Source organism: Ruegeria sp. AF7, from assembly GCF_056541885.1.
The window spans coordinates 1-114916 of record NZ_JBQFYX010000007.1 but is presented as its reverse complement, the minus strand read 5'-3'; the positions used below and the strand labels follow the sequence as shown (position 1 = coordinate 114916).

The following is a 114916-nucleotide window of genomic DNA, read 5'->3' as shown; positions in this document are numbered from 1 at the left end:
GAATTTCGATGACCCGGTTGATGACCCAGTCGATGCGGCCACCGAAATAGCCGGCCATCGAACCGAACAGGATACCCAGAAAGAATGATACCGAAATACCGATCAGCCCCACGGTCAGCGACAGCTGCGCCCCATAGAGGATGCGGCTGAAGATATCGCGACCCAGCCTGTCGGACCCCCAAAGGAACAAGGTGGCACCATCCGGCGCGCAGAAAAGATGCCTGTCTGTCTTGATAAGACCCGCAAGTCGATATTCGGACCCTTCACAAAAGAACCGGATCGGGCGCGGGTCGTCAGTGTCTGGGACGAACTTCCATTGGAAGGTTTCCAGATCCGCCTCGGCGACGATTGGAAAAACATGGGGGCCGATAAAAGCGCCGTCGTAAAACCAGTTCACCGATTGCGGTGGCGCATACAGATGCTCTCCGTTCCGGTCATTCGGGCCATAAGGCGCGATGAAACCTGCAAAGGGCAGCATCAGGTAGCACATAAGCAGGAAAATGCCTGAGATCAGGCCCAGCTTATGCGTGCGGAACTTGCGCCAGACCAACACCCAGTTGGGGGCATCCAGATCGGCGCGTTCCAGTTGCTGTATCGACGCCTGCGGATCAAAGGGCGCGTCATCGACGTAGCGGTTGTCAGGAGTATCGGTCATGCTTCGCGCCCCTCATACCGTATGCGGGGATCCAGCATGACCAGCAGAATATCCGAGATCATCGTGCCGATAAGCGTCAATAGCGCGACAAACATCAGGATAAACGCGGACAGGAATTGGTCTTGCGTTTTCAGTGCTGTCAGCAAAGTCGGCCCGATGGTTTGCAAGCCCAGAACAACTGACACCAGGACCGATCCTGATACCATTGACGGCAGAAGGTTACCGATATCCGCAACGAACGGGTTGAATGCCACGCGCAACGGATATTTCGTCAGCATCCGCGATGGGGCCATACCTTTGGCAATGGCCGTTTCCACATAGGGCTTCCCCAGTTCATCGAGCATATTTGCCCGCAGGCGCTGCATCATCGCCGATGCGCCCGAGGTTCCGATAACAAAAGTCGGAACGATCAGGTGGATGAGAATGGATTTTATCTTGTCCCAACTCAGCGGCTGACCTTCGAATTGCGGGTCCATCAGGCCGCCGATAGGCAGGTTGAAATACCGATGCCCGTAGTAGAACAGGATCAGGGCCAGCAAAAAGTTGGGGGTCGCCAGCCCCAGATAACCCACAAAGGCCGAGGTATAATCAATCCATGTCCGTGATCGCGCCGCAGCAATAACACCTAAGGGAAGGGCGACGGCATATACAAACAGGATCGCGGCCAGGTTGACGACAACCGTCAACCAAAGCGTGTCGCCCACGATCTCCGATACAGGCCGGTCGAACTCAAAGGACCAACCGTAATTGCCTTGGATCAGACCTGAAAATCCGTGCGGTCCCGGCCAGAAGCCAATCCAGATCAGGTACTGTTCCCACATAGGGCGATCCAGAGCGTACTCGGCGCGCAGAAACTCGGCCTTGGCGACGCCCGCTGACTGGCCCGAGGCCTGAAGCTCGGCAATCTGGTTGCTCAGGTAATCACCGGGCGGCAGGTTGATGATTATGAAAATCAGAACCGAGACCACCAACAATGTCAGCAGCATCGTAAAAAAGCGATACACCGCATAGCGCAGCATGACCATTTAGCTGCTCCTGCTTAGTCGGCGAAAAAGAACTCGTCCGGGCGGTGAACGCCGAAATGCGCACCGGGCTCCCATGCCCACATGGCCTGTTCCGGCACGTTGCGCAGACGGTTCGACACGACAATCGGTTGGGGTGCTCCGTTCAGGATACCGATCGCAAAAAGCTGGTCGGCGTGGATTCTCAGCATCTCAGTCCAGACTTCTTTGCGTTCGTCATCGGTAGTTGCTACCTCCCAATCATGGGCCAGTTGCATCAGGCGTTCTGCCTCGGGCATGTCGGGGGCTTCCCCGGCTTCACCACCTGTCTGATAAAACTGGCCCCATTTTGGCCAGGCCAAGAAGACCTGATCGGTTGGTGCCAGGTACGCCGGGGACGTGTGCGCCTGCGGGATACCGTCATCCCATCCATACCAGACCGATGCCATCGAGTTGCCGGCAAACACCCGGTTGCGCAGGATATCGCGATCCAATGGGCGCATGACCAGCTTGACCCCGATCTCGCGCCAGGTGTCAGTAACGATCTGAAGGGCGTTTTCAACCTCTTGCCGCTCGCCAGCGGTTTCGATCACCAGCTCCAGAGGGCGCCCGTCCGGTAGCAGGCGAATACCGTTCTTGTCGCGCTGGGTCAGGCCGACCTCATCCAACAACGCATTGGCCTGGCCGACATCGTAACCGGCCCATGCGGTGGCATTCTTCTCATCATAAAAGGGCGAGGCAGGCAGAACCGACATTGCGCCGGGATGCGCAAGCTTGAAATACAAAGCCTGGTTGATTGTCTCGCGGTCGATGGCAAGGGACAGGGCGCGCCGCACACGGACGTCACGCAACACATCGCGCCAGACGTCATCCTCGAAATTGAGGTTCGGATAAATCGCGATTTGCGACGCAACGCCGGTTTTCCATAGCAATGTCTTGTAGCCGCCTTTCGCCTCGCCTTTTTTCAGGATCGAAGCGTCGCGGAAATCCAGACCCCGGCCTTGCAGGTCGCTTTCCCCTGCATTGGTTTTGGCAGCGACCAGACCGGGGGCAACGATCTCCATCTCGACCACATCGATATAGGGAAGTTGAACCCCTTTGCTGTCGATGCGGTGGTAATAGGGGTTACGTACGAAATTGTGGCGGATTTTCTTGCCGGAACTTGCATTCAGCCAGGGTTGCAACGTGGGCAATTCGTGATTGTCGAACTTGTACAGGTTGTCGAGCTTGTTGTGCAGCGCGGCCCAGCTTTTGACTCGGGCATCGTCGACCAGAAAGGCAAGTTCCTCGGGGTCGGCATATTTCTCGTGATATCGTTTCAGGAAAGCTGCTGGGCGATAGATAAAGGGCGGTCGTGCCTGAGCCAGCGATTGTAGAAAACCCGGGTTAGGGTCCTCCCATTCGAAAATCACCGTGGTTTCATCCGGGAAGGTAACGGTGGGTGATTTGCCTTCGACAATCAGAAAATCCGGCGGGCCTGACGGGCTGAGCAATTTGTTGTTGGCAACGTCTTCCCACCAATAGCGGAAATCTTCCGACGTAAACGGAGAACCGTCTGACCATTTGTGCCCTTCGCGCAGTTTCAGGGTGAACTTGCGGCCGTCTTCGTTTTCAAACGACGCCAGCAAATCGGGGATAATCTCATAGTTCTGGTCAAAACCGACCAGCCGGGCATAGCCATAGACAACCATCTGGCGGATATCTTTGGACCGCGTGATCATGGTGCGCAGGGTGCCGCCCTGTTTGCCGAACTCGCGGCCCTTTGCTTCCAGATCGACTACCAGCGGGTCCTTGGGCAGGCGCTCTTGAACGGGCGGCAGATTGCCCGCTTCTACTTCCGAGTTCCAGAACGCGCTTTCCTGAGGTGTGGGGATTGTCTCTGCCGTGGCGGGCAGCATCCCGATGAGCGCCAGCGAAGCGGCCAGGATCAGGGGGCGAGTGGTCTTAAACATGGCAACGTACCTTATGGCCCGGTTCCAATTCCACCAATGAGGGTATCACGGTGTCCGAGAAACGAAAGGCTTCATCCCAACTGTCCGGCGCGCCGGCGCCCAAGGAAACCACTTTCAGGTCGATCGGGCGATTGATGTCGGGTTCGGGTTGAGCGGCAATCAGCGCTTTGGTGTAGGGGTGGCGCGGATTGTAGAAAAGAGTTTCGGGTGGTGCTTGCTCGACGATCAGGCCTCGACGCATCACGGCAACTTCGTCGGCGATCCGCGCGACGACAGCCAGATCGTGCGAGATGAACAGATAGGACAGGTTCAGGCTTTCCTGCAATTTTTCCAACAGCGTCAGAATCTGCTCTTGCACCGATACATCCAGCGCCGAGGTGGGTTCGTCACACACGATGAGCTGCGGGTCGAGCATCATGGCGCGGGCCACCGACAGACGTTGCCGCTGACCCCCTGAAAAGGCGTGTGGATAGCGTTTCAGCATGTCGGCTGTCAGGCCGACGCGCTGCAACATCTCGGCGGCTTTGTCGCGCTGCTCGGCCGTAGTTCCGATACGGTGAATTTCCAACGGCTCGGTCATCGCGTCCTGAATGCGCATCCGCGGGCTGAGCGAGCTGTAGGGATCCTGAAACACCATCTGCGCATTGCGCTGAAACGCGGTGCGCTGGGCGCGGGTCATGTTGTGCACCGTGATGGGATCGGTATTCGGCGCGGTGCGAAACAGGACTTCTCCGCCGGGATCGGGCAGTTCTGCACCCAATGCAATCCGCGCGGCTGTTGTTTTACCTGATCCGCTTTCACCGACAATGGCCAGCGTCTTGCCGCGTGCCAAATTCAGATCGACCCCTTTGCACGCATAGATTTCCTTGTCGGCCTGCCACCCTTTGCTGGACCGCATCGTGTAGGTTTTTGAGACGCCCTTCATCTGAAGGATCAGATCGTCGTCCGGCATCGGTATACCCACAGAATCCTGATCTGGAATTTCCGGCGCCGCATCAAACAGTTGTTTGGTATATGGATGCGCGGGGGAGGTCAGGATTGGTGCGGCCGGGCCAGCCTCCATGATGCGGCCCTTGTGCATGACTACAACCTGTTCTGCCATGTTGGCAACCACGCCCAGATCATGGGTCACCAGAATAAGCGCCATGCCGGTCTCGCGCTGCAATTCCTTGATCAGCCCCAAAACCTGCGCTTGCGTGGTCACATCCAGCGCGGTGGTGGGCTCGTCCGCGATCAGCAACTCGGGTTTGGATACCATGGCCATCGCAATCATGGCGCGTTGGCGCATTCCGCCCGACAGTTCGAATGGGTAGGAGTCATAGGCACGCTGTGGATCTGGAAAGCCCACGCGCTCGAACTGCGTCAGGACCTTTTTGCGCGCCTCAGACTCAGATAGCCCGCGATGCAGCCACAGGACTTCACTGACCTGATTCCCAATCTTGTGCAGAGGTGACAGTGATCGCATAGGCTCCTGAAAGATCATCGAAACGCGATTGCCACGGATGCCGCGCATTTCCCGCTCGGTGACCGCTGTCAGGTTACATGTGCCCTTGGAATCATTCAGAGTTATCGTGCCGCTGCGTATCTGGGCCGTTCGCGGCAGAATCCGCAAGACGGCCCGGCACGTGATGGTTTTACCCGATCCCGATTCACCGACCAGCGCCAAGGTTTCCCCTGGTTTGACATCGAAATTCACATCCGTGACCACGGAACTGCCCGCACCAAAGCCGATGCTGAGGTCTCTGACGCACAACAACGCGCTCATGCAGGCTTTCCAACCGTTTGGCCGCTTGGTGACATCGGTCGTTTCAACTCCCCGTGATTTTTTCGTCAGTGTCGCGCGGTTCCGCATGTCTAGTCAAACCCGTTCTTGGGCTGAAATGTCGCGAAAATGTGAAACTTTGGGCTTCGTCGCTACACAAAGTCTTGAGAATTTGTCATCTAAGGCGGTGTCGGGGGCATCTATGCTTTCGATTGGTATCAAGGAGATATTTGCCGGTGTCCAAGAATCAAAGCCGTCTGGACTTGTTTATCGATCGTATGGTGTCACAGCGCGCCTGCCTGGATCACGCGATTGCGCAAACGGCAGGCATGGCTGGCCCGGTGTTTGAACTGGGCCTGGGCAATGGGCGCACCTATCATCATCTTGTGCAGCATATCGATGGACGCCCTGTCTTTGTGTTCGAACGCGCGGTGGCTTCGCACCCCGATTCAACCCCGCCCGAAGATCGGGTGATCTTGGGAGATGTGCGCGAGACGCTGCCAGCGGCGGTCGACAGGTTTGGACCGACAGCAAGTCTGATCCATGCAGATCTTGGGGGGCATAATCGCGAAAAGAACGACATCTTTGCGCGGCTTGTTTCCCCGTTGATCGAGCCCTTGCTGACACCGGGTGGACTAATGGTATCAAGCGACCGGATGTATTTCGAGCGGCTGGAGGAAATGCCGTTGCCCGAGGGTGCCGTCGAAGGGCGCTGTTTCATCTATCGGCGCTGACCAGAGTGAAGGGGCCCGCATGATATTCTACGATTGCTCTACGGCCCCAAACCCGCGCCGTGCCCGCATGTTCATCGCGGAAAAAGGGTTGAACATCGAAACGCACGAAATCTCGATTGCTGAGGGCGCGCAGTTGAGCGCGGAGTTTCGTGCGGTGAACCCCCGGGCCACAATCCCGGTTCTGGTAACGGATGAAGGCGCAGTCCTGACCGAAAATCTTGGCATCGCCGCGTATCTTGAAGCGCGTTTCCCCGAACCGCCCTTGATGGGCCGGACCGCTGATGAAAAAGGGTTGGTCCTGATGTGGAACGCAATTGCCGAGCAGCAGGGCGGTGCGCCCATCGCTGAGGCTTTGCGCAACAGCCATCCGGCATTCAAAGACCGTGCTATTCCCGGCACGGTTAATCATGCGCAGATCCCTGAGCTGGCGCAACGTGGGCGCGAGCGGGTTGCGTCGTTTTTTGAACTGCTGGAGGCGCGGCTGAAGCAAAGCGCGTATGTTGCGGGCGATGTATTCACTCTGGCAGATATTTCCACTTTTGTTTTTGTCGATTTCGCGCGCGTCTTAAAGATGCGGATACCGGACGGAAATACGAACACGCAGGTCTGGTTTGAAAGCGTGAAAGCCCGCCCAAGCGCGCAGCTTTAGGTTTGCAAAGCAATAGGTAGAGTTCTCGTATTCTGTACTGTACAGAATTGTCTAGACAGAACTGAACAGTGCCACTAGCGTCTACCCAGATTCTGTTCAGGGAGGTCGGGATGAAATCCCAATATCGCGTAGTGGTCATTGGAGGGGGCGTCGTTGGTGCCTCGGTTCTGTATCATCTGGCCAAATTCGGCTGGTCCGATGTGGTCATGCTTGAGAGGCGGCGGCTGGCATCGGGATCGTCATGGCACGCAGCGGGCGGCATCCATGCCCTGAACGCGGATCCGAACATGGCCTCGTTGCAGGCCTACACAATCGACCTGCTGAGTGAGATCGAAAAGGAATCGGGCCAGAACATCGGATTGCATATGACCGGTGGCCTGACTTTAGCCGGTACGCCTGAACGCTGGGAATGGTTGCAAGCCAATTACCGGATCTTCCAGTCCATCGGTATTGACGACTGCGAGTTGCTGACACCGCAAGAGGCACAGAGACGCTGCCCGATCATGTCAACCGACGGAGTTTTGGGCGCGATGTGGGCGGATCGCGAAGGGTATATCGATACGACAGGCACTGTTCAGGCTTATGCGACTGCGGCCAGGAAACGTGGTGCCGAATATTATGAGGAAACCAAGGTCGAAGAGCTGATCCAGACAGATGATGGTTGGCAGGTTGTGACCGATAAGGGCACGATCACCTGTGAACATGTGGTCAACGCGGCCGGGCTCTGGGCCAAGCAGGTTGGGCGTATGGCCGGGGTAGAGTTGCCAGTCTCACCGTTGAAGCACCACTATCTGATCACAGACACTGTGCCCGAAGTGGCGCAGGCGGATTTCGAGATGCCGATGACTGTGGACCTCGAAGGATTCACCTATATGCGGCAGGACCAGAAGGGCGTTCTGGTGGGGATCTACGAGGTCGATCACGAACACTGGGCGATGGATGGTGCACCATGGAACTATGGCGAGGAACTGTTTCAGGAACAGCTTGACCGGATCGAGAACGAACTGACGCTGGGCTTTGAGCGGTATCCGTCGATTCAGAACGTGGGCATCAAGACATGGGTCAATGGTGCGTTCACGTTCTCACCGGATGGTAACCCGCTGGTTGGTCCGGTTCCGGGCAAACGGGGGTATTGGACGGCCTGTGCTGTGATGGCGGGCTTCCTGCAAGGTGGGGGTGTTGGCAAAACGCTGGCCGAATGGATGATCCATGGCGAGCCCGAAGCGGATGCCTGGCCGATGGATGTGGCGCGCTATGGTGATTTCGCACAGAACAAGCGGTATATCCGTGAAACCACTGGCCAGTTCTATTCGCGCCGCTTCGTGATGACCTATCCGAACGAGCAACTACCTGCGGGTCGCCCGCTGAAGATGGCCCCGGCGCATGACGCGATGACCGAGGCCGGTTGCAAATGGGGTGTCAGCTGGGATCTGGAGGTGCCGCTGTATTTCGCACCCAAAGGGTTTGAGGAAACGCCAACGCTCAAACGTTCGAACGCGCACGACATCGTGGCCGCTGAATGCAGAACCATCCGCGAGGGCGTGGGCCTGATGGATATCACGGGCTTTTCCCGCTTTGAGGTTTCCGGCCCAAATGCTGAAGCATGGCTGGATAACGTTATGGCGTCGAAACTACCCGCCCCGGGTCGTGCCAAGCTGGCACCGATGCTGGGCGAGGACGGGCGGCTCAAAGGCGATCTGACCGTGTTGAACTGGGGCGACGGGACATGGTGGATCATGGGCAGCTATTACCTGCGCGCGTGGCATATGCGATGGTTCAACGATCATATGATGGAAGGGGTCACCGTCCGTGACTTGGGAGAGGAGTATTGCGGGTTCGCCGTGGTTGGACCGAAATCGCAGGTGGTGGTCGAGAAACTGGCCGAACAGGATATCTCGGGCCTGAAATTCATGGGCTGCGGTGATTTCGATATCGGCCTCGTCCGTGCCCGCGTGGCTCGTATGTCGGTGACCGGCGAAAAAGGGTATGAAATCAACTGCCGCTATGGCGATCACATCAAACTGCGCCGCATTTTGCTGGAAGCTGGTGCAGAAGAGGGAATCCGCGAGTGCGGTTTCAATGCGATGCTGTCAACGCGGCTTGAGAAGAGCTTTGGCATCTGGTCGGCAGAGTTCACGCAGGCTTACACACCCGGTATGACCGGCATGGATCGCTGGATCGACTGGGACAAGGATTTCGTCGGCAAGGAGGCCGCTTTGGCCGAACGGGATGGCAATGGCCCGGCGCAGGTACAGGTAACACTGGAAATCGATGCGTTGGACGCCGACGCCAGCGGGTATGAACCGGTCTGGGCCGGCGGCGAACGCGTTGGTTTTGTGACCTCAGGCGGTTATGGGCACCACATCGGCAAGTCGTTGGCGATGGCCTTGATTGACCGTGACAAGGTGGACCCGGGTACGGAACTGTCTGTCCATGTCGTAGGGGTGGAATGTCCGGCGCGGGTAATTGCACCGTCGCCCTACGACCCTCAGGGCAAAGCGATGCGGGGCTGATCATGACGGCTCCGGACCGACGACGCCGAAGGCGAGGGGGCGCGGCTGCCCCGCAGCCCAGCCGCGATGTGAACTATCGCCAGCTCAGGAACCCTTTCCCTTTGATGGAGGTGTTCCCGGCTGACCGGATCGCGGACATGCACGAGACAGCGTTGCGTACGCTCGAGGAGTTGGGTGTAAAGACCCTGCTTCCCGAGGCGCGCAAGCTGTTCAAGCAGGGTGGCGCGCGTGTGGATGAAGGCAGTGAAATGGTCTTTATCGGGCGCGAGATGGTTGAGGCTGCCGTTGCCTCGGCCCCCAAATCTATCGCTTGTCGCGCCGGTTCGCGGCATCGGGATTTCACTCTGGAACTGGGTTCGCTGGTTTTTCAACCGGGGGCAGGCGCGCCGAACGCAACCGATCTTGAGCGTGGCCGTCGCCCGGCGACCAGTCAGGATTATCTGGAGTTTCTGAAGCTCACCCATCATTTCGATGTGTTCCAGATGATCTCGCCTCAAGTTGAACCTCAGGATGTACCGACGCATTTGCGCCACTACTTCACGACACAAGCGCAGATGGAACTGACCGACAAGTTTCCGTTCCTCTTCTCGCGCGGCACGCCGCAGGTCATGGATTGCTTTGAGATGCTGTCCACGGCGCGCGGTCTGTCGGATGATGAGTTTCGGGGCAATGCGCATTGTTACACGATCATCAACACAAACAGCCCGCGCACGTTGGATATTCCCATGGCGCAAGGGCTGATCGACTTTGCGCGCCACGGTCAGATGTCGATCATCACTCCGTTCACTCTGATGGGTGCGATGGCGCCGATCACCGTGGCCGGGGCAATCACCCTGTCCCATGCCGAGGCGCTTGCCGCGCTGACCTTGACGCAGCTGGCCAGACCGGGCGCTCCGGTCTGTTATGGCACGTTCACCAGCAATGTGGACATGAAATCCGGCGCGCCTGCATTCGGGACGCCCTCGCATTTTCAGGCGTCACTGGCCGCAGGCCAGTTGGCGCGTCACCTTGGCCTGCCCTGGCGGTCGGCGGCAGGGTCGGCGTCAAACAGCAACGACGTACAGGCGGCGAATGAAAACCAGTTTGGCCTTTGGGGTTGCCTGATGGCCGGCGCGACTGTGATCATTCATTCAGCGGGCTGGCTGGAAGGGGGATTGACCGTATCCTTCGAAAAGCTGGTCTGTGATGCCGAGGTGCTGAACATGGTGGCCGAGCTTTGCGCAGGCGCGCAGGCGGGGCCTGCCGAGATCGGCTTTGATAACGCTTTAAGTGAGGTCGCGCCCGGCGGTCATTTCTTTGCCTGCCCCCAGACGATGGAGCGCTACACCACCGAGTTCTATCAACCGCATGTCCATGACTACGCCAATTTCGGCACATGGACCGAGCGTGGATCGACGGATACCAACCACCGTGCAACGGGGGTTTGGCAGGGTATCCTGAACGATTTCAAGGCCCCCGCCATAGACAATGATCGTTTTGGTGCCTTGCAGGACTTTATCGCACGCCGCACCGCAGAGGGTGGGGCGCCACCGGAGAGTTGAATGAACAACAAACCTATCCTTCACCGCGACGATCCCGAAGCCGAGCCCCTGATCGGCAATATCAAAGTCACCCGCGACGACTGGCTTAACGTGGCGATGGACGTGCTGATTTCGGACGGGGTGGACCAGATCAAGGTTCTTAACCTGGCCGAGCGGATGGCCGTGTCGCGTTCATCCTTCTACTGGTATTTCAAGTCCAGACAGGAACTTTTGGATGCACTGCTGGCGCGGTGGCAGGCGACCAATACGGTTGCGCTTGTAAAACAGGCCGAAGCGCCAGCCGAAACGATAACGGGCGCGGTCTGCAACGTGCATCGTTGTGTGGTCAACACGGATTTGTTTGACACCGCATTGGACTTTGCCGTGCGCGACTGGGCGCGTAAATCGGGCAAAGTACGCCGTGCGCTGGACCAGTCAGACACACGGCGGCTTGAAGCTTTGCACGCGATGTTCGCCAGATACGGCTATTCCGAGATCGAGTCCGAAACACGTGCGCGCGTGCTGTATTACATGCAGATCGGATATGATCTGGCACAATTGAACGAACCCTTCGAGACGCGGATCTCGATGGTGCCGCATTACCTATACGCCTTTACGGGCGTTGAACCGAAACCCGAAGAAGTTGAAGAATTCAGCGCATATTCCCGGCGCTACTGGAAAGGAGACCCGACATGAGTCAACCAGACGCAATCATCATTGGCACAGGTGTGATCGGCGCGGCCATCGCGTTCGAAATGTCCAAGGCGGGCTGGAAAACCCTGTCTCTGGATCGCAACGCACAGGTTGGACACGGTTCAACCGCCGGGTCCTGCGCGATCATCCGGATGCATTATTCCACCTTCGATGGAACGGCGTTTGCCTGGGAAGGCTATCATTACTGGCGCGACTGGGCTGACTATCTTGGACTGCCAGAGGGGGCCAATCTGGCTCAGTTCAGGGAAACCGGCTGCCTGGTTATGAAGACCGAGGCGAACGGGATGCTGGAAAAGCACATGCGCAATTCATCAGAACTGGATTGCCCGTTCGAAGAATGGTCGGGGGATAAAGTGGTTGAACGCCTGCCGGTTTATTCGCTGGACAGCTTTGCCCCGGCACGCCGTATGGATGACCCGGAATTCGGCCAGTCCAACGGGCGAAAGATGTCGGGTGGAGTGTACTGGCCTCAGGCGGGGTACGTCACCGACCCGGCCTTGTCGGCGCAAAACCTGATGGATGCTGCCAAACAGCACGGAGCCGAGGTTCGCACCAGTGCCGAAGTAACCGAGATCCTGACCGAGGATGGACGTGTTTCCGGTGTAAAACTTGCTTCAGGCGAAGAAATCCGCGCAAGGGTTGTCGTGAACGTGGCCGGGCCGGGCTCGGCTATCATCAATGGGATGGCAGGCGTTCTGGATGACATGACCATCAAGACCCGCCCCCTGCGGCAAGAGGTCGTGCATGTCCCCGCCCCGGAAGGGTTCGATTTTGAAAACGACGGAACCATAGTTTCGGACAGTGACATCGCCTGCTATTGCCGCCCGGAACACGGCAATCACATCCTTGTGGGATCAGAGGATCCGGAGTGTGATCCGCATCAGTGGTGCGAAGATGATGTGAACTACAACCGCGAGTTCACGGATCAATGGACCACACAGGCTATGCGATATGCGCAGCGTGTACCCAGCCTTGGCATCCCATCGAAAACGCGAGGCGTGGTTGACCTTTACGATGCCTCAACCGACTGGATTCCGATCTATGACAAATCCAGCCTGCCGGGGTTTTACATGGCCTGTGGGTCCAGCGGGAACCAGTACAAGAATGCGCCGATTGCGGGGAAGATGATGGCGGCACTGATCGCGTATTGCGAAGGCGGAGCGGATCACGACGCGGAACCGCTGCAATTCGAACTGCCTTATATCAAACGCACCATCGACGTGGGCTTTTACTCACGAAAGCGCCCGATCAATGAGGAAAGCAGTTTTTCGGTTCTGGGCTAATCGGGTTTTGGCATCGATCAAAGTCGAGCGGGGCAGGTTAACAGCTTGCCTCGCGCTATGACCGACACGATGTTCGGCGCATGACATCCGGGCGCGCCGCTGTCGGTTGTCTGCTGTTCAGAAGTTCTGGGTGTGATCTGGTCGATCTTATCGGTGCAACGGGTGGTATATTCTGGCGGGCTACGCTGCCCCGAAAGTCACCCAGGCCCAGACCATCGCCACATAAGTCAGATTGTGCAGGCACTGGTCTAACCCAGCCGCACGCCAGAACGCGGCCTGTGTCGGCTCAAGCTGTTTCTTGTCTGAATAGCTTGCTTTCAAGAAATCGATATTGAAATGAATCACCCATTCAAGAAGTCCGACAATCAGGATGAACAATACCGGAGCGCCAAACACGGCAAACACGATGACAGAGCCCGCAACATGTACTGCTGCGTGCTGCGCGCGTCCCAGGTGAAAATACTCACCTCTGCCAGAGAGCATTTTCGGTGTCTGGAGGTAGTAGTCAGCGAACATATGCTTGACCTGAAAAAGGCAAAGCATAAGTAACACCGCGCCAATACTGGCAGTCAAAAGAACCCTCCCGATATCGCTCTGTACCAACTGTAGGCAATAACCCTGCCATGCGTAAATGAACTAGTTCACATAAGATCAAGAAAATTCTCAGGTGGGAAAAAAATTGCATATCGTGTCAGTATGGCAGTAAATTCAAACCGTTGAATCCGGGTGCGTGGCATCCGGGCCGCGTTATCAGCCAGCAGTAGGGGCAGGTTCCATAGAACGCACGATTTTCCGCTTTATCTGGAAATACTCAAAGCGCGACCAGCTAGTTCTGCTGGCTGTGACGGCAACGTTGTTTCCGTTGCTCTATCTTACGCTGGAATTGCCCAAGCGCATTATCAACGACGCAATCGGTTCGACAACTGCCGAAGTGGATGTCTGGGGTTATACACTTTCACAGACGAATTTCCTGATTATTTTGTGTTTTGCTTTCCTTGCTGCCGTGTTGGCGCACGGGCTGATGAAAATGCGCATCAACACCATGAAGGGTGTGCTGAGCGAACGCATGCTGCGGCGGTTCCGATATCAGTTGGTCAGCCGCGCGCTCCTTTTTCCGCAACCCTATTTCGAGCGGGTCAGCCAGGGCGAAATGGTTTCGATGATCACAGCCGAGAGCGAACCGATGGGTGGTTTGATGGGCGATGCGATCAGCCAGCCGGTTCTGCAAGCCGGTCAGATGATCACCATCCTTTCTTTCCTGTTCTTGCAAAGCTTTTGGTTCGGACTGGCCGCAGTCGCCCTGATCCCGGTGCAGGCCTGGTTAATCCCAAAATTGCAACGTCAGATCAACCTGTTGAACAAGAAACGTATTCAGGAAGTACGGTCGTTGGCTGCGCAGATTGGCGAAAACGCGGCAGGGGCGTCCACCCTTCGCAGCAATGGCGGCTGGCGTTATCGCCGGGCTATGATCTCTGATCAGTTGGGGCGGCTTTTTGCGATCCGCTTTGATATTTACCAGAAGAAGTTCTTTATGAAGTTCATAAACAACTTCATCTCGCAGCTGACACCATTCATGTTCTACCTGATCGGTGGCCTTCTGGTGTTGCAGGGCTCGGTTTCTTTGGGGGCGTTGGTTGCGGCGCTGGCGGCGTACAAGGATCTGAGCTCACCCTGGAAAGAGCTGCTGACCTATTACAACCAAACTCAGGACATGTCGTTGCGCTGGGATATCGTCGTTGACCGTTTCGATCCGGCCGGACTGAAGGACGAAGCGCTGTTCGAGGGCGAACCAGCAGAGCGCCCCCACCTCAGCGGCGATATAGAGCTAAAGCACGTCTCGGTTCGCGACATGGACGGCAATCAGGTGCTGGATGATCTGAATCTGACTTTCCCCGGCGGCAAAACGATTGGTATCGCCGCACCCAGCGAAGAGGACCGTCGCGCCATGGGGGAGTTACTGACTCGCGAGATTTTGCCCGCTGCCGGCACGGTTCAGGTGGGGGATCTGAACCTGGCAGACCTGCATCAGGGCGTGGTGGCCGCACGTATCGGGTATGCCACATCCCGCCCGGTCATGTTTCAGGGAACGTTGGGTGACAACGTGATGATGCCGATGCGGTTCAAACCCTTGGCTGAATCCACAGATGACCCAGATTTTGCCGAGACCTTGCGGGCTGGAAACAGCATGGATCCGTTCAGGGCGGAATGGCTTGACCCGGCGCTGGCCGGGTTTGAAGACGCGACGGCGTTGCGCGATTGGTGGTTGCAACTGATTGATGGAATGGGGTCCGGGGCTGCCCTGTTCCGGCGTGGTGCTGAACAGAGCTTTGTTGCGACCGAACACTGCGAACTGGCAAAGAAACTGGTCGAGCTGCGCCCGCTTGTGCGGCAGGCGGTCCATGACGCGGGTCTTGAGCAGCAGGCGCTGATTTTCGACCGGAATGTTTACAACCCGGCGCTGCCTGTTGCAGAAAACCTGCTTTTTGCGACGCCTCGCGTGCCGGTGACGCAGGCTTTGCTTGCCCGGCAGAAGGTTTTCCTCATGCAGTTGCGAGAGTTGGGACTGGATGAGACGTTGATCGCCCTGACGCGTGACGTGATCGAGATGCTGCGCCAGATCTTCGGGTTCGACGGAACCGACCATCCGTTGTTCCGCAAGCTGGGTCTTGATGCAAAGACCTATGAGGCAGCTGTGGAGCTGGTTGAACAGACCCGCAAAGAGGGAACGTCAGGGCTGGATGACGAACAGCTGGCCAGTATGTTGGCCGTGCCTTTCGTCGTCTCGGCTGAACAGATTGGCCCGGCGTTCACGGATGAGCTGAAGGACCGCATTCTGGAACTGAGGCAGAGTCATTCGGACAAGCTGTTGGAAAGTCTCAAGGACGCTTTTGTTCCGCTGGACCCGGAAGATTTCGCGCCTGGATTGACGGTCATGGAAAACGCGCTGTTCGGCAAGGTCAGCCAGATTGGTGGCGCGCGATCGGATGAGGCCCGCAAGGTCATTGTGGACGTGTTGGAGGAGAACGGCGCGCGTCCTTTGGTGGTCGAGCTGATTTATGACATTCCGGTTGCTTTGGGTGGGCAGAGCCTTCCGGCGGTTTTTGCCGAACCGCTGGCGTTTACCCGCGCGACAATCAAGAAGCCGGATATCCTGATCCTGGAGCAGGCATTGGCCAGTTACGACATGAAAACGCAGGTGTCGGTCTACAAGAAGCTGCGCGAGTTGTTGCCGGATGCCACGGTGTTCTACCTCAATGACCAGTTCGAAAACCCGGACGTATTCGACATGTTCGTGGAAATCCGGCAAGGTCGTGTCGTCTCGGACGGAGGACCGGTGGACGTGGGAAAAGACAGCGCATCTTCAGCAGATCTGGCGCGGAAACTCCGCGCGCTGGAGCAAACTCCCTTGTTTTCGGGACTGGACCGGAGGCAATTGCGCCTTCTGGCTTTTGGCGCGCAGTGGTTTGATGCCAAGCCCCGGCAGGTGGTGTTCCTGAAAGATGATCAGCCGACCGATGGCGCTTATGTGGTGCTGGAGGGTGAGGCCGGCCTGTACCTGCCGCAGGAAGATGGCCCCGACCAGTTGATCACCACCGTGGGGCCGGGCGCATTGGTGGGTGAGCTTGGTCTGATCCGCAAAGAACCACGCGCGCTGAGCATGGTGGCCGAAACAAACCTATCCTGTCTTCGGATCGGTGAAGAAGAGTTCCTGGCCGTTGTGGAAAACGATGCGGCAACCGCGTTCAAGCTGATGCAGGTGATCGCCGGTTACGTGTCCAATTAGACGTGATCAGCTGGCAGGTTCGCAAAACAGATCGTACAGCAGGCCGATCATCTGCGCTGCATTCCCATCGCGCAGCGAATAATAGATCGTTTTGCCATCCCTTCGGGTGGTGACAAACCCTTCTTCCCGCAAGCGTGCCAACATCTGGCTGACGGCGGCTTGCCGCAATTGCAGCAAATCTTCAAGCTGGCCTACGGATTTCTCACCATTTCCAAGGTGGCACAGGATCATCAGGCGCCCTTCATGCGCCAGTGTCTTGAGAAATGCCGCCGCGCGGGCTGCATTTTCTTTCATTTCTGATGGTGTGTCCGAGGTGTGTGCCTGAGGTTCGGTTTCTAGGAGTGTCACGTTTTGACCGTTGTGCCATTAATCTTGGGTTAATATGCCTCAAACACGTCTGTGTTGTCACCCCTCGGTTGCAGGGGCACCGCCCTGAAAAGCATTGCCGTTAACATAATCGCAGGGCTCTTCCTGCATTTGCAGATGCAAGCCGCGACCTTCATACGGATGCGCGCGCGCCAGTTCTTCGTCGATGTCGATCCCAAGGCCCGGATCGGTCGGAGCGATCACGAAGCCGTTCTCTACCTGAATGGAGCCTTTGATAAGCTGATTATGGAACGGTGTTTCGATGGTTTCCAGCAACAGCAGGTTCGGGATCGACGCGGCCAGGTGGACATTGGCGGCCCATTCGACCGGTCCTGCATAAAGATGTGGCGCCATCTGAGCATTAAATATCTCTGCTATGGCGGCGACTTTCTTCATCTCCCAGATTCCGCCGGCTCGCCCCAGCGCCGGTTGCAGGATTTCCGCAGCCCCGGCGCGCAGAACGGCTCCGAACTCAGCCTTGGTTGTCATGCGTTCTCCGGTGGCGATGGGGATACGGACGTTGCGGGCGACACGGGCCATGTCCTCGATCATATCAGGTGGCGTGGGTTCTTCGAACCATAGGGGTTGGTATGGTTCCAGCGCCTGCCCCAACCGGATGGCTCCAGCCGTGTTGAACTGACCGTGTGTGCCAAACAGCAGGTCGGCCTTGTCCCCCACCGCATCGCGAATTGCCTTACAAAAGGCGACGGACATGGAAATGTCACTCATCGCGGGCATGTGGCCGCCACGGATCGTATAGGGGCCTGCCGGGTCGAATTTCACAGCGGTATAGCCGTGCCGCACCATTTCAGCAGCGGTTTCGCCCGCTTGTTCGGGAGAAGTCCAGAAGTCGGTCAAAGTGTGATGCGGCAAAGGGTAGAGGTAAGTGTAGGAGCGAATTCGTTCGTTCACCTTGCCGCCCAACAGGGCGTAAACCGGGCGGTCGCGATCCTTGCCCAGAATATCCCAGCAGGCGATCTCTAACCCTGAGAATGCGCCCATCACCGTCAAGTCGGGGCGCTGCGTGAAACCGCTGGAATAGGCGCGACGGAACATAAGTTCGATGTTTTCGGGGTTCTCGCCCAGCATGTGCCGTTCGAACACATCCCGGATGACGTGGCGCATCGCCTCGGGTCCGACGGACGAGGCATAGCATTCGCCCCAACCGGTGATGCCGGTGTCAGTCGTCAGTTTAACCAATATCCAGTATCGCCCCCCCCAACCCGGAGCGGGTGGGGCAGTGACGATGACGTCGAGATCCTGCAGTTTCATCTCAGTTCCTCCGAGCCGGGGGATCAGGTTCTGTCGAACAGGATCACGTTGCGCTTGGCAGATCCGGTTTTGGTATCGGCAATGGCCTCGTTGATCTGGTCCAGCGACCAGCGGCCCGAGATCAACTCGTCCAGCTTCAACCGACCCTGCTCATAAAGGTCAATCATCCATGGGATGTCCCGCTGAATAACCACATCACCCATTTTCGAGCCGACAACACCCTGCCCCAGGGCTGCCAGAACAACCGGTTCATAGTTGGCCATGCCACCCGAATGCGGCATTCCGATCATGATGGCCTTGCCGCCGCGGCCAAGATAGCGAGGGGCCTGATCATAGGCGGCGATTGCGCCGACCGTAATCAGAACCGCATCGGCCCCGCGCCCGCCAAGGGCTTTGAACGCTGCTTTCCAGGGCTCTTTCAGGCTGGCCAATACGCCATGAGTCGCGCCGAATTCCTTTGCGATTTCCAGTTTTTCTTCTGTCATGTCCACGGCCACGATTCGCCGTGCACCCGCGATCCGTGCGCCCTGAATGGCGTTCAGGCCAACACCACCCGCGCCGATGACAACGACATCCTGACCCGGACGCAAATTGGCGGCGTTAACCGCAGCACCGACCCCGGTGATCACCCCGCAAGACAGAAGGCTGGCCAGGTCTTTGGGCAGGCTTTCGGGTATCCTGACGATCTGCCGATGGCTCACCACGACCTTTTCGGCAAAAGCACCGCAGGCCATGGCCTGCTCCAACGGTTCGCCTTCAGCCGTTTTCAGCGGGCCTTTGACGGTGTCGTACGGAGTTTCGCAATTTGTCGGGTGCCCTCCGGCACAGGTGGGGCAGGACCCGCACGCGCGGATCAGGGTCACAACCACGGGCTCGCCAATCCTGAAGTCCCCGGCGGCCTCTCCAACTGCCGAGATCACACCTGCGGCTTCGTGGCCGTAAACGGCGGGCAGGAAGCCTCCCCAGGCACCCTCGGCATAGGATATGTCTGAATGGCAGATGGCCACTGCATCCAGCGTCACTTCGACTTCGCCCGTGCCGGGGGGTGCCAGCTGAACCTCTTCGATAACCAGGGGTTCGCCGAATGTCCGGCAGACTGCGGCTTTGATTGTTTGCATGATTTCCCTCATTCCCGTTGGCCCCACGGTGGCGTGGGAAAGCGTTGATCGCAAGGCAGAAACCGTCATGTGTGTGTCGTTGTTAAGCCGCGACAGGCGGGGACCGGCGAAACAACACAAACCCGGCCAGCATCAGCGCCAGTGCCAGCAGGAACGGAGCACCCGGCAGGTACAGCGGTGTGTCGGGGCGAATGAATTGCGCAAATACGCTGGTCATGACCAGAGGCGAGATTACCATCGAAAGCGCGTGGAGCGCGGCCAACACGCCTTGCAACTCTCCTTGCTGCGAATCCGGTGTCGCTTTGGACATCATTGCCTGAAGTGCCGGTGTCGTGATTGCCCCGATTGCGGTGATTGGGATGAACAAAAGCGCAATGAACCCGTTGGTCAGAAAGGCCAAAATTGCGAAACTGAGGATCTCAAAACCCATCCCGTAGATGATGGCGCCCCGTTCTCCGCATAATCGGATTGCGGGACGGATCAGACCGCCCTGCACAACGGCCATGCCGATCCCATAGACGCCCAGTGACAGGCCGATCATCTGAGGGGACCAGCCGAACCGTTCGGTGGTGAAAAAGGACCAGATGGCGGGGTAGACGTAGATTGAGACCGAATACAGGAAGTAGACCCATAACAATGGTCGGATACCAGGAAGCGCAGCAATGGCGCGCAGCGAATTCACCGGGTTGGCGCGGCGCAAGTTGAAGGCGCGCCGGGTCTTGTCGGTTACGGTTTCTGGCATCACGAAACAGCCGATGACAAAGATCAGTGCCACCAACCCTGCCGCCGCCCAAAACGGGGCACGGGTTCCATATTCGCTGAGCAATCCGCCGATCACCGGGCCGAGGACAAAACCCACGCCAAAGGCAGCCCCCAACAGGCCAAAGTTTGCGGCCTTGTCCTTGGGATCGGAAATATCCGCCATGAACGCGGCGGCGGTGGAATGCGTGGCTGCGGTAATACCGCCGACAATACGACCGGCCAGCAACAGCCAGATACTGCCCGCCACGGCCATGACCATATAATCAAGCGCCATGACGAACAGCGACACCAGCAGCACGGTTCTGCGGCCATAGGCGTCGGACAGGTTTCCAAGGATTGGACCAAAGATGAATTGCATCGCCGCAAAAGCGGTACTCAGCACTCCGCCCCAGATTGCCGCATTGGCAAGCGAGCTGCCCTGCACATCAACAATCAGTTGCGGCATGATTGGCATCACCAGACCAATGCCCATTGCGTCGATCATGACGATGCTGAGGATGAAGAGTGATGGCAGGCGCATGGGACTCGGGCAGGTGATCTGTTCGTGGCACCCTAGGCACAGTCACCGAATGTGGAAAGACAGAGTTTTACGTACAATCTGCGGTATCACCCGAATTTGTTTGCCAATTCGGTAAGCAGTCCAGCCAGTTCCTGTGGATGCGAGAAAAACGGAGAATGCGAACTGTCGATGGTTCGTCGCAGCTCCTCGGGGATGAACTCGCACATGTCCGCCTGATATTCCGTGGGGATCGTTCGGTCATCCGTGGTGCGGATATAGGCCTTGGGTACTTCGTCGAAATTGGTGCTGACCGGCAGTGGTGTTTCCTGGGGGCGAATGGCCTGTGGGCACAAGCGTGCATAGGCAAAGGGCAGAATATCGTCCGGACAATCGTGATAGAACAGCTTGGGTATGGCGTCTACCGACACGGTGTAAGACAGACCGTCTGCGGATTTTTCCACTGCGTGTGCTATGGTTTGCCGTGGCCCGCGTCTGCGCATGTCTGCCAGCGAAAGCCCATCGTGAGGCACGTAGGCGCACAGAAAGATCAGGGCGCGCATGGCGTCCGGTCGAGCCTCGGCGGCGGCGCTGATCGGATAGCCGCCCCACGAGTGACCCACGACAATCGTATCGGGTGTGCAGGCGTTCAGAACGGCATCGCGGCAAGTGTCCAGAGTCACCTCGGACACCGGCGTTGGATCCGCCCCATGACTGGGCAAGTCTATGGCCCGGGCAGAGTGTCCCAAAGCCTCCAGCGCGGGGATCAGATCGCGCCAGCACCAGGCACCGTGGCAGGAGCCGTGGACCAACAGGAAAGACGCCATCGCTGTTCTCCTTCAGATATGCCCGATATCGATCAGAAACCGAGTTAGGATTGCTGCGTATTCTGCGGGTTTCTCGACACAGGGCAAATGGCCGGCCCTGCGGATCAGTTCGAATCGCGATCCGGGGATCAGGTCAACAGTTTCGCGCACCAGATCGGGCGGGGTCGAGCCGTCCGCGCTTCCGGCGATGCCAAGTGTAGGCAGGCGCAGGCCGCTTGTGGGTGTATAGAAGTCGGTCCCGGCGATGGCAGCGCAACAGCCCAGATACCCGTCAAGCGGTTGGCTGATCATCATGTCGCGCCATGACAGGTGGTCTTGCGCCGCGCGGAAATCACGAGAAAACCAGCGTTCCATCGTGGCGTCCGCCAGTGCTTCGATCCCACCGCGACGCACTGCGTCGATCCGATCCTGCCAGACTGCGGGTGTGGCGATTTTGGCGGCTGTGTTCGACAGAACCAGCGCACGTATCTGATCCATACGTTTGACGGCCAGCCCCTGTGCAATCATGCCGCCAATGGACAGGCCGACAAAAACGCAGTCGCGAACCTTCAGGTGATCCAGCAGCGCCTCGGCATCGCGGATCAGGGCGCCCATAGAATAAGGCGCCGGTGGAACCGAGGATTGCCCATGTCCGCGCTTGTCATACCGGATGATGCGCAACCCCTTGGGCAAGTGCGGTAACACGGCGTCCCACAGGTGCAGGTTTGTTCCCAATGGGTTGGCAAAAACCAGTGGCGCGCCATCCGCCGCACCATCGACACGGTAATTCAGTTTCACGTCGCCCAGATCAGCGATCTTCATGACTCAGGTCCTTGCAGCCCCGGCGTTCCAGGTGCAACTTGCACAGGTTTGGGGTGCCTGTCAGGTCAGGAATTCCAACGCCCTGGCAAAAACATCCGGATCGACATTACCACCCGAAGTAACTACGATCACGTCGTCGCCCTCGATCTCGTCGCCCCGGAACAGCGCCGAGGCCAATGCGACTGCGCCGCCGGGTTCCAGCACGATCTTGAGGCGCAGGAAAGCAAGTGCCATGGCCCGCAGCGCCTCGTCTTCGGTGACCGAAATACCGGGTCCGCAAAGACGGTTTAGGATGGGAAAGGTGATATCGCCGGGTTGCGGTGTCAGGATAGCATCGCAAATATTGCCTGATGCCGCGTTGTTGTTCTGAATCCGTCCCGTCGCCAGTGATCGTTTGACGTCATCGAACCCTTCCGGTTCGCACGGGCGTACCCTTAGGTCGGGGGCGTGTTTTTCAAGCGCCAGCGCAATGCCAGAGGTGAGGCCGCCGCCACCACAACAGACCAGAACATCCGCCTGAGAAACCCCAAGTTCCGCTGCTTTTCTGGAGATTTCCAAGCCGGTGGTACCTTGCCCGGCAATCACCTGAGGCTCGTCATATGGCCGGATCAGGGTTAGCCCGCGTTCGGCGGCGATGGTTTCCCCGATCTCTTCGCGGCTTTCGTTTGCGCGGTCGTAAAGAACAACTTCACCCCCAAGCGCTCGGGTGTTTTCGATTTTCAGGTGCGGCGCGTCCGACGGCATGACAATGACCGAAGCAATTCCATGTTTCGACGCCGCCATCGCAACGCCCTGCGCGTGGTTGCCCGAGGAATAGGCAATCACGCCGCACTGGCGTATGTCTTCGTCCAGCGCGGATATGGCAGACCAAGCCCCCCGAAACTTGAAACTGCCCGTATGTTGCAGGCATTCCGGCTTGACCCAAATCCGGCGCCCGGCGATCGCGTCAAGAAATGGCGACGACAGAATTGGTGTCTCGCGGACATGTCCCTTAAGCCGTTTGGCCGCAGCTTCGATCATTTCAATTGTGCTCATGCAGCGTTCTTCAATACCTTTTTGATGACATCCAGAGATTGAGGCTCATTCAGGAACGGAACATGCCCGCGATCCGGGACTTCGGCCGAGATCAGACCGGGATGCCGCCGATGCATCTCAGCCAGGGTTTCGGCGCTCAGAACGTCCGAGTTCGCGCCCCTGATCGCGCCGCAGGGTATGTTGCGCAGCGCTTCAAAAAACAACCAGTAATCGGGTATGGCACCGCTCGCGGCCTGTTCCAGAAGCGCCTTGCGCAGGGCCGGGTCATAGCGCAGCGCCAGCCCGTCCCCTTGTTGTTTGTATTGAATTTCGGCCTGTTTGCGCCAGATCTCCAGCGGAACCCTGGGAAATTGCGGCTCCATCATATGTTTCAGGGCGGCAGCAGCTTCGTCATGGGTTTTCGCGGTGGGTTGCGCGCCCACATAGGCCATGATCTTGGCTATGCCTGACGTCTCGATGACGGGCCCCACATCGTTTAGGATCACACCGACCAAACGTTCGGGGTGGCTTGCTGCCAGTGCCATGGCAATCAGCCCGCCCCGCGAGGTGCCCAGAATGACCGCTTTTTCGATGCCCAGAAAATCCAGCAGTTCAATCGCGTCATGGGATTCACGAAAGATGTTGTAGTTCATGAAATCGGGATCGTAGTCCGAGCGGCCGCGCCCCCTGTAATCCATCGCAATCATGCGCAGTTCAGTGGCATGTGGTGCGAAATACGAAAAATCCCGGCTGTTCCTAGTCAATCCGGCCAGACACAAAAGCGGCGTGCCCGATCCATGGTCTTCGAAATAGATGCGCTTGCCGTCCGAAGTCGTAAAGTCTGACATCAAAGACCAGCCAGCTTGGGAATGGTGGTCAAATCAGACAGAACATGCGCTGGCGTCCACGGCAGCCGGTCCATTGGTTCCCCGACCCGATTGACCCAGGCGGTGACAAAACCATAACCGCTGGCCCCCGCGGCATCCCAGCCGTTTGAACTGACGAACAAGACTTCGTCGCGGGCGCAGTCAAACCTGTTCTGAACCAGATCATAGACACGGGAATGGGGCTTGAAGACCCCAACGCTTTCGACCGACAGCACGTCATCCAGCACATCGCCGATCCCGGCGGATTGAACAGCACCGTCCAGCATGGGCGGTGATCCGTTGGACAGGATGGCAGTCTGCATCCCGCCATCCTTGAGGGCATTCAGCATGACAGGAACTTCGGGATAGGCCTGTAACTCCCAATAAAGATCCAGCAGGCGTTGGCGCAATTCTGGGTTGCCCTGAAGGCCGGCAGCTTCCAGCGCCCAGTCCAGCCCGTCCTGCGTGACATCCCAAAAATCCGCATGGGCATCCGCCACAGCGCGCAGCCATGTGTATTGCAATTGCTTCAGGCGCCAATGTCCCGCGACCTCGGGCCATTTGTCTTTCAGGGCTTCGAACCCCGGCTCGCCTGCCGCCTGCCGGGCGGCGGCCGCTACGTCAAACAGCGTTCCGTAGGCGTCGAACACGCAGGTCGTGATTGCCATATGACCCTCCTTTGATTGCGCGCAGGTTGGCACAACGCGAAAGGGGGGGAAAGGGCCAAGGGTTTACAACTTTGTGTCAATCTCTAGGGTTGGCCGCTTAACCCCTAAAAACGGCCGGAGGCCACTATGACCGAAATCAAGCAAGGTGACACGGTTCGCATCCATTACACAGGGACATTGTTGGATGGCAAAGTCTTTGACAGTTCGGATGGGCGCGATCCGTTGGAGTTCGTGGTAGGATCGGGCCAGATCATTCCCGGTCTGGACAGTGCCATGCCCGGTTTGTCCGCAGGTGACAAGAAACGGGTCGAGATTGCCTGCACCGACGCTTACGGCCCGATCAACCCTGCGATGCGTCAGGAAATCCCCCGCGAGGGTATTCCCGAGGATATTCCGCTGGATCCGGGCACTCAACTGCAGATGCAGACACCGGACGGTCAGGCCGTACCTGTGACAGTTGTGGACACCAACGAAGCGACTGTGACCCTGGATGGAAACCATCCGTTGGCCGGACAGGATCTGGTGTTTGAGATTGAAGTCGTCTCGATCAATTGAGACATAGTTCGGGTTGGAACGCCTGCCCGGACTTCAGCCGATCAAAGCTTCAACAGCCGCGCGCACCTGTGGCTGGGTGAAAAAGACAAACACCAGCAGTAATGATGTCAGCGCGAGCAGCAGCACTCTGGCCCGCTGGCTGAGGAAACCGGACTTCTTCCGGCTTTGCACTGATCGTGCGTTGTTTGCAATGATTTGATCTAGCTTGCTCATATCGAAGTCCTGCCGCCCAAAGATGGTGAAATCTTGGCGGCGGCAGGGAAAGATATGGTCACATGAAATCGGGTTGCGGCATGCCCAGAACGTGGAAACCACCGTCAACGCGGATGATTTCGCCAGACGTGCAGGCTCCCGCATCAGATGTCAGGTAAACTGCGGTCCCGCCAACAGCTTCCAGAGTGGCATTCGAACGCATCGGCGCATTCTGATCGCAGAACTTATATGTCCTGCGCGCCCCGCCAATGGCGGCACCGGCAAGGGTTTTCATCGGTCCCGGTGAGATTGCGTTCACGCGGATACCATCCGGGCCAAGGTCATTGGCCAGATAACGGGTCGCCGATTCCAGCGCAGCCTTGGCAACACCCATGACGTTGTAGTTCGGTACTACGCGGTTTGATCCCTGATAGGTCAGCGTCAGCAGCGAGCCCCCATTGTCCTTCATCATTGGATAGGCGCGGCGTGCTACCTCGATGAAAGAATAGGCCGAAACGTCCATCGAGTGTTTGAAGTTGGCCCGCGTGGTATTCAGAAACCGACCTGTTAGCTCGGACTTGTCCGAATACGCAATCGCATGAACAACAAAGTCGATGGTGGGCCAACGCTTGGCCAACTCACCAAAGGCGCGATCCAGTGACTCGTCGTCGGTCACATCAGCATCCACCATGAAATCGCTGCCCAAGCTTTGAGCGAGAGGTTCCAGCCGCTTGCCGAACGCCTCGCCCTGATAGGTGAAGGCCAATTCTGCGCCTGCCTCGTGCATGGCCTTGGCAATGCCCCACGCGATTGAGCGGTCATTGGCCACGCCCATGATCAGGCCGCGCTTACCTTTGAGAAGATCCGACATCACTTTCACCCGTTATACTTAGACAGAATCATGGACCCGTTGGTGCCGCCAAAGCCGAAGCTGTTGGTCATGACACTGTCCAGTCCTGCGTTTTCAACCACTTCAGTTGCAATTTCACCGGGCAGGATGCCTTGGGCGAGTGTGTCGACATTGATCGACGGCGTAATGAAATCATTGTCCAGCATGAGTAGGCAGAAGATCGCCTCAAGCGCTCCTGCCGCGCCTTGCGCGTGGCCAGTCATTGATTTGGTCGAGGAAATCGGTGGCACGTTACCTTCACCGAAGATTCGGCGCACAGCCTCTACTTCGCCCACATCACCGACAGGTGTCGAGGTCCCATGTGCATTGATATAGCCGACCTTGCGACCTTCGGGCAGTGTGTCCAACGCCAGCCGCATCGCGCGCTCGCCGCCTTCACCCGAAGGGGCCACCATGTCGTGGCCATCCGAGGTAGCAGCATAGCCGGTGACTTCGGCATAAATCTTTGCGCCGCGGGCCAGAGCGTGCTCCAACTCCTCCAGAACGAGGATGCCGCCGCCACCGGAAATCACAAACCCGTCACGGTTTTCGTCAAACGCGCGCGAGGCTTTCTCGGGCGTGTCGTTATATTTCGACGACATCGCGCCCATCGCATCGAACAGGCACGAAAGTGTCCAGTCCAGTTCCTCGCCGCCGCCAGCGAACATGACGTCCTGCTTGCCCAGCATGATCTGTTCGGCCGCGTTGCCGATGCAATGCAGTGAGGTCGAGCAGGCCGAGGTGATCGAATAGTTGATACCCTTGATCTTGAATGCGGTCGCCAGGTTTGCCGAGATTGTCGAACACATGCATTTCGGCACTGCGAACGGCCCGATCCGCTTGGTCGCACCTGTCTTCAGAACGGTCTGATGCGCCGTCAGCATCGCGCTTGTCGACGGGCCGCCGGATCCAGCCACCAAACCTGTGCGCGGGTTGACTACCTGGTCCTCGGTCAGACCAGAATCTGCAATGGCCTGAGACATGGCGATATGAGCGTAAGCCGCGCCCGGACCCATGAAGCGCAGGGTGCGTTTGTCCACGTGTTCAGCCACGTCAATCTTGAGCGTTCCCGCGATCTGACTGCGAAACCCATGTTCCGCCATCTGTTCGCTGGCTTCGATCCCGGATTTACCTGCTTTGAGCGAGGCCAGAACCTCTTGGGCATTATTCCCGATCGAAGACACTACCCCCAGACCGGTGACGACTACTCGACGCATGTGCGCACTCCTTATTTCGGGTCGGTCAGGCTCAGGCCTCGGACAGAACGACCTTCATATCTTTGACATCATAGATCATCTCGCCATCGGCTTCGACGATTCCATCTGCCACACCCATGGTCAGGCGACGTGTCTGAATCGCCTTTTTGAAATCGATTTTATACGTTAGCATCTTGCGGTCGGGACGAACCATACCGGTCAGTTTCACTTCGCCCACGCCGACGGCCATGCCGCGCCCTTGCCAGCCACGCCAACCCAGGTTGAAACCGGTCAGCTGCCATAGACCGTCAAGGCCCAGGCAACCCGGCATAATCGGGTTGCCGGGAAAATGGCAGTCAAAGAACCAAAGGTCAGGGGTGATATCGAATTCGGCCAGCACATGTCCTTTGCCATGCAGGCCACCATCATCCGAGATGTCGGTGATCCGGTCCATCATCAGCATTGGCGGGGCGGGCAATTGTGCATTGCCGGGGCCAAATAATTCGCCGCGGGCGCATTTCAGCAGATCGTCTTTGTCAAAACTGCTTGGGAACTGGGCCATTCTTGCCGCCTCTCCTGCCGTGGGTCCGTTCGTTATATCTGGCCTCGTCTAGCACCCGTTTGCAAGGTCCTGCAAGAGCAGCGGCTACATCATGTTGTGTATGCCGCGTTCTTTGCGAATGAATTTCATTTGAAATTGCCAACCATGCGCTCCTATATATAATGGAAGTGACTATGGGTATTGGATCAATGACACCGCAGAGCGGCGAAATAGCAACGGGTTGGCTGGTGAACGCCGGCCTGCGTCCGACGCGTCAGCGTGTGGCGTTGGCCGAGCTTCTGGTGGGCGATGGCCGCCATCGTCACGTCACCGCCGAGAGCCTGTTTGAATCGGCCAAGGCGAATGGCGACGCTGTTTCACTGGCGACGGTTTACAATACCCTGCGCGCGTTTTGCGACGCTGGCGTTCTGCAGGAAATCACCGTGGACGGGTCAAAAAGCTACTTCGACACGAATACGCATGATCACCCTCATTTTTATTGGGAGGATGAGGCGCGCCTGAGTGACGCGCCGTCGGACCAATTGGTGATCCAGCGCCTGCCCGAAGCACCCGAAGGGGTCGAGATTGCCTCGGTCGACGTTGTCATTCGCCTGCGCAAAAAGTAGCGCCAATACCGCCTCTCAAACTCGCCAACAACAAACGTTCAACCTGATCAATCGTTGCGTCAGAGGGCCCTGTTCCGTGGCGCGCAAGTACAACCGATTCAGTTGCGTCCTGATTGCTGATCGGAACACTGACAAGACGTTTATTGTCATAACTGACCGGGCTGAGCGGGCTGGTATAACTGATCCCGATCCCTTCGCCATGGGCGGCAAGACTGCGCTGGATCTCAATCGACGCCGCCCTATGCGCGACAGTCGGGTGCAGACCGTTGCGCCGGAAGAGACTGAGGATGTGTTGGGCCGACCAGCCTTCTGTTGACAGGATCAACGGGTGAGCAGCCAAGTCAGCCAGTGAGACCATGCCCGCTGTCGCCAACAGATGATCCGGTGGCATTAGGGCCTTTGGTTGACTGTCGAACAGTTTTGTTCGTGTGAACCCCGCATCCATTGTCAGCTCATAGGTGATGGCAATATCGATCTGGCCATCAATTAATCTGTTCAGCAGCCTTTCAAAGGAAGCAGCAAAGTATGTGATTGCGATGTTTGGAAAAGTGTCGCGCAAATGGTGCAGGGCGGGTGCCAATAGGAAGGGGGCGAGGTCCGTAAAACACCCCAATCTTAGACGTGTCGTACCCGACGGCGGAGTTTCTGATGACTCGATTTGGGCTGCGCCTTTCAGCAGGGTCTCGGCCTGATCGATGAATTTTCGCCCCTGAGGCGTCAGCGCCATGGCCGAGCCTCGGCGGCGGATGAACAGAGGGTGACCCACATGTGCTTCGACACGCGTCAGGGCTGTAGACAGGGCTGGTTGCGAAACATTCAGGTATTGTGCGGCTGCGGACAGGCTGCCGTGGCGCCCGACCGCGCAAACATATTCGTACTGACGCAGTGAAATATATAACATGAAGTTAATTATAGCTTCGAAAGATATGATTTGAATAGAACACATCTTCAACGCAAAAGATTGGAAAACGAATGGAGACCCGGATGCCTCACCCGCTTGTTACTCAAGAAATGATCACAACTTATCAGGATGATGGCGTCGTTCTGATCAAAGGGCTGTTTGCAGACTATGTGGATCAACTGCGGAAGGGTGTGGCCGCGAATATGGCAGAGCCTGGCCCGTATGCATCAGAAAACAAGAAAGAGGGTCAAACGGGTCTGTTCTTTGACGATTATTGCAACTGGACCCGCATCCCGCAGTTCCGCGAGGTGATCGAAAACTCGCCTGCGGCCGAGGTCGCAGCGGACCTGATGCAGTCTAAAAACGTGCAGGTGTTTCACGACCACGTATTGGTAAAAGAGCCCGGGACATCCATGGCCACGCCCTGGCATCAGGATGGCCCATATTACTTCGTTGAAGGTCAGCAAACCATCAGCTTCTGGTCTCCGCTGGATCCGGTCAGGCAGGCGACGTTGCGCTGTGTCGCAGGTTCTCACCGGTGGGAGAAAGAGGTGCTGCCAACTCGCTGGGTTTCCGAGGAAGGTTTTTTCCCGGATGAAGGGCAGTACATCCCCGTGCCGGACCCGGATGCCGAGGGCATGAAAGTCGTTGAATTCGAAATGGACCCCGGTGACGCCGTTGCCTTCAATTATCGCACCCTTCACGGTGCGCGGGGTAACCACTCGGATAGCCGTCGCCGCGCCTTTTCTCTGCGGTTGGTCGGCGATGACGCACGGTATGTAGAGCGTCCAGGCAGAACCTCTCCACCTTTTCCCGGCCATGGCATGACGCCGGGGCAGCGTCTTCGCGAAGACTGGTTTCCGGTCCTGTTTCAGCGCTGAGACGATTCAGAACCACTGGCCTGATTCGATCAGGCCCAGATCCAGCAGCTGCCGCGAGTGCCATTCAAAAGGCACAGAGTTGCGCCAGCTAAAATTCGGAATGTCAAAAGTCGACCCGGCATTTGTTTTGAGCGCCTTCGCGGCGCGGAAGGAACAAATAGCCGCGGTCATGTTGTGGTGCCATGGGCAGGAATAGGTATTGAATTCCGGCTCATTGAACGTGTGGTCCGATTTCAGGATCAGGCCCTTTTGCGCCTTAAACAGAGGGATGCGGTCGATGCGACGGCGTTCATAGGGAATGTGATCCTCGAACCGCCAGCGTAAGCCACCCGACAGGTCCACCTGGCGGTCCAGCGGTTGGCCGTCAGGGTCGCGGCGTGATTGGGCATAATAACCCGTTTTGTCGAACAAAGCCTGTTCGGGGGCGACACCGTTGGGAAAAGCGGTCAGGTCCTCGGCATAAAGGTCGATGACGTAGCTCAGCATAGCGTTGCGGCGTTCTTCGCTGTGAAAGGCCAGCATCTCAGCAATGCTGCGCGTTTCGCAAAACGGAAAGAACAGGTATTCGGCGTTGTAGCAGTAATACATCCAGATGCCGGGTGCGGCCTGAATTATTCTGTTCAGGGTATCGAAAACCACCGTTCGGGGAACGCACTTCAAGGTGACCCGATGCACCCGGTCGGTCAACGCGGGCTCCAGTCGGAACTCCTGAGGCATGAAGGCGATAACGGATTTGAACCCTAGTTTCAGATGGTGATGCAGAGTACTTTCCAACTCGACCTCATCCTCGGCAAAGACCATCGCAACGGGGCCTTGCGCCATTGCGGGTTGCCCGGCTTTCAGGAAATGGTCGAGGGAATCGTATTGCATCGGCTGTTTTCAGTTTTGTCTTGCTGGAAAGTTCCGCCAAATTCGGGTAATTGCGCCCGCATTGCAAGCGGCGTTCGAAGCATATAGACGACGCCGGTCCAGCGAATGCAAAGGCCCGTCTCATGTCCGAACCGAAGAAGCTGTTTATCAAGACCTATGGCTGTCAGATGAATGTCTATGACAGTGAACGCATGTCCGAGGCGCTGGGCGGGCAGGGCTACGTTGAAACCCAGACCCCCGAAGATGCGGATATGATCCTGCTGAACACGTGCCACATCCGCGAGAAAGCGGCAGAAAAAGTGTATTCCGAACTGGGGCGCTTCAAGGGTCTGAAGGCCGAGAAGCCTGATCTGAAAATCGGCGTGGCGGGCTGTGTTGCTCAGGCGGAAGGCGAAGAGATCATGCGCCGCCAGCCTTTGGTTGATCTGGTGGTCGGTCCGCAAAGCTATCACCGCCTGCCCGAGATGGAGGCAAAGACCCGAGCGGGCGAAAAGGCGCTGGACACGGATTTCCCCGAAGAAGACAAGTTCGAAAAATTGAAAAACCGCCCCAAGGCCAAGCGCGGACCGACGGCGTTTTTGACTGTTCAGGAGGGCTGCGATAAATTCTGCGCCTTCTGCGTGGTTCCTTATACACGCGGTGCTGAAGTCAGCCGCCCAGCCGATCGCATCATCCGCGAAGCCCATGATCTGGTCGAACGCGGCGTGCGCGAGATCACGTTGCTGGGCCAAAACGTCAACGCCTATCACGGTGCCGGGGCGAATGGTGACATGACGCTTGCCGGCTTGATCTGGGAACTGAACAAGGTCGACGGGCTGGAACGCATCCGCTTTACGACCTCGCACCCAAACGACATGGCCGACGACCTGATCGAGGCACATGGCACCTGTGACAAGCTGATGCCTTATCTGCACCTGCCGGTTCAGTCGGGTTCGGACCGTATCCTCAAGCGGATGAACCGTAGCCATACGGCAGAAAGCTATCTGCGGCTGGTCGAACGCATTCGTGCGGCGCGTTCAGATATCGTGATGTCGGGGGACTTCATTGTTGGTTTCCCAGAAGAGACCGAAGATGATTTTCAGGCCACGATGGATTTGGTCGAAGAGGTCAAATACGGCTATGCCTATTCCTTCAAATACTCCACACGTCCGGGAACCCCGGCAGCTGAACGGTTGCAGGTTGATCCGGCTGCGGCAGATGAACGGTTGCAGCGGCTTCAGTCCTTGATCACGCGCCATCAGCGAGAGATTCAGGACGGTATGGTCGGACGCACTGTCCGCGTTCTATTCGAAAAACCGGGTCGCTTGTCCGGGCAGATGGTTGGAAAGTCCGAATATTTGCATTCGGTGCACGTAAAAGGACCAGAGATCGCCACGGGTGACTTGAGAGAAGTCCGGATCACTGAGTCGGGGGCGAATTCTCTGGCCGGTGAGTTGTTGTAGGTCGGTGTAAACACCTCCCGGACACCATAGTTGGTGTTTGTTTCCAAAATTTACCCTTGATTTATTGCTTGGAACTATGCTCCGAGAGGAGCCATGGTTTTTTTGGCGCAAGGATCTGCGTCTACAAATCGGCAATATGCCGGTCCCGGAAAACGGGATGAGGGAGGTACGAGTGTCGACTATCAAGAGCTTTTGGAGCCTGAGCAGGTTGAGAACACTGACGTTAACTGCCGCTGTTACACTGATTGCCGGCGCATCCATTGCCGGTGATTTGAAAGGTGACATAAGCGATCCGGAAGTGGTCAGCCCGAAAAGATTCAGCAGCGATGTCCGCGCTTTTTACCTGGGACTTACCGGCGGTTATGGCTCTGGCGGGGACGATCGGTTTGGCCTGACAACGCCCAGCAGGCAGTTTGATATCGGTGATCAGGACTTGTCGGGGACATACGGGGGGCTCCGGGGGGGGTGGCGTGGTATTTTACCTGCTACCGGTGGGCGCGACTATGTCTATGGCTTTGAAGTCGGGTATGAGTTCGGTTCCCTGGACGACACTGTCAGCAGGCGGATCGGCGGCGTCAATGTGCAAGGCGGAACAGAGATTTCGGATGTTCTGGCATTCCGATTTCGTAATGGTCTGACAAACCGCAGCGGACGAATTCTGTATTTCTTCAGTGTCGGATATCTATGGGGCGATGTGGAAACAACCAACAGCTTGGCATTGGGCCCGACGGTTCAGAATTTCTCGGCGTCAGATCGGCGGAACGGTTATTCGGCAAGCATAGGGGCCGAGCACAAGTTGTCGGGCAACTGGTCGATTACGGGCGAATATGAATATGTCCAATTCCAATCAAAAAACGTCCAGTTCAGTTCTGGCTTTTCCACAAAGTCCACACCAAAATACAGCGGTTTGAGATTCGGGCTGAACTATACCTTCTGATGTTCGCCCAATCGGCAACCGATCACCGTTAAATCGGCTGTTATGACATCTCAGCGTTTATTTTTGAAACTGTGGCTTGCGCCTACCAAGATTTGTTGTCTACGCTCGGAGTGAACAGCCAAGACAGGAGAGCGGATTGGCCATCGGTGCCCTGACCCCACCGCAAGATGAAATGCCCCAACACGAGGCGTTCGTAGAATTTCCAGACAACCGATTGCTGATTGACCTGTGCGGTGAATATGACCGCAATCTGGCCGAGATCGAAACCAAGCTTTCGGTCCAGATTGTACGTCGCGGCAATCAGTTGGTTGTTATGGGCGATGATGATGCTCAGAAACAGGCGGTTGAAGTGCTTCAATCGCTGTATACACGGCTTGAAGGTGGGCGCGAGGTTGAGGCCGCAGACGTCGATCGCGAGTTGCGGATGGGTGTTTCGGAGCAGGGAACTGGAAGCCGCGATGGCGATCAGCTTGAGATGTTCAAGGGCGGTTCTGTCGAGATCAAGACCCGCAAGAAGCTGGTTGAGCCGCGCACCGACGCCCAGAAAGCCTATGTCCAGTCACTGTTCAAGAATGAGCTGGCCTTTGGAATTGGCCCGGCGGGGACGGGTAAGACCTATCTGGCGGTGGCGGTCGGTGTTTCGATGTTCATCGGCGGACATGTGGACCGAATCATCCTGAGCCGTCCGGCGGTCGAGGCGGGCGAGAAACTGGGCTATCTGCCAGGCGACATGAAGGACAAGGTCGACCCTTACATGCAGCCGCTTTATGACGCGCTGAACGATTTTCTGCCCGGAAAACAGTTGGCCAAGCTGATCGAAGAGAAACGAATCGAAATCGCTCCGCTGGCCTTTATGCGCGGTCGTACGCTGGCCAACGCATTTGTGGTTCTGGATGAAGCGCAAAACGCCACCACGATGCAGATGAAGATGTTCCTGACCCGTCTGGGCGAAGGAAGCCGCATGGTCATAACTGGCGACCGGTCACAGGTCGATTTGCCGCGTGGCGTTCAATCGGGCCTGGCGGATGCTGAGAGGTTGTTGAAAACGATCCCGAATATCAGCTTCAACTACTTCACTTCGAAAGACGTGGTGCGTCACCCGCTTGTCGCTGCGATCATCGAGGCGTATGAGGCCGATGCGGGCCGTGAAACCACGTGAACACATAGCCCGCTAACGAGGCTGTTGCGCGGTAAGATGACCCTGGATCTCATTTTCGAGGACGAAAGGTGGCAAGATCTTGAGGTCTTGTCACAAAAGGCGATTAACGCCGTTCTGACCCATTGCGGTTTGGCCCCGGAGCTGTGCGAAGTCAGTATTCTGGGGTGCAACGATGCGCGGATTTCGGAACTGAACGCAGAATTTCGCGGCAAACCGACGCCCACCAATGTGTTGAGCTGGCCTGCGGAAGACCTGGCTCCGGACGAGCCAGGGCAAACACCACGCCTGCCAGAGCCTGATTTTACCGGTGAGATTGTTCTGGGCGATGTTGCGATTTCCTATGACACTTGTGCCCGCGAGGCGGCCGAGGCCAACAAGGCAATGAGTGACCATGTGACCCATTTGCTTGTTCACGGAACGTTGCATTTGCTGGGTTATGATCACATTCGTGACCCCGATGCCACCTTGATGGAAGAGATTGAGGTCAAGATACTTGGCAAATTGGGTATTGATGACCCATATAAGGTGTAATGTGGGTTCAAGACCCGATCAGTTGGAACAAGGTAATGGGCGATATAGAAGGCAGTTCTAGGGCGGCGCAAAGCGCGCAACCTCAGGACAGCAGTACTGAAACGGAAGAGAAAACCGGTCTGTTTTCTCGAATCCTTGATGTGTTTTCGAGCGAAGATACTCAACCGGACCAGTCGGTGAACGGACAAAACGCGGCTGTGGCGCAGCCACGCGGGATGATTAACCTGCGCCGGATGCGTGTTGAGGATGTTGCCATCCCTACCGCTGAAATTGTCTCGGTACCTTCGACGATCACAAAAGATGAACTGGCGGATGTTTTCCGGAGCAGTGGTATGTCGAGGATTCCAGTCTATGAGGGAACCTTGGATACACCGCTTGGTTTTGTTCACCTCAAGGATTTTGCTCTGACCCACGGTTTCAACGGTGGGGGTAAAAATTTTGATCTGACCTCTATGCTGCGAACGCTATTGTTCGTGCCGCCATCCATGCCAATCGGCGTCTTGTTGACCAAGATGCAAACCGAGCGGCGTCACATGGCATTGGTGATTGATGAATATGGCGGCGTTGATGGTCTGCTGACGATCGAAGACCTGATCGAGCAGGTCGTGGGTGAAATCGCTGACGAGCATGATGCGGATGAAGACCAGCTTTGGGTGCAGGAAAAGCCCGGATGCTATGTGGTACAGGCGCGTGTGCCGCTCGAAGATTTCGAGGCCGAGATTGGCCGGTCTCTGACCAGTCATGAAGACGTCGACGAAGAGGAAATCGATACTCTGGGCGGGCTTGTCTTTATGCTCTCCGGCCGCGTTCCGGCGCGGGGTGAGGTTGTCATTCACCCAGAGGGCCCGGAATTCGAAGTGATCGAAGCCGATCCACGCCGTATCAAACGGCTGCGCGTCATGCTGCCGGGCGTTGCTGCATGACCCCAGTACGGGGCTGGCCATTATCGTTGAGATTGTTGGTCGCTGCCGCCCTTGGCGGGGCGGGCGCGTTTGGTCAGGCGCCTCATTTGTATTGGGGCGCAACCGTTTTGGCTCTGGTCCTGATTGTGCCGATTTTCCTTGCCAGCGAAACCCGAGGCCGGGCGGCATGGGTCGGCTGGGCCTTCGCGACCGGCTATTTTGCCCATGCCCTTGGCTGGATCATTGAGCCGTTTCAGGTAGATGCTGAACGACATGCCTGGATGGCCCCGTTTGCGTTAGTATTCTTGGCGGGCGGACTGGCCTTGTTCTGGGCTGCCGCCTTTGGCCTGTCGCGCAATATTGGTGCCACGCCCATTCGTCAGGGCATATTACTGGTTGCAGTCTTGTCCCTGGCCGAGGTGGCGCGTGGATATGTGCTGACCGGCTTTCCATGGGCTGGCGTCGCGCAGATCTGGGTGGATACACCGGTGGCTCAGGTGCTGTCTCTGGTTGGGCCAAATGGGTTGAACGCGCTGACCTTTGCCGCAACATTCCCAATTGGCGCGGCATTGGCGCAGGATAAACCCTTGAACGGTTTGGCGCGGACCCTGGGTTTTACATCCGCGATGGCCGCGATGGCGATTGCCTACGGGTTGACGCGACCCGTCGTTCAGGACGGTTCGCATCTGGTTCGCGTGGTCCAGCCGAATGCCCCCCAGCACCAAAAATGGGATCCGGCATATGCGCCTTTGTTTTTCGCGCGTCAGGTTGAATATACCGCAGCCTTTCCCAGACCCGACCTGATTGTCTGGCCCGAGACCGCAGTTCCAGCTTGGTTGGGTAGTGCGCAACCGTTTCTGTCGACTGTTGCGGATGCCGCGCAGGGTGTGCCGGTGATATTGGGGATTCAGCGTGCAGAAGGCTCGAGGATCTTCAACTCGCTGGTCTATCTGGATGAAACCGGGCGTCAGGCAGGGTTGTATGACAAACACCACTTGGCGCCTTTCGGTGAATACGTCCCCTTGGGTGATCTGATGGGGCGTTTCGGGGTCAGTGGTCTGGCGGCCACAACCGGGCACGGGTTCAGCGCGGGGCCGGGCCCCTCCCTGTTGGACCTCGGCAAGCTTGGAATCGCATTGCCCCTGATTTGCTACGAAGCCATTTTCCCGCAAGATGTGAATGGTGCGCCGGGCCGGGCTGACTTCTTATTGCAGATCACAAATGACGCCTGGTTTGGTGCGCGGTCGGGACCGTTTCAACACCTGGTGCAAGCCCGGATGAGGGCAATTGAGCAGGGCTTGCCGATGATCCGTACGGCCAATACTGGTGTATCGGCCATGATTGACCCATTGGGTCGGGTGACTGCGTCATTGGCTCTGGGTGAGGCGGGATATGTGGACGCCGTGCTGCCGCAACCGCACCGTCGCACGACTTATGCTCGTATCGGGGACAGTCCGGTCGTTGTTGTCCTACTGTTTATTTTGGCAATGGCGCTGTTTGGTATCCGCGGCGACCGGGCAATTAGAGATTGACCCCAACTTTGGTCAGGCGTATGCGTCTGTGGTCTGCCACAACGGCTTCCTGGCGTGGCGGAGAAACCTTAATGGAGCACATTTATGTCCCGACAGAACTATACTTTTACTTCGGAATCCGTTTCTGAAGGGCACCCGGATAAGGTCTGTGACCGTATCTCGGATGCTGTCCTTGATGCATTTCTGAACGAAGAGCCTGAGGCGCGCGTGGCCTGCGAAACCTTTGCCACGACCAACCGCATCGTTATCGGTGGCGAAGTTGGTCTGTCGGACAAGGACAAACTGCACGACTACATGGGCCGCATCGACGAAATTGCGCGCGAGTGCGTGAAAGACATCGGATATGAGCAGGATAAGTTCCACCACGAAACCGTCGAGGTGACGAACCTTCTGCACGAACAATCCGCCCATATCGCGCAGGGTGTGGATGCCGCAGACAACAAGGACGAAGGCGCTGGCGACCAGGGCATCATGTTTGGCTTTGCCACAACAGAAACGCCTGCGCTTATGCCTGCACCGATCCAGTATTCGCACGCAATCCTGCGGCGTCTGGCCGAAGTGCGCAAGAACGGCACCGAGCCTGCACTGGGGCCGGATGCGAAATCTCAGTTGTCTGTCGTTTATCAAGACGGCAAACCGGTCGGCGTCAGCTCGATTGTTCTGTCGACGCAGCATCTGGACGAGGCACTGACGTCGGATGATATCCGCGCCATCGTTGAACCCTATATCCGTGAAACTCTGCCCGAAGGCTGGCTGTCGGCCGAAACCGAATGGCACGTCAACCCGACCGGCAAATTCGTTATTGGCGGGCCGGATGGCGACGCGGGTTTGACCGGTCGTAAGATCATCGTGGATACCTATGGTGGCGCAGCCCCGCATGGTGGCGGTGCTTTCTCGGGCAAAGACCCGACCAAGGTTGACCGTTCGGCGGCCTATGCCGCGCGCTACCTGGCGAAAAACGTCGTAGCCGCCGGTATGGCCGAGCGCTGCACCATTCAATTGAGCTATGCCATCGGCGTATCGAAGCCGCTTTCGATTTACGCAGACACGCATGGCACGGGTCAGATTGCAGATGCGGCGATCGAAAAAGCAGTTGGTCAGATCATGGATCTGACGCCGCGTGGCATTCGTCAGCACCTTCAGCTGAACAAGCCGATCTACCAGCGTACAGCGGCTTACGGTCACTTTGGCCGCGAACCGGATGCAGATGGCGGTTTTAGCTGGGAACGCACTGATCTGGTCGACGCGCTGAAATCCGCAGTTTGATCTGAAAAATCCAAAGCGCGCCTTCATGGGCGCGCTTTTTCTTTGGGGAAGTGCACGCTCTTGCAACGTACTCCGCTGCGCAGTATGGCCACCGTCATGAGCACCGAGACCCCACAACGCCCGCGCAGAAACTTTTATGGCCGCTTCAAGGGCAAGACCCTGAAGCCCAGTCAAAAGACCTATCTGAACGAAGATCTGGTGGCCTTGTCGCCCGGCGCTGTGGACTGGGACACTAACCCTGAACGCAGGCCGCTAGACCTGGACGGTCTATTCGGCGGCAGGTCGGTTTGGTTGGAAGTCGGCTTTGGCGGTGGTGAGCATTTAGTGCACCAGGCGCAAAACAATCCTGGCATTGGCATCATCGGGGCCGAGCCATACATCAACGGTGTTGCCATGCTGCTGGGCAGAATCCGTCAGGCAGGTGTTGAAAACCTTGCCGTGCACCCCGGCGATGTGCGCGATCTGTTCGACGTGCTGCCAGAGGCCAGCATTTCGCGCGCGTTCCTTCTCTATCCCGACCCATGGCCCAAAGCGCGGCATCATCGCCGTCGATTTGTAACCCAGGAACATCTTGAACCGCTGGCGAAAGTGCTGAAACCCGGGGCGATCTTCCGGGTTGCAACTGACATTCCCGATTATGTGCGTCAGACCTTGGAAGAGGTTCCGCGCGCCGGGTTTGAATGGCTGGCCGAACGCCCTTCTGACTGGCGCGAGCCGTGGGGCGACTGGATCTCGACGCGATACGAACAGAAGGCGCTGCGCGAGGGTCGGACACCTCATTACCTGACCTTCCGACGCAAAGGCTGATTGCCGCTGGACCAACGGGCGTCAATTCGCTAATCGGCTTGAGCACTGATAGCGCAAAAGGAGCCCTCATGTCCGGACACGGCACGCCCATCCCGATGACCTCGCATCCCTGCGGCCCGCTGACCGGCACGGCCGAGGTGCCCGGCGACAAGTCGATTTCGCACCGGTCGCTGATCCTTGGTGCGATGGCCGTGGGTGAAACCAGGATTTCGGGTTTGCTGGAGGGCGAAGACGTACTGGATACCGCAAAGGCGATGCGTGCCTTCGGCGCCGAAGTCACAGAGCACGGAAACGGGGAATGGACAGTGCACGGCGTGGGTGTCGGTGGCTTCGCCGAACCGGGTCAGGTGATCGACTGTGGCAACTCGGGAACCGGTGTGCGGCTGATCATGGGGGCGATGGCGACCTCTCCGATCACTGCGACATTTACTGGTGATGCCAGTCTGAACAAACGCCCCATGGCCCGGGTGACTGATCCTCTGGCCCTGTTTGGGGCAGAATCGGTTGGGCGATCCGGCGGGCGCTTGCCGATGACCATCGTCGGCGCTGCGGACCCGACCCCTGTGCGATACGAAGTTCCTGTGCCGTCTGCGCAGGTGAAATCCGCCGTACTTCTGGCGGGTCTGAATGCCCCCGGAAAGACCGTTGTGATCGAGAAAGAGGCTACACGTGACCATTCCGAACGGATGCTGGCTGGATTTGGTGCCGAAATCACGGTCGAGGATACCGACGAGGGCCGTGTTATCACTCTGACCGGTCGCCCGGAGCTGAAGCCACAGGTCATCGCTGTACCGCGCGATCCGTCCAGCGCGGCTTTTCCGGTTTGCGCGGCATTGATCACACCTGGATCGGATGTCTTGGTGCCAGGGATCGGTTTGAACCCCACACGCGCGGGCCTTTTTACAACCTTGCGCGAGATGGGCGCTGATCTGAACTATGAAAACGAACGCGAAGAAGGGGGCGAGCCGGTTGCCGATTTGCGCGCCAAGTACTCGCCCAACATGAAAGGCATCAACGTTCCTTCCGAGCGTGCCGCCTCGATGATTGATGAATACCCGATTCTGTCTGTGGTCGCTGCAAATGCCACAGGCACAACGATGATGGGCGGCGTGAAAGAGCTGCGCGTGAAGGAAAGCGACCGGATTGACGCCATGGCCCGTGGCCTGCGCGCCAACGGGGTGACAGTCGCTGAAGGCGACGACTGGTGGTCGGTTGAAGGGCTGGGCATCGGCAACGTTCCGGGCGGCGGCACCTGCGAAAGCTTTCTGGATCACCGCATTGCCATGTCGTTCATGGTGATGGGTATGGGGGCGCAGAATCCCGTAAGCGTGGATGATGGTGGCCCGATTGCTACGTCTTTCCCGATCTTTGAACCACTGATGGCGTCGCTGGGCGCAAAGGTACAGCGCACGTGAGTTTCACGGTTGCCATTGACGGACCAGCGGCTGCGGGCAAGGGCACGATATCCAAGGCTGTGGCGGCGCATTTCGGCTTTGCCCATCTGGACACGGGCTTGCTGTATCGCGCTGTCGGAAGGCGGACTCTGGAAGGGGTTGACGCGCTTGAGGCCGCGCAGGCCCTGACAGCGGAAGAACTTGAACAAGGCGACCTGCGCACCGCCGAGATTGCGCAGGCAGCGTCCAAAGTGGCGGTTCTTCCAGAGGTTCGCGCAGCCTTGGTCGATTTTCAGCGCACATTTTCCCGCAGGGCAGGTGGGGCCGTTCTGGACGGTCGTGATATTGGCACGGTGATTTGTCCGGATGCCGAAGTGAAGCTGTTTGTTACAGCCAGTGCAGAAGTGCGCGCCGAGCGTCGTTTTCTGGAGCTTAGCGCAAAAGGCGCTGACGTAACCCGTGAACAGGTTCTGGCTGATGTCAGAGAACGCGACGCGCGGGATGCTGAGCGTAGCACAGCTCCGATGAAACCCGCTGAAGATGCTGTGCAGTTGGACACCACCGATCTGAGTATCGAGGCGGCGTTGGCCAAAGCCCTTGAGGTGATCAACGCGAAACTGCCCGCGACGCGTTAACGCCGCGGGCAAACGGGTCAGGTCTTACAACTCGCCGACGGCGACGCTTTTGATATTCGCCCATTGGTCATCCGCGGTTTTTGCGGTGGCACCAACATCCTTCAAGAAGGCTGCCCGGGTTTCTGCATTCAGGAACAGAAACAGTTTTCCGTCTGCGACAAGGTATTGATCCGGGTCACCGTCAAACTTCTTGCCGACCGATACGCCGAACGAACAGAAGCCACCGTGCTGCGGCAGGTATGCAGCAGGGTTTGCTTCGAACGCTTCTCGGTTCGCGGCGGACGTGAAATAGTAGGAGGCTCCGTCATAAGTTGACGAGTGAGTGGCGAAGCCTTCGACCGGGTTACCATCATTGACCAGTGCAACCAGATCAACCCCATGGGCGGCCAACGGTGCACCGGCGGCTGAGATGCCGTTGGACACGTTGATTTCGTCAGCAGCAAAGGCTGGGGTGGACAGGGCAATTGCAGTTGCCATGGCGGTAAAGATGAGAGATTTCATGATATTTTCCCTTTGGTTCTGGTTTCGGGTCGACCGCTTTGTCGACCGACAAGGCAAAATTAGGGAAAGAATGCCGAACGTTTAATCTCAGATACATCGCCAAATGTTGCAGATCGTACAAACGGTCGAATGGATTGCTGTTCTCACTCCAATTCTCTACGATACATCTCGTGACGCAGGCAGCTGAGTGCCGGGTCCCGCGCGGTGTTTCAAGACACTTCACCCTTGCGCTGCACTCGAAGACACAACCATGCGGTCCCGCGTCCCAATACCGAGAAACCGCCTAAAGAAGACCTGACGCGAACCGTGCAAGCCATTTCAGTCAGAACCCGCTATTGTTCAGGTTGCTATGACGCTCGGGGGATCAGCGTTAGGCAAGAGTTCCTGCGCGCGCTGCCGCGCACCATAGGCTTTGCACTTGCACCGGTTCAAGATTCAGCCTATACGCGCGCTGTCGATACAAGGGCGGTCAACGTCCGGATGACGTTTCTGAGCAGGGCCGGGTTACCTCGGCCCTTTGTGTTTGTTTGCTCAGCGGCGCACCGGGTCACGCCAGACGGCATCATGAAACAAGACCGGCGGAGACAACCGCTCGGCCAGCAAAAACGTACTGTAAAGGAAATGAACGCCACATGGCTAACGCATCCATGGAGGAATTCGAAGCCCTCCTGAATGAAAGCTTCGAAATGGACACACCCGAAGAGGGTTCTGTTGTCAAAGGCAAGGTTCTGGCGATCGAAGCCGGCCAAGCCATCATCGACGTAGGCTACAAAATGGAAGGCCGCGTTGATCTGAAAGAATTCGCAAATCCCGGCGAAGCCCCTGAAATCGCTGTCGGCGACGAGGTCGAAGTTTACCTGCGCGCCGCAGAAAACGCCCGTGGCGAAGCCGTCATCTCGCGCGAGATGGCCCGCCGTGAAGAGGCATGGGACCGTCTGGAAAAAGCATATGCCGACGACCAGCGAGTCGAAGGTGCAATCTTTGGCCGCGTCAAAGGTGGCTTCACCGTCGATCTGGGTGGCGCAGTTGCGTTCCTGCCCGGCTCGCAGGTTGACGTGCGCCCCGTACGCGACGCCGGCCCGCTGATGGGTCTGAAGCAGCCGTTCCAGATTCTGAAAATGGACCGCCGCCGTGGCAACATCGTTGTGTCGCGCCGCGCCATCTTGGAAGAATCGCGTGCCGAACAGCGTGCCGAAGTCATCGGCAACCTGTCCGAAGGTCAGACCGTCGAGGGTGTCGTCAAGAACATCACCGAATACGGTGCATTTGTTGACCTGGGCGGCGTTGACGGCCTGCTGCACGTCACCGACATGGCATGGCGTCGTGTGAACCACCCGTCCGAGATCCTGACGATCGGCGAAACCATCAAGGTTCAGGTCATCAAGATCAACAAAGACACCCACCGCATCAGCCTGGGCATGAAGCAGCTTCAGGAAGATCCGTGGGATCTGGTTGCTGCCAAGTATCCGCTGGGCTCGGTCCATCAGGGTCGCGTCACCAACATCACCGACTACGGCGCATTCGTCGAGCTGGAAGCCGGTGTCGAAGGTCTGGTGCACGTGTCCGAGATGTCCTGGACCAAGAAAAACGTCCACCCCGGCAAGATCGTCTCGACCAGCCAGGAAGTCGACGTCATGGTTCTGGAAATCGACGGTGCCAAGCGCCGCGTGTCTCTGGGCCTGAAGCAGACTCAGCGCAACCCATGGGAAGTGTTTGCAGAAACCCACCCCGAGGGCACCGAAGTCGAAGGCGAAGTCAAGAACATCACCGAATTCGGTCTGTTCATCGGCCTCGAAGGAGACATCGACGGCATGGTTCACCTGTCGGACCTGTCCTGGGACGAGCGTGGCGAGGATGCGATCCAGAACTACCGCAAAGGCGACATGGTTTCGGCCGTTGTCTCGGAAGTGGATGTCGAGAAAGAGCGTATCTCGCTGTCGATCAAAGCTCTGGGCGGTGACAAGTTCGCAGAAGCCGTTGGCGGCGTGAAGCGTGGCTCGGTCATCACTGTCGAAGTGACTGCAATCGAAGATGGCGGCATTGAGGTCGAGTACGAAGGCATGAAGTCGTTCATCCGTCGTTCCGACCTGTCGCGTGACCGTTCCGAACAGCGCCCCGAGCGTTTCTCGGTCGGTGACAAGGTTGATGTCCGCGTAACCAACGTCGACAGCAAGACCCGCCGTCTGGGTCTGTCGATCAAGGCACGCGAGATCGCAGAAGAGAAAGAAGCCGTGGAACAGTACGGTTCTTCCGACTCGGGCGCGTCGCTGGGCGACATTCTGGGTGCAGCGCTGAAGTCGGGCGACTAAGCCCGGGGCGCATCCCAAGTATGATTTACGGCCCCGCATGGAAGTGCGGGGCCGTTTTTGTTGCGAATCAACGTGTTCCAAACACGCTGCTTAAACTCGATAATGTTCGCGCTTGAAGTGTGTAAATCGGCCTGTCGGGCAAAATTTCGCGTGAGAATATGGCAAAATAAAGCCTCAACACGCAGAGTATCCGTTCCCCCGTTCTGGGTTTTTTCCTATACTGTCAAAACAGTAGACCTGTCACACCGGCTGCCTGGGAGGGTATCACGAATGATCCGTTCAGAACTGATTCAGAAAATCGCTGACGAAAACCCGCATCTCTATCAGCGTGATGTCGAGCGGATTGTGAACACCGTGTTCGAAGAAGTCACCGATGCCATGGCGCGCGGCGACCGGGTCGAGCTGCGCGGCTTTGGTGCCTTTTCGGTGAAAAAGCGGGATGCCCGCGTTGGGCGCAACCCCCGTACCGGTGAAACCGTTCAGGTCGAAGAAAAATGTGTACCATTTTTCAAAACTGGTAAGTTGCTCAGGGATCGTTTGAACGGTAAAGCCTGACCTCATGATGCGTTACCTTCGATATGCTTTTCTTGGGACTCTCGGGATCGTTCTGATTTCCGTTTCCCTGGCAAATGTTCAGTCTGTAGAACTGAAACTGATGCCCGATGCTCTGGCCGAGCTTCTGGGCTTTAACGTCAGTACCTCTTTACCGCTTTTTCTGGTCGTCCTCGGTGGCGTTGTCGCCGGTTTGATCATCGGTTTCATGTGGGAATGGCTGCGGGAACACAAACACCGCCGCGATGCGACCGTGAAAAAGGGCGAGGTCCGCAAGCTTGAACGTGAGGTCAAGAAGCTCAAGAAAAAGCAGAACGAGGGTAAGGATGATATTCTGGCCCTGCTCGACGAGGCCAGCTGAGGCTTATGTCGACCGTTGTGTCCGTCAAGATCTGCGGTTTGACCGCCCCAGAACATGTGCGCGCTGCGGTTGAAGCTGGCGCGCGCTATGTCGGGTTCAACTTCTTTCCCAAATCGCCCCGTTACGCGCCGATACCGAAAGCCGCGGCGTTGGCCGCCGAAGTACCAATCGGCGTCGCCAAGGTCGCTCTGGCCGTGAATTTCTCGGACGCGCAGCTTGATGAGATTGTCGCGGGTGTTCCGTTGGATATGTTGCAGCTTCACGGTGGAGAGATTCCCGAGCGTGTGGCAGAGATCAAGCAGCGCTATGGCCTGCCCGTCATCAAGGCGATCGGTGTTGCCGAGGCCGAGGACCTGGCTGCGATTGATCTGTATTCCGAAGTTGCAGACCAGCTTCTGATCGATGCAAAGCCGCCGAAGAATTCGGAACTTCCCGGCGGCAACGGTCTTCCTTTTGACTGGCGGCTGCTGGCAGGTCGCAAATACTGGCGCAGGCCGTGGATGTTGTCCGGCGGTCTGAACCCAGACAATGTCGCTGAGGCGATCCGCATGACGGGTGCTCGGCAAGTCGATGTGGCGTCGGGTGTTGAAAGCGCGCCGGGCGTAAAGGACGCTGGGCTGATACAGGCGTTTATTGACGCGACACGCTGATTTTGTTTGCCGCTGCAAGGGGGCGACATGGTGCGTTTTGCCATGGCAAATCCCGCTACGACCACCTATGACAGTCAGGTACGACGAGGGAGACACCCATGGCCAACGATCTTTTCAATTCCTTCATGTCCGGCCCTGACGAGCAAGGGCGATTTGGCATCTTCGGCGGGCGCTTTGTCAGCGAAACGCTGATGCCGCTGATCCTGTCACTGGAAGAGGAATACAACAAAGCCAAGGATGATCCAACCTTCTGGGCCGAGATGGATGATCTGTGGGCCAACTATGTGGGCCGCCCCTCGCCTCTGTATTTCGCGGAACGCCTGACCGAGCATCTGGGCGGGGCGAAGATCTATCTGAAACGTGATGAGCTGAACCACACCGGCGCACACAAGATCAACAACGTGCTGGGCCAGATCATTCTGGCGCGCCGCATGGGCAAGACCCGGATCATTGCCGAGACCGGGGCAGGGCAGCACGGTGTCGCGACAGCCACGGTCTGTGCGAAATTTGGTTTGAAATGCATCGTTTATATGGGTGCCCACGACGTGCAACGTCAGGCGCCGAACGTGTTTCGTATGCGCTTGCTTGGGGCCGAAGTGATCCCGGTCACTTCGGGTCGCGGTACGCTGAAGGACGCGATGAATGACGCGCTGCGTGACTGGGTGACCAATGTGCGCGATACGTTCTACTGCATCGGCACAGTGGCCGGTCCGCACCCATACCCGGCGATGGTGCGTGATTTCCAGTCGATCATCGGCAAGGAAGCCAAAGAGCAGATGATGAAGGCCGAAGGCCGTCTGCCGGATACGATCATTGCGGCTATCGGCGGCGGCTCGAACGCGATGGGCCTGTTCTATCCTTTCCTTGATGACAAGGACGTCAATATCATCGGCGTTGAAGCCGGCGGTAAAGGTGTAAACGAAAAGATGGAGCATTGTGCCTCGCTGACAGGCGGTCGTCCGGGCGTTCTGCATGGCAACCGGACCTATCTGTTGCAGGATGATGACGGGCAGATTCTGGAAGGCTATTCGATCTCGGCCGGTCTGGACTATCCGGGTATCGGGCCCGAACATTCCTGGTTGCATGAGGTTGGTCGCGCGACTTACGTCTCGATTACCGACAAGGAAGCGCTTGAGGCATTCCAGCTGTGCTGTGCCACTGAGGGTATCATTCCGGCGCTGGAACCCAGCCACGCTCTGGCGCATGTCATGAAGATCGCGCCCGAGTTGCCCAAGGACCACCTGATCTGCATGAACATGTGTGGACGCGGTGACAAGGATGTTCAGACCGTCGCAAAATACCTGAACTTCGACATGTCTGACACCGAAGGTCGCACTGCCGGTTGATTTCGAACCGGGGCCACATGCCCCGGTTTACAATCTCGATCAATCAAGCTGCCGGGAAAACCCGTCAGTCCACCCTTGATTGTAGTGCCGCTCCGAAATGGCTTTCGGATCCAATTGCTGTTTTGCCGGGCGCAGATGGATTGTTGTTCCTGCCCTGGCGTAGCCTCCGGTTTTTTCACCGTATGCTCGCCCTCGCAAGCGATCCTTTTGGACCCGCCGGAGCCCGGCCAAAGAATCGACCACAAGCGATATCGCCCTGTTCAACTTGTGCCCGAAAGTTTCCAAATGGTGGTCAGTGAGGCAAGTGGAGCCACACTGTTGCAAAATTGCTGAACTTTCAGCGATTATGTCCCTTCTGTCTTTGCAGACGAGTTTCTAGCGTAGCCTGCCTCAGGTTCCTTTCTCCGCGCGACGACACTGTAAATACTGGGTGTTTCAAGCTGTTTGAGAGTTAGCCTTGGTCAAAACCCGGTTGTTCCAACAACACGACGTGTCCCGCACGCCCCAGTTGATTCCTGCCGCGTTCTATACAGCGTCTTCCAATTGAATTAACTTCTCATTAACCGGCGATTTGCCGCCGGTTCTGGGGATGTCTCTGCGAAGATGGGGCAAGGATGACGCTGCTTGGGATGCGATTTTAACCCTGGGCTTTCTGGTGTTTGGCACCCACGCGGTGCTGTAGGAGGTAATATGGTTTGGTCCGCAATTACGAGGCTGTCGTGCCTGGGTCTTTTGGTTTCCGCGCTTTTGATGGGAAGCGTCAAAGAGGGTCTGGCGTTTGGCAACCCTTCGTTTCCGTCCCAGACAGTCGCAACACCCAACGGCGGGCAGATTTTCTTTTCTAATCTACAAGGCACTGCGACAGCGTTCATGTCGTTGGGCGGCTCGGGAGAAGGCCCGGGAGGATCGTTCTATTTCAACAATGGTGTTTTGACTCAACCTGCTATTACGCCAGCAGGATTGGCCAATCTTGGATATATTGGCGCGACTATACTCAGCCAGAACGGAGCGGACTCAACTTACGCCGCTGATGGCTATCTTGGGGTCATGTTCACCGCGCGCGAAACCGTGGGAGGGCCGCTTTACCTTTATGAGATCGCGCTGTCGGGTGTCACGAATACCCAGATTATCAACACGCGGACGCTGGCCGACACGACGCAGCCGACTGCCTCAATCGGTGCACTGACAACAATCGGCAACGGAACGTTCCAAGCGGTGATCACACTTAGTGAACCCAGCACAGATTTCACGGTGGGCGACTTGTCGGTCACCAATGCGTCCGCCACCCTGACTGGGTCCGGATCCAATTATGTCGCAACGCTGACTGCGCAAAGTAACGGTACAATTGAGCTGTTTATTCCCGCAGGCGTTTTTTCGGATGCCGCCGGGAACCTGAACCTTGCGTCCAACAGGGTCAGCACACAACAGGGTGTAACGGACACACAGCGACTGGTGCAGGCCTTTCAGAACGCCCGGGCCAACAGCCTCGTGACCAATCAGCCAGAGCTGACGCAGTTTCTTCAGCAATCAGGATCAGGTGCGCTGGACTCGTCGGTGACGCAGGGATCGGGGTATCTGAAATTTGCAAGTGATCCAACCCAACCGGTCTGGTTCAATCTGTCCGGGAACTGGAGCTCGCAAAACGATTACGACAGTTCTTATGCCTTGGCCGTGGTGGGGGCGCATGGCTGGGTGAACTCGAACCTTCTGATCGGCGCCATGTTGCAGATCGACTATGCCGAAACCGAAAACGGCCCGGCCAGCGTGGATGGCACAGGGTGGCTGGTCGGACCTTATGTCGTCGCAAAACTGCCCAGCCAGCCAGTGTTTTTCGAAGGGCGTGTTCTGTACGGTCAGGCTGATAACGACATTTCTCCACTGGGCACCTATACCGACAGTTTCGATAGTGAACGCTGGCTGATCCAGTCGCGCGTAACCGGAGAGTTCAAGCGCGGTAACCTGACACTTTTGCCGTTGCTGGATGTTAGCTATGCCAGCGACGATCAGGAGGCTTATACCGATAGTCTGGGCAACCTGATCCCACAGCAGGATTTCAGCCTGACCACTGCACGGTTGGGTATGGATTTCAGTCATCCAATCCAGGTGTCGCGTGGTCAGATGATGTTGACCGGTGGTTTGTCTGGTATCTGGAGCACAACATCTGGCACAGGCACTGTTCCTGGCGTGACACCGATAGGGGATACCGCCCGCGCTCGCGCTGATCTGGGTTTTGACTATCGGCTGGAAAACGACAGCCTTCTGGCTGCAAACCTGTTCTACGACGGTATCGGCGAAAGTGGTTTTGAAAACTACAGTGTCAGCCTGATCTGGCAAATGGCATTCTGAATCAGCCGTGCGCCCCTTATGGGGCCTTCAGGTCTTTGCCTTATTTTGAAGCAAAATGTCGAGTGGTACGATCTCAAGCGCGCGTTGATGTGTCGCCTCCAGATGAACCTGCGGTGCACATCCTTCGTCATGAGCTTGCAAAAACCGGCTGGCGCATAAACACCAGCTGTCGCCGGGGTGAAGGCCTGGAAAGTCGAATTCGGGTCGTGCCGTGCTCAGATCATTGCCGACATATTTTGAGAATGCCAGAAACTCGGCCGTCATCACGGCGCAGACGGTATGACTGCCCTGATCCTCGGGGCAGGTATTGCAGGCGCCATCCCGGAAAAACCCTGTCAAAGGGTCGCGAGAGCAAGGGGCCAGAACGCCACCCAGTACATTGATACTGTCTTGTTTCTGCATAAAGACATCTTACAGACTTTCCGCAATCTTGCGGAACATTTCGATGTTCAGGTCATTTACACCCGGCTCACGGAACAGCCTGTCTGCACCGGTGGACACAATCAGAACACCCCTGGGCTGGTTGAAATAGATGTATTGCCCATAGACGCCACGGGCCAGAAACTCTCCTTCATGCGCGCCGCGGGGAATCCACCATTGATACCCGTACCCGATCTCTCCTTGTGCGGTCGGTGCGCTGGGTTGGGTGGCTTCGAAAATCCATTCGGCAGGAACCAGTTGTTTTCCATTCGCGATGCCGTCCTGCAGGATCATTTGTCCGAACCGGGCGAAATCACGTGTGGTAAAGTTAAGGCCCCCCAAAACAAAAGCGACCCCTGCACCATCAGTGATGTAGTATCCGTCCCGCTCCAGCCCCAAAGGTTGAAGGATCTTTTCCGTCAGAAGGTCCGCCACGTTCCGCCCGGTCGCACCGCGTATAACCATGCCCAGAACATGGGTGTCGATCGACACGTATTGCCAGGTTTCACCCGGCGTCGCAAAGCTGTCTTGCAGCGAGGCTGCGAAATCGTCCAGCTCACCACCCAGGGCAACCACACGCCCCATCCGATTGATGTCGGAATTTGGGTCGAGGTAATCTTCATCAAACGTCACGCCGCTTGCCATGTTCAGCACGTTGCGGATCGACGCGGTTTCATACGCGCTGTCTTTCAGTTTTGGCGCATATTTGACGACCGGGTCATCCAACGACCCGATTGCCCCCTCTTGCAGCAGGATACCGAAAAGCGCCGAAAGATAGCTTTTGGCGACCGACCAGGAAATCCTCCGGTCATCCGGCCCGGTGCCAAGATAATATTCCTCGAACCTGACTTTGCCGTTCTGCATAACCAGCAACGACGTGACCGCGCGTTCATCGATCCAACTGTCGGTTCCCTCCGGCAGCTCGAACCCTTCGCCATAAGGCAGGTCCCAGGTTGGCGCGTCGCCACGCGGCAGGTTCACGGTCAGAAAAGCCTCGTCCATGTGCGAGAAATTGTGAACGATCTTCTCTTCCGAAAATAACGAGTTCACGGCCAAAAGGCGCTGCAACTCTTCGCGCTTCCACAGCCCGACGGCAGTGGCGGCCAGAACCAGCGCCAGTACGATGCGCAGCACCCACTTCAATATGGATTTCATCGCATTGCCTCCCTAGTTGAGCGGTATTGGAACGCGGGAGATCACATTCCGCAACCTCTACGTAACGGAAAGAGGCAGAGGCGCTACCTGAATTTGTCCAAAAGCTTCTGCATCGCCGACCGGTCGTCGCCCGCGGCGTCGGGTGCGGCTGTTGAAGCTGCGTCGGCTTTTGGTGCGGCGGTCTTTGATGATCGCGGCGGGGCAGTGCGCAATGCAACTGCATTCATGAACTTGCCGCCCTCGTCCTGAGCCAGATAAGCAGCCCCGTCCGAAACACCCCGAAGAACGTCGTCCAGCCAGCTGGTTTCGGATTTCGCAAAATCACTGAGCACGTACCCCGAAACCATTTCCTTGCGGCCCGGATGTCCGATCCCAAGGCGTACACGGTCATAGGCCGCCCCGATATGCTCATGGATCGAGCGCAGACCGTTATGCCCGGCGTGCCCGCCCCCTGCCTTGACGCGCAACTTGCCCGGGGCAAGGTCCAATTCGTCATGAAATACAACAACGTCGGTGGATTCGAGCTTGTAAAACCGCATCGCCTCACCCACGGATTGACCCGATCGGTTCATGTAGGTTTGCGGTTTCAACAGCAGGACTTTCTCGGTGCCAAGCCGACCTTCCGAAATCTCGGCCTGAAACTTCGATTTCCAGGGACCAAACCCGTGATTTTCTGCGATCCGGTCCAGGGCCATGAACCCGATATTGTGCCGGTTCCGGGCATATTTCTGGCCCGGGTTTCCCAATCCAACAAACAGCTTCATGTTTCCGTTTTGCCTCTGTAGCTCCAAAGCCATTTCATGCCCGGAAATCGTCAGGAAATCCAGTCAGGCCCGATTATTGGACCCGCAAAAAAAAACGGGGCTCACCCGAGCCCCGCTTCAAAGTCGGAAACACTGTTCCAGACTTATTCTTCTTCTTTTCCGACAACTTCGACTTCATCGGCTGCAACTTCACCATCTTCATCGTCGTCGCTGGTGGACAGACCAGTCGGCGCCGAGATGTTGGCAATCACAAAATCACGGTCGATGGTTGGTTTGGTGCCCTCAGGCAGTTCAACCGACGAAATGGTCACAACGTCATTGATGTTCAGACCGGTCAGATCAACGGTGATCTTTTCAGGAATGTCACCGGCGGTGCACATCAGTTCGACTTCCGGGCGGACAACGGTCAGAACGCCACCCTTTTTGATGCCAGGGGCCGCACCTTCATTGATGAACTCAACGGGGATGAACAACGCGATCTTGGTGGTCCGACGCAGACGCATCAGGTCCAGATGGGTCGGCAGGTCTTTGACGACATCACGCTGAACGTCGCGGCAGATGACGCGGACGTCATCGTGGCCTTCAACTTTCAGGTTCCACAAGGTCGACTTGAACCGGCCCGCTTTCAGGCGCTTGAACAAGACGTTGAACGGGATCTGGATTGGCAACGGTTCTTTGTCGCCACCAAATACGATGCCCGGAACCATGCCGTCGCGGCGTGCTTGACGAGCGGCGCCCTTGCCTGTCCCCGTCCGTTCCAGAGCTACGAGATCAGGAATCTCACCAGCCATGATATATTCTCCAATGTTAGGGCGGGCATCCTCCAAGGCTGTATACCCGCGTGAAGCCGCGTCCTTAGCTTGATTCACCCGATTTGGAAAGAGGTATTTCTTGCTGTGCCGTTCGGCTGGGTTCTATCGCCTGTCCTGGAGTATTATCGGGTGGACGATTGAAGGATCCCCAGCTTCATCTGGCCAAAAATATCCCGGGGGAGGCGCCCGGAACGGGCGTCGGGGGCAGAGCCCCCTGATTGACCGGTTACGCTTGCCAGCGACCCCCGAAGTTTTCAGGTATCAGCAGATTGTGACGCCCCAACGCAGCCACATTTTTCTCACCACAAAGCGCCATTGTCGTATCAAGCTCCCTCTGGATCAGCTCAAGCGCCGTGGTGACACCTTTCTGACCCATGGCACCCAGACCATACACAAACGCGCGGCCAACATAGGTCCCTTTGGCCCCAAGCGCTAAGGCTTTGAGCACGTCTTGTCCGGATCGGATACCGCTGTCCAAATGCACCTCGATATCGCCCCCAACCGCATCCATGATCTCGGGCAGGACACGAATCGAGCTTAGCGCGCCGTCAAGCTGACGCCCACCATGGTTTGACACGACAATGGCATCGGCACCCAGCTTGGCGGCCATCCTTGCGTCATCCGCATCAAGGATGCCCTTAAGGATCACTTTCCCGCCCCATTGCTCCATCAGTTTTTCAACCTTCGACCAGTCGAGGCTGGGGTCAAACTGTTCTGCGGTCCAGGCCCCCAATGAAGACGCGTCCGAAATACCATGCACATGCCCCACGATATTGCCGAACTCGCGCCGCTGGGCCCGCAGCATTTCAATGCCCCAGGCCCATTTGGTCATCAGGTTGGCGATGGTTTTTGCGGTCAGTTTGGGCGGGGCCGACAGACCGTTTTTCAGGTCCTTGTGCCGTTGGCCCAGAATTTGCAGGTCGAGCGTGATTACCAGTGCGGAACATTTGGCGTCTTTTGCTCGCTGGATCAGGCGGTTGATGTAGTCCGTGTCCTTCATCGTATAAAGCTGGAACCAGAATGGTTTGTTGGTATATCCGGCCACATCTTCGATAGAGTTGATGGACATGGTGGACAGCGTAAAGGGCACACCAAATTCCTCGGCGGCTTTGGCGGCCTTCATCTCTCCGTCTGCATGTTGCATCCCCGTCAACCCGACCGGGGCAAGCGCAACAGGCATTGAAACGTCTTCGCCAATCATTTGCGAAGATGTCGACCGACCGGACATGTCGACCGCAACCCTTTGGCGAAGGCGTATTTTTTCAAAATCGGTCGTGTTTTCGCGAAAAGTCTGTTCTGTCCAGCTGCCGCTTTCGGCGTAGTCATAGAACATACGGGGCACGCGGCGTTCATATATGCGTTTGAGGTCTTCGATATTGGTGATCACAGGCATGAAAACAGGGCTCCGTGTACATTGGTTAGTTTTCTTTACCAATTCATTCCCAAGGCTGCAATGTCTTGGCGTCACAGTGAAGGGTCACAAAAAACCCGCCGCGGTATCCGCGACGGGTCACAATTCTCGCATGTTGGCTGCGAAATCAGGCGCTGTGCGCGCCATCCGAAAGAGATTTTACAAAGGTCAGCACGTCGGTCACAGGTTTACCAGCGCCGATCTGGCTGACGATCGCTGACCCGACCACCGCGCCGTCCGACACCGAGGCAATATTGCGCGATTTCTCGGGCGTGTTGATCCCGAACCCCACGATTACCGGCAGATCGGTCGCGGCCTTGATGCGGGCAACCTCGGGGCCAACATCGGTTGCTTCTGCCTCGGCTGCGCCAGTGATCCCGGTGATCGAGACATAATAAACAAAGCCCGAAGTGTTTTGCAGAACACGTGGCAGGCGTTTGTCATCCGTGGTCGGGGTCGCCAGGCGAATAAAATTCAGACCCGCCGCTTGCGCGGGCAGACAGAGTTCTGCGTCCTCCTCAGGGGGAAGGTCCACCACGATCAACCCGTCAATACCAGCTGCTTTTGCATCGGCCAGAAACGCGTCGACACCGCAGCTGTAGATCGGGTTGTAATACCCCATCAGGACAATGGGGGTTGTATCGTCTGTTTCCCGAAACGTTCGTGCCAGATCCAATGTGCGTTGCAAGGTCATGCCCTGCTCAAGCGCACGTTGGCCCGCAGCCTGAATAGTAGGACCGTCGGCCATCGGGTCGGTAAAGGGCAGGCCCAGCTCGATAACATCCACGCCAGCGCCTGGCAGGCCTTTGACCACTTCAAGCGAAGTGTCATAGTCGGGATCCCCGGCCATGACATAGGCGACAAAGGCCTTCTTGCCTTCAGCTTTCAGGGCGGCGAACTTGGCGTCGATACGGGTCATCGGATGTCCTTGCACTCGGGTTTCGACCTGATGTGCAGAAACTTTGACCGAAAATCAATCCCGCCCAGACAGGAATGGATCAGAAGCCCAGATGATAGCGTACCAGCAGGGCATTCACGCCCGGGTTTTCGTCATTGGTACTGGCGTTGGATTTATGGGTAAGCGCGACAGACACGCTGTTGCCATTGTTCAGGTTATAGCCAAGACCCAATAGGCTGCGAATCTGAAAATCGCCCCCAAGATCATTCAGGTCGTTGCTGGCATTGTAGTAGCCGGGCATTACACTGCCTTCCAAGAACCAGCGATCGCTCAGCGCATACTGCCCGATCAGGCCCGCGCCGATATGCGTGTCACCATCTTCATCTACAGTTAGGGCCGCACCCCAACCGGCGCGAAACCGCGTGGCCTGATGAAATGGTGCATGGTGGTATTCAATCGAGATCAGGCCCTGATCCTCGGACGTGTCTTCGGAATAATCAGCGTATCCAGCGCCAAAAACAATGGTCTGTGCCTGGGCTGACACGCAGGCCGTTGCCGCCACTACGGTTACAAGAAAAAAGTGTTTCATCGGGTTCCGCTAACAAAAAGTGATCGTGCGATATTAACTGGTTATCGTAGGCGCCGTTTTTCAATTTAGACAAGAACACATTTTCCAAACAATTTTGTGATGTGGCGAAATGGACTCGGCAAAGGTGCCGCCAGCAATCCCTTGCGCATCTAGGCGGACCTGCATAGAAGCTGCGATCGTATTCTATGCAGGAGGCCGTGATGGGCTTTAAGATGGGAATCGTGGGTCTACCGAATGTCGGCAAGTCGACCCTGTTCAATGCGTTGACCAAAACCGCAGCTGCGCAGGCCGCGAACTTCCCGTTCTGCACCATTGAACCCAATGTCGGGGATGTTGCGGTTCCCGACGCCCGCCTCGACAGGCTGGCGGCGATTGCGTCCTCAAAACAGATTATCCCGACACGGATGACTTTTGTGGATATCGCGGGTCTGGTGAAAGGCGCGTCAAAGGGCGAAGGGCTGGGCAACCAGTTTCTGGCGAATATTCGCGAAACGGATGCGATTGCCCATGTGCTGCGCTGTTTCGAAGACGGCGACGTGACACATGTCGATGGTCGCGTTGATCCGGTTGCGGACGCTGACACGATCGAAACCGAGCTGATGCTGGCCGATTTGGAAAGCATCGAAAAGCGCCGGGCCAATCTGGTGCGCAAGCTGAAGGGCAACGACAAAGAGGCGCAACAGCAAGATCGCCTGTTGGCCGAGGCGCAGGCCATGCTGGAAAGCGGCAAGCCCGCACGTCTGGTCGAAGTCAGCGACGAGGACGCCAAGGCTTGGAAGATGTTGCAACTGCTGACCACCAAACCGGTTCTCTACGTCTGCAACGTGTCCGAGGAAGACGCCGCACAAGGCAACGAATACACTGCCCGCGTGGCCGATATGGCCGTCGCGCAGGGCAATGCCCATGTCATCATCAGTGCCAAGATCGAAGAAGAGATAAGCCTGCTGGATGAGGACGAAGCCCAGATGTTCCTTGAGGAGATGGGATTGGAAGAGCCCGGCCTCGACCGTCTGATCCGCGCTGGTTACGATCTACTGAAGCTGGAAACCTATTTCACCGTTGGCCCGAAAGAGGCCCGCGCCTGGACCATCCGCACTGGCACCGCCGCTCCGCAGGCCGCCGGTGTGATCCATGGCGATTTCGAAAAGGGTTTCATTCGTGCCGAGACCATCGCCTATGACGACTATGTCGCCGCAAATGGCGAGCAGGGCGCGAAAGAGGCGGGTAAGATGCGGGCAGAGGGTAAGGGCTATATCGTCAAGGACGGCGATGTGATGCACTTTTTGTTTAATACCTGATCAATTGGGCTGTTCCTGTCGGGTGAGCGGGGTATCCTGCCTTATCCGCAGCATTGGAGCTTTCCTTGATCGAAATCCGCGACCTGCAACTGCTCAGCGCTTTGGCGCGGCATCGGCATTTTGCCAAGGCGGCCGAGGAGTGCGGGATTTCACAGCCTGCGTTTTCTATGCGCATCCGCAATCTTGAGGATCGTTTGGGTGTCTCCATCGTCCGCCGCGCCAACCGGTTTCAGGGCCTGACCGAAGAGGGCGAGATGATCGTCCAGCGGGCGCGGCGTATTCTGGACGACACCAAGGCGCTGGAACAGCAGGTGCTTGCTGCAAAGGGAGAGATTACGGGCACACTGATCCTCGGCGTGATCCCGACCGCAATCGCTTTCACGGGACGGTTGGTCAAAAGGCTGCGTGACGCGCATCCTCGTATCGTCACACGCATTGAAACCATGTCAGCCACCGCAATCCAGCATCGACTGGACGAAGGCAGCCTTGATGCTGGAGTAACCTATGGTGACAGTATCGGCACCGATTTCCGGCAGGTTCAGCCCCTTTACGAGGAAACCTATGTGTTGTTGGTGCCCACGCATCTGACGGACCAAAGCGGCCCGATTCCGTGGGCGCAGGTCTCAGAATTTCCGCTCAGCCTTTTGGAGCCGCAGATGCAGAACCGGCGTATTCTGGATCGGGTGTTTGCCGAACAGGGGCTGCACCCTGACATCGTGGCCGAAACCAGCGGTTTCACGGCTTCGATGGTCATGGTGCGGGAGGGGCTGGCGGCGACGGTTGTCCCTCGGGTTCTGGTGCGCGCGCTGGGCGATTTGAAGGGAACGAAAGTGTTGCCGCTGATCGAACCTGTTGTCAGCAAACCGATTTGTCTGGCGACCCTTAACCGGGACCCCGAGTTGCCGACGGTCAAGGCTTTGCGGGATGTGGTGACCTCTTTGCGGTGATAAGGTGTCGTTATCGTGCGATTGCCAAAAGCGATTTGACGATATGTTTGCCTGATGAGAGACGGAACCTCAATCGGAGGGCATCATGGCACCATTAGATACCAAGCCATCAGGCGCACCCAAGGGCGTCTGGAAGTCAGGTAAAGGCAAGGGGCGGCACACACCCAAGGGCCGTCAGTTCACGGATGAGGCGCAGGCTGAAATCACACGCCTGCTGGGCGATCGCCCGCGCCGCCGTGATCTGTTGATCGAATTCCTGCATTTGATTCAGGACGAACACGGCCATATCAGCGCCGACCATATCGCGGCATTGGCCGTCGAGATGCGGATCGGTCAGGCCGAGATCTACGAGACCGCGACTTTCTATGCCCATTTCGATGTGGTGAAAGAAGGCGAGGCGCCTCCTCCCGCTTTGACCATACGGGTTTGTGATTCCCTCTCTTGCGAAATGGCTGGTGCCCAGCAGTTGCAGCAGGCGCTGCAAGACGGTTTGGACCCTGCCGAAGTTCGCGTTGTTCGCGCGCCCTGCATGGGGCGTTGCGATACCGCCCCGGTATTGGAGATTGGCCACAATCACATTGATCATGCGACCCCCGAAAAGGTGCAGTCGGCGATTGCAGCAGGGGACACCCATGCGCATCTGCCCGACTATGAGACCTTCACGGCCTATGAGGCCGAAGGCGGTTACGCCAAGCTTATAGAGCTGCGCGACGGCGGTGATTGGGAACAGGTGCAAGAAGACGTCCTGTCCTCGGGCCTGCGTGGTCTGGGCGGGGCTGGCTTCCCGTCGGGCAAGAAATGGGGCTTTGTTCGCATGAACGAAGGCCCGCGCTATTTGGCTGTCAACGGCGACGAGGGTGAACCCGGCACGTTCAAAGACCGCTATTACCTGGAGCGCACACCGCATGTCTTCCTTGAAGGAATGCTGATCGCTGCATGGGCGGTCGAGGCCGAGACCTGTTTCATTTACATGCGCGACGAATACCCGGCAGTGCTGGGTATTCTGCGTCGTGAGATTGCGGCATTGGAAGATGCCGGTATCGTCGCAAAGGGTTACATCGACCTGCGCCGGGGTGCTGGCGCTTATATCTGCGGTGAAGAATCCGCGATGATCGAATCGATCGAGGGCAAGAAGGGCCTACCACGCCACCGTCCTCCGTTCGTGGCGCAGGTTGGGGTCTTTAACCGTCCGACCTTGGTGCACAATGTCGAGACGCTGTATTGGGTCTCAAAAATCTGCCGCGAAGGGCCGCAGATTCTGAACTCTGTTGAAAAGAACGGCCGCAAGGGCCTGCGCAGCTATTCGGTCTCGGGGCGTGTGGCGAAGCCAGGCGTTTACCTGCTGCCCGCAGGTTCGACCATTCTTGATGTGATTGATGCCGCCGGCGGCATGGCTGATGGCCATGTGTTCAAGGCGTATCAACCGGGCGGGCCGTCGTCTGGTCTTCTCCCCTCAAGCATTGACGACGTCCCGCTCGACTTCGACACGCTTCAGCCGCTTGGCACCTTCATCGGGTCTGCCGCCGTTGTGGTTCTGTCCGATCAGGACACCGCCCGCGATGCCGCGCTTAACATGCTGCGGTTCTTTGAGGATGAAAGCTGTGGTCAGTGCACACCCTGCCGGGCAGGCTGCGAAAAGGCGGTCAAGCTGATGCAGGCCGACAAGTGGGACACCGATCTGTTGGAGGATCTGTGTCAGGTCATGGGCGATGCCTCGATCTGCGGTCTGGGGCAGGCGGCCCCGAATCCGATCCGCCTGGTCATGAAACATTTCGCTGACGAAATCTGAGGGAGACAGAGCCATGCTTGACGCAAGCCCAACCAAGACCGTCACCTTCAACCTGAACGGCGATGACGTCACTGTGCCCGAGGGCACCACGATCTGGGAAGCAGCCAATGGCCGGGGCCTGGTGATCCCGCACCTGTGCCACAAGCCTGCACCGGGATACCGCCCCGATGGCAACTGTCGCGCCTGCATGGTCGAGGTGGAGGGCGAGCGCACCCTGGTCGCCTCGTGCATCCGCCCGGCGGCCGATGGGATGGTGGTCAAGACCGACACCGACCGCGCCGAGAAATCGCGCGCCGTGGTGATGGAACTACTGGTGGCCGATCAGCCCGAGCAGCCGCATGACGTATCCAGCCATTTCTGGGATATGGCCAAGCTGAACGATGTCAGCGACAGCCGTTTTCCTGCGAAAGAGGCCGAGAAAATCCCGCTTCTGGATGACAGCCATGTGGCGATGCGTGTCAATCTGGATGCGTGTATCAACTGCAACCTTTGTGTTCGGGCCTGCCGCGAAGTGCAGGTGAATGACGTGATTGGCATGGCCGGTCGCGGTCATACCGCGCAGGTGGTGTTCGACCAGAACGACCCGATGGGCGCGTCAACTTGCGTGGCCTGTGGTGAATGTGTTCAGGCCTGCCCGACCGGTGCGCTGATGCCGGCCACCGTGCTGGACGATCAGCAGCAGGGGGACAGCAAGGACTACGACAGCGAAACCGAAAGCGTTTGCCCCTTCTGCGGCGTGGGCTGCAAGGTGTCGCTGAAGGTCAAGGACGGCAAGGTGAAGTATGTCGAGGGCATCAACGGCCCCGCAAACGAAGGTCGTTTGTGCGTCAAAGGTCGCTTTGGCTTTGACTACATCCACCACCCGCACCGCCTGACCAAACCGCTGATCCGGCGCGAGGATGCGCCCGCCAAGGGGCTGAACGTTGATCCGGGCGATCTGTCGACCCATTTCCGCGAGGCAACCTGGGAAGAGGCGATGGACTTGGCCGCGACCAAGCTGATGACCCTGCGCGCCGAAGACCCACGTTCGGTTGCGGGCTTCGGTTCGGCCAAGTGCACCAACGAAGAGGCGTATCTGTTCCAGAAGTTCATCCGTCAGGGCTTCAAGCACAACAACGTCGATCACTGCACCCGTCTGTGCCACGCTTCATCCGTTGCGGCGCTGATCGAGAATGTGGGTTCGGGCGCGGTGACGGCGACCTTTAACGAGATCGAAAACGCCGATGTGGCGATCATCATCGGTTCGAACCCGATCGAGAACCACCCTGTCGCGGCGACCTATTTCAAGCAGTTCGCCAAGCGTGGCGGCAAACTGATCGTTATGGACCCCCGTGGCGTTGGTATGCGCAAGTTCGCGGATGAAATGCTGCAGTTCCGTCCGGGGGCGGATGTCTCGATGCTCAACGCGATCATGAACGTGATCGTTGAGGAAGAGTTGTATGACAGCCAGTACATCCACCGCTGGACAGAGAACTGGGAGGCCGAGAAAGAGCACCTGCGCCAGTTCTCGCCCGAGGCGATGGCTCCGATCTGTGGCATCGAACCGGATCAACTGCGCCGCGTGGCCCGCACTTTTGCGCAGGCCAAGGCTGGCCTGATTTTTTGGGGTATGGGTGTCAGCCAGCACATCCACGGCACCGACAACTCTCGCTGCCTGATTTCGCTGGCTCTGATGACCGGCAACGTCGGTAAGCCTGGTGCGGGTCTGCACCCGCTGCGCGGTCAGAACAACGTGCAGGGGGCGTCTGATGCAGGCCTGATCCCGATGTTCCTGCCGGACTACAAGACGGTCACGGATGACAGCATTCGGGCGCAGTTTACGGATGTCTGGGACTCGGATGATTTCTCGAATGAAAAGGGCCTGACTGTCACCGAAATCATCGACCAGATTTACGCGCGCAATATCAAGGGGATGTATATTTTGGGTGAGAATCCAGCCATGTCTGACCCGGATGTGAATCATGCGCGCGAGGCCTTGGCCAAGCTGGATCTGATGATCGTCCAGGATATCTTCCTGACCGAAACGGCGAACTATGCCGACATCATCCTGCCAGCCTCGGCGCTGTATGAGAAGAATGGCACCGTGTCGAACACCAACCGGCAGGTGCAGCGGGTGCGTCCGGCTGTGGCACCTCCGGGGGAAGCGCGTGAGGATTGGGCGATCACCGTCGATCTGGCGCAACGCATCGGGCTGAATTGGGACTACACGGATGTGTCTCAGGTCTTCAACGAGATGAAGCTGACGATGGAGTCCCTGGACAACATCACCTGGGAACGGCTTGAGACTGAGTCGATCACTTATCCGTCGCTCAGCGAAACCGATCCGGGCCAATCCATCGTGTTCGGGGATGGTTTCCCCCGCTCGGGCGGTAAGGCGAAGTTCACCCCCGCCAGCGTCATTCCGCCGGATGAGGCCCCGGACGAGGAATACCCGATGATCGCCACCACTGGCCGTCAGCTGGAACATTGGCACACTGGCTCAATGACCCGCCGGTCCAACGTTCTTGACGCGGTGGAGCCCGAGGCAAACTGTTCGATGAATCCACGTACGCTCAAGCTGATGGGCATCGAGCCGGGCGACATGATCCGCCTGACCACACGCCGTGGTTCGATTGAGATCATGGTCCGCGCGGACCGGGCGATTGCCGAGGATATGGTGTTCATCCCGTTTGCCTATGTTGAGGCGGCGGCGAACATCCTGACAAACTCAGCCATCGACCCTTATGGCAAAATCCCCGAGTTCAAATTCTCGGCCATACGCGTCGAGAAGATCGAAGGCGCAGTTGCGGCTGAGTAAACCCAAAACATATCAAGCAAAGAAGGCGGCCAGACGGGTCGCCTTTTTCTTTTCTTGACAGGCGCTTGCGCTCAACCAACCCTGTTCGGGAATATGATGGAGGAGTTGCTAATGGCCCGTCGTTTCGTCGATCTGTCCGTTCCGTTGGAAACCGGGATCGTGTCTGACCCGCCAATCATGTTGCCGCATATCGAATATCTGACCCATGATCAGACGGCAGAACAGGTCATATCTTTCTTTCCGGGTCTGGAACGGCAAGACCTGCCGAACGGTGAAGGGTGGGCCATCGAATGGTTGCAGATCGCGACCCACAACGGCACGCATCTGGATGCGCCGTATCACCATCATTCCACGATGAACAAAGGTGAACGGGCGATAACCATCGACGAAGTGCCGTTGGAATGGTGCATGAACCCTGGCGTCAAGCTGGACTTTCGACACTTCGAGGATGGGTATGTTGTTACCGCGGCAGATGTCGAAGCCGAATTGAAGCGCATCGGCCACGAGCTTTGCCCCTTGGATATCGTCGTGGTCAACACTGCGGCAGGGACACGTTATGGCGCGCCGGACTATCTGGTCAAAGGATGTGGAATGGGGCGCGAGGCGACGCTTTATCTGACGGAACGTGGCGTGCGTGTCACCGGCACCGACGCCTGGAGCTGGGATGCACCGTTTCCGCTCACCGCTCAGGAATACGCTGAGACCCGAGATCCATCTATTATCTGGGAAGGACACCGCGCGTCGATGGATATCGGGTATTGCCACTTGGAAAAGCTGACCAATCTGGAAGATTTGCCGCCCACCGGGTTCGAGATTTCCTGTTTCCCCTTCAAGATAAAAGGGGCCTCTGCGGGATTTGTCCGGGCCGTGGCAATACTTGACGATGAAGACGCACAGTAAAGGGGGCCAAATGCAGCCGACTTCGACACCTCCTGGCGGGCATGATGGCCCGTATGCCGCGCCTGTGGAAATTCGCGGCTTTGAAGTACGGCCCGAATGGATCGACTATAACGGCCATATGAATGTCGGGTTTTACGGTGTCGCCTTTGACATGGCGTTGGAAAAGCTGATGGTTGACCATCTCGGGTTGGGCGAGGTGCAGGTCAAGGCGTTGGGGCAGGGGCCTTACATCCTGCAGTCTCATCTGCATTTCGTGAAGGAGGTCAAAGACAGTTCATGGTTTTATTTCAGGTTCCGAATGCTGGATGCTGACAGCAAGAGAGGACATTATTTCGCGCAGATGCTTTTGTCAGAAACTGACGAGATTTGCGCGACGCAAGAGGCGCTTTTCATGAATGTCAGCCACAGCACCGGGCGCTCCGAGCCCTATCCGGATTGGGCTGCGGCACGTCTTGCGCAAATGGTGGATGATCACAAATCTCTGGAACCGGCTTCGCAGGTCGGCCAACCGATAGGAATTCGCCGAAATTAGTTTCCGGGGTCGGACGCGATTCTAATAGTCCTTTGAAAAGAACACTCCGATGCCCGTTTCGCCACGACCGTCAACCGTGCCCTTGACCGAGAAATTGTCGGTGACATCAAGGTTCAGGTTCACCTCGGTATTGCCTTCGGTATTGACGGTAAAGTCGGTATAGAGGTTTTCACCCAGATAGGCCCCAGCGCCCAGTCGGCCCGCGCCACCTTCTGACGCACCGACATCAATCGTATCAACACCGGTAGAATCACGTAGTCCCTTGGTCGCGTCCCCGCCAGCACCGCTGAGTTGCGCCAGCGATGCGGCCATCTGCGCAATCAGGAACGGCGAGATTTCCGAGAACCTGTTCCCAAAGAGCAGCATCGCCAGTGCCTCTTCCGCCGGGCGTTCGGGATCGGAAAACACGTTGACCTCCGGTGAATCAAGCGGCCCTGCGATTTCGATGGTCGCGGTTCCGTCCGAGGTGCTGGCGGAGGATTCAAATTCGATGTAGGGCGTCAAGTCACCCTGTAGGGTCACGATACCTTTGGTGAGGGCTAGCCTGCGGCCCAGAATATCGAAATTACCACGGATCAATTCAACCTGACCTGACGGGACAACCGAGGTCGTGGTGCCACCAATGGAAATCCGGCCACCCAGCTCGGCATTTACACCGCGCCCCCGTACGAACACGGCTTTGGGCGCCAGCAAGTTGATGTCCAGCGCTATTCTGGATGTGCGTTGGCCCTTGTCTTCGGTAGCCACCAGACCTGCGCGCTCGCGCGTGATGAAACTGGCACCGCTTTCGTTGACATGCTGTATCTCGGGGATTGGTGCGGCACCTACAGCCCCCGAAGCCGCAGCGAGGTTGATATTGGTCTCACCAAAGGTGATCTGCCCGGCCAGCGAACTGTTCCCGGCTAAGGCGCCGGTCATGGCAATCTGGCCATTCAAAGTCGTCTCATACAAAAGCCGATCGGTCAGGACGAGGTTGTCGATTGTTGTCGTGATCTGCGCGTTGAACGGGGGCGTCAGATCGACAGGTCCATTTACGGTAAAGCCACCACCGGCCCGCACACCGCCGTTCAGTTTGATGGTTGCACGGCTTTGCGCCAGATCCACCTGTCCGTTGATCCCGGTGATGGTCTGACCCGCGCCGGGAAGTGCTAGGGATGTTCCCGAGGTGGTAATCGACCCGCTTAGGGACGCCAGATCAGCCGGGCCTTTGAGGGCCAGATCAAAACGCGCGGATCCTTCAATTTTTCTGGGTGTAATAAAGGCATTCGCAATCCCCAGGTTTACGCCACCCTGCGCAGAAATATCAGCATTGCTGCTGGTTTCATCAAATGTTCCTGCAACAGTGCTGACGATGTCCGCGGGACCTTGTGCCTTGGCGTCGATGGTCCAAACGCCACTGTCCCGCTTTGCATTGCCCGCAGCGGTAAGGGTGCCGGGAAACTCTGGCACAAACCTTTCGATGCGGTTGAACTTGGCATCAAAGTCCAGATCGGCGGATCCATTTGTGTCCACCGTACCGGCCACTTTGGCATAAGAACTCTCTGGCCCAAGCAAGTGAGCGGTTCCTTCGAGCCCGGACTGTGTCGGAGCGACGTTGCCGTCCAGTTTCAGAGGCCCGGAGAGTGATTTTGACAGCCGCCCCAGATCATCCAGTGCTGCGGAAAAGGTCACTCCGCCCGCATCGCGATCCAGTTTGCCGGATGCATCCGCAGAAAGGGCGGTGCCGATCAGTTGGAATGTGCGAATGTTCAGACCGGCCTCGTCGTTCACCGCATCCACGGTCAGGTTCGTTCGCCCCGGGATCAGGGTGTCAACCGCGTTGATGCCGGACTTGATGTCATCGGCAGCCAAGTTGCCTTTGACGTCAAATACCCTGCTGCCAACCGTACCTTTGCCAGCGACGTCCGCTATGACCGAGCCTGCAATATCTCGCCCGGCAAGGCCTGAAAAAGGTGACAGGTCCGGGACGTTCAGACTAACCTTTCCGTCCACGGCCAGTGCATCCGTCGGATCGTCAATTGTTGCAGTGGCGCTTGCCACAAGGGCTGGACCTTTGATCACCGCGTCGCGGATTTCAATCTGCTTCTGGCTCAGCGCGCCATCGAATGTGATCTCGGTCCGACCGACCAACAGCGGGTCAATCTCGGGCAGGCCCGTTTTGATATCCCGGCTCATCACGCTGGCGGTGCCATCAAATTCGAGCGTCTGAACAGTGCCTTTGCCGTCCAGTTTCGCCTGTACCGCACCGCCAAGCTCACGTTTGGCGAGGCCCGAGAACACGGAAAGATCACGTGCGTTGACTGTTGCTTGCCCGTCAATCGTCACGTTGCCGTCAGGGGTGGTAACCGTGCCATCAGCCTGCGCGCGCAGAGTGTCGCCGATCAGAGTAAAATTACGGATTGTTACGCCATCTGCTCCGCGTTTGGCGTCCAGCGCGATTGTTGTGTTGCCCCGGATCACCGGGTCAATGTCGTCGCGCCCTGTGGAAAGATCGCGCCCCTCGACCTCAAGCTTGCCATCGAAGCTGCCTTCAAGCGGTGAACCCTGGCCCGTCAGCCGGGCAGAGGCCTGACCGCCCAACTCCATTTGCGCCAGGCCCGAGAACCGTGCCAGATCGGTCGCCTGCAATGTCGCGGCACCATTGACGGCCAAACCACTGGACAAGCCGCTGATCTCGGCGTCAACGCCCAGTTCGTAGTCCGAGCCGACCATCTCGACCCCGGACAGGTTCAACGTCTGATCCCTGCCATACTGGAACGTACCGTCCAGCGTAATGCGGTCGCCAACGGCGGTGTTCAGGGCATCGTCAGCCAGGTCGATACCATCCAAAGCTGCCTGCAAATCACCGTCGATCCGCAAAACGTCACCCTGTTCCAAGGTCCCTTGCGCCGTAATCTGCGCGCGTTGCAGGTTCAGGGTGTCGGATTTTATGGCGTTTGCGGTCAGGCTCAGATCCCAGAGATTGCCGTTTTTCTCATCAAACAACGCAGAGACCTGAGCAGCCTCTATCGATGTGTCGCCACCTGATAACGGAAGGACGACGCTTTGCCCCTCTGGCGGCGTAATGCGCCCTTGCAGGGCCGCCAGTTGCAGCCGACCGCCCGGCGCCAGTTGCAGCGCCCCTTTCAGGTTCAGTGCCTGAGAACTGAGTTCCAGATCACTGATATCCAATGCTCCTTCAGGCAGGGTACGCCCATCCACGATCAACTGCGTTTTGGGGCCGAAAAACGTATCCATATTCTCGGCGACAAAGGGCGTCAGGTCACCGCCCAGATCTGCGGTAAAGGCGATGCCCTCCTCCGCGCTAGCCGCGGCTGTTGGGGCAGAACGCAAACGAACCTGCCCGGTCACTCGTGGCTGCCCATCACTGCTCAGGCCGATATCGGCCGTAAAATCTGTCACCGGCCCGGACCCTTTTGCGGTCAATCCGATCGGAGGGCTGTCCGGCATTTTCAAGGCGGTCGAGATCAGACCCCCCGCAGCTTCGGTGACCTGAAGGTCAAGATCGATCTGGCTGTCGGAGTTCCGAAAGCCCGCAGCCAAAGAGATTTCATCACCGGCCCGATCCAGTCGGGTGATGTCCAGTTTGGTGTCCAACGTGCCGTCGGCCAGCGACAGGTTGCCATTGACGGCCAGTTCCGCCGCGACACCGATCAATGGTTTGCCCAATGCCAGTTCGCCAATACGGATTTCGCCGATTTCGATGGCCACGGGCAGTTCAGGCAGTTGAAAAGCCTGAGTCTCGGCAGAAGGGGACGGTGTGTCCTTGGTCGTGGTGCCCGGTGCGCGGGCGACGTCGATTTCCTGCGCGGTCAGCGCGTTTACCGAGAACCGCCCGCGGATCAGCGCCAACCGGTTCCAATCCAGTTCCGCTTCCCGGATGGTCAGCCAGACCCCTTCATCATCAGCCACCGTGATCTCGGCAATGGTGGCGCGTGAACTCAGTGCGCCTTGCAGGCCCTTGACGGTAACATTCTGATCGTCGCCCGACAGAGTGTCCTGTAGGAACCGCTCGATCATGCTGCCGCCTTCGTCCTCCTGCGCGGGGCCGGCTACTGGCACAAGCATCAGCGTGCCAATCAGCAGAGGGTATGAAAGGTACCGTCTCAAAACGCTTGCCCGATCCCGATATAGAACTGCAGACCGTCGCCGCTGGACCCGCTTACCGGGAAGGCCAGGTCAAACCGCAGGGGTCCGAAACCGCCCAGATCATATCTTACGCCGATACCAGCCCCTGCATGATCTTCCGCGCCACTTCCTATGAAGGAAGAGGTATCGACGACACCGTAGTCGTAAAACCCGACCAGCGACAGGGACTCTGTCACCTTGCCCCGGATTTCACCTGAAAGTCCAAGGAACGATTTGCCGCCTGCGACACCGGTCCCGACAGGGATGCCAAGGCTTTCATAGGGTTGCCCGCGCACGGTTCCCGCGCCACCGGAAAAGAACAGAAAATCAGGTGTAACGCCACTCGCAGGTGGGCCAATGACCGATCCAAGCTGCGCCCGCCCGGCCAGCACCACCCTGCCGCCGGTTCCAAGGCTGGTATAGACCCGCCCGTCGACAAACAGGCGAATGCCTGTATCGGTGCCGGAAAAGCCAACGAAAGGCATGACTTCGGTATCCAGATAAAAGCCGCGCGTGGCGCTGACTTTGCTGTCGCGCTCATCCCATTCCGAGCGGAAGGGCAGGATAAAGTACCTAAACTTTCGGCCATTTCCATAGGCGTCGTCAGCATCTGACCACTGTAATCCAGCCGAGGCTTCGGCATACAGCGTGTCCGAGAATGTGCGGCGCGCACCATATGCCACAGACGCAACCGAAACATTGTAGTTTTCGGTGTTGCGGCGCTCCAGCAACGCGTTCCAGAAAGTATTGTCGTCCGGACCCAGACGATCGGGCTGATCCAGGCGCAATCCGATCCGCCCATCAAGATCTTCGGAACCACCGATATTTCGTATCGCGGCTTCAAACCGCAGACGCTCCGCGCGTTTGAACATGTTGCGATGCATCCAGGTGGCGGTCACATCGACACCGTCGCGCGAGGCCAGCTCGAGCCCAAAGGTCAGCTGACGCTTTGGCAGGTCTTCGAATGTGGCGTCGAAATCCAGTGTGCCGTCGGGGTTTGCTGTCTCATGTTCCTGCAATGACACGACGTTGAACGTGCCGGTGCGGCGTAAACGTGTTCCAACCTTCTGGATTTTTTCTGGTGAGTAAACTTCTCCGCTTGGGAAACCGGCGATTTTTTCGATGGACCGGTGGCGCACATCCGTGTCGCCCTTGATGAACATTCTGCCAAACGTCAACCTGCGCCCCGGGTCCAGATCAATCTGCGCATCCAGACGGGCCTGCGCGTGGCGGGCGATAATGGTCTGATCCTCAATTTTCGCTTTTGCATGGCCCGCATTCCGCCACCCCTGCACACCGTTCGAGCCTGCTTTTTGAATGGCTCCGGTCGTTGCCAACTTGCCGGGGGCGAAACCTTCGGGCAGAACGGTGCCAGACGCCAGGGGCTGAACAATGGCCGTGCCGAATTTGAAGCTTGGTCCGGTTTCAACGGTAATTGCGGCCCTGTTGATCTGTGTTGGCACAGTCAAAGAGCTCAACTCAGCGGCTTCCTGCCCGTCAAGCTTGATGCTGACAACCGGGCTGAAATACCCTTCATCATACAAGATCTGTACAAGCGTGCGGTAATCCGACAAGGCGGCAGACAGGATCTCAAGTGGCGTATCCAAGCCCCGCTCTTTCGCTGTTGTAACCGATGATGTCTTTTTCAGGCGTTCAACCAGTTCCTTCGAAGCGCCCGGCGCCGTCAGAGAGGTTTCCAGCGCCATCAGAGCAGTCGGGGTCAGTGAAATGACAATGGCACTCAGCCAGAACTTCAAACGGCCTTGCGGCGTGCGCCCTTGCATGAATTGCCCCAATTGTCCCAGTTCCAAATCTCAGCTACCGTGTCACGGACGGTCTTATAGTGTCAGGTTAGAACATCTGAATGCTATTGGGAAAAGGGATAAACGCGGGATCGGGTAATTTTGGTCAAATTGTCCCGGTTTGTGCCGACACATCGTATTGCGCATCTAGATTGGCAGACTGGAATTGCCGCGTTGCAGGCGATAGTCAACCGTATGCAACAAATGTCCGGGCCGGCCTTTGGTCTTGGCCAGTGCAATTCACTAGGCAAACGGGCGGTTCTTCGGTATTCCCAGTATATTGCCAACGGGTATCAAAAAAAACCGAAAAAATGTCCTATCTCGACAACATCCGAACCTTTGTCAGGGTTTACGATCTGGGCAGCATGTCTGCGGCCGGGCGGGATCTTAGGATTTCGCCAGCGGTGACATCGGCGCGAATATCGCAGCTTGAGGACCATCTGAGTGTACGTCTGTTCCAGCGCACCACACGCAACCTGTCCCCGACAGAGCAGGGAAAGGCATTCTATCCCGGTGCGGTGGCGGTTCTGGATGCGGTGGACGAGGCCGAGGCTCAGGTCACACATCTGACCGAGGCACCGCGCGGGTCGTTGTTCGTGGCGTCTCCACTGGGGGTGGGGAGGCGATTGCTGGCTCCACATGTGCCCGAGTTTCTTGCGGAATACCCCGAGATTGATGTCCGGTTGCGCCTGACGGATCGCTCGGTTGATCTGACGACGGAAGGTCTGGATCTGGCGTTTTTCATTGGCCAGCCCGAAGACAGCACGTTGCGTATTCGCAAGATTGCCGACTGCCAGCGTGTACTGTGCACTGCGCCAGACTATGTGGCGCGGCGCGGTATGCCTAAGACCGGGGCTGACCTGATTGCCGACAAGCATGAATGCCTGAACCTGCGCTTTCCGGGTGCGACCGAGTTTCAGTGGATGCTGGTCACACCCGATGGTCCGAAACGATTTGCCGTATCCGGGCGGTTCGAATGTGATGATGGGGATGTTCTGACGGATTGGGCGTTGTCCGGTCAAGGCATTGCAATGAAGCCGGTTTTCGAGGTGGCCGAGCATCTGAAATCCGGCCGCCTCGTACCGGTTGCGACGGAAACTCCGCCTGTTTCAGTTCAGATGGCCTGCCTATACACGCATCGGCGCCATCAGGATCCAAAGGCACGCCTGTTCATGGATTTCATGATTGAACGGATCAGTAAGGTGGTCCGTGTTACAGAATACCCTGTCGCGGGGCCTAAACCATAGACACCGACCCGACGGGGTATACGAAGGTAAGTCCGGTCACGGCGCGGCCATCAGGCGAGCCACGTCCAGCATGCGGGCCGAAAAGCCCCATTCGTTGTCGTACCAGCCGAAAACGCGCACCTGATTTTCACCGACCATGCGGGTTTCCGGCCCGGCAATGACCAGCGATTCCGGGCGCGCCCGCAGATCGGACGAGACCAGCGGCATATCTGTCCAACCCAAAACCGGTGACGCGACAATAGCCTGACGCATAGCGTGATCAAAATCCTCGGCCCTCATGCCGCGTTCCAACGTGACCACGAGGTCGACCGCCGAAACGCTGGCTGTCGGGACGCGAACTGCGGCGCCCGAGATGCGCCCGGCCAGATGTGGAAGGACCACGTCGATCAAGTGTGTGGCGCTGGACGTTGTCGGAACCATGGACAGCGCACCAGCCCGCGACCGGGCAAGGTCGCCGCGCGGGGCGTCAACCATGGGTTGGCTGTTGGTATAGCAATGGATAGTTGTCATATGGCCTGACAAAACACCGCCAATGTGGTCCAGCACTTTGACCAGTGGTGCCAGCCCATTGGTTGTGCAGGAGGCGTTCGATACGATCCGGGCGCTGCCCAACTGATCTTCGTTCGCCCCCAAAACGACGGTTAAGTCGGCCGCAGGTGAAGGGCCCGAGATCAGGACCTTGCTGGCGCCCGCAGATAACCCGCGACGCGCCACGTCGGATGTGCGCGCGACCCCAGTACAATCCAGCATTACGTCTACGCCAGACAAGTCAACGCGTGTCAGATCGGCACTGTGGGTCATAGGAACAGAGCGTCCATCCACGATCAGCGTAGCATCGCCCTGTGACACATCGCCGGGATAGGGGCCGAAGGTGCTGTCGTATTTGAACAGGTAAGCACAGGTCTCCAGCGGCGCGATGTCATTGATCAGCACCAGCTCGATATCCGACCCTTTGGGCAGGGCCAGAACCTGCCGCAGGATCGTGCGGCCAATGCGGCCGAATCCGTTTATCGCGAGTTTCATGCGCAAGCTATGGCAGGGCGTCGGGTCGATCTCAATGCCTGATCAGCAACAGCTTACTTGCACCTGACCTGAGAAAAGAACTGACCCGAGATATTCTGGTACATGCTGTTGAAGATCACCTTGCAGCCCGTCGCTTGTTGAATGGCAGCAATAGCTTGCGTTGTCCGAAGGCGTGGGGGCGGGCCGAATGGGTTCAGGTTGTTGTTGTCGCGTGTGGCGCGATAAATGACCGGTTCGTCTGCGACCTGTGTCACAGCCCAGTTGCGGCTCATGACGAAGACGGATTTGGTCTCTTCCCCCGCAATGGCGGGTGCGGTGTGCAGGATTGCAGAGGTAGAGAGTGTGGCAACGGCTATCAGGGCAAGGCGCAGTTTCATGGACAAATCTCCAATGCTCAAAACAAGAAGTTACCTGGATTTCAGCAAATTCCGACCCTTGTGTGAAGCCCCGGGGCAAAAGATCACTGCGATTTCCAGCCAGCCCAGCGTTTAGCGGCGCGACAGGGACAGGGGCATATGCCGGTTGACGTCCTTGTAAAGCAGATACCTGAACCGGCCCGGCCCCCCTGCGTAACAGGCTTGCGGGCAAAAAGCGCGTAGCCACATGTAGTCTCCGGCCTCAACTTCGACCCAATCCTGATTGAGGCGATAGACCGCTTTCCCTTCCAAAACATAAAGCCCGTGTTCCATCACATGGGTTTCGGCGAAGGGAATGACCCCGCCCGGTTCGAAATTGACGATGTTCACATGCATGTCATGGCGCAGGTCCTGCGGGTCAGCGAACCGCGTGGTGGACCATCGGCCGTCTGTGCCCGGCATTTCGACAGGCGTCACATCGCGTTCGTTGGTGATGATCGGGTCTGGCGCGGACAACCCGGGAACGGCCTCATAGGCTTTGCGGACCCAGTGGAACCGGGCTGCCGTCTGGCCAGTGTTCCGCAATGTCCAGTCGCTGCCGGCGGGGATATAGGCGTATCCGCCTGTCTCCAACACATGGTTTTCCGAGTTCAGCGTCAAAGTGACTGTTCCTTCGACGACAAAAAGCACTGCCTGTGCTTGCGCGTCTGTCTCTGGCTGATCGCTGCCGCCGCCGGGCTGCACTTCCATGATGTATTGCGAGAACGTTTCGGCAAATCCGCTGAGCGGGCGTGAAAGAACCCACAGGCGTGTTCCTTCCCAGAACGGCAGATAGCTGGTGACAATGTCGCGCATCGTACCTTTGGGAATGACCGCATACGCGTCTGTGAACATGGCGCGGTCGGTCAGCAACTGGTTCTGGCCGGGGTGGCCGCCGGTCGGGGCGAAGTAGGTCGGATGGGTCATTTGTGTGCCTCGGGATCGTTTGAATGGCACTATGGGGACAAAGGCGCGGCGCTATTAGGTCCTGACACGCGATAGGTTTGTTCGGGATATTTTGAAGGTCGGCACCCCGGGGCTTGGCCCTGCTGAAACAGAGGTATATCCTTGGTCGTAAATGATTTCAGTTCTGTGAGGCCACAATGAAAGCCCAGTTTTTACCCGTCATTGCCGCGTGTGGCGCCCTATTGATGACCGGTTCCGCCGGCGCCAAGTCACTCTCCCGAATCATAGCTGAGATGGGGCTGTCCCCGGCAGACTTTGAAGTGGTCAGTGAAACCTCGAATGCCCTTTTGAACAATGGCACGCCCTCCGTAGGGCAGGAACGGTTCTGGCAAAACGACGAGACCGGCTCAAAAGGAACGATCCGGGTGCAAAACGTTCAGGGCAACTGCGTCGGCCTTCAGCATGTCATCCAGCCGGAAGGCAGCGATCAAAGCCGCGAGATCAGAACCCGCCGGTGCAATGACGGTAACGGAAACTGGATCCTGACGCCCTGATCTCTGACTTGGTTATCAGTACCCCAGATCGCGACTGACTTCGTGCAACAGGGGATCGCCGGACCTGAGCCTATGGTAGTTCTCAGCCACATCCGACAGTGCGTCCCCCAGATACCAGCCCGAGACATGCGGTGTGATCGTCACAGAAGGGTGCCGCCACAAGGGACTGTCTTTTGGCAGCGGTTCCTGTGACGTGACGTCCAACACGGCATGGCCCGGTGAGCCGTTATCCAGCGCCGCGATCAGCGCCGCCTCGTCAATCAGGTTTCCGCGTCCGGCGTTCAGCAACTGACTGCCCGGCTTCATCGCGGCCAGCGTCTGTGCGTCAAACAAACCCGCGGTTTGCGGCGTCGAAGGAAGGATGGCACAGACGTGATCACATTGCCCCAATAGCCGAGGCAGCGCGTCTTGCCCATGCAGGCAGGTGACACCATCGATGGACTTTGGTGAGCGGCTCCAGCCCATGACCTGAAACCCGACGGCATGTAACATGCGGGCAGTGCGGGCCCCTATATGGCCCAGACCCAGAACGCCCACAACCGTATCAGGTGTGAAGATAGGTGCGCGCGGCAACCATTCGGCGCGGCTCTGGGATGCCTCGTGAAAAACCATATGGCGCTGAGCGCGCAGAATATAGGCCAGAAACCATTCGGCAATGCCCTGCGCAGGCGCGTCTGGCTTCAATCGCGCTACACGGATATGCGGAGGCAGGTCCGGATGGCCAACTATGGTCTCAACCCCGGCCCCCAGCTTCTGAACCAGTTTCAGGTTGGGCAACTTCGCCGGGTGATTGCTTTGCATGCTGACCACTGCAAGCATCGTAATGTCGTTGGGGTCGCCCAGCGTTCCGGGTGTGCGGATGTCTGCACCGGGCGCTAAGGCTTGTAGTGAGGTGGCGATTTCCTCATCCCCAATCCAGTCCGACAACCCGGTTTCAATCAACAACGCCATATGCGACCCCACTTGGATGTGATGTGGTGACGTCCCGTCACAGCGGTGGACAGGATCAGGTCTGTTAAGCCATCCTCGTGCCTAAAAGTACAGCCCGGTTTCATAACCCGAAAAGGACAGTTTCGTGAAGATACCACTCACCTCGTGCAAGGGAAACCACGTTACTTCGCAACCGGTTACCGGTATGAGTGAGCCGAGGCACACAACGCAGCGAATGACCAGAGGGGACTGATGGCAGGGCTCGACTTCACGGATCAGACCTATTTTCATCAGCGCGAGGATGGGGCGTTTGTAGGACATGATCCTGCACGCGGTCCGTGGTCTGCCGATCATTGCCACGCAGGGCCGGTCAGCGGGTTGATAGTGCGGGCAGCGGAAACTGAGGTTGGCCCCGAAAAGATGCTGACCCGCCTGACAGTTGACCTGTTGCGCCCTCTGCCCTTGGCCGGGTTGCGGGTTGCCGCAGAAACCACGCGCCATACCAAGACGCTGGCGACCACACGGGTTACGGTGCATGATCTGGATGACACACTCTGCGCCACGGCCACCACCATGCATCTGGTGCGGCGCGATCTGGGCGTGGTGGCAAACGTCGAAACCAGCGCGCCACAGTTGGAAGACGCGGTAGAAGGTCCTTTTCCAATCGGCGAGATTCGTCACGATTTGAAGGGGTTTGCCCACTACAGTGACATCCTTTATCCCATAGACGGCAAACAGGGGGCCGGACCCAAAACGGTCTGGATGCGCACCCCAAAGCTGTTGAGCGGCGAAGATCAGTCGCCCATTCAGGCACTGTGCCCGTTGGCGGATTGCGGCAATGGTATCTCGTGGAATGCTCCGACGTCGGAGATGGGGTTCATGAACACCGATCTGACCGTGAATATCCACCGCGAACCAGTGTCAGATTGGCTGGCGTCCAGTTCGGTTTCACATTGGCAACCTACGGGCATCGGCATGTCTCAGTCCGTGCTTTTCGACACGCATGGCCCTGTAGGGACGGCCCTGCAAACACTGGTGCTGTTCCCACCAGTCTGAAAGTCGGCTGGTTTTCGCGTGAGAGTGTTAAGGCCGTTGTCACCGTGTCCCGTCAGACCTATCTTGCGCATATGCGCTGGCTCTTCACCGTCATGACCTGTTGCCTGCCGATCCCGGCCCTGCCTCACCCGCATGTCTTTATCGACACCGGGCTGGAGTTCATCGTGGACGAGGCCGGTCACCTGACCCATATCCGGGTGACGTGGGCATATGACGAATTCTACTCTCTGCTTGTTCTGGAAGACATGAATCTGGATCAGGATGCTGACGGCATTCTGACGGAAAACGAAGAAAAACGTCTGAGCGGGTTCGATATGCAATGGGTCGAGGGGTACAACGGCGACCTCGTGCTCACCAAAGACGGCGCACTGGTGGCTCTGTCCGGTCCAATGGAGCCCAGTGCGACAACGGAAGACGGGCGGATTGTAACCACCCATTTGCGGGTGGTCGAAGGCGACGCAATACTTGCCACAGGGCTTTCCGCCAAGGCATTTGATGAGTCCTTCTATACGGCCTATGAGATAACGCGCCCTGTAACTGTGACAGGCCCAGCTTTATGCCAGATGGATCGTAACGAACCCGACACAGATGGGCAGCTTGCACAGATGCAGGCGTTTCTGTTGACACTGGACGCGGATTACGACCTTGAGGAAAACGATATTCCCTTGGTTGGTGAGAGCTTTGCGACTGAGATCCTTGTTTCATGTCCCGTTTCCTGATTGTTCCGGTCGCTCTGGCCTTTGGTTTGCTGCTTTGGTTCTGGGGCAGCGGTGGGTTTGACAGTCTGGCAGGTTGGGCTGCCGGAGAGCAGCGGGACTTTCAGAACCAGATCGCACGGTCCCTGCGTGCCGCGCGCGCGGAACAGCCTCAGGCGGTGGCCACGCTTCTGACCGTCTGTTTCGCCTACGGGTTCTTTCATGCTGTGGGTCCGGGCCACGGGAAGGTTTTGATAGGGGGCTACGGTTTGGGTCGGCGTGTCGCCTTCTGGCGGTTGTCGGCGATCAGTGTATTGTCCAGCCTTGGTCAGGCGGTGACGGCGGTTGTGCTGGTCTACGCGGGGGTACTGGTCTTTCAGATGTCCCGCGAAAGCCTAGTTGGGACGACCGAACAGGTGATGGCTCCGATCAGCTACGGGGCCATTGCGTTGATTGGGCTTTGGCTGGTTGTACGGGCTGTGCGCAATTTCGCACGACAGCAAAAAAAGCATGTCTCTAACGATCACACCCATCGGCACCATCATGATGAGGGAGCCTGTGCGGAGTGCGGTCATCGTCATGGTCCAACCGCGGACGAGGTCGCAAATGTGGGCACGTTGCGCGAAGCCCTGATCCTGATCGCAGGCATAGCAGCGCGGCCTTGTACCGGTGCCTTGTTTGTACTGATCCTGACGTGGCAAATGGGCATCGCCATGGTAGGGATCGCGGGTGCTTTCGCCATGGCGCTTGGCACGGCGACTGTGACTACGCTGGTCGGGTGGACGTCTTTTGGTCTGCGCGGCGGGCTGCTGGCTTCGGCTTCGGCCACGCGCTTTGCGTCGGTTCTGGCACCCTCCATCGAACTGGTGGCGGGACTTGTCATTGCGGTGATTGCAGGCGGGTTGCTTCTGCGCGCGGTTTAGATCAGTCGAACACCGGGTCCGGATATCCGACCCGCGCCAGATACAGCCCGTGCGGCGGACACACCGGCCCGCAGGCAGCGCGGTCGGCGGCTTCCAAAGCCTCACGCACATCTTCCGGGGTCCACGCTCCGGCGCCCACACGTTCCAACGTTCCGACGAAACTGCGTACCTGATTGTGCAGGAACGACCGGGCGCGCACGTGGAAATGAACCTCGGGGCCGGAAAAGCCCTCCACCCGTTCAACGCGCAGTTCATCAAGGGTTTTGACCGGGCTGGCCGCCTGACAGATCGACGACCGGAACGTAGTGAAATCATGCCGACCCAGCAGCATGTTTGCGCCTTCCTGCATGGCGTCGACATTCAGCTGGTGGCTAATCTGCCAGACCTGTCCCCGGTCGTGGGTTGCGGGCGCTCGGCGCATCAGGATGCGGAACAGATATTGCCGTTCAACCGCTGAAAACCGCGCGTGCCAATCCTCGGTCACGGGGGCGGCCTTTACGATGGCCACTGGGAGAGGCTTGAGGTGATAGTTCAGCGCCTCAGACAGGCGGAACGGGTCCCATTCCTTTGCCAAGTCGCAATGGGCAACCTGTCCCAGGGCGTGAACGCCGGCGTCCGTGCGCCCCGCTGCAGCAATCGTATGCGTACCCGGTTGAATGCGGGACAGGGCCTGTTCGATGGCACCTTGCACCGACGGCTGATCCTTTTGCCGCTGCCATCCGGCAAAGGGTTCCCCCTGGTATTCGATTTTCAACGCGTATCTGGGCATGTGCCGCTGGTACAGCGCGGCGCAGGATCGGGCAAGGGGGCGAAAGCGCTGGTATGTGTCGCAACCGCTACCTATCTTGGGCAAAAGGAAAATTGCGGGGCGGCGGATTGGTCATCTCTTCACTGGCAGACAGTCTTGCACGTGGCGTCGAAAGTATCAGCGACAGCGTGTCCGAGACATTTTTCGAGCCGGTCATCCGTTTGGGTGTCACCGGGCTGGCACGATCCGGCAAAACAGTATTCATCACTTCGTTGGTTGCCAATCTGTTGGATCGGGGCCGTATGACCGGGCTTGTTGCGCAGCAGGAGGGGCGGATCAATGCCGCCTTTCTGCAACCCCAGCCGGATGACACTGTGCCCCGGTTCGATTATGAATCGCACTTGTCTGCCCTGACGGGACCGACACCGCACTGGCCAGACAGCACGCGTGCGGTGTCTGAATTGCGTTTGTCCTTCAAGGCCCGTCCCGCCGGGCTGCTTGCCGGGCTGCAGGGGCCGCGCACGGTCCATTTGGATATCGTCGATTACCCCGGCGAATGGCTGCTGGATCTGGCCTTGCTGGACAAATCTTACGCAGACTGGTCTCAGGAAACTCTGGCACGGATCGAGACCCGTGCGGAGGCTGCCGCGTATCTGGCGCTGGTCCAAAATACAGACCCGTCGGTAGGGCACGACGAACCTGCCGCACAAGCTCTGGCCGCGTCGTTCACCGCCTATCTCAACGCAGCGCGCGATGCCGGGTTTTACGACTGTACGCCGGGACGTTTCCTTCTGCCGGGTGATCTGGCGGGATCTCCGGTTCTGACCTTTGCACCGTTGGCAATCACTGGCCCGTCGCGGCGCAGGACTCTTCAGCGCGAGATGGAACGTCGCTTCGAAGCTTATAAATCTCAGGTCGTGAAACCGTTTTTTCGGGATCACTTCTCGCGGATTGACCGGCAGGTGGTTCTGATTGACGCGCTGGGCGCAATTCACAAAGGTCCTCAGGCCGTTGAAGATATGCGCCGCGCGATGGCTGAGATCCTGTCGGCTTTTCGTCCGGGACGGAACGCATGGCTGAGCCAGCTTTTGTTGGGCAAAAAGGTCGAGCGCATCCTGTTTGCAGCGACAAAAGCGGACCACCTGCACCACACGCAGCATCCCCGCCTGACCGCGATTATCGAAGCTTTGACGCGCGAGGCACGCGATCGTGCGAATTTCGCCGGGGCCCGAACTGCGGCCCTGTCTCTGGCCTCGCTGCGTGCAACGACCGAAGAGATACGCAGCCATGGCGGAACCGAACTGCCATGCGTGCGTGGCACTTTGTTGGACAGCGGCAAACAGGCTGCTTTTTATCCCGGACAATTGCCCGAGGATCCAGCGCATCTGTTGGGTCCGGCGCGAAATGGGGCGGAGAGCTGGTTGAACGAAGACTATGGGTTCATGGCTTTTGCCCCGGCAATACTAACCCTGAAACCTGGTGACGGCCCCCCGCATATTCGACTGGATCGTGCGGCGCAGTTCCTGATCGGAGACAGATTGTGATCGCGACGCTGCGTCCCGCACACACCACAGATGCCGGCACAATCGGTACGATCCTGCACGGCTTTGCTTTGGAAAACGACTGGATACCCAAATTGCACAGCTGTGCTGAAACCATCGCCTTTTGCGGCCGGATGATTGATCAGGACTGGGTCACTGTGGCCGAGGCCGAGACAGGCGTGGTAGGGTTTATGGCTCTGAATGGGGGTGAAATCCATTCACTTTATCTGGATGCGCAAGCTCGGGGGCAGGGGATTGGTCAGCAATTGCTGGATCACGCGAAATCATGCCAGCGGCGGCTGGGCTTATACGCGTTTCAGGATAATTCCCGTGCCTGTCGGTTCTATGAGCGAAACGGCTTTGTCGAGGTGGCGCGCAGCGATGGGGCAGAAAACGATGAAAACCTGCCGGACATAAGGTTTGTCTGGCACAGCAGGGATACGACAAATGGCTAAAGGTCCGGTTCTGATCGATCTTGACGATGATGAACCCGCTGCTGATGTCGCGCAGGCAAAACCGGTGCCGGATACTGTGCCGCCTCAGGGGCAGGCGATGCAAAGCGCGGCCCGACTGGCGGCCCGCAAACCCTCGGCCCTTGCGCGCTGGTTCTGGGGGCTTGCGCTTTCCGTAGTCGGGGCGGCCATATCGGTGGCCGCCTGGGATTTTGCAACCTCTCTGGTGGCGCGGACGCCCGTTCTGGGTTGGATCGTTGCCGGACTGTTGGCTGCATTGGTTCTGGTGGTGGTGATCATCGCGCTGCGCGAGCTCGCGGCTTTGGGGCGGTTGTCCCGTGTTGATGGGATGCGCCGTGCTGCAGATACTGCACTGGCTGATGAAAACCTGGCTCAGGCGCGGGCCGTCACACACCGGATTATCGCATTCTACAAAGGGCGCGAGGATACCCGCTGGGGTCGCGAGCGATTGTCCGAGCGTATGGATGAACAGTTCGATGCCGAGGCGCTTTTAAACCTTGCCGAGGATGAGCTGTTGGCCCCGCTCGACGCCGCCGCCAGCCGTGAGGTTGAGGCCGCAGCACGGCAGGTTGCCACCGTGACCGCTCTGGTCCCTCTGGCACTGGCGGATGTTGTAACGGCACTGGCCGCGTCCCTGCGGATGATCCGTCGCATTGCGGAAATCTACGGGGGGCGGGCTGGCACGTTGGGAAGCTGGCGTCTGACCCGTGCCGTCTTTGTGCAACTGGTCGCAACTGGGGCGGTGGCCGTTGGTGACGATCTGCTGGAACCTGTTCTGGGCGGATCCGTTCTCAGCAAATTGTCCCGACGGTTCGGAGAAGGTCTGGTCAACGGTGCGCTCAGCGCCCGAGTGGGCGTGGCCGCGATGGAGGTCTGCCGCCCGCTGCCATTCTCAAAACGCCACAAACCTTCCACGCGAGGCATCATTAAACGTGCCTTGCAGGGTCTGTTCTCCAAGGGTTGATCCCGAGCAAAGCGTCAGACCACACCCTTCTGCACCCTGCCAGTGAACAATAGGAGCAAACCATGACGGATCACGGTCACAGTCCGCAGGAAATCGCCGACCGGATCAACGCTCCGCCCGGGCGCGGTGTGTTGCGCGACGTTGTGTATGGCGGCATTGATGGTTCCGTCACCACGTTTGCCATTGTCGCCGGTGTCGCGGGCGCGGGCCTATCCCCGTTTGTTATCGTGGCACTTGGTTTGGCAAACGTTCTGGCGGACGGGTTTTCAATGGCCGCAGGCAATTACTCGGGGACTAAGGCCGAACTGGACAACATACGGCGCATTCGGGCGATCGAGGAACGCCACATCGCACTCTACCCCGACGGCGAGCGCGAGGAGGTCCGTGAAATTCTGTCGCAAAAAGGGTTGTCAGGGGAAATTCTGAACGAAGCCACCGCCGCGATCACGTCGAGCCACGAACATTGGGTCAACCTGATGATCGAGGGTGAATATGGGCTGGGCAGTGTCGACCCGCATCCGATGAAAGCCGCGTTGGCCACGTTTTTCGCGTTCCTTGTGGCCGGAATGATCCCGCTGTTGCCGTTTTTGGCATCGGTGGAGAACGCTTTTGAGATGTCGGTCTGGATGACGATGGGGGTCTTCTTTGCGATTGGTGCGTTCAAAAGCCGGTGGTCGTTGGCGCCCTGGTGGCGGTCAGGTATCGAAACGCTGTTGATCGGTGGTCTGGCGGCACTGATCGCGTATCTCGTCGGGTCTCTGTTCCATCCATAAATGTCGCAGCACGGTGGTCGCGACTGGTCAAAACTTCCCGGATAGGTAGAGTGGCGCAAAACAGGTGCAAAGGCCGATGGCAGATCACGAGCTTTCTGGAAAGAACGTATTGGTTCTGGGTGCTTATGGGTTCATCGGCACCGCCGTCACGCGGGCATTGTCGGCCGCGGGTGCCACAGTTCAGGGCATGGGGCGCAATCTTGCCCAAGGGGCAAAGGTCCTGCCGGGGGTTTTTCTGAAACAGGGCGATATGCGCGATCTGTTGCACAAGGACGATTGGCAGGACCTGCTGGCAGACGTCGATGTCGTGGTGAATTGCGCAGGGGCTTTGCAGGATAACGCGCAGGACAACCTTGAAGCGGTGCACCATATGGCGGTCGCAGCCCTTGCAGGGGCCTGCGCGGCAGGTGGCATAAGCGTTGTTCAGATTTCGGCCATCGGAGCAGAGCCGGACGCCAGCACGCATTTCCTGCGCAGCAAGGCACGCGGAGATGCCGCTTTGCGCGCATCGGGCGTAACACTTTGGATCCTAAAGCCGGGGCTTGTTATCGGGCAAACGGATTATGGGGGAACGGCGTTGCTGCGAATGCTGGCGTCTGTTCCTTTTGTTCAACCGCTGGCTTACCCCGATACACCCGTTCAATGCATCGGGATGCCCGATCTGTGTGACGTGGTGATTGCTGCCGTTGCCAGTCGCCTACCTCAGGGTAACTACGATCTGGTCGAGGATACCCCGCATAGTTTGTCGGACGTGGTGCGCTGCACGCGGCAGTGGCTGGGGTTTCCCGCTGCGCGCTTCCATCTGGTCCTGCCGCCTGTCCTGACAAAAGCCGTTGCGGCCATGGCGGATTGTCTGGCCCTGTTGGGTTGGCGGTCTCCGCTGCGCAGCACGGCGATGACGGTCATGGCGGATGGCGTGATCGGCGACCCTGGCCCCTATCGTGCAGCGGCCGGGCGCGGAAATGCCGCCTTGCCTGAGGTTTATGCCATGCTGCCTTGCGCGCGCGAGCATCGGTTGACCGCGCGGATGACGCTGTTGATGCCGCTGATCGTTGCAACACTCAGCCTGTTCTGGTTGCTGTCGGGCCTGTTTGGGCTGGCGGGTTTGTCTACGGCTTCTGGTATGCTGGTCGAAGCGGGGTGGTCATCCGCCTTGGCGGTGACCAGCGTTGTGTTCTGGTCCCTGATCGACATAGCACTTGGTCTGGCCATCCTGTGGCGCCGATGGGCGGCGCGGGCATGTATGGCGCAGTTGACTGTGGCCATATTCTACCTGATTGCCGCTTCGGTCACGATGCCGGACTTGTGGTTGGACCCGCTGGGGCCGCTGGTGAAAATCCTGCCCGCGATGATCCTGTCGCTTGTGGCGTTGCCCTTGTTTGAGAGCCGATGATGGACCCTGAACTGATCTTGCGATGGCTGCATGTCATCGGTGCATGTGTGCTGCTGGGAACAGGGGCAGGGATCGCCTTTTTCATGCTGATGGCGCACCGGACAAACGACCCGCGCGTCATCGCCCATACGGCGGGTATCGTGGTGCTTGCCGACCTTCTGTTCACCACGACTGCTGTCATCCTGCAACCAGTGACCGGAGCGCTGCTTGCCTGGCAGATCGGGTGGCAATTGGGCGAAGGATGGATTGTGTTGTCTCTGGTGCTTTATGTTTTGACGGGCCTGTTCTGGTTGCCGGTGGTTTGGGTCCAAATCCGGTTGCGGGACCACGCGCGAACGGCGGCAGAGCAGGGAACGCAACTGCCACCGGAGTATTACCGCTTGTTTCGGTTCTGGTTCGCCTGCGGGGTTCCGGCGTTTCTGGCGGTTTTGACCATCCTTTGGCTGATGATCGCTCGCCCGGCGATTTCTGTGCTTTAGACTTTCTCACGGCTTTCCTGACTGTTGCTGACCGACAGCACAAGATAGCTTGGCCGAAATTACGGATCGGAGAGACTCGGTTGGAAACGCTGCTTGTTCTTATTGGCCTGGTTGTTCTGGCCATCCCGGTGACATTGATTGCACTTCTGGTCGGACATTCCCGATTGCGTCGCCGTGTCGAACAACTGGAAGCGCAGATCAATGCGTTGGTGTCGGGCGATGTACCGGCATCGCTTCAACCGGAACAGGAGGCACCTTCACCGCAACCTGTGGCAGAGGAACAGGTTCACAGCCCGGGGCCGTGGGCCGCGCCAAAGCGACAGGAAGACGAAAGCGCCGAAGATGTAGACACCGACGCCGCTACTCCTGCAATTGTATTTCGCCATGACAGGTTTGCTGCGCTGGGCGCGTGGCTGCGTGAGAACTGGTTTTACGCGGTCTCGGCCCTGTCGCTGGCATTGGCCGGAATTTTCCTCGTGCAATATGGCGTTGAGAACGGATTGTTACCTCCGACGGTCCGCGTTTTCGCCGCGCTTGGTTTCGGCTCGGCTTTGATTGTCGGGGGCGAGGTTCTGCGCCGCAGGTTCGGGGATGACGAAGCGGTGGCCACTGCCTATTTGCCATCGGTCTTTTCCGGGGCCGGCCTTGTCACCTTGTTTGGGGCAATCCTGTCTGCGCGGCAGCTCTATGGCTTGATCGGGGCCGAGACGGCATTGGCAGGGATGGTCGTTGTCGCGCTTGTTGGGCTTGTTCTGGGGTGGTTCCACGGCCCGCTGCTGGCTGCGGTTGGACTGATCGGAGCTTTTGCAGCACCCTTTCTGGTTGGAGGCGCATCTGACGATCCATCGTGGCTCTATGCCTATTTTCTCTTGGTTGCCGTTTTGGGGCTGGGTATCGACACGGTGCGGCGCTGGGCGTGGATTTCGGTTCTGACGTTGGTCGGGATATATGCGGCAAACCTGCTTTTGGTCAGTGGCGCTCCGTATACGGAACCGGGATATCTGGTCGCGACAACAGTGCTCGCACTTCTGGCGACGGCCATTCCGGTGCGGCGCGTTTGGCCCGATCATGCAGGGCGCATGATGTCTCAGGTGATCCGCAACCCCGGAACCCGCCCGTGGCCCGAGTTTCCAACTCGGCTCGCCGCCGGAGCTATTGCGGCCAGTGCCGCGATCCTGTCCTGGCATTGGGCAGACTCAGCGGCTGAATTCTGGTTGGGTGTCTGCCTGCTGTCCGTCCTGCTTCTGGCGCTGCTTTTGTGCGCCAAGGATGCGCCTGCGTTACAGGATCTGACCGTCCTGCCTGCGGCGGGCCTTGTGTTTTTTGTGGCCTCTCACGGGCTGGAATACGGAGTAGTTCTTCGCAGTTTCACCGACACCTATGCCGAGACGCCCGAGGCCGACTTTCCGATGGCAGCCACCGCGCTGGTTGCTTTGGGCGCGCTCATGTCGATTTTGATGGCATGGCGGTCATTCAGGGCAAACCAGTATCGTGCAATCTGGGCCGGGGGCGCTGTAATTCTTGCACCGGCGCTGGCCATCGCTTTGGAATTGGGCTGGCGTCCTGCCACGGTTATCGGTGCGTACGCCTGGGCCCTGCACGCGATTGTCCTGGCAATTCTGATGGTGGTTCTGGCCGGGAGTTTTGGTCGCGCCGATGGCGACGACCGGATGCGGGCTGCTCTGGCCACGTTGTCGGCGTTGTCTTGTCTGGTCTTTGCTTGCGTCATCGTGCTCAGCTCGGCCGCGCTGACGATTGCGCTGGTGGCCAGCATCGTCGCAGCAGCAGCCTTGGATCGCAGGTTCACCTTGCCGCAGATGAGTTGGTTTATCTGGGCCGGTGTCTTTACGGTCACGGTGCGCTTGGTGCTTGACCCGGGTCTGGACTGGGCCAATGCGGCCCCGGTGCCCGAAATGGCGATGGTCTATGGTGCGGCCACGTTGGGTTTCGTGGCTGGCTGGTGGCTGTTGCGTCCCTTGCAGCGGCCGGTTGCAGCACTGTTGCTGGAAAGCGCGGCATGGGCGACGGGCGGCATCCTGCTGTCCCTGTTGCTACTGCGGTGGCTTGAAGGTTTCGGAGAAGGCGGGGCCGACAACAGCCATTGGGGTCTTGGCCTGCTGGCGGTCATCTGGCTGCTGCTGGCCTTCGCTCAGGTTCAGAGGTTTGGGCTGGGTGGCAAACTGAATTATGCACGGTACGTGTTGGCGGCGTTCTTTGCCGGTCATGGCGTGTTCCGACTGACCCTGGCTTTGACCGACCAAAACCCGCTTCTGAACCCCAACGCCGACCCGGTGCTTGGCCCACCGGTTCTGAACACTCTTGTCCTTGCCTATCTGGTGCCTGCACTGACCATCGGATTCTCGGCATGGCGGATCAGGGACATGCCAAAGCAGATCAGGCTGGCAAGCTATGCCATTGCGGGTGCGTTGGTTGCCGTGTGGTTCGGGTTGACCATCCGCCATTTCTGGCAGGGCGCAGCAGGCATGTTTGAAGGCAACGGCGTCACGCAGCCCGAGCTTTATACATATACCCTTGTTCTGCTGCTGGTCGGGGCGGCGCTGTTCTACCAATCTCTGGCACGTGGTTCGGATGCGATGCGCAAGGCGGGGCTGGTGGTGATAGGGCTGGCTGTGGCCAAGGTCTTTCTGATCGATATTGCTGGTCTGGGCGGGCTGATCCGCGTGTTCTCACTGCTGGCGCTGGGGCTTGGGCTGGCCGGTCTGGCATGGTTGAATCGCTGGGCCAAGCTGCGCCATTCGCCGCATGGGCCGGAACCTCTGGACCATTGAAGGCAGGCGTCTTATAAGCGCGGCCATGTATGACCGGACGGCCATCATTATTCGAATTATATCCCCGGCGCTCTGACCCTCTGAGACGCCGGGCAAAGGTGTTTGAGAATTCGCACCGACCGCTTCGATCCTAGTACGACCAGATCATCCAAAGGACGCTCAAAATGTGCGCCGACACGACCCAAACACCTGACTATAAAGACACGCTGAACCTGCCCAAAACCGATTTTCCCATGCGCGCGGGCCTGCCTGCACGCGAACCCGCATGGCTGGAGCGGTGGGAGACCATCGGTGTCTATGACCGCCTGCGCGAGAAAACGGGGCGCAAACCCTTTACTCTGCACGACGGCCCCCCCTATGCGAACGGCCACCTGCATATCGGCCACGCGCTGAACAAGACGATCAAGGACATGATCGTGCGTTCCCATCAGATGATGGGCTTTGACGCGCGTTACGTGCCCGGTTGGGACTGCCACGGCCTGCCGATCGAATGGAAGATCGAAGAACAGTACCGCAAGAAGGGCAAGAACAAGGACGAGGTGAACATCGTCGATTTCCGTCAGGAATGCCGCAAGTTCGCCGAAGGCTGGATCGACATCCAGCGGGAAGAGTTCAAGCGCCTGGGCATCACCGGCAACTGGCCTGATCCCTACATCACGATGGACTTCCATGCCGAGGCCGTAATTGCCGACGAGTTCATGAAATTCCTGATGAACGGCACGCTGTATCAGGGCTCGAAACCCGTGATGTGGTCGCCCATCGAGAAGACAGCGCTGGCCGAGGCCGAGGTCGAGTATCACGACAAGGAAAGCTTTACCATCTGGGTGAAGTTCAAGGTCGTGAACGCGGGTGATCTGGATGATGCGTTCGTCGTAATCTGGACCACCACTCCCTGGACTATGCCGTCGAACAAGGCGGTCGTGTATGGCAAAGACATCTCCTACGGCCTGTACGAAGTCACCGGCGTGCCGGACGAGTGTTGGGCTAATATTGGCGACAAGTTCCTGCTGGCTGACAATCTGGCTGCAGATGTATTGGGTCGTGCCCGTTTGAACGATGATCAGTGGACTCGCGTGCGAGACGTGACCGCAGAAGAACTGGAAAGCCTTAGTTTATCTCACCCGCTGGCCGGTGCCGAAGGAGGCAATGGCGAATGGGACGACATCCGCGATTTTCGCGCTGCTGAGTTTGTGACCGATACCGAAGGGACCGGCTTTGTTCACTGTGCACCGTCACATGGTATGGAGGAATTCGAACTCTACCGCGATTTGGGCATGTTGGAGCAGGTCATCACTTACAACGTGATGGATGATGGTTCGTTCCGCGCTGATCTGCCGTTCTTTGGTGGCAAATACATCCTGTCCCGCAAGGGTGGTGAGGGTGACGCGAACAAAGCTGTCATCGACAAGCTGGCCGAGGTTGGCGGGCTGCTGGCGCGCGGCAAGATCAAGCACAGCTATCCGCATTCGTGGCGCTCCAAGGCTCCGATCATCTACCGCAACACGCCGCAGTGGTTTGCATCCGTTGACCGCAACCTGGATGACGGCATGGGTGAGATGGGCGACAGCATCCGCGAACGTGCCCTGCGCTCGATCGACGAACTGGTCAAATGGACGCCGCAGACGGGGCGCAACCGCCTCTATTCGATGATCGAAGCGCGTCCGGACTGGGTTCTGTCGCGCCAGCGTGCCTGGGGCGTGCCGCTGACCTGTTTCACCAAGAAAGGTGCCTTGCCCACCGACGCGGATTACCTGCTGCGCAACGCAGACCTGAACGCGCGCATCAAGGCGGCGTTTGAGAAAGATGGCGCGGATATCTGGTACACCGACGGGTTCAAAGAGAAAATCCTCGACGGCATCGCCAACCCCGATGACTACGATCAGGTGTTTGACGTGCTGGATGTGTGGTTCGATTCTGGTTCCACTCACGCCTTTGTTTTGCGCGACCGCGAAGATGGGACCGAGGACGGCATCGCCGACGTCTACATGGAAGGCACCGACCAGCACCGTGGTTGGTTCCATTCGTCCATGCTGCAGGCTTGCGGTACCAAGGGCCGTGCGCCATATCGGAATGTCGTCACCCACGGCTTCACGCTGGATGCCAAGGGCAACAAGATGTCCAAATCGCTGGGTAACACCATCGTACCGGAAGAGGTCGTCAAGCAGTACGGCGCCGATATCCTGCGCCTTTGGGTGGCTCAGACCGACTATACCGCCGATCAACGGATCGGGCCGGAGATCCTGAAAGGCACTGCCGACAGCTATCGCCGTCTGCGCAACACCATGCGGTTCATGCTGGGCTCGCTGGCGGATTTCACCGAGGCGGATCGGGTTGCGCCCGAGGATATGCCGCGTCTGGAACGCTGGGTGCTCAGCCGGCTGGCGGAATTGGATGAGCAGGTGCGCAAGGGTTATGCGTCTTTCGATTTCCAGGGCGTATTCAGCGCGGTCTTTACCTTTGCCACGGTTGATCTGTCGTCCTTCTATTTCGACGTTCGCAAGGATGCTCTTTATTGTGACGGCGACACGCCGCGCCGTCGTGCTGCGCGGACGGTGTTGGATATCCTGTTCCATCGTCTGACCACGTGGCTGGCGCCGGTTCTGGTTTTCACTATGGAAGAGGTCTGGCTGGAGCGCTTTCCGGGCGACGATAGCTCAATCCACTTGGTCGACTTCCCGGAAACGCCTGCGGATTGGCGTTTCGCCGAACTGGAAGAGGCCGTTGCCAAAGTGCGCCGTGTACGCCGTGCAGTGACAGCTGCGCTTGAGATCCAGCGGCAGGACAAGGTGATCGGCTCCAGCCTTGAAGCGGCACCGATTGTGCATGTTGAGGACAGTGAAACCCTTGATCTGCTGGCGACCTTTGACGTGGACGATCTGTGCATCACGTCAGGCCTGACCGTGACCGGCGACCCGGCCCCGGCCGAAGCATTCCGCGTACCCGAAATCGAAGGCATTGCCGTCGTGTTCGAGAAGGCCGAAGGCGAGAAATGTCAGCGCTGTTGGAAAATCCTTCCGGACGTGGGCCGCCACGCCCATGTCGGAGTTTGCCGACGCTGCGATGAGGCGCTAAGCTGATTGAAACCGCCCTCTCGATCCTTCGAGGGGGCGTTTTTCGTTTCACGTCTGCGCGGATTGCGGTGTCGGATTAAACAGGTCAAAGCCTATGGCTGAGTCCTTCAGGGCCTTCCAAACCTGATAATCCGTGAAATATCCGGTGTGACCACCGGGCTCGACCGGAATGTTGCGGTTTGCGGAAATCAGCCCGCCTTCAATCTCGGTCCCTACAAAGTCATCCTGCCTGAAGATGTTGAACCATGCGGCGTTCAGGTTTTTGGGAACGACTGTAAACATCTCGGGAAAATAGCGCTGATAGATATGGGTCACAGGACAGCCCATCGTAATCAGCGTCACGTTGCGCCCGTTGATAAGCTTTTGCACGCGTGGATCAGCCAGCATTTGCGTGGCAATCACGGTGCCTTGTGAATGTGAGATCACCGTGATGTGGTCCGCGGCAAAGATATCCACCACATAATGCAGTGCACGATAAAATCGTTCATCAATCGCCTTGCGATCCGGATAATTGCGCAGCCTCGTTTTCAGGTCCGCTTTCAGTAAACACTTGTCGCGAATGGCATAGGTGACAATGTCCCGTGCCACACCCAGCCCTGCTGCGACGAAATCGGAAAAGCGGTACATCAATGCTGTTGCACCCAGGACGATCAGGCCAATCTCGCCCTGTTTGCTTGCCAGTTTGTTCAAAACCCGGCCAATCAGGTTGCAATTGTCCGTTCCGATCTGACACAGGGGATCGACGTGCTGGCTCAACGCGATTTCTCGGATAGTGACCATCGCCAGTACGATTGCACCGAACAAAAAGACCCATTGTGCAAAACGATTGAGGATGGCGCGGCTGATCAGCCCGTCGCGGATATGCAGGTTTGCCTTCAGCCCTCTGCGACCGGCAAACAGGCCAACACCGACAAACGCAAGCAGGACAATTGCCGCGAAGGCAACACTGAGTGTTTCGATGGAGTCACTGAGGAAATTGTCAAAAAGACCGGTCAGTTTTCCATCTGACAGCCCCGGAACCGTGTCGAGCATTTCCCGCAGCATTAGCCACAACCCGGATATAAAGAACATCCAGAACACCAACATGCCTGCACATATGCTGGGGTACAGCCGCCTGTGTTCTTTCAGATTGTCTGCCTGAACCTTTTCATCAAGGCTGGTCGCAGAAAGCACGTACAAAATGATTGTCATGAAGATCAGCGAAGCCCAGAAAAACGCGAGCAGGTAGACCTGAAAGGCCACAAACTGCTCTAGCGCCGAAGGGCAAACCGGGCTGTCCGGCAAGGGTGTGCAGGCTCGGATTTCCAGACCAAGCGGACCAATGATCAGGCAGATCAGCAGCAAAAACCCTATCCCGAAAATGCCGCGCCAGAATACGCGTCTTAGATAAGTCGGGGCTGCAAAGCTGCGCCTTAGTCCGTATGCGGCCCCTCCGGCGTAAAGCGTGAACAAGAGCCAGAACAGCAGGATCGTGCTTTGAAAGAAGATCCCGGGAACGCGATCAACCATAACGGCTATGGCACCGATCAGAAGATAGGCATTCAGGGTCGCAACTGCGCCGAAGAAAACCCAGGTAAAAAGGTGAACCAGCCGCGCGGGAAAAGTGTTCCTGCCGTTGGCTTGGTCCGAGGCCACATCCGCGCGGCTATGCGTTTGTTCGGCATTGTCCATGGCCAGATAACCCAGCGCAAGAACAACCCAGATCAGGTCCAATGCTGTCTTAATGGCTCCTTTCGGGGCGGGTGAGCGGTCGGCCCAGAAAACCTCGGCAAACATGGCCTCGTCCTGCGGTACTGACGGTTTCGTCACCTTGCGCAGGTTGACCGGGAACAGTTTCGCGCTTCGGGGGGTGCCGTCGAAGGTTGTTTCGGCCAGCTCGATCATCCCACGCTGAACCTCAATCGGGGGTTCGGGATTGCCATCCAGCCAGGTTGTCGCGGCCCCGACGACCTGATCGACGGTCTCACCGGGTATTTGTTCGCCAATTCCGTGAACCGTCAGGATCAAATGACGACCCATCTCATGCTCCAAATCTCTTTTTGACAATGCGGCTAGGCTAACATGATTGCCGCAACTCGCAAAATCCGCGCGTCGCGCTGCCCCATGGCTTCGCCACTTGAACTTGGAGGATTGATCTGAAACCGTCAGCCCATGGCGATGATTGCAGTTGATACTCAGTTCGGAAGACTTGGGATCGAGGAAACGGATGGTGCCCTCACGCGGCTGGTCTGGGACGGTCAGGACGACGGCGAACCAACAGCTCTGCTGCGCGAGGCGGCGGCGCAGCTGATGGCCTATGACGCTGGACGACTTGACCGCTTCGATCTGCCCTACCGCATCCATGGATCGCAGTTTCAAAGGCGGGTCTGTGATCTTATGTATGCCATTCCTCTTGGGGAAACGCGCACCTACGGGGATATCGCCAAGGCGCTGGGACAACCGGCGCAACCGGTCGGTCAGGCCTGTGGGGCAAACCCGATTCCCGTTATTATTCCCTGCCACCGGGTACTGGCTGCCAATGGGCTGGGCGGGTTTTCGGGGTGCGGCGGGATCGAGACAAAGGTTGCACTGCTACGGCATGAACGGGCGGCGGGTCTTTTGATCTGAGCCTCGAAATTCGGTTGCAATCCGGTTCTGGGAAGCACAACTTATATCAGTTGCTGAATTTGAAGGATCGCATTGAATGAGCACCGAAAAAGATCGCGCAGCCCAGAAGAAGGCCATTATCGACCGGTTGATGTCGCTTGAGGCAGAGGAGCTTGCAACGGCGCAGGCCCATTACGATGCATTTCTGAAGGATGCCCAACTGGATGACCGGGAAGGCCACGACAAGGATGACATAGCCGCATCGCGCGAAAATGCCGATCTGGCAGCTGCATTTGACGCGCCTGTTCATGCGCATCATGCCAAAATCGATGTGATCGAGAATACCGATTTTGGTCTGACAGATACAGTCAGGCCGGGATCGGTGATCAAGTTCAACAACCGCAGCTTTGTCGTCTGCGTTTCGACGACCCGGTTCGAGGTGGGTGGAGATACATATATGGGGATCTCGACACAAAGCCCGATCTACCTAGCCATGGCCGGTCTGAAAGCGGGCGACGTCTTTACCCATAACGGTACTGAATTTGAGGTTCAGGACGTTCTTTAAATCCGGTCCGGCAGCGCTCGTGTCAGGTACGGCGCTGCGGAACAACCTGTTGTGCGATACCCGCAAATGTCAGGTACAGGCTGGCGAGGACCAGACCCCAGTGGGCCCAGCTTTCGGGATGAAAATCGACCCATGCGGCCCAGCCCGCAAAGAACGTCCACGCAAGGGCGACCGGCAAGGTCAGACTGCGCCAACGCTCGGTGCGCACGGGGTGAACGAATTTCAAAGGCAGAAACATCGCAAGCGACAACAGAGTGACCAGCAGCAGGATGATCCAGAAATTGGGCTCCAACGCGAAGATCACGACAACGAACATGTTCCAGCATCCGGGAAAGCCTGAAAAGGAATTGTCCTTGGTTTTCATGCGAGTGTCCGCGAAATACATCGCGCTGGCGAAGGTGATGACGATGATAGCGAACCAGCCGGTCCATCCATCCATCAATCCGGACTTGAACAACGCAAAGGCCGGGATGAACACATAGGTCAGATAATCGATGATCAGATCCAGCAAGACGCCGTCAAACTCGGGTGCGTTTTTCTTGACGTGATAGTGCCGCGCCAACGGGCCATCGATGCCATCAACAACGAAGGATACGACCAGCCAAAGGTACATGAGGCTCCATTTCTCTTCCACGGCGGCCAGCATGGCCAGCATTGCGAAGACGGCGCCCGTGGCAGTGAAGAGATGTACGGCAAGAGCTTTGAATCTGAGTGTCATGCTAGGGTCATGACCGATGCACGCCAGAGATGCAAACCAAAAGCCCGAGGTTTCTGTTCAATGTGTCAGTCACGCCTTTGGATGCGCACGGTTGTAGACTTCCATAAGCCGTGCAGTATCCACGGCGGTATAGGTCTGTGTGGTTGACAATGAGGCGTGCCCCAACAGTTCCTGAATGGCCCGCAGATCTCCTCCTGCGGACAACAGATGGGTGGCAAAGCTGTGTCTCATGGCATGAGGTGTGGCGGTTGAAGGTAGCCCCAGTTGCATCCGTGCCTTGGCCATGACGCCTTGAATCGCGCGCGGGTTCAGCGGGCCGCCACGAGCGCCCCGGAACAAGGCTGCGTCCTTCGCTTGCGGGTGGGGGCAAAGCTGAAGATATCGGTCAACCGCGTCTCGGGCAGCTGGAAGAACCGGAACGATCCGTTCCTTGTCGCCCTTCCCGACAATGCGCAACGTCTCGGGCAGGGGCGCGTCTGCACCGGTCAGGGATAAGGCCTCGGATATCCGCAGACCACATCCATAAAGCAACGTGACAACCGCAACATCGCGGGCCGCAACCCAGTCGGACACAGATTGCAGCTCGACCGTGTCAATCATGGCGCGCGCGGCGTCTTCGGCCAGAGGGCGGGGCAGTTTCTTGGTGAATTTGGGCGCGCGGGTCGACAAAACGGCGGTGGGTTCAAATCCCTCTCGCTCGGCCAGCCAACGATAGAAGCTTTTGACGGCGGACAGTTTGCGCGCAAGGGATCGCGCGCTGATATCCCCGCTGCGCTGATCCGCCATCCAGGCGCGCATATCCGACACGGTGATCCGTTCCAGCGCCTTCAGCCCCTGCCGTTCCCCGTGATGAAGGGTCATGAAAGACAGAAACTCGGTGACATCGCCGCGATAGGCGGTTTGCGTGTTTTGCGACCGCCCCGCCAGCGCGCCCAGAGTGTCCAGCCAGTGCTGGAGCGCGTCGCGGCAAGCGGGTGAGATCAGGTTCACGACAGCCAGTGGCGCATCGAGCGTTCGAATACGCCGGAAAAGAAGGTGAGAAGATCGGTGCCGAGTTGCGGTGTGAAATGCCGCGGATCGCGGGCCCCCATGACGATCATGCCCGGCAGGCGACCCGGACCGAGGTCCAGTTTCAGGCAGGCTTCTGAGCGCAACTGATCCGCCAGCGCGCCGAAAACACGTCGGTTCGGCTGATGAGTTTCGCGCAAGGTCACGTCGCGGACAGGGCCGCCGCGACCATTGGTCAGGTATTGGTTGATGAAGCCGGGCTCTGCGATCGTCAGAACGCCTCCAAGCCTGTCGATGGCAGGATCGTTCTGAGCCACGGTGGTTTCCAGAACCAGCGTGATATGGTCAACCCGCAGGATATTTGCGACATCGGCGCCAAGGGCACGCAGGAAATCCTCGAATTCGACGGGTTCCAGCAAGCGCAAAATCGCGCGGTGTACCTGATTGGTGCCTGCAAGGTTTTCATAGGCCGCAGCGATGACCGAGCGGTGGGTATCTTCCAACCGGTCCAGCCGCGCCTCGAGCCGCTGCATGGCAATGCCGCGCAGATCGATCACATTATCACCCCGGGCGCGTTCGTTCGCGGCCACAAGGGCTTGCATCAGGTCCTTGTCGTCCAGAACGACGTCGGGCTCGGCCAGAATTGCCGCGCGGAGATTATCCTCGAGTTTGGGATTGCTGCTCATGTCCTGTCCGGTCTTTTTTTGTTGGGCGGGTTATAGCATGCCGAACCGGATTTGCCTTGGGAAAAATGCACGCAAGAGTGGATTTCCCCGGATGCTGTGGCGGATAGGCTCCCGCCTGCCACGCCTGATCACAGATCAGGCTTTGGGCCGTTGGGCCGGGCGCGGCGCCTGATAGCGCCGCGCGGTTGCACACCAGATCAGAGGATTTTCTGACCGGTTTTGGCCCAGTCTGCCAGAAAGGTTTCCAGACCTTTGTCGGTCAGCGGGTGATCGGCCAGTTTCTTGATTACGGCTGGCGGCGCGGTGATGACGTCCGCACCAATGCGGGCACTTTCGGTGACGTGGTTCACGGTGCGGATCGAAGCAGCCAGAATTTCGGTTTCGAATCCGTAATTGTCATAGACCTGACGGATGTCGGCGATCAGATCCATGCCATCCAGGTTGATATCGTCCAGACGGCCGATGAAGGGCGAAATGAAGGTCGCACCTGCTTTTGCAGCCAGAATCGCCTGATTGGTCGAAAAGCACAGGGTGACGTTGACCATCTGCCCTTCGTCGCTGAGCGTCTTGCAGGTTTTCAGACCGGCCCATGTCAACGGAACCTTCACGGCGATATTCGGGGCAATCTTGGCCAGCTTGCGGCCTTCGGCGATCATGTCGTCAGCTTCGGTGGCGACAACTTCGGCGGAAACGGGACCGTCGACCAGATCGCAGATCTCCTTTGTCACTTCCAGAATGTCGCGGCCCGATTTCAGGATCAGCGAGGGGTTGGTGGTCACGCCGTCCACCATGCCCAGATCGTTCAGTTCAGCAATGGCGTCGATCTCGGCAGTGTCTACGAAGAATTTCATGAGGGCAGTCCTTTGATGGGTTGGCCTTGGTCGCGGATGGCTTTACCTCAAAGAGAGCCATGCTGGAACCCCCTGCAAAGGATATGCTGTGAGCGCTAACGGATTTTTCGACGAGGGAGAGCTGATTGCGGTGCTGACAACGCAACCGCTGGACCGGACGTTGGATTACAAAGCGCCGGAAGGAGGATGCTTTCTGGGTGCGTTTGTCGAGGTGCCACTTGGTCCGCGCAAGGTGTTGGGGGTTGTCTGGGGGCCGGGGCAGGGTGGATTCGATCTGAACAAGGCGCGGTCGGTGATCCGTGTGCTTGAAGTTGCGCCCATGCGCGAGGAAATGCGGGCATTCCTCGGCAAGGTTGCCGACTACACCCTGACGCCGATGCCCGCGATGCTGCGACTGGCAACCCGCGCGCCGGGGCTGGGTGACCCACCGTCCATGCGCAAGATCTATCGTTTGGGAACCACCTTGCCAGACCGGATGACCGACGCCAGAACCCGTGTACTTGAGGTGTTGCGCGACTATGGCGGGCTGGCATTTACGTTAAAGGAACTGGCGGAACAGGCCGGAGTAACTTCGTCCGTTGTCAAAGGCTTGGTCAAGCAAGGCGCGGTTCGTGAAGAAGACAGCCCGCGCGACCTGCCGTATCCGCATCTTGATCCCGATTTGCCGGGAAAGAACCTGACCGAAGATCAGGCAAGTGCGGTTGCGCAGCTTCGCGCCGGGCAACGGACGGGGAATTACGGCACAACGCTGCTGAAAGGCGTGACGGGTTCCGGCAAGACCGAAGTCTATCTGGAGGCCGTGGCCGAAGCGCTGCGCATGGGGCGGCAGGCGCTTGTCCTTTTGCCGGAAATTGCGCTGACCGCAGAGTTCCTGACGCGGGTTGAGGCGCGGTTTGGCGCGCGCCCTGCCGAGTGGCATTCGGGCGCGACCATGACTGAACGCAGGCGCGTCTGGCGGATGGTCGGGCAGGGGGAAGCTCAACTGGTTGTTGGCGCGCGGTCAGCCCTGTTTCTGCCATTTCGCGATTTGGGGCTGGTCGTGGTGGATGAGGAACACGACACCTCGTACAAACAAGAAGACGGGGTGCATTACAGTGCGCGCGACATGGCGGTCCTGCGGTCGGCCATCTGCGGCGCGCGGGTGATTCTGGCCAGCGCAACCCCCTCGCTGGAAAGCTGGGCGAATGCTGAGGCAGGTAAATATGATCGGATCGACCTGACTTCGCGTTTCGGCGCGGCGGTGTTGCCCGAGATGAAGCCCATCGACATGCGGGCCGAACAGATGCAGCCGGGAACGTGGATATCTCCGGCTTTGCGGCAAGCGGTGCAGCAGCGGATCGAAAAAGGCGAGCAGTCGCTGCTGTTCATCAACCGCCGTGGCTATGCACCGGTTACCCTGTGCCGTGCGTGCGGAGAACAGATCGCCTGCGACCATTGCGACGCGCGCATGGTGGAACACAGGTTCCTGAAGCGTTTGATGTGCCACCAATGCGGTGAGACCAAGCCGATGCCCGAGATATGCCCTTCCTGCGGGGTCGAGGGCAAGCTGGCCCCGGTGGGGCCGGGGATTGAGCGTTTGGCCGAAGAGGCCGAAGCAACCTTCCCCGAGGCGAAAATCGCGATGCTGAGTTCCGATCTTTTTGGTTCAGCCCGGGCATTGAAAGCCAAGATTGAAGAGATCGCCGCCGGGGATGCCGACATTATCATCGGCACGCAATTGGTCGCCAAAGGGCACAACTTTCGCAAATTGACATTGGTTGGTGTGATCGACGCTGATCTTTCCCTTCACGGTGCGGACCTGCGCGCGGCTGAGCGTACGTTTCAATTGATGCGGCAAGTGGCTGGGCGTGCGGGACGGGCTGACAAGCCGGGGCAGGCGCTTTTGCAGACATTTCAACCGGAACACCCGGTGATCCGGGCCATCCTCTCGGGTGATGAGGAAGGGTTCTGGAAAGCCGAGGCAGCGGGTCGGCAGGCGGCAGGCGTGCCGCCCTATGGTCGCATGGCCGGGATCGTGTTGTCGGGCCCCGAGGTTGGACCGGTTTTCGATATCGGCAATGCAATGGCCCGCAACGATGCGCCCCTGCGCGCGATCGGTGCTCAGGTCTTTGGCCCTGCGCCTGCACCCATTGCGCGTATACGCGGACGTCACCGTGTCCGCCTGCTGGTCAAGGCCCCCAAGGGCGCACCAATCCAGGACGCCATCGCTCGTTGGATCGCCCCGCTGCGCCTGAAAGGCGATATCCGCCTGACCGTCGATATCGATCCACAAAGCTTTTACTGACTATTGCATTAACGCAGGGCCATTGTGCGCTGGTCGCTTCCCCCTCGCCAAAGTCGGGAAATGGGCGTAGAGGATTCTCATGCTGAAACCCATGCCCCTTGCCGAGGCGCAGAGCCTTCCGTTCTGGCGTCGTCCTGTCACGCTTCTGTTCGTGATGGCCTTGACCATGCCCATCGCGTTCAACGCGTGGAGCGCGCTGTTGAACAACTTCGTCATTGAGGCAGCGAATTTCGACGGGGCCGATATCGGCCTGCTGCACACGGTGCGCGAGATTCCGGGCTTTCTGGCGGTCGGCGTGATTGCCGTCATCATTTTCATTCGCGAGCAGGTGCTGGCCATGATCTCGCTGATGATGCTTGGGGTCGCAACGGCTTTGACGGCCTGGTTCCCAAGCCTTGGCGGATTGTTGTTCGTGACCTTGTTCAGTTCAATCGGGTTTCACTACTATGAGACTGTGAACCAGTCGCTTCAGCTGCAATGGCTTCCCAAGGATCGCGCACCGCAGGTATTGGGGTGGCTGGTCGCTATGGGCTCGGCAGCAACGATGGTGGTGTACGGGCTGATCGTTCTGACCTGGGAGCGGTTCGATCTGTCCTACAACTTTGTCTTCATGGCTGCTGGCGGTGCAACAGCTTTGCTGGCCCTGTTTTGCCTGTTCGCCTTCCCGCAATTCGATGCCCCCACGCCGCAAACCAAGAAACTGATCCTGCGCCGTCGATACTGGCTGTATTACGCTCTTCAATTCATGGCGGGTGCGCGGCGACAGATCTTTGTCGTCTTTGCCGGGTTCATGATGGTTGAGAAGTTCGGCTTTGAAGTGCATGAGCTGACCAGCCTGTATCTGATCAACCTGATGATCAACATGATGGTTGCTCCGTTGCTGGGTAAAGCGGTGGCCAAGTTCGGGGAACGGCGTACATTGATCTTTGAATATACCGGTCTGGCAATCGTGTTCGCAGCCTATGGTGGGATCTACTGGTTTGGCTGGGGCGTGCTGTTGGCGGCGACACTCTATGTCATCGACCATGTGCTGTTCGCGCTGGCGCTTGCACTGAAAACCTATTTTCAGAAAATCGCCGATCCGGCGGATATTGCGCCAACTGCCGCAGTCGCGTTCACGATCAACCATATCGCCGCGGTTTTCTTGCCCGCGTTGCTGGGTTTGCTCTGGGTCGTGTCGCCAGGTGCTGTGTTTGGCCTTGCGGCGGCGATGGCGGTCGTTTCTCTGCTGTTGTCCCTGCTGGTCCCGCGCCACCCCGAACCGGGCAATGAGACCATCCTGAGCAAGTACGCACCGGCCCCGGCGGAATAGGTCGCAAAGCTTGACGTTGGCAGCGCACCGTCCTACGCGCAGTGCCAACTGAAAAAGGAGTCCCCCGTGCCCACATTCACTGCGCTGACCACACTGACAGGTAAGAAAGCCGCCGAAGGTCTGGGCGAAGCGATGGAGCGGTTGGAGCCCGAACCCACCGGCGTAGGTGTGTTCGAGGTCGAAGACGGCTCGGGCCTGTGGGAAGTGGGTGGATACTTCACCGAAGCCCCGGACGAGACCGCATTGGCTGTTTTGGCAGTTGCTTTTGAAGCCAAACCATTTGTTGTGTCGGAATTGCCTGAAACCGATTGGGTGGCCCATGTCCGGCGCGAGCTTGCCCCGGTTCAGGCGGGCCGCTTTTTTGTTTATGGCAGCCACGATGCCGACAAGCTGCCCGACGGTCGCATTCCACTGCTGATCGAGGCGGCAATGGCCTTTGGCACCGGACATCATGGCACCACGCTGGGATGTCTGAAAGCTCTGGACCGGTTGTTGGATGAAGGGTTCAGTGCCTCGAAAGTAGCGGATATCGGTTGCGGCACGGCCGTTCTGGCCATGGCGGCAGCCCGGGTATGGGATGGCGATTTCATTGCCAGCGATATCGACGAAGTGGCCGTTGAAGTGGCCGAAGCCAACCTGAAGGCAAACGGTATGTCCGGCGCGGTTCGGTGTGTTGAAGCCGCAGGTTTCGATCATCCCGACCTCAAGGCACACGCACCCTACGATCTGATCTTTGCCAATATCCTCAAAGGGCCTTTGGTGGCCTTGTCACCCGAAATGGCAGCGAATCTCCGCCCAGGTGGGCATGCGATCCTGTCGGGAATCCTTAACGAACAGGCCGATGACGTGGTTTCCGTTTATTCACAAAACGGGTTCAATCAGACATATAGGGCCGAGATTGGTGAGTGGACGACCCTAATTTTAACCAAACAGGGCGCGAATTAGGCTATTTGCAGGAGTTTTATAGGTTTTTGCCACGTTTTTGTCGCAATCTCTTTTTACCGTTTTCTGAATGAAGTCGAGGGGGGCGGTTTTTGGAGGCTGCCATGACGGGTAAACAACTGGAGTTCAATCAGCGCGTAAATCGCCTGAACAAGAAACACCAAAAGATGAGCCGTGGCTATCGTGCGACGATGCGCAAGGATGGCCTGGTTGTGATGAGGCCGCAGCGGGTGAGCTCGGCGGTGCCAGCAAAGGTGCTGCTGCTTACGCTTGTGGGTTTCTTCGCCTTCAAAGCATTTCTTTTGTCCCACCTTGGCCCGACCGGCTATCAATATCGGATCGACAGCCTGAACGAAGGTACGCCAGTCGAAAAAGCCGGTGCCTGGGTGATGCAAATCGACCCTGTGTCGCAAGCCCTCGCCGCTCAGCTGAACAAAGTTTTCTACTAATCCGCTCCCTCGGATTAAAAAAACACCGCGTACCCTTATGGTGCGCGGTGTTTTTGTGTGCCCCTCAAGGGAGGAGGAAGGGGCAAATAAGCGTAGTGGCCGGTTCTTAGCGGCGACCTTCGGCGATGGAGTCGATGTCACCACGGCACAGGCCGATATCGTCCAGTTCGCGGTCGGTCAGACCGGTCAGCGCGTTGCGGGTTACGCGGGCGTCATTCCATTCAACTGCGGCGTTAACGGCCGACACGAAAAATGCGCCGATACGGCCAACAAGGCCGAACGAGCCAGTGGTAGCGACGCGGGTTGTGTCCAGTGCAGCCATATCCTGTTTCCTTCTGGTTAGTGTTCACATTGCATTTCTGCGATCTGCGGGGCATCTAGTGCTGTCATTTCGTTCGCACAAGTTCAGTTTTTGCATGTGTCCTATGCGTTTTCTGCAAGGCTTCACGAAGCTGTAATCCCCTTTAACAATTGGTGAAAAAGCCTTTGGGAAAGTGTCGAATTCAGACTTCACTGGGTCGCAAAACGCGCCCGAAGTCGCGCCTGAGACACGCGTGTCGTTTTCAGCCCTAGGGTCAATTCGCTTGGAAAATGTTCACGCTTCGTGCTAGGCGTTGAAAAAAGATCACACAACCCGAGCAGGCCGAGGCAAAATATGCGAATTCTGGGCATCGATCCGGGGCTTAGAACCCTGGGATGGGGCGTCATCGAATCAAATGGCAGCCGCCTGAGCCATGTGGCCAACGGGTTGTGCAAATCGGATGGGGACGATCTGGGCGAGCGGCTGCTGTCGCTGCACAATCAGATTGTCGAAGTGATTGCGGATCACAGACCCGATCAGGCTGCTATCGAACAGACATTCGTGAACAAGGATGGGGCCGGAACCCTCAAATTGGGGCAGGCACGTGGTGTGGCGTTGCTGACGCTGGCACAGGCCGGTCTGCCGGTGGGGGAATATGCCCCCAACCGGGTGAAAAAGACCGTGGTGGGTGTGGGTCATGCCGAGAAAGAGCAGGTTTTGCATATGGTCAAACTGCAATTGCCGGGCTGTTTGCCGAAAGGGGCCGACGCGGCGGATGCACTGGCGATTGCGATCTGCCATGCCTATTACGGGAAAACGCAACAGGCGCGTGTGAAAGAGGTGCGGGCATGATCGGCAAACTGACAGGGCGGCTGGATTACCGCGCGGTGGATCATGTGCTGATCGATGTTCGGGGCGTCGGCTATCTTGTCTATTGTTCCGACCGGACCTTGGCGGCATTGCCGGGGGCGGGTGAGGCGGTCTCGATCTACACTGACATGGTCGTCCGCGAAGACCTTATGCAGCTTTACGGGTTTCTGTCGCTTGTCGAGAAAGAGTGGCATCGCCTGCTGTGCTCGGTTCAGGGGGTCGGCGCGAAGGTGTCGCTGGCGATCCTGAGTGCATTGGGGCCCGACGGTGTCAGCCGCGCAATTGCCCTGGGGGACTGGGGTGCGGTCAAGGCGGCCAAGGGCGTCGGGCCAAAAACCGCCCAGCGGATCGTGTTGGACCTCAAGGACAAGGCACCCGGAGTGATGGCCATGGGCGGCACGATTGCTCAGGCGATGGACGGGCCGGAACTTGAGGTTGTTGAACCGAATGACTCTACACCCGCGCCGAGACGTGTTCCGAAACCGCCATCGGGTGCCGCGGCCGCGTCTGCCGGGGCGTTGTCGGCGCTGGCCAATCTTGGATATGGGCCGTCCGAGGCGGCAGGTGCCGTGGCTGAAGCGGCTGCAAGCCAGCCGGATGCTGACGAGGCTGATCTGATCCGCGCGGCCCTCAGGCTGTTGGCTCCGAAAGGGTAAGTGAATGGTTGACGCTGATCCCACCCTGCGCCCGGAGCCCCTGCCGGAAGACAATGACCGCGCTTTGCGTCCTCAGGGGCTGGATGAATTCATTGGTCAGGCTGAGGCGCGCGCTAACTTGCGCATCTTTATCCAGTCTGCCCGGCAACGCGGCGAGGCGATGGACCACACCTTGTTTCACGGACCTCCGGGGTTGGGTAAGACGACCCTCGCGCAGATCATGGCGCGTGAGTTGGGGGTGAACTTTCGCATGACCTCGGGCCCGGTTCTGGCCAAGGCGGGGGATCTGGCGGCGATCCTGACCAATCTTGAATCGCGGGACGTGTTGTTCATCGACGAGATTCACAGGCTCAACCCGGCGGTGGAAGAAGTGCTGTACCCGGCGATGGAAGATTTCGAGCTGGATCTTGTTATTGGTGAAGGTCCTGCTGCGCGCACCGTTCGGATCGAATTGCAGCCATTCACGCTGGTGGGGGCCACCACGCGGATGGGTCTGCTGACAACGCCCTTGCGTGACCGGTTTGGTATCCCGACCCGGCTTCAGTTCTACACGGTCGATGAATTGCACGAAATCGTCACCCGGAACGCGCGGAAACTGGGCGCGCCCGCGGATAACGATGGTGCGCGCGAAATCGCACGCCGGTCGCGCGGAACGCCGCGTATCGCCGGGCGATTGCTGAGACGCGTTGTGGATTTCGCCATTGTCGAAGGGGACGGGCGGATCACACGGGACCTGGCCGATGGTGCCTTGACCCGTCTGGGCGTCGATAATTTGGGCCTTGATGGTGCGGACCGGCGTTATCTGAAGCTGATTGCCGAAAACTATGCAGGTGGCCCGGTGGGGATTGAAACCCTGTCTGCCGCGCTGTCCGAAAGCCGCGACTCGCTTGAGGAAGTGATTGAGCCCTATTTGCTGCAACAGGGGCTGATCCAACGTACTCCGCGTGGGCGGATGTTGGCGCAGAAGGCGTGGACGCATCTTGGGATGGCCGCGCCCAAGCGGCAAAGCGATCTGTTCGGTTGAAGCCAGCGCGCTTAGATTTTAAGCCTTTCGGCGAGAGTATTTTTGAAAAGATGAAGGGCTGGCGGTGACACCGGAAGAAATTGAAGCGCTGTTCACACGCGAAAGCGGCGAGTTTCTGTTTGCGCGTTGGGGGCGGCCAATTGTTCCGATCGTTTTCGGCGTCGAAGACGAGACGCTGGCCACCGTAAAGGGGGCTTTTGAGGCGGTTGTCGCGCTGGCTGGTCACCAAATGGCCGAGACGGACCCTGAGCTTGGCGCGAACTGCATGGTTTTCTTTTTCCGGGACTGGCAGGAACTGCTGGAGGTACCGGACCTTGATCGATTGATCCCGGATCTGGAACCTTTGGTCGCGCGTCTGGTCGCGGCAGATGCAAACCAGTACCGCGTTTTCCGATTCGAAGAAGATGGCGCGATCCGTGCGGCGTTTGTGTTTCTGCGCATGGACAAGGAATTGTGCAAGGTTCCGGCGGAAACCCTTGCGCTCAATCAGGTCGTGCAGACCATCTTGCTCTGGTCGGACACTGCATTTCGCAATCAATCGCCACTGGCAATCGCAGGTAAGGCCACGATCCTGCGTCCCGACATCGCGGCCTTGATCCGGGCGGCCTATGATCCGGTTTTGCCACGGGCGGCACAGGATGCCTCGCACGCGTTAAGGCTGTTTGCCCGACTGGAGGCGTTGCAATGAAACACACCTACCCCATCCGCGTGTATTATGAAGACACCGACATGGGTGGGGTTGTCTATCACGCGAACTACCTGCGCTATATCGAACGCGCGCGCTCGGACTGGGTGCGTAATCTGGGCAATGACCAAAACGCCATGCGGGACGAGGGCATTGTTTGGGTTGTGCGGCGGGTCGAGGCCGAGTATCTGGCACCTGCGAGGTTCGATGATGAATTGATCGTCGAAACCGAAGTCACCGAAATTTCGGGCGTGCGTCTGACCATGGCGCAGCTTGTCCGACGCGGTGAGACCGAAATATTTCGTGCATCTGTCACGGCCGTTTGCATCAATAAAGCGGGCAAACCGATCCGATTGCCGGCAGAGATTCGCGCATTGATGTAACAATTTGCGGACCATGGGTGGTTCTGTTGGCTTTTCATGACCAACTGAGATAGCGTTTGGCAAAACAAGGCCAAACGAACGGCCATCAGGCAAAACAAAGAGCAGGTTCATGGAAGCTGAAACGCTGGCGCTGGCGCAGGAGATCGACTTCTCCATGTGGGGGCTGTTTGCCCGCGCGACCTTTATCGTCAAACTGGTAATGCTGGTACTTACCGGCGCATCCATCTGGTCCTGGGGGATCATCATTCAGAAGCTGATCAACTATCGCGCGGCCCGACGCGAGGCGCAGGTTTTTGATGAAAGCTTCTGGTCGGGCAACCCGTTGGATGAGTTGTTCGAGCAGATCGGAACCCAGCCGGATGGCAGTTCGGAAAAGATCTTTGCATCAGGCATGATCGAATGGCGCAGGTCGCATCGCAATGATGGCGGGCTGATTGCCGGGGCAACCGCGCGGATCGACCGGTCGATGGATGTCGCCATCGCGAAAGAGGCGGAAACCCTGCAAAAAGGTCTTCCCATTCTGGCAACTGTCGGCTCCACGGCTCCGTTTATCGGGCTGTTTGGCACCGTTTGGGGCATCATGAATGCATTCATCGAGATTGCCGAACAGCAAAACACCAACCTTGCCGTTGTGGCCCCCGGTATTGCCGAGGCGTTGATGGCGACAGGGTTGGGCCTTTTGGCGGCGATCCCGGCGGTGATTTTCTATAACAAACTCAGCGCCGATAGTGACCGGATCGTTGGCGGCTATGAAGCTTTTGCGGATGAATTCGCAACCATTCTGTCGCGCCAGTTGGACAGCTGACGATGGGCGCTGCGATCCAGCAATCTTCGAACGGCAATGGGCGCAGGCGTGGTCGGCGTCGCGGTCGCGCGCAGCCGATGGCCGAGATCAATGTGACACCTTTCGTGGATGTCATGCTGGTGTTGCTGATCATCTTCATGGTGGCCGCGCCATTGCTGACGGTTGGTGTTCCGGTCGATCTGCCCAAGACCGCAGCCAGTGCGCTGCCCGGCGACAATGAAGAGCCTTTGACCGTGACCCTGACCGCTGACGGACGCGTGCAGATCCAGACCACCGACGTGTTGCGCGAAGAATTGATTGGCAAGCTGCGTGCCATTGCGGCAGAGCGGAGCAGTGACCGGGTTTTCCTGCGGGCCGATGGCGCAATCCCTTACGCACAGGTGATGCAGGTCATGGGTGCGCTGAACGCGGGCGGGTTTTCCAACGTTGGCCTTGTGACCGATACCGGCGGGCCGACGCTGGATGAAGGTGGAGAGTGAGGTCGCACGGTGGATACCGGCACCAAGATTTCAGCGATTGCGCATGTCAGCCTGATCGGATGGGCGATATTCGGCGGCACCTTCCGGTCCGAACCGTTGCCGATGGCTGTGCAGGATGTCTCTGTGATCACGGCTGAACAATTCGCGGCCATGACGGCCCAGCGGGATGCGCCGGAACTCCCCGAAGTGCCGACCGCGTTGCAGCAGCCGCCCGAGCCGGAGGCTGTGACCAAGCCGCCGGAACCCGAGAGTGACGAACAGCCCCGCCCTGAACCTGTTGCACCGGCTGAACCGGAACCAGAGCCAGAGCCCATCATCGTGGAAGCGCCGCCAGAACCCGAGGTTCCTGACGAGCCTCCGGTTCTGACGGAACCTCAGATCGAGCCTGTTGCACAGCCTGCGCCGCCCGGTCCGGAGGCACAGCCGCGCCCATCAGACCGCGTCGCGCCTGAGGCAATAGCTCCGCCACCGCCCGAGGCAAAGCCTGATGATTTTGAAACGCCTCCGGTATCCCTGGATGAAGGCGCAGAGGTTCAACAGGAACAGCAGGATCAGACCGCGCCGCAAGAGGCAGCCCCGGAGATTGTGACCGAAGCCGAGGAAACCAAGGACCAGTCGCCCCTGACATCTCCGCGACCGCGCGTGCGCCCAAACCGGCCAAGCCCGCCGCCGGAACCCGCTGTGGCCAAAACGCCTGAGGCGACCCCGGAACCTGAGAAACAAACCGATGAAACGGCAATCAACGACGCCCTGGCCGAAGCCTTGGGCAGCGGGTCCGAACCTTCTGGCCCACCGCTGACCAGCGGAGAGAAAGACGCGATGCGACTGGCGGTCTCTGGATGTTGGAATGTGGGTTCCTTGTCCACGGATGCGCTGAACACTGTGGTTGTTGTCGCGTTTTCACTGAACCGTGATGGTACGGTCGTCGGTGGCAGTGTTCGGATGCTGGACAGCTCTGGTGGCTCTGCCGGAGCCGTTAAACAGGCCTACGAGGCTGCGCGACGCGCTATTTTGCGCTGCGGGGCCAAAGGATATGAATTGCCTGCTGACAAATACGAACATTGGCAGGATGTTGAGATTACATTTAACCCCGAGAGGATGCGGATCAAATGATGAAGCTTCTGACCAGCCTCTTTGTCGGCCTGACACTGATGTCTGCGCCGGTTTATGCACAGAACGGGCCTTTGCGCCTGGAACTGGATGAGGGGATTATCGAACCCTTGCCCTTTGCCGTTCCGAATTTTGTGCCGGACGGCCCGGCCGCAGCTCAGTTCGCGCAGGATATCTCGCGCGTGGTGGCGGCTGACCTGACCGGGACCGGGTTGTTCCGCGAAATCTCCTCGGATGCGTTCATCAGCCGGGTCAGCAGCTTCGAAGCTCCGGTTCAGTTTGCGGATTGGAAGGCGATCAACGCTGACGCGCTGGTCACCGGCGCTGTCAATGTGTCCGGTCAGAAACTGACGGTCCGGTTCCGGGTGTGGGATGTGTTTTCGGGCCAGGAACTGGGCAATGGCCTTCAACTGGCAGGTACCACAGACGGGTGGCGGCGCATGGCGCACAAGGTGGCCGATCAGGTCTATAGCCGGATCACAGGTGAAGGCGGTTATTTTGACAGCCGCGTTGCCTTTGTTTCGGAAAGCGGGCCGAAGGACCAGCGCCTGAAGCGTTTGGCGATCATGGATTACGATGGCGCGAATGTGCAGTACATGACCGACAGCGCCGCAATCGTTCTGGCGCCCCGGTTCTCACCCACCGGTGACCGGCTGCTTTATACCAGTTATGAAAGCGGCAGCCCGCGCATATACGTGACTGAAATCGGGCGCCCGAAACCGCGGGAACTGAAGACGCAGGACGGGACGATGAGCTTTTCGCCTCGGTTCTCGCCGGATGGCCGGTCGATTGTCTATTCGCTGATTCAGGGCGGCAATACCGATCTGTGGAAGATGGATATCGTTTCGGGTCAAAGCACGCGCCTGACCAACACGCCCGCAATTGAAACTGCCCCCAGCTATTCACCCGATGGCAGCCGGATCGTCTTTGAAAGCGACCGCTCCGGCACGCCGCAATTGTACGTGATGGCAGCAAACGGGGGCGAAGCCACGCGGATCAGCTTTGGTGCAGGTCGCTATGGTACCCCGGTCTGGTCACCGCGCGGCGACCTGATCGCCTTTACCAAGCAGAACCAGGGCCGGTTCCATATCGGCGTGATGCGCATCGACGGGTCAGAAGAACGTTTGCTGACAGCCTCTTTCCTGGATGAAGGCCCCACCTGGTCGCCTAATGGCCGGGTCATCATGTTCACCCGCGAAACGCAGGGGGCCAGTGGTAGGGCATCGCTTTACTCGGTGGATATCTCGGGCAGGAACCTGCGCCCGGTACGTACACCGGACGGCGGCAGCGATCCGTCCTGGGGCCCATTGCAGAATTGATCGCAGCAAAGTTCACAACAAATCGTCCCTGTGGTAGACAGGCGGCAATAAACATAACACGAGGCACCTGAAATGAACGTATTGAGCAAAGTTCTGGCGCTGGGCGCGCTGAGTGTGATCGCCGCCTGCACAAACAATGACCCCTCAGCCTTGGGTGGCGGTGGTGGTAGCGGAGGCATTGGATCCATTGTCCCCGGATCACCGAGTGATCCGCGCTCGCCCGCGTATTTCCAGCAAACAGTCGGGGACCGTGTCCTGTTTGCCGTTGACCAGTCAACCCTGTCGCCCGAGGCGCAAACAGTGCTGCAAGGGCAGGCGGACTGGCTGCTGGCCAATCCGGATTTTGTCGCAACGATCGAAGGCCACGCGGATGAGCAGGGCACGCGGGAATACAACCTTGCGCTGGGCGCACGCCGGGCGAACGCTGCGCGTGAGTACCTGATTTCGCGCGGTGTTGCGGGCAGCCGCCTGAACACCGTGAGCTATGGCAAGGAACGCCCGATCGAGATTTGCAGCACCGAGGAATGTTATTCCAAGAACCGCCGTGCGGTAACGGTTCTGACCGGGTCAACTCTGGGGTAAGATGATGCGCATTGCAGGATGGGTTTTGGCGGCGGTTGTGGCGACGGCTGGTGTAGCACAGGCACAGGATCAACAGACCCTTGCGGACATCCGTCAGGAACTGACGGTGCTACATGTGGAAATTCAGCGTTTGAAACGCGAATTTTCCACTACGGGTTCACCCGCACCTAACCTGTCCGGCAGTTCGGTCCTTGAACGGGTGGATGCCATCGAGGCCGAATTGCAGCGCCTGACCCGCCAGACCGAGCAATTGAACCAGCGGGTGCAGAACATTGTCACCGACGGCACCAACCGCATCGGTGACCTTGAGTTCCGGCTGGTTGAACTGGAAGGCGGCGATTTGTCGACGTTGGGTGAGACCTCGACATTGGGTGGTGACACGGCCACTGTGATAACCGGACCAACAAGTATCGAAACGCCAACGGCGACCGATAATGGTGAACTTGCCATAGGTGAGCGTGCTGATTTTGATGCTGCCTCGCAAGCGTTGGCCGATGGCGATTTCCAGACTGCTGCCACGTTGTTTGCGCAGTTTGAAACAAGCTATCCCGGCAGTCCGCTGGCGCCCGAAGCCAACCTGAAACGCGGTCATGCCCTAGAAGGGATTGGCGACACACGCGAAGCGGCCCGGGCATTTCTGGCCAGCTTCACGGGTGATTCCGAGGGCGCGTTTGCACCCGAGGCGCTGTACGAACTGGGCGCGGCGCTTGGCCGTTTGGGACAGACCGATCAGGCCTGCATCACGCTTAATGAGGTCGGAGTACGCTTTCCTTCTGCGCCAGAGTTTTCGAGCGCCACGCAGGAGATGACCGCGTTGGGATGTACTTGAACCATCACTCCGGCAAACTACTTGCAGACCTGCGCGCCCAGCTACCGGAAACACTTCCGCGCAAGTTGGGGATTGCCGTTTCGGGAGGCGGGGATTCCGTCGCCTTGATGCATCTTTTGCATCAGGTGGCGCAAGATGAGGCCATCACTCTTTTCGTTGCCACGGTCGACCACGGTTTGCGACCCGAATCCGCGTGCGAGGCCGAAACGGTATTTCGGCAGGCGGCTGCGTTGGGGATGTCTCATGATACGCTGCGTTGGTCGGGATGGGACGGTACCGGCAACTTGCAGGACCGGGCACGTCAGGCGCGATATGATTTGTTATCCGAATGGGCGAAGGGCCGCGGAATCGACGCCATTGCGCTGGGCCACACCGCAGATGATCAGGCGGAAACACTGCTGATGCGGTTGGGCCGATCATCCGGGGTCACGGGCCTGTCCGGCATGTCGGCTATTCGGAAACGGCGGGGTCTGACGTTGCTGCGTCCGATGCTGGGGATCACCCGTGAACAGCTGCGCACCTATCTGACTGAGGCTGGCGTAGCATGGGTGGACGATCCTTCGAATCAGGATGCCCGTTTCGATCGGATCAAGGCGCGCGAAGCTTTGGGTGGGCTGGAACCTTTGGGAATTGATGCGCTTTCATTGTCCCGCGTGGCGGATAATCTGGCGCAGGCAAACACGGCACTTGGCCTCTGTACGCAAGAATCCGCAGGGTCCGTGGCGCAGGTGGATCAAAGTGACGTGAGGGTGAATCGGGCCGGATTTGCCGCGTTGCCCCTTGAGATTCGGCGTCGTGTGCTGCTGGGAATCCTCTCGTGGATTGCCGGGTCGGGTTATCCCCCGCGTCAGGCGGCCGTGGATCAGGCAATGGATGCAGTTGCGAATGGGCAATCGGGGTCAGTGGGCGGTTGTCTGATTGTTCCACAAGGCGGGAGTGTTTGGATTTGCAGGGAATTTAATGCCGTGAAATCTCAGATCGCGGCGCCCAGTGCTGTGTGGGATGGCAAATGGCGGCTCAGCGGACCGGCAATAATGGGCGCAGAAATCCGCGCTTTGGGCGGTGAGGGGTTGCAACAGGTGCCCGAGTGGCGTGCAACCGGGCGTCCCAGGATAGCGTTGACGGCGACGCCTGCGGTTTGGATTGCGGACAGGGTGCTGGCCGCCCCGCTTGCGGGTCTCGCGAATGGCTGGCATGCCAGGCTTGCGTCAGATTGGCCCGAGTTCCACGCATCTTTTTTATCGCATTGAACATACGACAATCCTCTCTATTTTAAGAGGTAACTTGGCAGCGTCTCACCTGCCGGAACTTTTAGGAGAATTTCCTTGGGCAACGCTCGCAATATCGCGTTTTGGGTCGTTTTGTTCCTGCTCATCCTTGCACTGTTCAATCTGTTCAGTGGACCGGGCGGAACGCTTCAGAGCAACGAGAAAACCTATTCCGACTTTGTCGGTGCCGTCCAAAGCGGTGAAGTCAAGAACGTGACCTTGGATGGTGAACAGATTCGCTATACCCTGCAAAGCGGTGCCAGCTATGTCACGATCAAACCCGGCGACGCCGAAGTGACCAAGCTTCTGATCGAAGAAAACATCCCCGTTCAGGCCGTAAAACAACAGCAATCAGGCTTTCAGTCGTTCCTGATCACGCTGCTGCCTTTCCTGCTGCTGATCGGTGTCTGGGTCTATTTCATGAACCGGATGCAAGGCGGCGGCAAAGGTGGCGCGATGGGCTTTGGCAAGTCCAAGGCCAAGATGCTGACCGAAAAGCATGGCCGCGTGACCTTTGACGATGTTGCCGGTATCGACGAGGCCAAGGAAGAGCTGGAAGAGATTGTCGAATTCCTGCGAAACCCGCAGAAGTTCAGCCGCCTTGGTGGCAAGATCCCCAAGGGCGCGCTGCTGGTTGGCCCTCCGGGTACCGGTAAGACGCTTCTGGCCCGTGCCATTGCGGGTGAGGCGGGCGTGCCGTTCTTCACCATCTCGGGTTCGGATTTTGTCGAAATGTTCGTTGGTGTGGGTGCGTCCCGCGTGCGTGACATGTTCGAGCAGGCGAAAAAGAACGCGCCCTGTATCGTGTTTATCGATGAAATTGACGCTGTGGGTCGTCATCGCGGCGCCGGGTACGGTGGCGGCAACGACGAGCGGGAACAAACGCTCAACCAGTTGCTGGTCGAAATGGACGGGTTTGAGGCCAACGAAGGTGTAATCATTCTGGCGGCGACAAACCGCAAGGATGTTCTGGACCCTGCGCTGCTGCGACCGGGCCGGTTCGACCGTCAGGTCACAGTCGGCAACCCGGACATCAAGGGCCGCGAGAAAATTCTGGGCGTTCACGCACGCAAGACGCCGCTGGGCCCCGATGTCGATCTGCGCATCATCGCGCGCGGTACGCCCGGCTTCTCGGGTGCGGATCTGGCCAACCTCGTGAACGAGGCCGCGTTGATGGCCGCACGCGTGGGTCGTCGCTTTGTCACCATGGAAGATTTTGAAAACGCCAAGGACAAGGTGATGATGGGGGCCGAGCGCCGCTCGATGGTGCTGACGCAGGATCAGAAGGAAAAAACTGCCTATCACGAAGCGGGTCATGCTGTTGTTGGTCTGTCACTGCCGATGTGCGATCCGGTCTACAAGGCGACAATCATACCGCGCGGGGGTGCGCTGGGTATGGTGGTTTCGCTGCCGGAAATGGATCGCCTGAACTATCACCGGGATGAGTGCGAACAAAAGCTGGCGATGACCATGGCGGGGAAAGCTGCCGAAGTCATCAAGTATGGCGAAGATCACGTGTCGAACGGCCCTGCCGGGGACATCATGCAGGCCAGCCAACTGGCACGCGCCATGGTGATGCGCTGGGGTATGTCGGACAAGGTCGGCAATATCGACTATGCCGAGGCGCATGAGGGATACCAGGGCAATACTGCCGGGTTCTCGGTATCGGCTCATACCAAGGAACTGATTGAAGAAGAGGTAAAGCGCCTGATCCAGCAAGGCTATGAACAGGCGCACAAGATTCTGACTGATCAGAACGAGGAATGGGAACGTCTGGCCCAAGGTTTGCTGGAATACGAAACACTGACCGGTGACGAAATCAAACGCGTCATGAACGGGGAGTCGCCCGGCGACAGTGATGACCGGAACGACAAGTCAGACGAGGGCAGTGCGCCCAGCGTGACAGCCATCCCCAAGACCAAGGCGAAGAAATCACCGCCTGAGGGTGGGATGGAACCTGAACCGACAGCATAACCAGCAAGAACCCGGGCTCTGCCCCGGGTTTTTTTTATCTTTCCATCAGAGCGTTACTGGGCATTATGCGCTGGCAGGCACCAATGGGAAGGGAAGCACGTATGCCGTTTTTGCGGGAAACCGAATTTGCAGCCGAAGTTCTTTGGCTGGGCCTTGTTCCTGCCGGCGGATCGCTTCGTGCCAAGCCCGTTGAGTTGCTGGATCTTGGGTTTGAGGGCGTGAAAGGCGAACGGCACGAAGGTCTGAACCGTGCGTCCTGTGTTCGGGTCTCGAACCTCTATCCCAAGGGCACTGAAATCCGCAATGTTCGTCAACTGTCGGTGCTGTCCTTGGAAGAGTTGCAGCAGATCGCGCAGAACATGGGGCTGGACCAGCTTGACCCGTCTTATCTGGGCGCATCCATAGTGCTGAAAGGTATTCCGGATTTCTCGCATATTCCGCCGTCCTCGCGTCTTCAGGCGGTCAACGGGCTGACGATCACTGTGGATATGGAAAACGCACCCTGCGTACTGCCCGGTCGCGAAATCGAAGCGGATCATCAGGGGTATGGTGCAGGGTTCAAACCTGCTGCCGTCGGGCGCCGCGGTGTCACGGGCTGGGTCGAACGTCCTGGGCGCATTCAACTGGGCGATCACCTCAAGCTCTTTGTTCCAGACCAGCCTGCCTGGAGCCCTGAAAATATGCAGGTTTCCGATTAGTTACAGATGAAGTGACCTGACGACGCTTCGCGACGCCAGAATGTCGGAATCCATGGCTAATCAGATTGTACACAAGGGTATGGAATGCGTAGCGCCGACGTTAGACGTCGGTTTTGCACGGTATTCAATCAAGGACCCCGGCCAATGAGCTATAAATCCGACATCGAAATTGCGCGTGAAGCGAATAAGAAGCCGATCCAGGAGATCGGCGCGAAGCTTGGAATATCCAGTGACGATCTGTTGCCGTATGGG

General features: G+C 58.1%; 106 protein-coding genes and 1 riboswitch (1 of these 107 cut by a window edge). Of the genes, 65 read left to right on the top strand and 41 right to left on the bottom strand.

What is annotated here, in order from left to right:
- The 4 genes in view from ACR0AP_RS13355 to ACR0AP_RS13340 are tightly spaced (at most 14 nt apart) and all read right to left on the bottom strand, a layout consistent with a single transcriptional unit that may run on beyond the window.
- Positions 1 to 655, bottom strand: the 5' portion of a protein-coding gene (locus tag ACR0AP_RS13355) for an ABC transporter permease (RefSeq protein ID WP_209598243.1). It extends 500 nt beyond the left edge of the window; only the first 655 of its 1155 coding nucleotides appear in the window; its start codon is at positions 653 to 655; its stop codon lies off the left edge, out of view.
- On the bottom strand, positions 652 to 1680 hold the full coding sequence (locus ACR0AP_RS13350) for an ABC transporter permease (protein WP_209505333.1): 1029 nt from the start codon (positions 1678 to 1680) through the stop codon (positions 652 to 654). The genes ACR0AP_RS13355 and ACR0AP_RS13350 overlap by 4 nt, the downstream gene beginning before the upstream one ends.
- A 14-nt stretch (positions 1681 to 1694) precedes the next feature.
- Positions 1695 to 3608: an ABC transporter substrate-binding protein gene (locus ACR0AP_RS13345; RefSeq protein ID WP_480507111.1), complete on the bottom strand. Its 1914-nt coding sequence runs from the start codon at positions 3606 to 3608 to the stop codon at positions 1695 to 1697.
- Entirely contained in the window at positions 3601 to 5373 is a 1773-nt protein-coding gene (locus ACR0AP_RS13340) for an ABC transporter ATP-binding protein (RefSeq protein WP_480507110.1), read from the bottom strand. The genes ACR0AP_RS13345 and ACR0AP_RS13340 overlap by 8 nt, the downstream gene beginning before the upstream one ends.
- 233 nt (positions 5374 to 5606) lie before the next feature.
- Here ACR0AP_RS13340 and ACR0AP_RS13335 point away from each other — a divergent pair, with 233 nt between their 5' ends.
- The 6 genes from ACR0AP_RS13335 (at position 5607) to ACR0AP_RS13310 (ending at position 12783) form a co-directional block, all read left to right on the top strand.
- Positions 5607 to 6104: a class I SAM-dependent methyltransferase gene (locus ACR0AP_RS13335; RefSeq protein WP_480507109.1), complete on the top strand. Its 498-nt coding sequence runs from the start codon at positions 5607 to 5609 to the stop codon at positions 6102 to 6104.
- Between the two features lie 19 nt (positions 6105 to 6123).
- A complete protein-coding gene (locus tag ACR0AP_RS13330) occupies positions 6124 to 6753 on the top strand; it encodes a glutathione S-transferase family protein (RefSeq protein WP_480507108.1) in 630 nt (209 codons plus the stop codon).
- Between the two features lie 110 nt (positions 6754 to 6863).
- Complete coding sequence (locus tag ACR0AP_RS13325) at positions 6864 to 9266, top strand: GcvT family protein (protein ID WP_480507107.1); 2403 nt, start codon at positions 6864 to 6866, stop codon at positions 9264 to 9266.
- Positions 9267 to 9268: 2 nt separating this feature from the next.
- Positions 9269 to 10807 carry a trimethylamine methyltransferase family protein gene (locus ACR0AP_RS13320; RefSeq protein WP_480507106.1) on the top strand — a complete coding sequence of 513 codons (1539 nt, stop codon included), beginning with the start codon at positions 9269 to 9271 and terminating at the stop codon, positions 10805 to 10807.
- On the top strand, positions 10808 to 11482 hold the full coding sequence (locus ACR0AP_RS13315; RefSeq protein WP_209505343.1) for a TetR/AcrR family transcriptional regulator: 675 nt from the start codon (positions 10808 to 10810) through the stop codon (positions 11480 to 11482). It abuts the gene before it with no gap.
- Positions 11479 to 12783, top strand: coding sequence for an NAD(P)/FAD-dependent oxidoreductase (locus ACR0AP_RS13310; RefSeq protein ID WP_480507105.1), 1305 nt, complete (start codon positions 11479 to 11481; stop codon positions 12781 to 12783). Before ACR0AP_RS13315 ends, ACR0AP_RS13310 begins: the two co-directional genes overlap by 4 nt.
- A 180-nt stretch (positions 12784 to 12963) precedes the next feature.
- Here ACR0AP_RS13310 and ACR0AP_RS13305 read toward each other — a convergent pair whose 3' ends face one another.
- Complete coding sequence (locus ACR0AP_RS13305) at positions 12964 to 13326, bottom strand: DUF3307 domain-containing protein (protein WP_480507104.1); 363 nt, start codon at positions 13324 to 13326, stop codon at positions 12964 to 12966.
- Positions 13327 to 13513: 187 nt separating this feature from the next.
- Here ACR0AP_RS13305 and ACR0AP_RS13300 point away from each other — a divergent pair, with 187 nt between their 5' ends.
- Positions 13514 to 16567: a cyclic nucleotide-binding domain-containing protein gene (locus tag ACR0AP_RS13300; protein ID WP_480507103.1), complete on the top strand. Its 3054-nt coding sequence runs from the start codon at positions 13514 to 13516 to the stop codon at positions 16565 to 16567.
- 6 nt (positions 16568 to 16573) lie between these two features.
- On the opposite strand, the gene ACR0AP_RS13295 is transcribed toward ACR0AP_RS13300, so the two are convergent.
- The 9 genes from ACR0AP_RS13295 to ACR0AP_RS13255 form a co-directional block, all read right to left on the bottom strand.
- Positions 16574 to 16861: an ArsR/SmtB family transcription factor gene (locus tag ACR0AP_RS13295; RefSeq protein WP_480488347.1), complete on the bottom strand. Its 288-nt coding sequence runs from the start codon at positions 16859 to 16861 to the stop codon at positions 16574 to 16576.
- A 111-nt stretch (positions 16862 to 16972) separates the two neighbouring features.
- A complete protein-coding gene (locus tag ACR0AP_RS13290; protein WP_480507102.1) occupies positions 16973 to 18205 on the bottom strand; it encodes a mandelate racemase/muconate lactonizing enzyme family protein in 1233 nt (410 codons plus the stop codon).
- Between the two features lie 23 nt (positions 18206 to 18228).
- On the bottom strand, positions 18229 to 19323 hold the full coding sequence (locus tag ACR0AP_RS13285) for a Zn-dependent alcohol dehydrogenase (RefSeq protein ID WP_480507101.1): 1095 nt from the start codon (positions 19321 to 19323) through the stop codon (positions 18229 to 18231).
- Between the two features lie 82 nt (positions 19324 to 19405).
- Positions 19406 to 20605 (bottom strand): TCR/Tet family MFS transporter, encoded by a 1200-nt coding sequence (locus ACR0AP_RS13280; RefSeq protein ID WP_480507100.1) that lies wholly within the window; start codon positions 20603 to 20605, stop codon positions 19406 to 19408.
- Positions 20606 to 20691: 86 nt separating this feature from the next.
- The gene (locus ACR0AP_RS13275; RefSeq protein ID WP_480507099.1) at positions 20692 to 21408 is read right to left on the bottom strand and encodes an alpha/beta fold hydrolase; all 717 of its coding nucleotides are present in this window, start codon (positions 21406 to 21408) and stop codon (positions 20692 to 20694) included.
- Between the two features lie 12 nt (positions 21409 to 21420).
- Positions 21421 to 22209, bottom strand: a complete 789-nt coding sequence (gene pcaD / locus ACR0AP_RS13270) for a 3-oxoadipate enol-lactonase (RefSeq protein ID WP_480507098.1) — start codon at positions 22207 to 22209, stop codon at positions 21421 to 21423.
- Between the two features lie 60 nt (positions 22210 to 22269).
- Entirely contained in the window at positions 22270 to 23244 is a 975-nt protein-coding gene (locus tag ACR0AP_RS13265; RefSeq protein WP_480507097.1) for a threonine ammonia-lyase, read from the bottom strand.
- Positions 23241 to 24071, bottom strand: coding sequence for an alpha/beta fold hydrolase (locus ACR0AP_RS13260; RefSeq protein WP_480488282.1), 831 nt, complete (start codon positions 24069 to 24071; stop codon positions 23241 to 23243). The genes ACR0AP_RS13265 and ACR0AP_RS13260 overlap by 4 nt, the downstream gene beginning before the upstream one ends.
- Positions 24071 to 24757, bottom strand: coding sequence for a haloacid dehalogenase type II (locus ACR0AP_RS13255; RefSeq protein ID WP_480507096.1), 687 nt, complete (start codon positions 24755 to 24757; stop codon positions 24071 to 24073). Before ACR0AP_RS13255 ends, ACR0AP_RS13260 begins: the two co-directional genes overlap by 1 nt.
- Before the next feature lie 126 nt (positions 24758 to 24883).
- Between ACR0AP_RS13255 and ACR0AP_RS13250 the strand changes: the two genes are divergently transcribed.
- A complete protein-coding gene (locus tag ACR0AP_RS13250) occupies positions 24884 to 25312 on the top strand; it encodes an FKBP-type peptidyl-prolyl cis-trans isomerase (RefSeq protein ID WP_480507095.1) in 429 nt (142 codons plus the stop codon).
- Between the two features lie 33 nt (positions 25313 to 25345).
- On the opposite strand, the gene ACR0AP_RS13245 is transcribed toward ACR0AP_RS13250, so the two are convergent.
- The 4 genes from ACR0AP_RS13245 to fabA are packed head-to-tail and all read right to left on the bottom strand — an operon-like array spanning position 25346 to position 28151.
- Positions 25346 to 25525: a hypothetical protein gene (locus ACR0AP_RS13245; RefSeq protein ID WP_267366102.1), complete on the bottom strand. Its 180-nt coding sequence runs from the start codon at positions 25523 to 25525 to the stop codon at positions 25346 to 25348.
- A 58-nt stretch (positions 25526 to 25583) separates the two neighbouring features.
- Positions 25584 to 26375: an enoyl-ACP reductase FabI gene (locus ACR0AP_RS13240; RefSeq protein ID WP_209505367.1), complete on the bottom strand. Its 792-nt coding sequence runs from the start codon at positions 26373 to 26375 to the stop codon at positions 25584 to 25586.
- Between the two features lie 5 nt (positions 26376 to 26380).
- Positions 26381 to 27610, bottom strand: a complete 1230-nt coding sequence (fabB, locus tag ACR0AP_RS13235; protein WP_480507094.1) for a beta-ketoacyl-ACP synthase I — start codon at positions 27608 to 27610, stop codon at positions 26381 to 26383.
- A gap of 31 nt (positions 27611 to 27641) precedes the next feature.
- The gene (gene fabA / locus ACR0AP_RS13230) at positions 27642 to 28151 is read right to left on the bottom strand and encodes a bifunctional 3-hydroxydecanoyl-ACP dehydratase/trans-2-decenoyl-ACP isomerase (RefSeq protein ID WP_209598228.1); all 510 of its coding nucleotides are present in this window, start codon (positions 28149 to 28151) and stop codon (positions 27642 to 27644) included.
- Between the two features lie 188 nt (positions 28152 to 28339).
- Between fabA and irrA the strand changes: the two genes are divergently transcribed.
- Positions 28340 to 28756, top strand: coding sequence for an iron response transcriptional regulator IrrA (gene irrA / locus ACR0AP_RS13225; RefSeq protein WP_209598312.1), 417 nt, complete (start codon positions 28340 to 28342; stop codon positions 28754 to 28756).
- Here the strand turns inward: irrA and ACR0AP_RS13220 are convergent.
- Complete coding sequence (locus tag ACR0AP_RS13220; RefSeq protein ID WP_480507093.1) at positions 28734 to 29657, bottom strand: LysR family transcriptional regulator; 924 nt, start codon at positions 29655 to 29657, stop codon at positions 28734 to 28736. The two genes, irrA and ACR0AP_RS13220, sit on opposite strands and share 23 nt — an antisense overlap.
- 83 nt (positions 29658 to 29740) lie before the next feature.
- On the opposite strand from ACR0AP_RS13220, the gene ACR0AP_RS13215 reads away from it, so the two are divergent.
- Positions 29741 to 30538 (top strand): phytanoyl-CoA dioxygenase family protein, encoded by a 798-nt coding sequence (locus ACR0AP_RS13215; RefSeq protein ID WP_480507092.1) that lies wholly within the window; start codon positions 29741 to 29743, stop codon positions 30536 to 30538.
- 6 nt (positions 30539 to 30544) lie between these two features.
- On the opposite strand, the gene ACR0AP_RS13210 is transcribed toward ACR0AP_RS13215, so the two are convergent.
- Positions 30545 to 31408 carry a hypothetical protein gene (locus tag ACR0AP_RS13210; RefSeq protein WP_480507091.1) on the bottom strand — a complete coding sequence of 288 codons (864 nt, stop codon included), beginning with the start codon at positions 31406 to 31408 and terminating at the stop codon, positions 30545 to 30547.
- Between the two features lie 122 nt (positions 31409 to 31530).
- Between ACR0AP_RS13210 and miaB the strand changes: the two genes are divergently transcribed.
- The 10 genes from miaB (at position 31531) to cmk (ending at position 42013) form a co-directional block, all read left to right on the top strand.
- Entirely contained in the window at positions 31531 to 32850 is a 1320-nt protein-coding gene (gene miaB, locus ACR0AP_RS13205) for a tRNA (N6-isopentenyl adenosine(37)-C2)-methylthiotransferase MiaB (protein ID WP_480507090.1), read from the top strand.
- Between the two features lie 37 nt (positions 32851 to 32887).
- Positions 32888 to 33787 carry an outer membrane protein gene (locus tag ACR0AP_RS13200; RefSeq protein ID WP_480507089.1) on the top strand — a complete coding sequence of 300 codons (900 nt, stop codon included), beginning with the start codon at positions 32888 to 32890 and terminating at the stop codon, positions 33785 to 33787.
- 136 nt (positions 33788 to 33923) lie between these two features.
- On the top strand, positions 33924 to 34946 hold the full coding sequence (locus tag ACR0AP_RS13195; protein WP_480507088.1) for a PhoH family protein: 1023 nt from the start codon (positions 33924 to 33926) through the stop codon (positions 34944 to 34946).
- 36 nt (positions 34947 to 34982) lie between these two features.
- On the top strand, positions 34983 to 35477 hold the full coding sequence (gene ybeY, locus ACR0AP_RS13190) for an rRNA maturation RNase YbeY (protein WP_480507087.1): 495 nt from the start codon (positions 34983 to 34985) through the stop codon (positions 35475 to 35477).
- A 35-nt stretch (positions 35478 to 35512) separates the two neighbouring features.
- Positions 35513 to 36400, top strand: coding sequence for a hemolysin family protein (locus tag ACR0AP_RS13185; protein ID WP_480507086.1), 888 nt, complete (start codon positions 35513 to 35515; stop codon positions 36398 to 36400).
- Positions 36397 to 37911, top strand: coding sequence for an apolipoprotein N-acyltransferase (gene lnt / locus ACR0AP_RS13180; RefSeq protein WP_480507085.1), 1515 nt, complete (start codon positions 36397 to 36399; stop codon positions 37909 to 37911). Before ACR0AP_RS13185 ends, lnt begins: the two co-directional genes overlap by 4 nt.
- A 30-nt stretch (positions 37912 to 37941) precedes the next feature.
- A riboswitch (SAM-SAH riboswitch) is annotated at positions 37942 to 37990 on the top strand.
- Positions 37991 to 37995: 5 nt separating this feature from the next.
- Positions 37996 to 39177 (top strand): methionine adenosyltransferase, encoded by a 1182-nt coding sequence (gene metK, locus ACR0AP_RS13175; RefSeq protein WP_209598222.1) that lies wholly within the window; start codon positions 37996 to 37998, stop codon positions 39175 to 39177.
- 96 nt (positions 39178 to 39273) lie between these two features.
- Complete coding sequence (gene trmB, locus ACR0AP_RS13170) at positions 39274 to 39984, top strand: tRNA (guanine(46)-N(7))-methyltransferase TrmB (protein ID WP_480507084.1); 711 nt, start codon at positions 39274 to 39276, stop codon at positions 39982 to 39984.
- A gap of 68 nt (positions 39985 to 40052) precedes the next feature.
- Positions 40053 to 41399, top strand: coding sequence for a 3-phosphoshikimate 1-carboxyvinyltransferase (gene aroA, locus ACR0AP_RS13165; RefSeq protein WP_480507083.1), 1347 nt, complete (start codon positions 40053 to 40055; stop codon positions 41397 to 41399).
- Entirely contained in the window at positions 41396 to 42013 is a 618-nt protein-coding gene (gene cmk, locus ACR0AP_RS13160) for a (d)CMP kinase (RefSeq protein ID WP_480507082.1), read from the top strand. Before aroA ends, cmk begins: the two co-directional genes overlap by 4 nt.
- 24 nt (positions 42014 to 42037) lie before the next feature.
- On the opposite strand, the gene ACR0AP_RS13155 is transcribed toward cmk, so the two are convergent.
- Complete coding sequence (locus tag ACR0AP_RS13155) at positions 42038 to 42514, bottom strand: YHS domain-containing (seleno)protein (RefSeq protein WP_209505404.1); 477 nt, start codon at positions 42512 to 42514, stop codon at positions 42038 to 42040.
- Between the two features lie 632 nt (positions 42515 to 43146).
- On the opposite strand from ACR0AP_RS13155, the gene rpsA reads away from it, so the two are divergent.
- From rpsA to ACR0AP_RS13125, 6 genes are all read left to right on the top strand, one after another.
- On the top strand, positions 43147 to 44823 hold the full coding sequence (rpsA, locus tag ACR0AP_RS13150; RefSeq protein WP_209505405.1) for a 30S ribosomal protein S1: 1677 nt from the start codon (positions 43147 to 43149) through the stop codon (positions 44821 to 44823).
- A 270-nt stretch (positions 44824 to 45093) separates the two neighbouring features.
- Positions 45094 to 45378, top strand: a complete 285-nt coding sequence (gene ihfB / locus ACR0AP_RS13145) for an integration host factor subunit beta (protein ID WP_050603110.1) — start codon at positions 45094 to 45096, stop codon at positions 45376 to 45378.
- A 7-nt stretch (positions 45379 to 45385) separates the two neighbouring features.
- Complete coding sequence (locus ACR0AP_RS13140; RefSeq protein ID WP_209505811.1) at positions 45386 to 45736, top strand: lipopolysaccharide assembly protein LapA domain-containing protein; 351 nt, start codon at positions 45386 to 45388, stop codon at positions 45734 to 45736.
- 5 nt (positions 45737 to 45741) lie between these two features.
- Entirely contained in the window at positions 45742 to 46386 is a 645-nt protein-coding gene (locus ACR0AP_RS13135; RefSeq protein ID WP_480507081.1) for a phosphoribosylanthranilate isomerase, read from the top strand.
- Positions 46387 to 46484: 98 nt separating this feature from the next.
- Positions 46485 to 47732 (top strand): tryptophan synthase subunit beta, encoded by a 1248-nt coding sequence (gene trpB, locus ACR0AP_RS13130; protein WP_267365446.1) that lies wholly within the window; start codon positions 46485 to 46487, stop codon positions 47730 to 47732.
- A gap of 690 nt (positions 47733 to 48422) precedes the next feature.
- Entirely contained in the window at positions 48423 to 50078 is a 1656-nt protein-coding gene (locus ACR0AP_RS13125) for an Ig-like domain-containing protein (RefSeq protein ID WP_480507080.1), read from the top strand.
- A gap of 27 nt (positions 50079 to 50105) precedes the next feature.
- Here ACR0AP_RS13125 and ACR0AP_RS13120 read toward each other — a convergent pair whose 3' ends face one another.
- The 7 genes from ACR0AP_RS13120 to ACR0AP_RS13090 form a co-directional block, all read right to left on the bottom strand.
- Positions 50106 to 50480, bottom strand: coding sequence for a DUF2237 family protein (locus ACR0AP_RS13120; protein WP_480488252.1), 375 nt, complete (start codon positions 50478 to 50480; stop codon positions 50106 to 50108).
- A gap of 9 nt (positions 50481 to 50489) precedes the next feature.
- Positions 50490 to 51653 carry a serine hydrolase domain-containing protein gene (locus ACR0AP_RS13115; protein ID WP_480507079.1) on the bottom strand — a complete coding sequence of 388 codons (1164 nt, stop codon included), beginning with the start codon at positions 51651 to 51653 and terminating at the stop codon, positions 50490 to 50492.
- Between the two features lie 83 nt (positions 51654 to 51736).
- On the bottom strand, positions 51737 to 52417 hold the full coding sequence (pth, locus tag ACR0AP_RS13110) for an aminoacyl-tRNA hydrolase (protein ID WP_480507078.1): 681 nt from the start codon (positions 52415 to 52417) through the stop codon (positions 51737 to 51739).
- Positions 52418 to 52560: 143 nt separating this feature from the next.
- Positions 52561 to 53208 carry a 50S ribosomal protein L25/general stress protein Ctc gene (locus ACR0AP_RS13105; RefSeq protein ID WP_267366092.1) on the bottom strand — a complete coding sequence of 216 codons (648 nt, stop codon included), beginning with the start codon at positions 53206 to 53208 and terminating at the stop codon, positions 52561 to 52563.
- 247 nt (positions 53209 to 53455) lie between these two features.
- Entirely contained in the window at positions 53456 to 54622 is a 1167-nt protein-coding gene (locus ACR0AP_RS13100; RefSeq protein ID WP_480484008.1) for an alpha-hydroxy acid oxidase, read from the bottom strand.
- Positions 54623 to 54767: 145 nt separating this feature from the next.
- Entirely contained in the window at positions 54768 to 55559 is a 792-nt protein-coding gene (trpA, locus tag ACR0AP_RS13095; protein ID WP_480507077.1) for a tryptophan synthase subunit alpha, read from the bottom strand.
- Positions 55560 to 55638: 79 nt separating this feature from the next.
- Positions 55639 to 56127, bottom strand: a complete 489-nt coding sequence (locus ACR0AP_RS13090; RefSeq protein WP_480507076.1) for an acyloxyacyl hydrolase — start codon at positions 56125 to 56127, stop codon at positions 55639 to 55641.
- Positions 56128 to 56327: 200 nt separating this feature from the next.
- Here ACR0AP_RS13090 and ychF point away from each other — a divergent pair, with 200 nt between their 5' ends.
- The 6 genes from ychF to ACR0AP_RS13060 all read left to right on the top strand — a co-directional run bounded on the left by ychF (position 56328) and on the right by ACR0AP_RS13060 (position 64390).
- Positions 56328 to 57425, top strand: coding sequence for a redox-regulated ATPase YchF (gene ychF / locus ACR0AP_RS13085; protein ID WP_480488241.1), 1098 nt, complete (start codon positions 56328 to 56330; stop codon positions 57423 to 57425).
- Positions 57426 to 57490: 65 nt separating this feature from the next.
- Positions 57491 to 58372, top strand: coding sequence for a LysR family transcriptional regulator (locus tag ACR0AP_RS13080; protein ID WP_480488239.1), 882 nt, complete (start codon positions 57491 to 57493; stop codon positions 58370 to 58372).
- 85 nt (positions 58373 to 58457) lie between these two features.
- A complete protein-coding gene (locus ACR0AP_RS13075) occupies positions 58458 to 60161 on the top strand; it encodes an NAD(P)H-dependent oxidoreductase subunit E (RefSeq protein ID WP_480507075.1) in 1704 nt (567 codons plus the stop codon).
- Positions 60162 to 60174: 13 nt separating this feature from the next.
- Positions 60175 to 62958, top strand: a complete 2784-nt coding sequence (gene fdhF, locus ACR0AP_RS13070) for a formate dehydrogenase subunit alpha (RefSeq protein WP_480507074.1) — start codon at positions 60175 to 60177, stop codon at positions 62956 to 62958.
- A gap of 111 nt (positions 62959 to 63069) precedes the next feature.
- Positions 63070 to 63858, top strand: a complete 789-nt coding sequence (locus ACR0AP_RS13065; protein ID WP_480507073.1) for a cyclase family protein — start codon at positions 63070 to 63072, stop codon at positions 63856 to 63858.
- A 10-nt stretch (positions 63859 to 63868) separates the two neighbouring features.
- Complete coding sequence (locus tag ACR0AP_RS13060; RefSeq protein ID WP_480507072.1) at positions 63869 to 64390, top strand: thioesterase family protein; 522 nt, start codon at positions 63869 to 63871, stop codon at positions 64388 to 64390.
- A gap of 21 nt (positions 64391 to 64411) precedes the next feature.
- Here ACR0AP_RS13060 and ACR0AP_RS13055 read toward each other — a convergent pair whose 3' ends face one another.
- Positions 64412 to 68458, bottom strand: coding sequence for a translocation/assembly module TamB domain-containing protein (locus tag ACR0AP_RS13055; protein ID WP_480507071.1), 4047 nt, complete (start codon positions 68456 to 68458; stop codon positions 64412 to 64414).
- A 38-nt stretch (positions 68459 to 68496) separates the two neighbouring features.
- Entirely contained in the window at positions 68497 to 70302 is a 1806-nt protein-coding gene (locus ACR0AP_RS13050; protein WP_480507070.1) for an autotransporter assembly complex protein TamA, read from the bottom strand.
- 329 nt (positions 70303 to 70631) lie between these two features.
- Here ACR0AP_RS13050 and ACR0AP_RS13045 point away from each other — a divergent pair, with 329 nt between their 5' ends.
- A complete protein-coding gene (locus tag ACR0AP_RS13045; RefSeq protein ID WP_480507069.1) occupies positions 70632 to 71567 on the top strand; it encodes a LysR family transcriptional regulator in 936 nt (311 codons plus the stop codon).
- Between the two features lie 36 nt (positions 71568 to 71603).
- Here ACR0AP_RS13045 and ACR0AP_RS13040 read toward each other — a convergent pair whose 3' ends face one another.
- The 3 genes from ACR0AP_RS13040 to ACR0AP_RS13030 all read right to left on the bottom strand — a co-directional run bounded on the left by ACR0AP_RS13040 (position 71604) and on the right by ACR0AP_RS13030 (position 73912).
- Positions 71604 to 72590, bottom strand: coding sequence for a type I glyceraldehyde-3-phosphate dehydrogenase (locus ACR0AP_RS13040; RefSeq protein WP_480507068.1), 987 nt, complete (start codon positions 72588 to 72590; stop codon positions 71604 to 71606).
- Positions 72591 to 72643: 53 nt separating this feature from the next.
- Positions 72644 to 72967 (bottom strand): hypothetical protein, encoded by a 324-nt coding sequence (locus tag ACR0AP_RS13035; protein ID WP_267366558.1) that lies wholly within the window; start codon positions 72965 to 72967, stop codon positions 72644 to 72646.
- A gap of 111 nt (positions 72968 to 73078) precedes the next feature.
- Positions 73079 to 73912, bottom strand: coding sequence for a bifunctional allantoicase/(S)-ureidoglycine aminohydrolase (locus tag ACR0AP_RS13030; RefSeq protein WP_480507067.1), 834 nt, complete (start codon positions 73910 to 73912; stop codon positions 73079 to 73081).
- A gap of 224 nt (positions 73913 to 74136) precedes the next feature.
- Between ACR0AP_RS13030 and ACR0AP_RS13025 the strand changes: the two genes are divergently transcribed.
- Complete coding sequence (locus ACR0AP_RS13025; RefSeq protein WP_480507066.1) at positions 74137 to 74445, top strand: hypothetical protein; 309 nt, start codon at positions 74137 to 74139, stop codon at positions 74443 to 74445.
- Between the two features lie 15 nt (positions 74446 to 74460).
- Here the strand turns inward: ACR0AP_RS13025 and ACR0AP_RS13020 are convergent, their stop codons facing one another.
- Positions 74461 to 75396, bottom strand: coding sequence for a 2-hydroxyacid dehydrogenase (locus tag ACR0AP_RS13020; RefSeq protein ID WP_480488223.1), 936 nt, complete (start codon positions 75394 to 75396; stop codon positions 74461 to 74463).
- Between the two features lie 231 nt (positions 75397 to 75627).
- Between ACR0AP_RS13020 and ACR0AP_RS13015 the strand changes: the two genes are divergently transcribed.
- The 3 genes from ACR0AP_RS13015 to ACR0AP_RS13005 are packed head-to-tail and all read left to right on the top strand — an operon-like array spanning position 75628 to position 78049.
- Positions 75628 to 76431 (top strand): thioesterase family protein, encoded by an 804-nt coding sequence (locus ACR0AP_RS13015; protein ID WP_480507065.1) that lies wholly within the window; start codon positions 75628 to 75630, stop codon positions 76429 to 76431.
- 44 nt (positions 76432 to 76475) lie between these two features.
- Positions 76476 to 77150, top strand: coding sequence for a DUF1007 family protein (locus tag ACR0AP_RS13010; RefSeq protein WP_480507064.1), 675 nt, complete (start codon positions 76476 to 76478; stop codon positions 77148 to 77150).
- Complete coding sequence (locus ACR0AP_RS13005) at positions 77135 to 78049, top strand: nickel/cobalt transporter (RefSeq protein ID WP_480507063.1); 915 nt, start codon at positions 77135 to 77137, stop codon at positions 78047 to 78049. The genes ACR0AP_RS13010 and ACR0AP_RS13005 overlap by 16 nt, the downstream gene beginning before the upstream one ends.
- A 1-nt stretch (position 78050) precedes the next feature.
- Here ACR0AP_RS13005 and truA read toward each other — a convergent pair whose 3' ends face one another.
- Positions 78051 to 78818, bottom strand: coding sequence for a tRNA pseudouridine(38-40) synthase TruA (truA, locus tag ACR0AP_RS13000; protein ID WP_480507062.1), 768 nt, complete (start codon positions 78816 to 78818; stop codon positions 78051 to 78053).
- A gap of 107 nt (positions 78819 to 78925) precedes the next feature.
- Between truA and ACR0AP_RS12995 the strand changes: the two genes are divergently transcribed.
- The 8 genes from ACR0AP_RS12995 to ileS all read left to right on the top strand — a co-directional run bounded on the left by ACR0AP_RS12995 (position 78926) and on the right by ileS (position 90286).
- Positions 78926 to 80341 carry a YcjX family GTP-binding protein gene (locus ACR0AP_RS12995; protein ID WP_480507061.1) on the top strand — a complete coding sequence of 472 codons (1416 nt, stop codon included), beginning with the start codon at positions 78926 to 78928 and terminating at the stop codon, positions 80339 to 80341.
- Positions 80338 to 80793, top strand: a complete 456-nt coding sequence (locus tag ACR0AP_RS12990) for a GNAT family N-acetyltransferase (RefSeq protein WP_480507060.1) — start codon at positions 80338 to 80340, stop codon at positions 80791 to 80793. The genes ACR0AP_RS12995 and ACR0AP_RS12990 overlap by 4 nt, the downstream gene beginning before the upstream one ends.
- A complete protein-coding gene (locus ACR0AP_RS12985) occupies positions 80786 to 81775 on the top strand; it encodes a YcjF family protein (protein ID WP_480507059.1) in 990 nt (329 codons plus the stop codon). Before ACR0AP_RS12990 ends, ACR0AP_RS12985 begins: the two co-directional genes overlap by 8 nt.
- 62 nt (positions 81776 to 81837) lie before the next feature.
- Positions 81838 to 82548, top strand: a complete 711-nt coding sequence (locus ACR0AP_RS12980; RefSeq protein WP_267367744.1) for a VIT1/CCC1 transporter family protein — start codon at positions 81838 to 81840, stop codon at positions 82546 to 82548.
- A 76-nt stretch (positions 82549 to 82624) separates the two neighbouring features.
- Positions 82625 to 83941: an SDR family oxidoreductase gene (locus ACR0AP_RS12975; RefSeq protein ID WP_480507058.1), complete on the top strand. Its 1317-nt coding sequence runs from the start codon at positions 82625 to 82627 to the stop codon at positions 83939 to 83941.
- Entirely contained in the window at positions 83941 to 84420 is a 480-nt protein-coding gene (locus ACR0AP_RS12970; RefSeq protein WP_480507130.1) for a DUF2269 family protein, read from the top strand. Before ACR0AP_RS12975 ends, ACR0AP_RS12970 begins: the two co-directional genes overlap by 1 nt.
- Before the next feature lie 80 nt (positions 84421 to 84500).
- On the top strand, positions 84501 to 87209 hold the full coding sequence (locus ACR0AP_RS12965; RefSeq protein ID WP_480507057.1) for a DUF2339 domain-containing protein: 2709 nt from the start codon (positions 84501 to 84503) through the stop codon (positions 87207 to 87209).
- A 164-nt stretch (positions 87210 to 87373) separates the two neighbouring features.
- The gene (gene ileS, locus ACR0AP_RS12960) at positions 87374 to 90286 is read left to right on the top strand and encodes an isoleucine--tRNA ligase (protein ID WP_480507056.1); all 2913 of its coding nucleotides are present in this window, start codon (positions 87374 to 87376) and stop codon (positions 90284 to 90286) included.
- A 42-nt stretch (positions 90287 to 90328) separates the two neighbouring features.
- On the opposite strand, the gene ACR0AP_RS12955 is transcribed toward ileS, so the two are convergent.
- The gene (locus tag ACR0AP_RS12955; protein WP_480507055.1) at positions 90329 to 92299 is read right to left on the bottom strand and encodes a hypothetical protein; all 1971 of its coding nucleotides are present in this window, start codon (positions 92297 to 92299) and stop codon (positions 90329 to 90331) included.
- 132 nt (positions 92300 to 92431) lie between these two features.
- Here ACR0AP_RS12955 and ACR0AP_RS12950 point away from each other — a divergent pair, with 132 nt between their 5' ends.
- Positions 92432 to 92887 (top strand): methylated-DNA--[protein]-cysteine S-methyltransferase, encoded by a 456-nt coding sequence (locus ACR0AP_RS12950; RefSeq protein WP_480507054.1) that lies wholly within the window; start codon positions 92432 to 92434, stop codon positions 92885 to 92887.
- 76 nt (positions 92888 to 92963) lie between these two features.
- Complete coding sequence (locus tag ACR0AP_RS12945; protein ID WP_480507053.1) at positions 92964 to 93431, top strand: hypothetical protein; 468 nt, start codon at positions 92964 to 92966, stop codon at positions 93429 to 93431.
- Between the two features lie 22 nt (positions 93432 to 93453).
- Here ACR0AP_RS12945 and ACR0AP_RS12940 read toward each other — a convergent pair whose 3' ends face one another.
- The 4 genes from ACR0AP_RS12940 to fsa all read right to left on the bottom strand — a co-directional run bounded on the left by ACR0AP_RS12940 (position 93454) and on the right by fsa (position 96694).
- Complete coding sequence (locus tag ACR0AP_RS12940) at positions 93454 to 94149, bottom strand: CDP-alcohol phosphatidyltransferase family protein (RefSeq protein WP_209598201.1); 696 nt, start codon at positions 94147 to 94149, stop codon at positions 93454 to 93456.
- Positions 94150 to 94218: 69 nt separating this feature from the next.
- Positions 94219 to 95139 carry a tyrosine recombinase XerC gene (locus tag ACR0AP_RS12935; protein ID WP_480507052.1) on the bottom strand — a complete coding sequence of 307 codons (921 nt, stop codon included), beginning with the start codon at positions 95137 to 95139 and terminating at the stop codon, positions 94219 to 94221.
- Complete coding sequence (locus ACR0AP_RS12930; protein ID WP_480483979.1) at positions 95136 to 95843, bottom strand: DUF484 family protein; 708 nt, start codon at positions 95841 to 95843, stop codon at positions 95136 to 95138. Before ACR0AP_RS12930 ends, ACR0AP_RS12935 begins: the two co-directional genes overlap by 4 nt.
- A gap of 197 nt (positions 95844 to 96040) precedes the next feature.
- A complete protein-coding gene (gene fsa, locus ACR0AP_RS12925; protein WP_209505487.1) occupies positions 96041 to 96694 on the bottom strand; it encodes a fructose-6-phosphate aldolase in 654 nt (217 codons plus the stop codon).
- An 88-nt stretch (positions 96695 to 96782) separates the two neighbouring features.
- Between fsa and ACR0AP_RS12920 the strand changes: the two genes are divergently transcribed.
- The 4 genes from ACR0AP_RS12920 to ACR0AP_RS12905 all read left to right on the top strand — a co-directional run bounded on the left by ACR0AP_RS12920 (position 96783) and on the right by ACR0AP_RS12905 (position 101681).
- A complete protein-coding gene (locus tag ACR0AP_RS12920; protein WP_480507051.1) occupies positions 96783 to 98978 on the top strand; it encodes a primosomal protein N' in 2196 nt (731 codons plus the stop codon).
- 79 nt (positions 98979 to 99057) lie between these two features.
- Positions 99058 to 100290 (top strand): MFS transporter, encoded by a 1233-nt coding sequence (locus ACR0AP_RS12915; RefSeq protein WP_480507050.1) that lies wholly within the window; start codon positions 99058 to 99060, stop codon positions 100288 to 100290.
- A 66-nt stretch (positions 100291 to 100356) separates the two neighbouring features.
- Positions 100357 to 101235: a 50S ribosomal protein L11 methyltransferase gene (locus tag ACR0AP_RS12910; protein WP_480507049.1), complete on the top strand. Its 879-nt coding sequence runs from the start codon at positions 100357 to 100359 to the stop codon at positions 101233 to 101235.
- A 101-nt stretch (positions 101236 to 101336) separates the two neighbouring features.
- Positions 101337 to 101681 (top strand): hypothetical protein, encoded by a 345-nt coding sequence (locus ACR0AP_RS12905; protein WP_480507048.1) that lies wholly within the window; start codon positions 101337 to 101339, stop codon positions 101679 to 101681.
- Positions 101682 to 101787: 106 nt separating this feature from the next.
- Here the strand turns inward: ACR0AP_RS12905 and ACR0AP_RS12900 are convergent, their stop codons facing one another.
- Entirely contained in the window at positions 101788 to 102003 is a 216-nt protein-coding gene (locus ACR0AP_RS12900; protein WP_267364114.1) for a DUF1127 domain-containing protein, read from the bottom strand.
- Between the two features lie 333 nt (positions 102004 to 102336).
- On the opposite strand from ACR0AP_RS12900, the gene ruvC reads away from it, so the two are divergent.
- From ruvC to ACR0AP_RS12830, 14 genes are all read left to right on the top strand, one after another.
- Entirely contained in the window at positions 102337 to 102834 is a 498-nt protein-coding gene (gene ruvC, locus ACR0AP_RS12895; RefSeq protein ID WP_209598197.1) for a crossover junction endodeoxyribonuclease RuvC, read from the top strand.
- On the top strand, positions 102831 to 103508 hold the full coding sequence (gene ruvA / locus ACR0AP_RS12890; RefSeq protein WP_480507047.1) for a Holliday junction branch migration protein RuvA: 678 nt from the start codon (positions 102831 to 102833) through the stop codon (positions 103506 to 103508). Before ruvC ends, ruvA begins: the two co-directional genes overlap by 4 nt.
- A gap of 4 nt (positions 103509 to 103512) precedes the next feature.
- Positions 103513 to 104532 (top strand): Holliday junction branch migration DNA helicase RuvB, encoded by a 1020-nt coding sequence (gene ruvB, locus ACR0AP_RS12885; RefSeq protein WP_267364110.1) that lies wholly within the window; start codon positions 103513 to 103515, stop codon positions 104530 to 104532.
- 64 nt (positions 104533 to 104596) lie between these two features.
- Positions 104597 to 105220 carry a hypothetical protein gene (locus ACR0AP_RS12880; RefSeq protein ID WP_480507046.1) on the top strand — a complete coding sequence of 208 codons (624 nt, stop codon included), beginning with the start codon at positions 104597 to 104599 and terminating at the stop codon, positions 105218 to 105220.
- Positions 105217 to 105600 (top strand): tol-pal system-associated acyl-CoA thioesterase, encoded by a 384-nt coding sequence (gene ybgC / locus ACR0AP_RS12875; RefSeq protein WP_209505516.1) that lies wholly within the window; start codon positions 105217 to 105219, stop codon positions 105598 to 105600. The genes ACR0AP_RS12880 and ybgC overlap by 4 nt, the downstream gene beginning before the upstream one ends.
- A gap of 109 nt (positions 105601 to 105709) precedes the next feature.
- On the top strand, positions 105710 to 106405 hold the full coding sequence (tolQ, locus tag ACR0AP_RS12870) for a protein TolQ (RefSeq protein ID WP_209505518.1): 696 nt from the start codon (positions 105710 to 105712) through the stop codon (positions 106403 to 106405).
- A 2-nt stretch (positions 106406 to 106407) separates the two neighbouring features.
- Positions 106408 to 106884 carry a protein TolR gene (gene tolR, locus ACR0AP_RS12865; protein WP_480483970.1) on the top strand — a complete coding sequence of 159 codons (477 nt, stop codon included), beginning with the start codon at positions 106408 to 106410 and terminating at the stop codon, positions 106882 to 106884.
- 9 nt (positions 106885 to 106893) lie between these two features.
- A complete protein-coding gene (locus ACR0AP_RS12860; RefSeq protein ID WP_480507045.1) occupies positions 106894 to 107997 on the top strand; it encodes an energy transducer TonB in 1104 nt (367 codons plus the stop codon).
- On the top strand, positions 107994 to 109313 hold the full coding sequence (gene tolB / locus ACR0AP_RS12855; protein WP_480507044.1) for a Tol-Pal system beta propeller repeat protein TolB: 1320 nt from the start codon (positions 107994 to 107996) through the stop codon (positions 109311 to 109313). Before ACR0AP_RS12860 ends, tolB begins: the two co-directional genes overlap by 4 nt.
- Before the next feature lie 72 nt (positions 109314 to 109385).
- Entirely contained in the window at positions 109386 to 109895 is a 510-nt protein-coding gene (gene pal / locus ACR0AP_RS12850; RefSeq protein ID WP_267364104.1) for a peptidoglycan-associated lipoprotein Pal, read from the top strand.
- A 4-nt stretch (positions 109896 to 109899) separates the two neighbouring features.
- A complete protein-coding gene (ybgF, locus tag ACR0AP_RS12845; protein ID WP_209598305.1) occupies positions 109900 to 110724 on the top strand; it encodes a tol-pal system protein YbgF in 825 nt (274 codons plus the stop codon).
- Positions 110715 to 111974 carry a tRNA lysidine(34) synthetase TilS gene (gene tilS / locus ACR0AP_RS12840; RefSeq protein WP_480507043.1) on the top strand — a complete coding sequence of 420 codons (1260 nt, stop codon included), beginning with the start codon at positions 110715 to 110717 and terminating at the stop codon, positions 111972 to 111974. The genes ybgF and tilS overlap by 10 nt, the downstream gene beginning before the upstream one ends.
- 75 nt (positions 111975 to 112049) lie before the next feature.
- Positions 112050 to 113966, top strand: coding sequence for an ATP-dependent zinc metalloprotease FtsH (gene ftsH, locus ACR0AP_RS12835; RefSeq protein WP_267367030.1), 1917 nt, complete (start codon positions 112050 to 112052; stop codon positions 113964 to 113966).
- 101 nt (positions 113967 to 114067) lie between these two features.
- On the top strand, positions 114068 to 114664 hold the full coding sequence (locus tag ACR0AP_RS12830; RefSeq protein ID WP_480484072.1) for an MOSC domain-containing protein: 597 nt from the start codon (positions 114068 to 114070) through the stop codon (positions 114662 to 114664).
- Positions 114665 to 114916: the final 252 nt, after the last annotated feature.

Excerpts from the sequence above, each read along its gene's own strand:
- tolQ (WP_209505518.1), top strand. The coding sequence starts at position 105,710 with ATGGAAGCTGAAACGCTGGCGCTGGCGCAGGAGATCGACTTCTCCATG.
- ACR0AP_RS13290 (WP_480507102.1), bottom strand. The coding sequence starts at position 18,205 with ATGAAACTGCAGGATCTCGACGTCATCGTCACTGCCCCACCCGCTCCG.
- ACR0AP_RS13140 (WP_209505811.1), top strand. The coding sequence starts at position 45,386 with ATGCGTTACCTTCGATATGCTTTTCTTGGGACTCTCGGGATCGTTCTG.
- ACR0AP_RS13120 (WP_480488252.1), bottom strand. The coding sequence starts at position 50,480 with ATGCAGAAACAAGACAGTATCAATGTACTGGGTGGCGTTCTGGCCCCT.
- ACR0AP_RS12970 (WP_480507130.1), top strand. The coding sequence starts at position 83,941 with ATGGACCCTGAACTGATCTTGCGATGGCTGCATGTCATCGGTGCATGT.
- ACR0AP_RS13310 (WP_480507105.1), top strand. The coding sequence starts at position 11,479 with ATGAGTCAACCAGACGCAATCATCATTGGCACAGGTGTGATCGGCGCG.
- ACR0AP_RS13090 (WP_480507076.1), bottom strand. The coding sequence starts at position 56,127 with ATGAAACACTTTTTTCTTGTAACCGTAGTGGCGGCAACGGCCTGCGTG.
- ACR0AP_RS12900 (WP_267364114.1), bottom strand. The coding sequence starts at position 102,003 with ATGGCTGCACTGGACACAACCCGCGTCGCTACCACTGGCTCGTTCGGC.
- fdhF (WP_480507074.1), top strand. The coding sequence starts at position 60,175 with ATGCTTGACGCAAGCCCAACCAAGACCGTCACCTTCAACCTGAACGGC.
- ileS (WP_480507056.1), top strand. The coding sequence starts at position 87,374 with ATGTGCGCCGACACGACCCAAACACCTGACTATAAAGACACGCTGAAC.
- ACR0AP_RS13030 (WP_480507067.1), bottom strand. The coding sequence starts at position 73,912 with ATGACCCATCCGACCTACTTCGCCCCGACCGGCGGCCACCCCGGCCAG.
- ACR0AP_RS12830 (WP_480484072.1), top strand. The coding sequence starts at position 114,068 with ATGCCGTTTTTGCGGGAAACCGAATTTGCAGCCGAAGTTCTTTGGCTG.
- ACR0AP_RS13005 (WP_480507063.1), top strand. The coding sequence starts at position 77,135 with ATGTCCCGTTTCCTGATTGTTCCGGTCGCTCTGGCCTTTGGTTTGCTG.
- pth (WP_480507078.1), bottom strand. The coding sequence starts at position 52,417 with ATGAAGCTGTTTGTTGGATTGGGAAACCCGGGCCAGAAATATGCCCGG.
- tolR (WP_480483970.1), top strand. The coding sequence starts at position 106,408 with ATGGGCGCTGCGATCCAGCAATCTTCGAACGGCAATGGGCGCAGGCGT.
- fsa (WP_209505487.1), bottom strand. The coding sequence starts at position 96,694 with ATGAAATTCTTCGTAGACACTGCCGAGATCGACGCCATTGCTGAACTG.
- ACR0AP_RS13350 (WP_209505333.1), bottom strand. The coding sequence starts at position 1,680 with ATGGTCATGCTGCGCTATGCGGTGTATCGCTTTTTTACGATGCTGCTG.
- ACR0AP_RS12945 (WP_480507053.1), top strand. The coding sequence starts at position 92,964 with ATGAGCACCGAAAAAGATCGCGCAGCCCAGAAGAAGGCCATTATCGAC.
- ACR0AP_RS13295 (WP_480488347.1), bottom strand. The coding sequence starts at position 16,861 with ATGAAAGAAAATGCAGCCCGCGCGGCGGCATTTCTCAAGACACTGGCG.
- ACR0AP_RS13215 (WP_480507092.1), top strand. The coding sequence starts at position 29,741 with ATGCCTCACCCGCTTGTTACTCAAGAAATGATCACAACTTATCAGGAT.
- tolB (WP_480507044.1), top strand. The coding sequence starts at position 107,994 with ATGATGAAGCTTCTGACCAGCCTCTTTGTCGGCCTGACACTGATGTCT.
- ychF (WP_480488241.1), top strand. The coding sequence starts at position 56,328 with ATGGGCTTTAAGATGGGAATCGTGGGTCTACCGAATGTCGGCAAGTCG.
- ACR0AP_RS13045 (WP_480507069.1), top strand. The coding sequence starts at position 70,632 with ATGTCCTATCTCGACAACATCCGAACCTTTGTCAGGGTTTACGATCTG.
- ACR0AP_RS12930 (WP_480483979.1), bottom strand. The coding sequence starts at position 95,843 with ATGAGCAGCAATCCCAAACTCGAGGATAATCTCCGCGCGGCAATTCTG.
- ACR0AP_RS13185 (WP_480507086.1), top strand. The coding sequence starts at position 35,513 with ATGGGCGATATAGAAGGCAGTTCTAGGGCGGCGCAAAGCGCGCAACCT.
- ybeY (WP_480507087.1), top strand. The coding sequence starts at position 34,983 with ATGACCCTGGATCTCATTTTCGAGGACGAAAGGTGGCAAGATCTTGAG.
- trpA (WP_480507077.1), bottom strand. The coding sequence starts at position 55,559 with ATGACCCGTATCGACGCCAAGTTCGCCGCCCTGAAAGCTGAAGGCAAG.
- ACR0AP_RS13025 (WP_480507066.1), top strand. The coding sequence starts at position 74,137 with ATGACCGGTTCCGCCGGCGCCAAGTCACTCTCCCGAATCATAGCTGAG.
- ACR0AP_RS13305 (WP_480507104.1), bottom strand. The coding sequence starts at position 13,326 with ATGCTTTGCCTTTTTCAGGTCAAGCATATGTTCGCTGACTACTACCTC.
- ACR0AP_RS13050 (WP_480507070.1), bottom strand. The coding sequence starts at position 70,302 with ATGCAAGGGCGCACGCCGCAAGGCCGTTTGAAGTTCTGGCTGAGTGCC.
- ACR0AP_RS13125 (WP_480507080.1), top strand. The coding sequence starts at position 48,423 with ATGGTTTGGTCCGCAATTACGAGGCTGTCGTGCCTGGGTCTTTTGGTT.
- ACR0AP_RS13315 (WP_209505343.1), top strand. The coding sequence starts at position 10,808 with ATGAACAACAAACCTATCCTTCACCGCGACGATCCCGAAGCCGAGCCC.
- ACR0AP_RS13265 (WP_480507097.1), bottom strand. The coding sequence starts at position 23,244 with ATGAGCACAATTGAAATGATCGAAGCTGCGGCCAAACGGCTTAAGGGA.
- ACR0AP_RS13255 (WP_480507096.1), bottom strand. The coding sequence starts at position 24,757 with ATGGCAATCACGACCTGCGTGTTCGACGCCTACGGAACGCTGTTTGAC.
- ybgF (WP_209598305.1), top strand. The coding sequence starts at position 109,900 with ATGCGCATTGCAGGATGGGTTTTGGCGGCGGTTGTGGCGACGGCTGGT.
- ACR0AP_RS13035 (WP_267366558.1), bottom strand. The coding sequence starts at position 72,967 with ATGAAACTGCGCCTTGCCCTGATAGCCGTTGCCACACTCTCTACCTCT.
- rpsA (WP_209505405.1), top strand. The coding sequence starts at position 43,147 with ATGGCTAACGCATCCATGGAGGAATTCGAAGCCCTCCTGAATGAAAGC.
- miaB (WP_480507090.1), top strand. The coding sequence starts at position 31,531 with ATGTCCGAACCGAAGAAGCTGTTTATCAAGACCTATGGCTGTCAGATG.
- ACR0AP_RS12940 (WP_209598201.1), bottom strand. The coding sequence starts at position 94,149 with ATGACACTCAGATTCAAAGCTCTTGCCGTACATCTCTTCACTGCCACG.
- ACR0AP_RS13100 (WP_480484008.1), bottom strand. The coding sequence starts at position 54,622 with ATGCCTGTGATCACCAATATCGAAGACCTCAAACGCATATATGAACGC.
- ACR0AP_RS13055 (WP_480507071.1), bottom strand. The coding sequence starts at position 68,458 with ATGCTTGTGCCAGTAGCCGGCCCCGCGCAGGAGGACGAAGGCGGCAGC.
- ACR0AP_RS13260 (WP_480488282.1), bottom strand. The coding sequence starts at position 24,071 with ATGTCAGACTTTACGACTTCGGACGGCAAGCGCATCTATTTCGAAGAC.
- ACR0AP_RS13325 (WP_480507107.1), top strand. The coding sequence starts at position 6,864 with ATGAAATCCCAATATCGCGTAGTGGTCATTGGAGGGGGCGTCGTTGGT.
- ACR0AP_RS13015 (WP_480507065.1), top strand. The coding sequence starts at position 75,628 with ATGGCAGGGCTCGACTTCACGGATCAGACCTATTTTCATCAGCGCGAG.
- ACR0AP_RS13340 (WP_480507110.1), bottom strand. The coding sequence starts at position 5,373 with ATGAGCGCGTTGTTGTGCGTCAGAGACCTCAGCATCGGCTTTGGTGCG.
- ihfB (WP_050603110.1), top strand. The coding sequence starts at position 45,094 with ATGATCCGTTCAGAACTGATTCAGAAAATCGCTGACGAAAACCCGCAT.
- trpB (WP_267365446.1), top strand. The coding sequence starts at position 46,485 with ATGGCCAACGATCTTTTCAATTCCTTCATGTCCGGCCCTGACGAGCAA.
- lnt (WP_480507085.1), top strand. The coding sequence starts at position 36,397 with ATGACCCCAGTACGGGGCTGGCCATTATCGTTGAGATTGTTGGTCGCT.
- ACR0AP_RS13210 (WP_480507091.1), bottom strand. The coding sequence starts at position 31,408 with ATGCAATACGATTCCCTCGACCATTTCCTGAAAGCCGGGCAACCCGCA.
- ACR0AP_RS12985 (WP_480507059.1), top strand. The coding sequence starts at position 80,786 with ATGGCTAAAGGTCCGGTTCTGATCGATCTTGACGATGATGAACCCGCT.
- ACR0AP_RS12975 (WP_480507058.1), top strand. The coding sequence starts at position 82,625 with ATGGCAGATCACGAGCTTTCTGGAAAGAACGTATTGGTTCTGGGTGCT.
- ACR0AP_RS12950 (WP_480507054.1), top strand. The coding sequence starts at position 92,432 with ATGGCGATGATTGCAGTTGATACTCAGTTCGGAAGACTTGGGATCGAG.
- ACR0AP_RS12955 (WP_480507055.1), bottom strand. The coding sequence starts at position 92,299 with ATGGGTCGTCATTTGATCCTGACGGTTCACGGAATTGGCGAACAAATA.
- trmB (WP_480507084.1), top strand. The coding sequence starts at position 39,274 with ATGAGCACCGAGACCCCACAACGCCCGCGCAGAAACTTTTATGGCCGC.
- ruvC (WP_209598197.1), top strand. The coding sequence starts at position 102,337 with ATGCGAATTCTGGGCATCGATCCGGGGCTTAGAACCCTGGGATGGGGC.
- ACR0AP_RS13280 (WP_480507100.1), bottom strand. The coding sequence starts at position 20,605 with ATGCGCCTGCCATCACTCTTCATCCTCAGCATCGTCATGATCGACGCA.
- ACR0AP_RS13060 (WP_480507072.1), top strand. The coding sequence starts at position 63,869 with ATGCAGCCGACTTCGACACCTCCTGGCGGGCATGATGGCCCGTATGCC.
- ACR0AP_RS13345 (WP_480507111.1), bottom strand. The coding sequence starts at position 3,608 with ATGTTTAAGACCACTCGCCCCCTGATCCTGGCCGCTTCGCTGGCGCTC.
- ACR0AP_RS13065 (WP_480507073.1), top strand. The coding sequence starts at position 63,070 with ATGGCCCGTCGTTTCGTCGATCTGTCCGTTCCGTTGGAAACCGGGATC.
- truA (WP_480507062.1), bottom strand. The coding sequence starts at position 78,818 with ATGCCCAGATACGCGTTGAAAATCGAATACCAGGGGGAACCCTTTGCC.
- ACR0AP_RS13155 (WP_209505404.1), bottom strand. The coding sequence starts at position 42,514 with ATGAAATCTCTCATCTTTACCGCCATGGCAACTGCAATTGCCCTGTCC.
- ACR0AP_RS13240 (WP_209505367.1), bottom strand. The coding sequence starts at position 26,375 with ATGTCGGATCTTCTCAAAGGTAAGCGCGGCCTGATCATGGGCGTGGCC.
- ACR0AP_RS13330 (WP_480507108.1), top strand. The coding sequence starts at position 6,124 with ATGATATTCTACGATTGCTCTACGGCCCCAAACCCGCGCCGTGCCCGC.
- irrA (WP_209598312.1), top strand. The coding sequence starts at position 28,340 with ATGACACCGCAGAGCGGCGAAATAGCAACGGGTTGGCTGGTGAACGCC.
- ACR0AP_RS13320 (WP_480507106.1), top strand. The coding sequence starts at position 9,269 with ATGACGGCTCCGGACCGACGACGCCGAAGGCGAGGGGGCGCGGCTGCC.
- ruvB (WP_267364110.1), top strand. The coding sequence starts at position 103,513 with ATGGTTGACGCTGATCCCACCCTGCGCCCGGAGCCCCTGCCGGAAGAC.
- ACR0AP_RS13220 (WP_480507093.1), bottom strand. The coding sequence starts at position 29,657 with ATGTTATATATTTCACTGCGTCAGTACGAATATGTTTGCGCGGTCGGG.
- ACR0AP_RS13040 (WP_480507068.1), bottom strand. The coding sequence starts at position 72,590 with ATGAAACTCGCGATAAACGGATTCGGCCGCATTGGCCGCACGATCCTG.
- ACR0AP_RS13020 (WP_480488223.1), bottom strand. The coding sequence starts at position 75,396 with ATGGCGTTGTTGATTGAAACCGGGTTGTCGGACTGGATTGGGGATGAG.
- tilS (WP_480507043.1), top strand. The coding sequence starts at position 110,715 with ATGTACTTGAACCATCACTCCGGCAAACTACTTGCAGACCTGCGCGCC.
- ACR0AP_RS12905 (WP_480507048.1), top strand. The coding sequence starts at position 101,337 with ATGACGGGTAAACAACTGGAGTTCAATCAGCGCGTAAATCGCCTGAAC.
- fabA (WP_209598228.1), bottom strand. The coding sequence starts at position 28,151 with ATGGCCCAGTTCCCAAGCAGTTTTGACAAAGACGATCTGCTGAAATGC.
- ybgC (WP_209505516.1), top strand. The coding sequence starts at position 105,217 with ATGAAACACACCTACCCCATCCGCGTGTATTATGAAGACACCGACATG.
- ACR0AP_RS13245 (WP_267366102.1), bottom strand. The coding sequence starts at position 25,525 with ATGAGCAAGCTAGATCAAATCATTGCAAACAACGCACGATCAGTGCAA.
- ACR0AP_RS12915 (WP_480507050.1), top strand. The coding sequence starts at position 99,058 with ATGCTGAAACCCATGCCCCTTGCCGAGGCGCAGAGCCTTCCGTTCTGG.
- ACR0AP_RS13285 (WP_480507101.1), bottom strand. The coding sequence starts at position 19,323 with ATGCAAACAATCAAAGCCGCAGTCTGCCGGACATTCGGCGAACCCCTG.
- aroA (WP_480507083.1), top strand. The coding sequence starts at position 40,053 with ATGTCCGGACACGGCACGCCCATCCCGATGACCTCGCATCCCTGCGGC.
- ACR0AP_RS13135 (WP_480507081.1), top strand. The coding sequence starts at position 45,742 with ATGTCGACCGTTGTGTCCGTCAAGATCTGCGGTTTGACCGCCCCAGAA.
- ACR0AP_RS13115 (WP_480507079.1), bottom strand. The coding sequence starts at position 51,653 with ATGAAATCCATATTGAAGTGGGTGCTGCGCATCGTACTGGCGCTGGTT.
- metK (WP_209598222.1), top strand. The coding sequence starts at position 37,996 with ATGTCCCGACAGAACTATACTTTTACTTCGGAATCCGTTTCTGAAGGG.
- pcaD (WP_480507098.1), bottom strand. The coding sequence starts at position 22,209 with ATGAAGATCGCTGATCTGGGCGACGTGAAACTGAATTACCGTGTCGAT.
- ACR0AP_RS12980 (WP_267367744.1), top strand. The coding sequence starts at position 81,838 with ATGACGGATCACGGTCACAGTCCGCAGGAAATCGCCGACCGGATCAAC.
- ACR0AP_RS13250 (WP_480507095.1), top strand. The coding sequence starts at position 24,884 with ATGACCGAAATCAAGCAAGGTGACACGGTTCGCATCCATTACACAGGG.
- ACR0AP_RS13105 (WP_267366092.1), bottom strand. The coding sequence starts at position 53,208 with ATGGCTGGTGAGATTCCTGATCTCGTAGCTCTGGAACGGACGGGGACA.
- ACR0AP_RS13075 (WP_480507075.1), top strand. The coding sequence starts at position 58,458 with ATGGCACCATTAGATACCAAGCCATCAGGCGCACCCAAGGGCGTCTGG.
- ACR0AP_RS13275 (WP_480507099.1), bottom strand. The coding sequence starts at position 21,408 with ATGGCGTCTTTCCTGTTGGTCCACGGCTCCTGCCACGGTGCCTGGTGC.
- fabB (WP_480507094.1), bottom strand. The coding sequence starts at position 27,610 with ATGCGTCGAGTAGTCGTCACCGGTCTGGGGGTAGTGTCTTCGATCGGG.
- pal (WP_267364104.1), top strand. The coding sequence starts at position 109,386 with ATGAACGTATTGAGCAAAGTTCTGGCGCTGGGCGCGCTGAGTGTGATC.
- ruvA (WP_480507047.1), top strand. The coding sequence starts at position 102,831 with ATGATCGGCAAACTGACAGGGCGGCTGGATTACCGCGCGGTGGATCAT.